Genomic DNA, 115094 nt, shown 5'->3' with positions numbered 1-115094 from the left:
CTTTGCCGCACAGGCGGCAGAGGTGAAGAATATCGTCATCGTCCATGGCGCGCTGGCCGATGGTTCGGCCTGGCGCAGGGCGACAGACATCCTTGAGAGCCGTGGTTTCAACGTCACGATCGTGCAGGAGCCCATCACCTCTCTTGCCGATGACGTGGCGGCCACCAACCGTGTTCTCGATCTCCAGCAGGGGCCGAGCCTGCTTGTCGGGCACAGCTACAGCGGGATGGTGATCTCGGAAGCGGGTAACCGGCCGGATGTGGCCGGGCTGGTCTATGTCGCCGCCTTCCAGCCGGAGAAGGGAGAGAGCCTTCTCGACCTCGCCGGCTCGAAACCACCGGCCGGGAACGGCATCAAGCCGACGAAGGATGGCGCATTCCTTTATCTCAATCCCGCCGTCTTTGGACAAGATTTCGCCGGCGATCTGCCGCGTGAGGACGCGGCCTTCATGGCAAGAAGTCAGGTCTTCGCCGCCAAGGCCGCCTTTGCCGCCAAAGCCGGCGAGCCCGCCTGGAAAACCAAGAAAAGCTGGTCGATTGTCGCAACGCAGGACCGCTCGATCAACCCCGATCTCGAGCGCGACATGGCCAAGCGCGCCGGCAGTGCGGTGACCGAGATTGCGGCAAGCCATGCGGTCTTCGCCTCCCAGCCCGAAAAGGTAGCAGACGTCATCGAACAGGCCGCCCGGCAATCCGCGAAATAAACCGCGCTCGCCTCGAAACCCAACACAGCCGCCCCAGACACCGGGGCGGCTGATTGCGTCCGGAGGGCTGACCGAATGTATCAGTCTGTATCCGGAATGCCCCCTGCTACAAAACCATTCACATTCGTCCCCCTTGGGACACATCGAGGATACACGCACCGCGTTACCTGCCCGCATCCAACATGGACAGGAGAGACAGCAATGAATTCCGAGATCAATTTCCAGCGCCGCCGCTTCTTCGGCATTGCCGCAATGACAGTTGCCGCCGTCGAATTCGGGGCCGCAGGCCTTGCTCATGCCAAGGGCGAAGCGCCTTCGCCTCAGCCGTCAACCGGACGCGACGGAGCCACCTCCTTTGGCGCCCTGAAGCAGGTTGAAGCGGGCGTACTCAGCGTCGGTTATGCAGAAGCCGGCCCTGCAGACGGCCCGGTCGTGCTGCTGCTGCACGGATGGCCTTATGACATCTACAGCTATGTCGATGTCGCACCCATCCTTGCATCGGCTGGATATCGGGTACTCATCCCCTATCTGCGCGGATATGGCACGACCCGTTTTCTCTCGGACGACACCGCACGCAACGGACAGCAGGCGGCGCTTGCGGTCGACATGATCGCCTTTCTCGACGCGCTCGGCGTCAAGCAGGCCGTCGTGGCCGGTTATGACTGGGGCGCTCGCACCGCCGACATCATGGCCGCACTCTGGCCCGAACGTTGCACCGGGCTCGTATCGGTCAGCGGCTATCTTATCGGCAGCCAGGAGATCAACAGGAAGCCGCTTCCGCCCAAGGCGGAACTCTCCTGGTGGTATCAGTTCTATTTCGCGACGGAACGCGGCCGTGCGGGCTATGCCGCCAACACCCGCGACTTCGTGCGCCTGATCTGGCAGACGGCATCTCCGACCTGGAAATTCAGCGACGAGACCTTCAATCGTTCGGCCCCCGCATTCGACAATCCCGACCATGTGGCCATCACCATCCATAACTACCGCTGGCGGCTTGCACTGGCAGACGGGGAAGCCAAGTACGATAATTACGAGCGCCAGCTTGCGAAACTTCCCGTCATCACCGTGCCGACGATAACGCTGGAAGGCGACGCCAACGGCGCGCCGCATCCGGATCCTTCCGCCTATGCATCGAAGTTTTCCGGCAAATACCAGCACCGCAACATCAGCGGCGGCATCGGCCATAACCTGCCTCAGGAAGCGCCAGAGGCTTTTGCCAGGGCTGTTCTGGACGTCGCAAAGCTTTAAACTTGCCGAAGCCCGCGAACCGTTGTCTTACTGCATGTGACAGCGGGGCGCGCGGTAGCGGGCCACTCGAACCGTCCGGACGACGAAGGCATCCAATGGACCATATCGACCATATTCTCGTCGTGGACGACGACAGGGAAATCCGGGAGCTGGTCTCCAGCTACCTGAAGAAGAACGGCCTACGTACGAGCGTGGCAGCCGATGGACGGCAGATGAGAAGTTTTCTCGACGGCAATACCGTCGATCTCATCGTGCTCGACGTGATGATGCCTGGCGATGACGGGCTAGTTTTATGCCGAGAGCTGCGGGCGGGGAAACACAAAGCCACGCCGGTCCTGATGCTGACGGCCCGCGATGACGAGATGGATCGCATTATCGGGCTCGAAATGGGCGCCGACGACTATCTGTCGAAGCCCTTCGCTGCCCGTGAGCTTCTTGCGCGGATCAAAGCCATCCTGCGCCGCACGCGGATGCTGCCTCCCAATCTGCAGATCAGCGAGGCCGGGCAGCTCCTGACCTTTGGTGAGTGGCGCCTCGACACGGTGGGCCGTCACCTGCTCGACAGGGAGGGCACGACCGTGGCCTTGAGCGGCGCCGAATACCGGCTCCTCAGGGTCTTCATCGATCATCCCCAGCGCGTCCTCAACCGGGACCAGTTGTTAAATCTCACTCAGGGCCGCGATGCCGAACTTTTCGACCGGTCGATCGATCTTCTCGTAAGCCGCGTGCGCCAAAGGCTGGGGGATGACGCGCGCGAACCCGTCTACATCAAGACGGTGCGGGCGGAAGGCTATGTCTTTGCGGTGCCCGTGGAGATTTCGGAGCCGAGGATATGAACGGCCGACGCCTGCTCGCCGGCTGGTGGCCGCGCTCGTTGCGGTCCAGACTTTTCATCATCCTGTTTGCGGGCCTCGCCATTGCCTACGGCCTGTCGTTCAGCATCCTCTTTGCCGAACGATATATTTCGGCAAAGGCGGTCATGCTCGGCACTCTTGAGCAGGATCTGGCTGTATCGATCGCCATCATCGACCGCCTGCCTGCGGAAGAGCGGGCGCAATGGGTCCATCGCCTGAGCCGCAGCAATTATCAGCTCGTCCTCGGCCCGGGTGTACCAGGTGTTTCCGACATGTCTGGCCGCGGCGCTGAAATTGCGCAGAGGATCGAGGAGGCAGCAGGACACCGTTTCCCCGTCAAGGTCGAGTCCATTCCCGGCGACGGCAAGCGGCTTCAGGCGCATCTGACGCTATCGGACGGCTCGCCCCTGACAATTGACGTGACACCGCGCGGCGTGATGCCGCTGGCGGAATGGCTGCCTTATGTCTTCGCCGCGCAGATGGGGCTTCTTGTTCTGTGCACCTGGTTTGCAGTGCGACAGACGACCAGACCGCTCAGCGCGCTGGCTGCGGCAGCCGAAGCGCTGGATCCGGGGGAAAAGGGGTTGCCGATGAGTGAGAGTGGCCCAAGCGAAGTTGCCCACGCCGCCCGCGCGTTCAACGCCATGCGCGATCGCGTCGCGCAATATCTCGAGGAGCGTGTCCAGATTCTTGCGGCGATCTCGCACGACCTGCAGACGCCCATCACCCGGATGCGGTTGCGGGCCGATATGGCAGACGATACGCCGGAAAAGGAAAAGCTGGTCAGTGACCTGCGTGAAATCGAACGCCTGGTGCAGGATGGGATCGCTTACGCACGCAGCGCTCACGGCAATGGCGAGAAATCCTCCCGTATCGATCTGGCTTCTTTCATCGACAGCATCGCCTACGACTATCAGGATACCGGAAAAGCCGTAACAGTTGCCGGCATGGTGCGCGGCACCGCGTCGACAAAGCCACATGCACTGCGAAGAATCCTGACGAACTTCATAGACAACGCCCTCAAATTCGCCGGCAGCGCCGAAATTAAAGTGGACCGGCGTGGTGAAGGCACCGTGGTCATCACGGTGCTCGATCGGGGGCCGGGCATCCCCGACGAGATGCTGCAAAATGCCATGCAGCCCTTCTTCCGGATTGAAACATCGAGAAACCGCGACACAGGCGGAACAGGTCTCGGACTGGCGATCGCGCAGCAGCTCGCCGGAACGATCGGCGGCTCGGTTCGCCTCTATAACAGGCAGGGCGGCGGGCTTGCGGCCGAGGTGGCCTTTCCCTGACAGGGATGCGGGTCGACGATAACCGGTGACAAAGCGCCGATACTTTTCGATACAGTTTCGCAGTTTCCGGAAACATGCCGGATACGCTGATCCATCACAAAGCTCCTATCACGAAACGCCGCAGCAGCGGCAAATGAAAGGAGCCTCCCATGACCAAGATCGAGACTGTTCTTTATACCGGCAAGACCCACACGACCGGCGGACGTGACGGATCGGCGCAAAGCGATGATGGCGCGCTGGGCATCAAGCTCTCGCCTCCGGGCAGCGGAAAGCCGGGCACAAATCCCGAACAGCTTTTTGCAGCCGGCTGGTCGGCATGTTTTATCGGCGCCATGACAAAGGCGGCGGCAAAACGCCAGCTCCGGCTTCCCGCCGACACCGCCGTCGATGCGGAAGTCGACCTCGGCACGACGGGCGGCGAGTTCTTCCTGCAGGCTCGCCTGTCGGTAAGCCTGCCCGGGATCGATCGTCCCGTAGCACAGGCCATCATCGAGGATGCGCACCAGATCTGCCCCTATTCGAAGGCAACCAGGGGGAACATCGATGTTACGCTCAAGCTCGCTTAAGCCGATTGTTTCCGCCCGTGCGTTTGTCGTCGCCATCGTGTTTGCGGCGATATTCGCAGCACCGTGCGTATATGATGCTACATCCGACGAGCCCTCGCCGCTTGCAGGACTTCTGGGCGCAGTTTCATCGATGTGACCACAAGGGAACGGCTCGGCGCCCGCCGCAGCCGTTTTCGCGTTTCAACTTCTTCCTGCCATCCCTCTGATCAACTCAAGGAAGCCTGCTTGCGACCCATGCGGCGCGCCTCCAGCGCGTTCCGCGGCGGCCAGACGAGCCGGATTTCCAACCATCTTAAACGAGGCCAGATCAATGCGATCAATTGAACACATCTATGTCGACGGTAAATTTGTGGTGCCAGACGGCAATGAACGGCTGGACCTTTTCAATCCGGCAACGGAAGAAAAAATCGGCGATGTCCGGCTTGGCAACGCCGATGATGCAAGGGCCGCAGTGGCAGCCGCGAAACGCGCTTTTCCCGCCATGGCAACATCCACCAAGGCGCAGCGTATCGATATGCTGCGCAGCCTGCGCGATACGATCGCAGAGCGACCGGATGAGCTCACGCAGGTCATGACCGAAGAATACGGCGCGCCCGCTTATTTCACGGCTTTCTCCGTTCAAAACGCAGCGTCGATTTTTGATGTTATGGCTGAGACCGTGGCGAACTACGACTTTGACCGGGTCGTGGGCAAAAGCACGGTCACGATGCAGCCGCGCGGCGTTCTCGCCGCCATCACGCCCTGGAACAGCAATTTCGGTTTTATCGCCACCAAGCTTGCGCATGCAATCGGTTCCGGCTCGTCCCTTGTCATCAAGCCGGCCGAACAGAGTGCGTTTCAGACGGATATTCTGGTGAGAAGGCTGCATCAGGCCGGCCTGCCGGCAGGGGTTTTCAACATTGTCAACGGCACGGGTCCGGTGGTCGGTGCGGCGCTGACGCAGGATCCCGACGTTGCGACCATCAGTTTCACCGGTTCCACCCAGGCTGCAAAGATCATTCAACGCGCGGCGATCGACGGCATGAAAAGAGTGGTTCTGGAGCTGGGAGGAAAAGCACCCACCATTATCCTGCCGGATGCCGACCTCGACAAGGCCATACCTGTCGCCCTGATGTCGGGCTTTGCAAACAGCGGCCAGGCCTGCGTCGCGGGTACCCGCATCCTGGCTCCGCGGTCCCGTCTCCCCGAGATTGCCGAGCGGTTGAGGATGGCGGCTGAAAAATTCAAAGTTGGCGATCCCCGTGATCCGGAGGTTCGGGTAGGCCCTCTCGCCAGCCTTGCCCAGTGGGAGAGGATTCAGACTTACATCCGGCTTGGTGTCGAAGAAGGAGCAACCCTGCTGACAGGCGGAACCGGACGACCGGCCGGGATTGAAAAAGGATGGTTCGCCCGCCCGACAATCTTCGCAGATGTCACGAACGAAATGCGCATCGCCCGCGAAGAAATCTTTGGTCCCGTCCTGTGTCTTCTCGCCTATGAGGACGAAGATGAGGCCGTCGAAATCGCCAATGATAGCGACTACGGATTGCAGGCCTATGTGCTTGGATCCGACCTCAGACGTGCCGAACACATAGCCGCAAGGCTTATGGCCGGCCGCGTCGTCATCAACGGCGCACCGCATGATCCTCGCGCGCCCTTCGGCGGTTTCAAGCAATCCGGTATCGGCAGGGAGATTGGTGCCTTCGGTCTCGACGGCATGCTCGAACCGCGAGCCGTTCTCACCCCGTAACGCGAGAAGTCTGCAGCGCCGGTCACGGCGCACTCTCCGTTCTGCTTCAGGCCGACTTTGTATCCAGAAGTGTCAGCCGTGCGAAAACCGACGTTTGGTGACGCAACAGCAGGTCGAAAGAAACAGCCGGGATACGATCAACATCTACCTGTTTCGGACGCGAAATGGTCGCGGAACACACCGATATGGAGAGAAATATGACCGACGTCCTTCACCCTGCAAAAGGCGGACACAACACGGCGATTGTCCTTGGGTCTGCAATGGCCGTGTTGATGGCCTTCACCCCTGCCTTGGCAGTTGAGACTGTCAAACCACCCCAATCCGAAACCGCCTCTGCCGACGACAGCATTCGGCCGTTCCAGGTTCATGTCGATCAGTCGCAGATTGACGACCTCAAGGCGAGGATTAGGAATGCGCGCTGGCCGGATAAGGAAACCGTTGGCGATATTTCCCAGGGCATCCAGCTGGCGCGGGTTCAGGATCTCGTCCGATATTGGGGCAGCGACTATGACTGGCGAAATGCCGAGAAAGAACTCAACGCCTTGCCGCAGTTCATCACCACGATCGACGGCGTCGACATCCACTTCATTCATGTCCGCTCACGCCATCCCAACGCCTTGCCTGTCATCCTCACCCACGGCTGGCCGGGTTCAATCTTCGAGTTCACAAAAGTCATCGGCCCGTTGACGGACCCGACCGCTTATGGCGGCAAAGCCGAAGACGCGTTCGACGTGATCATTCCCTCCATCCCCGGCTATGGTTTTTCAGGCCATCCGACCGATCTGGGCTGGGGACCGGACCGTGTTGCACGCGCCTGGGACACCCTTGTGAAGCGCCTCGGCTACACGCGTTATGTTTCCCAGGGCGGCGATCATGGTTCGGTCATTTCCGATGCGCTTGCCCGGCAGGCGCCAAAGGGTCTGCTCGGCATCCATCTCAATATGCCGGCCACCGTTCCCGCTACGCTCATGAAAGGGATCAACAGCGGTGATCCGGCCCCTGCGGACCTGTCTGCGCAGGAACGAAATGCCTACGAATCGCTCAAAGAGTTTTTCGGCAGGAACGCTGCCTATGGCGCAATGATGGTCACAAGACCGCAGACGATCGGCTATTCCCTGTCGGATTCACCTGTCGGTCTTGCATCCTTCATCTACGAGAAATTCGCGCAATGGAGCGACAGCAATGGCGAGCCCGAAAGCGTGCTTTCCAGGGATGAAATGCTCAACGACATCACTCTCTACTGGTTGACCAACAGCGGCGCGTCCGGCGCGCGTTTCTATTGGGAAAACAACAACAACAACTTCAGCGCGGACGCCCAGAAGACCAGGGACATCAAGATCCCCGTCGGCATCACCGTTTTCCCGAAGGAAATCTATCAGGCTCCGGAGAGCTGGAGCAGGCAGGCCTATCCATCGCTAACCTATTATCATCAGGTCGATCATGGCGGACATTTCGCCGCCTGGGAGCAGCCCGGGATTTTCTCAAGAGAGCTTCGTGACGCTTTCAGAAAACTGCGCTGAGAGACGTCATTCTGGAAGCGCGGTTCCCGGACCGCGCTTCACCACATACTCGTGTTGCTGTCCGATTTAACGCTTGGGCGTTTCTGCACCAAAAAAGCCGTCGCTCGACACCAGTCGAGGAACGGCTTTTTCCGTATCTGAGGCCAGGAGATTTCAGGCCGCAACCGCGACACGTTCCGCCATCCACTGATCCAGCGCAGATCGCAGCATTGATCCGGACACGGCGTCCGTGGAGGCGATCCTGATCAGGTATTGTGCGGCGTCAACGGCTATCGAGCAGCCGATCGGCAGGCGGTTCTCTGCGCAGAACTCATTCAAAACCCTGCGGATCGACAGAAGCGACACTGCGTTGGTCATCTCGGATCTCCATCATGAATAACGATATTGCGCCACTTGATGGAGAAGCGTTGTGTCGAGAGTTTTCCATCGAAACCGAAAACGGTACCTCGATGTAGCCTGACTGGTTGCTGATACAATAAGCTATCGTCGAGGATGGCGATCGCATCGATCAGTCCTGAAATTTCGTTTCGTCGCTCGACGGCTCCGGGTTCGCGTCGATCCGGTTTTCCGCCTCGGCCTGCCGGGACAGAGGAAGCTCCAGCTGAATATCCTCCATCTCGGGCAGGCTTGCGATGCCGTCACGAAGGGCAAGGTCTTCATAAGATGGTTTGAACGGCATCGGAATCTCCTTCCGCGCGAGAAATTGGCCGCCATCCGCTTTTTCCGGCGGCGGCCGTTTCCGGTGATCAGCTCTTCACAAAGGCCAGCAGATCCGGATTGATGACATCGGCATGGGTGGTCAGCATGCCGTGCGGATACCCCTTATACACCTTCAGCGTACCATTCTTCAGCAGTTTGACCGACAATTCGGCAGAATCTGCGATCGGCACGACCTGGTCGTCATCGCCGTGGAGAACGAGCGTCGGCACCGTGATCGCCTTCAGGTCTTCCGTCTGATCGGTTTCCGAGAAGGCTTTTACACCGTCATAATGGGCCTTGGCGCTACCCATCATGCCCTGACGCCACCAGTTCTGGATGACACCGGGATAGACTTTGGCATCCGGACGGTTGAAGCCATAGAACGGACCGGTCGGCACGTCGAGGAAGAACTGGGCGCGGTTTTCGGCTACGCCCTTGCGGAAGCTGTCGAAGACTTCGATCGGCAGGCCGCCGGGATTGGAAGGCGTCTTCAACATCAGCGGCGGAACGGCGGAGACGAGCACGGCCTTGGCAACGCGGCCCTGCGGCTCGCCGAATTTGGCGACGTAACGCGCGACCTCTCCGCCGCCGGTCGAGTGGCCAATGTGAACCGCATTCCTGAGATCGAGATGTTCGGCAACGGCGGATGCATCGGCGGCATAATGATCCATGTCGTGGCCGTCGCTCACCTGCTGGGAACGGCCGTGGCCGCGACGGTCATGGGCCACGACGCGGTAACCGTTCTGGGCGAAGAACAGCATCTGCGCGTCCCAGTCGTCGGAGGACAAAGGCCAGCCGTGATGGAAGACGATCGGCTGGGCATCCTTCGGCCCCCAGTCCTTGAAATAGATATCGACGCCGTCCTTGGTCTTTACGAATGATTCGGTCATTGGAAATGCTCCTTCGTTTCGGGATGGGATGGATTTTGAAAAGGCTGTTGATGGCATGGCCATCGCGGTGGAAAGCGCGGCGCCGGCCAGCAGAACATGCCGTCTCGAAAGCGCCAGCTCGATAGGATTGTCGGTCATTTCGGTTTTCCTGCCTGGTTTCAGCGGGCGCGGCGGGTGGTTTCAAACAGGAACCAGGTGCGGCGCTCGGTCTCGTCGATCCAGTTTTCGATCAGGCTGGTAGTGGCGTGGTCGTTGAGGTCGGAGGTGAGGCTGTGCGTTTGCCGCAGGATGGCGGTGAGCTGCTTGTTGTCCTCGCGCAGTTCGGCAAGCATATCCTCCGGCGTGACGAAGTCGGCGTCATTATCAAGTAGACGCTGCAGGCGACCGATATGGCCGATGGAGCGGATGGTCGTGCCGCCGATCTTGCGCGCCCTTTCGGCAATGTCGTCGGTCATCGCAAAGATCTGGGCGCCCTGTTCGTCCAGCAGCGTGTGATAATCACGGAAATGCGGACCGGAAACATGCCAGTGGAAATTCTTGGTCTTGATGTAGAGCGTGAAGACATCCGCCAGCAGCGCGGTCAGCGCAGCGGCGATGTCGCGGCTCGCTTCAGCGCCAAGGTCGGTCGGCGTTGCGAGTGGAAGCTTGCGGTTTTTGGCGGCTGTGGTCGTGTCCATGATCGTTCTCCTTTTGCAATCGACCGCCCGTTGTTGAGCGCCCCTGTTGCGGCTGTCTGATCGGCACCGAGGATAGAAAGAAGGATGGCTCGGGAGAAATCGGCTGCTGGTACAGTCCACCCGATACCTAAGTGTAGTTTCGGCAATTTCGAACCCGGGATAGTTTTCACCTGTCGCCCCACCCCAGGGCGATTGGCTCGCAGAAGCCATCGTCTCCGGTGTCCCCCTCCCCCGGAGCTGCGGATCTCCTCCCGATCCGCCAAGGCCGCCCCCGCCGCAGGAGGCGGCCTTTTTTTCGTTTCGGCCTCGGACCTGCAGGCAACCTATGCCTGAGTATTATGTTTACTCTTTCGCCGTTGCGTTAGCCTCAGCGGGCACGACAATCGTCAATCTGCAAAATCGAAGGAATTCCAACATGGCGGAAGAACGGCCCGAAGGTATTGAAAAATACGATCACCCAGCCGGCGGCTGGGATGCATTGAAAGCCGTCGCGAAAACGCTCGCGCACCAGCAGATCGTCGCGCAGGGCACGATGACGCTGCTCAAGGCTAATCAGCCCGAGGGTTTCGACTGTCCCGGCTGCGCCTGGCCCGACCCCAAACACACCTCATCCTTCGAGTTCTGCGAAAACGGCGCCAAGGCCATCACCTGGGAATCGACGGCGAAACGATCCGGACCCGAATTTTTCGCCCAGCATACGGTTTCCGAACTGTGGCAATGGACGGATCACAAGCTGGAGGATGCCGGCCGGCTGACCCTTCCCCTGCATTACAATGCCGAAAGCGATCGCTATGAGCCAATCGCGTGGGATGACGCCTTCAATCTGATCGCGCAGGAACTCAACAAGCTCGACGACCCCGACAAGGCGGAATTCTATACATCCGGCCGGGCGTCCAACGAGGCCGCCTTTCTCTATCAGCTTTTCGTGCGCGCCTATGGGACGAACAATTTCCCTGATTGTTCCAACATGTGCCACGAGGCCACCAGCGTCGGCCTTCCGAAATCCATCGGCGTCGGCAAAGGCACGGTGACGCTGGAGGATTTCGATCATGCCGATGCGATCTTCAGCTTCGGCCACAATCCCGGCACCAACCATCCGCGCATGATGACGACGCTGCATAATGCCGCAAAACGCGGCGTGCCGATCGTGGTCTTCAATCCGCTGAAGGAACGGGCGCTGGAACGCTTCGCCGCGCCACAGGACCCGATCGAAATGGCGACGCTCTCTTCGACGCCCATCGCCTCCGCCTACCATCAACTGCGCACCGGCGGTGATCTCGCAGCCCTCAAGGGCATCATGAAAGCGGTGTTCGAACTGGATGCGGAAAACCAGAAGGCGGGTGGTGCCGGTGTGCTCGACCGAACCTTCATCGAAGAACACACCGACGGTCTCGACGCACTGCGCGCCGACATCGACGCTACCTCCTGGGACACCATCTGCTCCGTCAGTGGGCTGACGAAGGAGGCGCTTGAAAGCGCTGCCCGGATTTATGTGAACGCCTCCAATGTCATCATCTGTTACGGCATGGGCATCACGCAGCACGCCAAGGGCACGGGCAACGTGCAGCAGATCGCAAATCTGCTGCTGCTGCGCGGTAATATGGGCCGCCCGGGTGCGGGAATAGCGCCCATTCGCGGCCATTCCAACGTACAGGGCGACCGCACCGTCGGCATCACCGAAATCCCGAACAAGGCGCTGCTGGACGGCATGGAGCGCGCTTTCGGTTTCCGTCCCCCTGCGGAAAAAGGCCACAATGCCATAGAGGCCGTCGAGGCGATCATCGCCGGCAAGTCCCGGGCACTGATCTGTCTTGGTGGAAACCTCGCCGTCGCCATGTCGGATACCGGCGCGACCTTCAAGGGCATGCGCAACCTCGATCTCGCCGTTCACATCGCAACAAAACTCAACCGCTCGCACCTTCTGACAGCGAAGATATCGCTGATCCTGCCCTGCCTTGGACGCACCGATCTGGATACCCAGTCCTTGGGCCCGCAGGCCGTGACAGTCGAGGACTCGATGTCGATGGTGCATGCCTCTCGCGGTTTCCTGAACCCGCCCGGGGAGCTGGTCAGGTCGGAGCCGGCCATTATCGCGGGCATCGCCAAAGCGACAATCGGCAGCCGCCATGGAATAGACTGGGATTGGCTGATTGCCGATTACGACCGCGTCCGCGACAAGATCGAAGAGGTCTTTCCCGATTTCAGGGATTTCAACAGCCGGGTTCGGGTAAAAGGCGGCTTTCGCCTTGATGTCGCGGCCTCGTTCCGCCGCTGGAACACGCAGAGCGGCAAGGCCAATTTCCTTGTCGCCACGGGGCTTGAAGAAGATCCGCTCATCTCCAATCCCACCGCCCTCGTGCTGACCACGATCCGCAGCCACGATCAGTACAATACGACGATCTATGGCATGGATGACCGTTATCGCGGCGTCTTCGGCCGAAGGGACATCATCTTCATGAACCGGCACGACCTTGCCGAGCGCGGCCTGAAGGATGGTGATCGCATCGATATTCACGGCATCGGCCCAGAAAATAAAGACCGACACCTCGTTCAGGGTTTCACCGCCGTCGAATACAATATCCCGAAGGGGTCGGCCGCAGGCTATTATCCGGAAATGAATGCGGTGGTGGCGCTCGGTCATTATGACCGCCTTTCCGGAACGCCTTCCTACAAGGGTGTCCCGATCACGGTGAGCCCGGCAGCCGCCTGACGACCGAAGGCCCGGCGCGCAACGCAGCGGTCGTTGCGCGCTCTTCTCCCCACCGTTTGGGTTGGACCTCACCTCGGGCCATCAGGCATGGCCTGTGGATGACCGGCCATATATGCGGATTTTTCGATATAGCGCCGTGCCGTTTTACCGCTATCCTGATGTTTCGACGACGGTGGCAACCAAGACCTATGTATAGGTCAGGTTGTGCTGAAAAAACCGTATTGTCGGCAAAAATCGCATCGGGGGAACAATGTCGATTGCGTCAAGGATGTTTCGCGCGCGCGAGCCGGAAGGCCGAGCCCACCATCTGGCCTTTGGCCTTGGGGCGCTGGCACTGGCGGCCGCGGTATTTTACGTCGATACCTATACCGACATAGAAGGCGCGATCGCGGTGCTCTATGTCATCACGGTCCTTTTGGCCGCGCAGACTGTAAGCTGGTCGGGACTGATCGCGATCTCCTGTGCCTGTGCAATTCTTTCCCTCCTGTCCTATGCAACGACCCACGCGCAGGATGCGGATTTCCAGTCGGCCCTTCGGTTGGTCGTCGCCCTTGCGGCACTTGCCGTCACGACCATGCTGCTTTTGAAAACGGAGACCGCCCGGCTGGCAATGCTATCCGTCAATGCGGCGCTGAAGGAAAGCGAGGAGCGTTATCGCTCCATTTTCGACCGCACGCGCGTCGCACTCTGGGAACGCGACTATTCGAAGCTTCACGCCCTGCTGATGGGCCTCAAGCAGCGGGGTATCACCGACATACGGGCCCATGCGCGCGCTAACCCGGGTTTTACGCAGCAATGCATCGATCTCATCACGGTTGTTGCGTCAAATGAAGCCGGAAAGGAAATGCTGGGTTACGATTCCTCTATCCGCGGCACCCTCCAGCAGTCGGTCGTTTCTTCGTCCGGCAAGTTCGTCGATGTCCTGCAGGCGATCATCGACAATCGGCGTGTCTTCGAAGACAAGGTGGTGGTGCGCACCGATACCGGCGAAGACAAGCTGGTGCTTCTTTCAATCAGTTTCCCCGCGGAGGCGGCCTCCTTCAACCGTGTGGTGGTCAGCATGGTGGATATCACCCAGCGCGAAATGGCGCTGAAGGCGCTGGCCGAGGCACAGGCGGAGCTGACAAAAGCCTCGAAGGCGGCAGCCGTCGGAGCCATGTCCGCATCGCTCTCCCACGAACTGAACCAGCCGCTTGGCGCCATCATCGTCAATGCGCAGACATTGCTGCGGTGGCTCGATCGCGATCCGCCGGATATTGCCGCCGCCCGCCGCTCGGCCGAACGCATGATCCGCGACGGGCAGCGCGCCAGTGAAATCATCCAGAACACGCGCAGCCTGCTCGCCCATACGAGCGGCAAGATGGAAACCTTCGACCTCGATGAGTTCATCGATGAAACGCTAAGCCTTCTCGAACATGAGCTGGAACGCAGCGGAACCACGGTGCATGTGGAAAAAACGGCCACACCACCGATAACGGCCGTCAGGATCGAATTGCAGCAGGTCCTCATCAACCTTCTCACCAACGCCATTCAGGCCATGGACGAGGCGGGCACCGGCAATCGCACCATCACGGTGCGGAAGGAGCGCGAAGACAGGGACAATATTCATATTGCGGTTCACGACAATGGGCCGGGTTTCCCGGTGCAGATGAAGGAAAAGCTGTTTTCGCCGTTTTTCACGACCAAGGAGACGGGAATGGGCATGGGGCTTTCCATCTGCCGCACGACACTGGAAGCACGGGGCGGCAGGCTTACCGGTGACAATCATCCTCTCGGCGGGGCGGTCTTTACCATTTCCATGCCGATCAGCCAGGAGATGGAACATGCCTGAGCCACGCAAGACGACAAAGGAGCCGCCGTCACCCATCGTGTTCATCGTCGACGACGATGTGTCGATGCGCGAGGCGCTCACCGATCTTTTCCGCTCCATGAAATTCGATGCCGAAGCTTTCGACAGCGCCGCCGCCTTTCTTGAAAAAGCCAATCTGAACCGGCCTGGCTGCCTGCTGCTTGATGTGCGGCTTCCGGGCATAAGCGGCCTTGATTTCCAGATGCAGCTGGAACGCGTCGGCAACCGGATGCCGATCATTTTCATGACCGGCTTCGGCGATATCCCGATGAGCGTGCGGGCGATGAAGGCCGGCGCTGTCGATTTTCTGACCAAGCCCTTCAAGGAACAGGACATTCTGGACGCCGTCGCGGCCGCGATGGAGCGGGATGCGTCGCGCCGCCGCGAAAGCGCCCAGAACGAGGCCGTCACCTCCCTTGCCGAACAGCTGACGCCAAGGGAACGCGAGGTCATGGGCGCCGTTGTCCGCGGCCTGATGAACAAGCAGATCGCCTACGAGCTCGGCATCAGCGAAGTCACCGTGAAACTGCACCGGGGCAATGTCATGCGCAAAATGGAAGCGAGATCGGTTGCCGACCTCGTGCGGAAAGCGGAGCTGATCGGCGAGAAGCTAAGGCCACCTGTATCTTAGTATGGTATCTTTGAGAGCGGCATGGGCGCATAGAGGAAGAAAGAAAAACAGAAAAGGTCGCTTTCATTGCCCCCCGTTCCCGTCATTGCCGTCGTCGACGACGATCCCGCCATTCGCGAAGCCATGGATGATCTCATCATGTCCTTCGGTTACGAATGCCGCCTGTTTGTTTCTGCCGAACAATTCCTGGAATCGAAGCAGCAGGCAGACATCGACTGCATCGTCGTGGATGTGAAAATGCCCGGTCTTTCCGGCATCGAGTTGCAGAGCGAGCTGAACAGGCGCGGCAACCACCCGCCGATGATCTTCGTCACCTCCTATCAGGATGAGCGCACCCGGAATGCGGCCTTGAACGGCGGCGCTTTGGCCTTTCTCGGCAAGCCGGTCAATATCGTCAGTCTGATCGGATGCCTGGAATCCGTTCTTGCCCGGCCGTCCTGACGGCTGACGCTTCGCCACCGAGCGGGCGAGCCAGCCTATATCCGCTCGCAGACAAGCCTTCCATTGCTCCGCTTGCATCTCTTCCAAGTGAAATCCGTCGCTATTTCATGCTCCGACGCCTGGCGTCCGGGCAGGCATTGCCGTTGAGCGGATGCCTCTCGGCGCTTATCCCGCCGCCAACACCTTCCGCTATACGAACTAGACCTCTGTATAGATGCCGGCTCCGCTTCTCCGCCGTAGCCTTTGCTCCAGTCAAGCGCTTCCCCTCCGAACGTTCCTGACGACACCACCACCCCTTTTTAGGAGCAGGGCATGACCTCCATCAGCAAGAATGCGGACGAGCAGAGACCCCGTCGTCTCAAAGTCGCAGCGGTGTTGGCACTGGGCACGGTTGCCGTGCTCGGTGGCAATGCTTTCCTGATCAGGAATGGCGAACCGGCGCTTGCGGCCTCCGAAGACGTCGCATCAGCCAGCGCCTTCCGCACCCTCACACCACAGGCGATCGACAGACTGGGCGGACTTTCCGCTCCCGCGCCGACGCTCAGTGAAACGTCCGAAGGCGCACAGGCTGTTCCGGCACTGGACAAGACATCCTGCGTCGCCACCCGCGCCGCCCATAAAACGGACCGGCACGACGCGCTCGATCCAAAGGCCTTCTGCCAGCTGCAGCACCGCCTCTTCAATGCCGAGCTGATCGACCGCATCGCCGTGCTCCAGCTCGCATCACAGACCCGCTCTATCGACACCTCGTCCCAACTCGCCATGAACAAGGAGTTCTGAAATGGAAACATTGACCAGACGCGCAGTCCTCGCGATCGGCGCCGTCGGCGGCACCGCCCTTGCCGCCAGCACGGCCGGGGCAGCATCTTTCGGCAATCCCGACCAGCCCGCCGAGGGAGCAATCAACGCCAATGCCGCGGGTCTCAGCGATCCCGGCCCGAAGAACCCTGCGATCAACGACCAGTTTCCATCCTTCCAGAGCCCGCCGGCGACCGATGTGGGTGACATGCAGCTCTTCTGGGGTTCGTTCAACAACGCCGCCAAGCGTATCCAGAACGGCGGATGGGCACGTCAGGTGACCAAGTCGGACTTCGCGATTTCGGATGCCGTGTCCGGCGTCAACATGCGGCTCGGACCGGGCGGCGTTCGTGAGATGCACTGGCACCGCGCCGCAGAATGGGCGATCATGACCAATGGCCGTTGCCGCATCACCGTGCTCGATACGCAGGGCCGCGCCTATGTGCAGGATGTCGAGGCCGGTGATCTCTGGTATTTTCCGGCCGGCTACCCCCATTCGCTGCAGGGACTTGGCCCTGAAGGGTGCGAATTCGTCATCGTGTTCGACGAAGGCGACCAGTCCGAATATGGCACGCTGCTTCTCACCGACTGGCTGGCGCATACCTCACCCGAACTGCTGGCCAAGAATTTCGGCGTCGCGCAGGACGTGTTCCGGAACATTCCGCTGCAGAACCTCTGGATCTTCCAGGGCAAGGAGCCGGGACCGCTCTCCCGGGATCAGGAAGCCGTTGCCGGCGCGGGACTTCCCCCATTCCCTTTCACCTACAAACTCGCTGCATCAAAACCACTGAAGGAAAATGCTGCCGGGGTCATTCGCCTTGCGGATAGCAGCGCCTTTACCGTGTCCAAAACCATCGCCGCCGCCATCGAAACGATCAAGCCCGGCGGTGTGCGCGAAATGCACTGGCATCCCAATGCGGACGAATGGCAATACTGGATCAAGGGTGAAGGCCGGATGACCGTGTTCGACGCGGGCCCGCGCAGCCAGACCGCCGATTTCCGCGCCGGCGATATCGGTTACGTGAAAAGAAGCCAGGGACACATCATCGAAAATACCGGGAAGACCGACCTGCAATTCGTCGCGGTCTTCAAGACCGCCGAATACCAGGAGGTCAGCCTGTCGTCCTGGCTGACGCATACCCCGCCGGCGCTGGTGGCCCAGCACCTCAACGTCAGCGTCGAAGACGTGGCGAAATTTCCCGCAAACCAGCCGGCGATCATGCCGGGCTGAACATCCTGTCCGCCCATTGACCGGCGTTTCGGCATGTCCGATCCGCCGGTCTTTTCTCACCGAGACAAGGCGCCATGCCGCAAAACCAATATCGAAAGACAGGAACGGCCATGAAACCATTGACAATCCGCATCGCCGGCGGCTCGCTTACCGGTCTTTTCACGGCGATATTGCTTCAGCAGGACGGGCACGATGTGAAAGTCTACGAGCGCTCCTCGTCCGGCCTCGGCGGGCGTGGTGCAGGACTGGTGCCGCAGCAGGACCTGTTCGAGGTTCTGGACCAGATCGGCTGCGAAGACGTCACCCATGTCGGTGTGGTTGCGAAGGAGCGCATCTACCTCGATGCTGGCGGCCGCGTGGCCCAGCGCCAGAAGACGCCGCAGATGCAGATTTCATGGGACTATCTCTTTGAGCGCGTGTCCTCCCGCCTCCTCGCCGATACCTATCTCCTGGGACACCATGTCGACGCGGTTCGGGAAGGCCCTGATGGAGTGATGCTGTCCTTCGCCGACGGCAGGCAAGAGCGCGCTGATCTCGTAATAGGCGCGGATGGCTTGGGTTCGGCCATCCGCAAGGCGGTCAATCGCCATTCGGAAAACGCCTTTGCGGGTTATGTCGCCTGGCGCGGGCTGATACCCGAAACCAGATTACCGGCCGATGCGTCCCTGCTGCTCGACCGCTTCGCTTTTTACATCACACCCGGAATTCATGTTCTGGGTTACCTCGTGCCGGGGCCACTTGGTGAGACACAACATGGACAGCGCCGTTACAACTGGGTGTGGTATCGTCCTACACCGGCCGATGAGCTTGGCCGAACCTTCACCGGCCGCGACGGCAGGCATTTCGAATATTCGCTGCCCCGTGGCGAACTGACTGAGCAGCGCCGCGAGCAACTGCGCAGGGACGCGTCCTCCCTTCTGCCGCCGCAATTGGCGCTTGCGGTGGAAGCGGAGGAAAACCCATCGATCCAAGGCATTTTTGACTATGAGGCTGAACAGATGGTGTCGCCGCGCATGGCGCTGGTCGGAGATGCCGCCTTTGTGGTTCGCCCTCACACCGCGATGGGCGTTTCCAAGGCCGCGGGAGACGCAATGGCGCTGCGCGACGCCCTGCGGCAAACGGACGATCTGCCCACCGCCCTTTCACGATATCAGAGAAGCCGCCTGCCGGTGGGCAAGGCAATTGCAGCCTATGGGCGGCGACTTGCCGAAACCGCCATCTGAACACGGGTCAAAAATCAGGGACGGTCCTGTCTTGCTTCACCCCATCTTTGCGCTACGCTTGCGATCAGGGATTTCTCAATGGAGGGACTGAGGAATGTGCAACCACTGCGTGATCGAGAACGTGAAAAAGAACATGCTGTCACGACGCCTGCTGTTCAAGGGCGCCGTGGCCGGTGTAACGGCGGTGGCGGCAGGCAGCCTCGCGGCTCCGGTGCTTGCGCAAACACCCGGACGGGTCATCGATCTCACCCACACCTATGATTCCGCATTTCCCACCTTCGACGGCAAACCGGGCATAGAATACGAATGGGCAGCTGATATCACCAAGGACGGTTATCAGCTCCACAAGCTCACCATCTACGAACATACTGGCACACATATCGATGCACCGTTCCACTTCAGCGCCGACGGCGCGAGCGTCGATCAGCTGGAGCCGCAGAAACTTGTCGCGCCGCTGGTCATCATCGACATCACCGACCGCGCAAAAGAGGATGCCAATTCCACCATCGAGGCTGAAGACATCGAGCGCTGGATATCTGCAAATGGCGATATCCCGGCAGGCGCGATCGTCGCCCTGCGCTCCGGCTGGGCAACCAGAGTGAAGAGCCCTTCATTCCGCACCGACGACGCCGGAAAATTCGCCTTTCCCGGTTTCGGCAAGTCGGCAACCGACCTTCTGCTCAAGCGCGACACGGTCGCGATCGGCGTCGACACGCTTTCGCTGGATCCGGGCAACTCTGCCGATTTCGCCGTTCACAATTCCTGGCTTCCGGCCGGGCGCTACGGTATCGAAGGCCTCAACAACCTAGAGGCTTTGCCGGTCAAGGGCGCAACCGTCGTCGTCGGCGCGCCGGCACATCGTGGTGGAACCGGCGGTCCGGCCCGGATTCTGGCCCTGGTCTGAAAGCAGCATGGCGGGCGGCCCGGATGCACCAGCGGCTCACCTGCTGCATCAGATAAAGCCGCTCCGAATCCGCCGCGGTTGTTCGGGAAAAGGCGGGGCGAAACATCGCCCCGCGCCTGACAGGAAGAATGCCGGGCGGCGGCATCGCTGAGAACATATCCCCTTGCCGCAAAACCTCCGCACGGGAGGATTTCAAGAGATAATCAACGCCCGGATTGCCGGTTAGAGAGTGCTCAGCCGCACCACCGTCATTTTTCCCAGTTCGACCAGTGGTCGTCACGTCAAGGCCCTTCCCCATCCCAGCCAGTTCAAGGCTAAGCAGAAATGTATTCCGGCTCTCCGTGGCGCGACGCAGGCACCCGCGTGTATGGCGGCCTGCCCCGGTCGGGCCGCCACGATCTGCATTGGCTGGCCTTTGCATCAGGTGCCGTGCTGCATGGTCATTACCGGCGAATGAAGGTCGACACAAAGTATGGTCCACTATATGGATCTTGTAGATGCGCAAATAAACTGCACAAATCCGTCTATTTACTGTTGATTTCACAAATATTCCTGTGTATCCCGGATACATGGTTTTGTAGTGGTCCATATTGTGGAGGCAATATACCGATACATTCAGACTTTTGGAGGGGTCTGGCCAGTCTGGCAATAACAGCTATCCTGATGTCGCGGTCGTGGCATGGACATCCTGTTTTGCTGACATCTTATTGCGAAGGTTGTTCTGTGGGAGAGGAGGCCCCGATGACCATGACCGCAGACGCGAATGACGACGTATTTGTACTCGATGGCGAACTGTTGCACACCGGACCGGTAACGGGCTCGTGGTTCATGCGCCCCATCGAGGCCGTGGCGGCCGTGCTGCTGGCGGTGATGATCGGCCTGCTTCTGCTGGGCGTGACGTCACGTTATGCCCTGCATCTGCCGATTGTCTGGATCGACGAAACGGCGTCCTTGTGCTTCCTGTGGTTTGCCATGCTGGGCGCGGCGATTGCCATCGATCGCAGTGAACATCTGCGCCTGACGCTGTTTCTCAACATGTTCCCGCAACGTGTTCTGGGCTATATCAATTCCCTGGCACTGGTGCTGGTGGCTACATTTCTTGCCGCAATCATCAAGCCCGCCATGGAATACGCCATCGAGGAGTGGGTGGTCACGTCAGCGGCGCTGAATATTCCGATGTCGTTTCGCGCTGCGGCGCTGCCGGTCGGCGCCTGTCTTATGCTGCTTTTGGTGCTCAACAATCTCTTCCGACGAGAAAATCTGCGCGATATCATTGCGGCCCTTGTAACGGTCGCGGTTGCCTCCGGCCTGCTCTATCTGGCATCGCCGATGCTGGAATCCCTCGGCAATTTTAATCTGGCGATCTTCCTCGGCCTGTTCGTTGCGGTATTTCTGGTGCTGGGCGTTCCGATTGCCTTCTGCTTCGGCCTTGGAACCCTCGCCTATCTGACCTTCACCACCTGGGTTCCGACCATTGTGATGATCGGGCGCATGGATGAGGGCATGTCCGGCATCATTCTGTTGTCAGTGCCAGTCTTCGTGCTACTCGGCTGCGTGCTCGATGCAACCGGCATGGGTAAGGCGATTGTCGAGCTTCTGTCCTCGATGTTTGGCCACATTCGCGCTGGCATGTCCTATGTTCTGCTCGGTTCTCTGTTTCTTGTCTCCGGCATTTCCGGCTCCAAGGTTTCTGATATGGCAACCGTCGCACCGGCGCTGTTTCCGGAAATGAAGCGCCGTGGCCACAAACCCAAGGAAATGATCGCGCTTCTGGCCACCGGCGCCGCCATGGCCGATACGGTTCCGCCCTCAATCGTGCTGATCGTTCTGGGTTCGGCCGCAGGTGTGTCTATTGCCGGCCTCTTCACCTCCGGTTTCATGATTGCAATGGTCCTGCTTCTGGTGCTGGCCGTTCTGGCCCGCTGGAAGGCTCGGGATGAAAACATGGAAGGCGCAAAGCGCACGCCATGGCCGCAGGTCGGCAAGGCAGCCCTGATTGCCGCACCGGCGCTCGTTCTGCCCTTCCTCATCCGCAGCCTGGTGGGCGGCGGTGTCGCCACGGCAACCGAAGTATCCACTATTGCCGTGCTCTACGCCATGATCGTCGGCGCGGTGCTTTATGGCGGCATCAGCCTCAGGAAGCTCTATTCCATGCTGGTCGAGACGGCAGCGCTTTCAGGGGCGATCCTGCTGATCCTCGGCTGTGCATCGGCCATGGCGTGGGGGTTGACGCAGAGCGGCTTTGCTTTCCAGCTGACCGCGATGATTACCGATCTTCCCGGCGGCTGGATGACCTACATGGTCGTGTCGATCCTGATTTTCATGATCCTGGGCTGCGTCCTGGAAGGACTGCCAGCAATCGTTCTGCTCGCGCCGATCATGTTCCCGATCGCCCGCACGCTTGGCATCAATGACATCCATTATTCCATGGTCGTGGTGGTCGCCATGAATATCGGCCTGATGGCGCCGCCAATCGGTATCGGCTTTTACATCGCCTGCAAGATCGGCAACGTGTCGCCGGACGAAGCCATGGGTGCCATCTGGCCCTATCTCGCAGCCATGATCATCGGCCTGCTCCTGATTGCAGCAATCCCCGGATTTTCGACCATTCTGCTCTGAGACCGTGGCGGGTCCGCCCGCCACGCCGATGAATGATAACTGCTTTATTTTGGGAGGAGAAAGCAATGAATATCAACAGACGTACCATACTCGCCGGCGCCGGTTCCGCCGTACTGGCCACCGCCTTCGTGTCGCGCGCCCGCGCTGCCCAATACAATTATAAATATGCCAATAATCTACCTGCGGCGCACCCGATGAACATTCGCGCCAAGGAGGCCGCCGAGCGTATCGCCAAAGAGACCGATGGGCAGGTCAATATCAGCATCTTCCCCAGCAGCCAGCTGGGTGCCGACACAGACGTTTTGAGTCAGGTGCGCTCTGGAGGCGTAGAATTCTTCACGCTTTCGCCGCTGATCCTGTCGACGCTGGTACCGAACGCCTCCATCAGCGGCATCGGTTTCGCCTTCCCGAACTACGAGTCCGTATGGGCGGCCATGGATGGCGATCTCGGTAAATATGTCCGTGGCGAAATTGCCAAGCAGAATCTCGTTGCCATGGACACCATCTGGGATAACGGCTTCCGCCAGATCACCAGCGCTTCCAAGCCCATCGCCACGCCGGCCGATCTCGAAAGCTTCAAGATCCGCGTGCCAGTGAGCCCGCTCTGGACCTCTATGTTCAAGGCATTCAAGTCGGCCCCTGCCTCGATCAATTTCGCCGAGGTCTACACCGCGCTGCAGACCGGTGTGGTCGATGGCCAGGAAAATCCGCTGGCAATCATTTCCACCGCAAAGCTGTTCGAAGTGCAGAAATTCTGCTCGGTCACCAATCATATGTGGGACGGGTTCTGGTTCCTGGCCAACAAGCGCGCCTGGGAACGTCTGCCGGATGACCTGCGCGCCATCGTCGCCAAAAACCTCAACCAGTCGGGCAAGGATGAACGCGCCGATGTGGCGAAGCTCAATGCCTCGGTCAAGGAAGATCTGATTTCCAAGGGCATGACCTTCAACGACACGGATGCGACACTCTTCCGCGCCGCGCTGAAAGAGGCAGGCTTCTATTCCGAGTGGAAGGGCAAATACGGCGATGAAGCCTGGGCCATTCTTGAAAAGGCCGTTGGTGCAAGCCTGACCTGACCGGCCCGTTGAGAAACTGGCCCCGCCCGTAGCGGGGCCAACCCGACTATGTCTGACGATTGGAATGGAGACTGCTTTGACAGGTCGCCTGACGGGAAAACGCGCGCTTGTGTTTGGCGCAGGATCATCGGGGCCGGGTTTTGGCAACGGCAAGGCTGCGGCCGTGCAATTTGCCCGCGAAGGCGCGCGCGTAGCCTGTGTCGACCTCTCCGCTGACGCAGCCGAAGAGACGGCTGAGATCATTCGCGGAGAAGGCTTGGAGGCGATTGCGGTTGCCGCCGATGTCACTGAACTACAGTCCGTATCGGCCACCGTTGCCCGCACCTGCGAGGCCTTTGGTGGCATCGATATTCTGCACAATAATGTCGGCGTGACCCATATGGGCGGGCCGGTTGAGCTGGATGAGGAGAGCTTTCGCGCCTCGGTCGATCTCAATATCGGCTCCGTTTATCGCACCTCCAAGGCTGTGTTGCCGGTGATGTTGGCGCAGGGCGGCGGGGCAATCGTCAATATCTCGTCGCTCGCCTCCATTCGCTGGACCGGCTATCCCTATTTTGCCTATTACGCCATGAAGGCAGCTGTAAATCAGGCGACTGTGGCGCTGGCCATGCAATATGCCCGGCAGGGCATTCGCGCCAATTGCATTCTTCCGGGAATGATCGACACCCCACTGATCTACAAGCAGATCAGCAATCAATATGCGTCTGTCGAGGAGATGGTGGCGGCGCGCAATGCGGCTGTCCCGGTGGGTCGCATGGGCGATGCATTCGATATTGCCCGCACCGCCGTTTTTCTCGCATCTGATGAGGCTAAGTTCATCACCGGCGTCTGTTTACCGGTCGATGGCGGGCAAAGCTGTGCGGTGGGGGCGTTTTCCTGAAATGGCAACAACAACAACGATCCCGGTAGAAAAAGATCTGACGGGCGCGCGCGCGGTGGACCGGGCTCTGGCGCTGCTCTCCATGGTCGGGAGGCACGCGGAACGCGGCGTGGCGCTTTCGGTCATCGTAACAGAAAGCGGACTGAACAAGCCCACGGCCCGCCGCCTGCTGCTGGCTCTGATCCGCGCCGGCCTTGTGGAGCAGGATGAGGAAACGCGGCGTTATTACCTCGGCGAAGAAACCTATGTGCTGGGCAGCCTGTCATCGCGCCGGTTTGGCCTTCTTCAAATGGCGCAGGACGGCCTGACGCGCATTTCCCGCCGCTCGGAGGATTCGAGCTTCCTTTCCGTGCGCCGTGATACATTTGCCCTGTGCCTTTACCGCGAAGAAGGCACCTGGCCGGTGCGCACCCATGCGCTTCAGGCCGGCTTCGAACACCCCTTGGGTATCGGCGCGGGTTCGCTCGCCATGCTGGCGGCGCTGCCGGACGCCGAGGTGGAAAGTATCATTGCGGCCAATAGCGGGCTGATTGCCGCTAATTATCCCGGCATCACGCTTGAGGGCCTGCGCCGTGATGTCGAGTTGACGAGAGCCAATGGCTATTCGCTCAACCCCGGCCTGATCCTTTCTAATTCCTGGGGTATTGGCGTTGCCATCCGCGCGCCTGATGGCGCTGTGGCGGGAGCGCTGAGCATTGCCGCTGTGGACAGCCGCATGCGGCCGGAGCGCCAGCCGGAACTGGCAGCGCTGCTGCGCGATGAAGTAACCCGCATCGAGACACGCATCGCAGAAATGATGGCCAGCCGCGCCCGCACGCGCGGTGAAGGCGACACGAAACGGCAAACGAGGAGAACGAGCAAATGAGCAAAGCGCAGATCGTCGGCTGGGCGCATTCGCCTTTCGGCAAGTCGGCCCTTGAAAATACCGAGCAACTGATGGCTTCGGTCGTGGCGCCGGCCATAGACCATGCGGGCGTCGATGTCAGCGATATCGACGGCATTTTCGTCGGCGTGATGAACAATGGCTTCTCGAAACAGGATTTTCAGGGCGCCCTGGTAGCGATGGGCGATGAGCGCCTCGCCTATACGCCGGCAGTGCGGTTCGAAAATGCCTGCTCAACAGGATCAGCCGCCCTCTACAGCGCCATGGATTTCATCGAAGCCGGGCGCGGCCGCATCGCACTCGTTGTCGGCGCCGAAAAAATGACGGCGCTGCCGACCGCAGAGGTGGGCGAAATCCTGCTCTCCGCCTGTTACCGTGCGGAGGAGGCCAATATTCCCGGCGGGTTTGCCGGCCAGTTCGGCCGCATCGCACAGGCATATTTTCAACGTTATGGCGACCGCTCCGAAGAGCTGGCGATGATTGCCGCAAAGAACCACGCCAATGGCGCGGTCAATCCCTATGCCCATATGCGCAAGGATTTCGGCTTCGATTTCTGCAATACGGTTTCGGACAAGAACCCCTACGTCGCAGGCCCGCTGCGCCGCACCGACTGCTCGCTGATTTCTGATGGCGCTGCCGCAATCATTTTGGCCGACGAGGAAACGGCAGCCTCACTCAACCGCGCCATCGGTTTCCGGGGCCGCAAGCATGTCAACGACATCATGGCATTGAGCCGTCGCGATCCGTTGGCCTTCGAAGGCGCGCGCCGCGCCTGGGCCGGCTCGCTGGAACTTGCCGGCGCAACGCTCGACGACCTCTCTTTCGTTGAAACGCACGACTGCTTCACCATTGCCGAACTTATCGAATATGAGGCCATGGGGCTTGCGGAGCCCGGTGAAGGATATCGCGTTGTCCAGGATGGAACGGCCCTGAAGACCGGACGCCTGCCAATCAACCCATCGGGTGGATTGAAATCGAAAGGTCATCCCGTCGGGGCGACCGGCGTTTCCATGCATGTCATGGCGGCGATGCAATTGATGGGCGAGGCAGGCGACATGCAAATTCCCAATGCCTCGCTGGCTGGCGTGTTCAACATGGGTGGCACGGCGGTTGCCAATTACGTCTCGATCATGGAGCGTGTGAAATGACGATGCAAAGTGCCGTACAGCATCCCGCGGGCGGGGTTGCGCCGTCCACCACGCGGGTGATGAACCTCTCGCATTTCCTGACGCAGGCGGCACGCCGCAACCCGGACCATATCGGTTTCGTCTGGGGTGAAAAGACTTGGAGCTGGGCTCAAATGGAAGCCCGCGTCGACGCAATGGCCCATGCGCTGGAGACTGAATTCGGCGTCAGAAAGGGGGACCGCATTCTGGTGCAGTCCTCCAACAACAACCAGATGTTCGAATCTATGTTCGCATGCTTCCGCGTGGGTGCGGTGTGGGTGCCGACCAATTACCGTCAATCGCCCGATGAAGTTGCCTATCTGGCGAAGGCCAGCGGGGCGCGCGGCATGATTTGCGCCAGCCCTTTTCCCGATCATGCAAAAGCCAGCCACGAGGCAAGCACGATCGATTTCAGCATTGCCATCGGCACGGCTGAGTTCGGTGAGGATTACGATGCCATCGTGGCCCGTCATATGGGGCACAAAGTCAAAAGCCAGGCAGTGGATCGGGATGACCCGTGTTGGTTCTTCTTCACCTCAGGCACCACCGGCCGGCCCAAGGCTGCAGTGCTTACCCATGGCCAGATGGCGTTCGTCATCACCAACCATCTCTGCGATCTGATGCCCGGCACCGGATCCGACGACGCCTCCATCGTCATTGCCCCGCTTTCACACGGTGCGGGCATTCACCAGCTGGTGCAGGTGGCGCATGGCGCGAAAACCGTGCTTCCGGCGGCGGAAAAGCTCGATGTGCCCGCCGTCTGGGCGCTGATCGAAAAATGGCGTATCACCAACGCCTTCACTGTACCGACCATCCTTAAAATGCTCGTCGAAGACCCCTCTGTGGATCGTTTCGATCACTCCTCACTGCGCTATGTCATCTATGCCGGCGCGCCGATGTATCGCGCGGACCAGAAGCGCGCGCTTGCAAAGCTCGGCCCGGTGCTGGTGCAATATTTCGGCCTGGGTGAAGTCACCGGTAACATCACCGTGCTGCCGCCTTCTTTTCATAACGCCGAGGACGGTCCGGAAACGCGCATCGGCACCTGCGGCTTCGACCGCACCGGCATGGAAGTGCAGATCCAGAACGATGCGGGCGAGGAAGTTGACGCAGGCGAAACCGGCGAAATTTGTGTAATCGGTCCCGCCGTTTTCGCCGGCTACTACGATAATCCCGAGGCAAATGCCAAAGCCTTCCGCAATGGCTGGTTCCGCACGGGCGACCTTGGTCATCGCGATGAGAACGGCTTCCTCTACATCACCGGGCGCGCCTCCGACATGTATATTTCCGGCGGCTCGAACATCTATCCGCGTGAAATCGAGGAAAAAATCCTCATGCATCCTGACATCAGCGAGACTGCGGTTCTGGGTGTGCCGGACGCGGTGTGGGGCGAGGTCGGTGTGGCCGTGTGCGTGGCCCGCGAGGGCGCGAATATCGCCGCCATCGATCTGAAGGCCTATCTGGAAGGCAAGATGGCCCGCTACAAGCTGCCGAAATCAGTGGTGTTCTGGGATGCCATGCCGAAATCCGCCTACGGCAAGATCACCAAGAAAATGATCCGCGAGGAACTGGAGAAACGCGGTCAGATGCCGGCTTTCGAAGAAAAGCGGACAGCCTGACAGGCGTGACATTCAATCGGGAGGAGACGGTATGACACAAGAGAAAACAGGGACAAAAGGGGCCGTCGCGATCACCGGCGGTGCATCCGGCATCGGCTTTTCCACCGCGCAGCTCCTGATGGCGCGCGGCTGGCAGCCATGGTTGCTGGATCTCAAGCGCGAGGCGCTGGATATAGCCTGCGAAAAGCTCGGTATCGATCTCTCGCGCGGCATCGTCTGCAACGTTGCGAACGAGGCATCGATAGAGAAGGCTTTCGCCGCCCTGACGGCAGGCGGCGCCGATCATGCGGTTGATCTGGTGGCCGTCGTCAACAGCGCCGGCATCGGTATCGACAAACTGTCCGTCGACACCAGCGTCGAAGAATTTCGCCGTATCGTTGACGTCAATCTCGTCGGCAGCTTCGCGGTAGCGCGCACTGCCGCACGTTATTGGCTGGACCGCGATATTGCCGGCTCGATCGTCAATATCAGCTCTGTTTCCGGCATGTGCGGAAATCGTGGCCGTAGCGCCTATGGCGCTTCGAAAGGCGGCGTCAATCTTCTGACGATGGTGATGGCAAACGAGCTGGGACAATCGGGCATTCGCGTCAATGCGATTGCTCCCGGTCCGGTCGATACCCCGCTGACCCAGGCGGTTCATACGGAAAATGTCCGCAACCAATGGCATAGCCGCGTTCCCATGCATCGCTATGGCAGGACGGACGAGATCGCCTCTGCCGTGGCTTTCCTCGTGTCAGATGACGCAAGCTACATCAACGGACAGGTGCTTGCCGTGGATGGCGGCTTCATTACCGCCGGGCTCGCGGTATGACGGAGACAGGCACGCAAGAGCTCCCCCGTCGCATCGTCCATCCCGGACCGGTAACGCCCGAACGTTTTCGCGCCGTCGGCTGCCACGCCTATCCTGTTACTCTGACGGTCCGGTCCGGCGTAAGCGCCAACGAAGCGATTGCCGATGCCTTTGCGGAGTTGGGGTTCGAAGGTGGTTACGTCAGACTGAAGAACGTACCGATGAAACGGTTGCAATATGTCATGCCGGCAGCCGCACCGGATGACGCACATGCCGCATGGTATAGCGAAACCTTTTCCATGCCGGGTGGCACAATCATCAATGCCGGCCTTCATATGGGCCGGCGCGATAGTGCGCCGTTTCTGCATTGCCATGGTTCATGGAAGAGTGCCGACGGCGTTGTCTCCATGGGGCATCTGCTGCCTTTCGAGACCGAATTTGCTGTAGAAACAACGCTTGAAGCTCTGGCGCTAGATGGAGCGATCCTCGATGTGCAAAAGGATGAGGAAACCAACTTCCCCCTTTTTACACCCATCGCGCAACAGCGCCACCAAAAGGGTTCGGGTCTTCGGGCGCTTTTATGCACAGTGCGCCCCAATACCGATATATGCACGGCACTTGAAGAGGTCTCTACCCAGTTTGGCCTGCGAGAAGCCGAAGTCAATGGAATTGGCAGCCTGGTCGGTGCGGATTATGAAGACGGAACAAGCCTCAACGCCTACGCGAGCGAAATCCTCATAAACAAGGGCCGTATCGGCCCGGCCGCGTCGGGAGACCGACAAGCAAAGCTGGATATTGCGATGGTGGACCTCACCACACATATCAGCGGCGGGCGGCTGGTGCGCGGCAAGAACCCGGTCTGCGTCACTTTCGAGCTACTTCTGACCGAAAGACAGGGGCACGCCGCATGAGTTGCGCTGCGCAACTCAACGGCCAGCATCACCGCAAATCACGCCGCCTGCGGTTTTTCCGCAGGCAACCATTCTTCCAGAGTCACTTCAAACGTCATGCAAACCGGGTTGGCTCCGGCGATGAAGGGACCGCCATAAACCGAACCTTCGGTATCGGCGACGACGCCGGTCAACGCGGCACGCAAAGAGCCATCGGGCTGGGCGCGCACTTCACCGGCGATGGAGACGATTTCAACGGCGGGACCGCGTATCTGCAAGAACGCGCCGCTGCGCGTGCCGAGGCACGCATCGACCAGACTACCCAGCGCACCGCGCACGAAGGCATTTCGAAAACCTTCGGCAAGACACAGTTTCTCGACGCCGAGCACAAGGTCTTCATTGGGCGCGATGCGGGCATAGGCCACACGGCCCATGGAGCCAGATTCGACAGTGTTAGGCGTGTTCATCGGCGCGCTCCGTACGGTTCTTTGGTTGAAGAAGGGGAATATTGGTTTCAGGGTCGAAGGACTGCTGCAGCACGAAACTGTCGAGTGAGGTCACCAGGGCGGCAACGCCGCTTTCGCCGACAATACAGGATTCAGTCAGCAAATGGCCGCCTTTGACCACACCCGCCGCGGTGCGCATAGCGGCATGGCAATGGACGATCGGCTCTCCCTTCATGCTGCGCCCCAGCGTGGCATTGCCGAAGACAAGCCAGGCAGCACCGGCGTTGATGGGCTTCGTATAGGCAATGACCGCCCTGCCGGAAGGGTCGGGCGGGGCTACGCAATAGGACAATATGTCAAAATAGCCGCCGAGAATGGTGAGCGAGGCATTCTCAATGCCATTTTCGAAAAGCGGCCGCACGATGCCATCGTAAAGGCTACGCCCCGGCGCGAGGAACAGCCGCACATGGCGCGCAGATGGCGAGCGAAGGCTGTTGATGCGCACCGGCGCGGAAATGCCGGGATGGATGAGCGTTCTCGGCCTTGGAAAATGTTGCTGCTCTATCGATGCCACGCCTGCTCCTCCCTGCTGCCTGTACCTTGCAGTACGGTACTCAAATATCAGCCGAAGGTGCTTCCGAATGACACCACCAAACGGCGCGTCGGAAAACACTTCTTTCGCAGGCTGTCGCATCGACGGCAGATTTTTTTGCAACGTAGTTGGGGGAGGCCGGCATGACGAAGCCGCTAGACAGAATTGACCGCAAAATATTGCGTACCCTCCTGGAGAACGGCAGGTTGAGCAATTCGGAGCTTTCGGAAAAGGTAGGGCTCTCGCCCAGCCCCTGCTGGCAGCGCGTCAAGCGGCTGGAGGACGAAGGGGTCATTCGCGGCTACACCGCCATTCTCGATCAAGCCAAACTCGGACTGACCGAAACCGTCATCATCGAGGTGATGCTGGAGCGCCACGACGACGAGGTTCTGGAACGTTTCGGGGATGCGATGGCCGCTCTTCCGGAGGTGTTGGAAGCCTATCTGACAACAGGTGAATATGATTATCTCATCAAGGTGGCGGTGGCGGGAACTGCAGGCTACGAACAGTTTCTGCGGCGGAAACTCTATAAGATTGAGGGCGTGCGCCACTCCCGATCCTGTTTCGCACTCAAATGTCTCAAACACACATTATCGGTCGTACCCGATCCCGAACCTCCTTTAATCGAAGCGGCGGGCATTGGCCGCGTGCCGGCAAGATAGCGGAATGCATTCCCATTCTTTTGCCGGGTCTGCGGGTGCCTGTGCCTTGAGTTCGTAAAGGCGCACTGCCGAGCCATCTGGCCTCATAAGTCTTATCACGCCGTGCCGACGAGTGGCGTGTGATGCACGACAATCGGCGCGTGGTAAGGGACGCGGTCATAAAGATCGACAATGTCGTGATTCAAGAGACGCACGCAGCCCGAAGAAACCGCTTTATCGATGGACTTCCATTCCGGATTCCGTGCATGCGGTAAAGCGTATCCTTCCCATTCTGGAAGATATCCAAGGCTCTTGCGCCGAGCGGGTTTTGCACGCCGGGGTCCATGCCTCCATTGGCAATCGAGTATTTTTCAAGCTCCGGCTGGCGGGCTTTCATTTTGGCTGGCGGCTTCCATCTCGGCCATGGCTGGCGCCAATGGATGATACCCCCGCCGTTGCCACGCAAATCCATCCCGGCCAATGCCGACACCATAACGCGTGGCTGCGCCATCGGGCTCGACCAGATAAAGGAAGCGGTTTGGGGTATCGATGGCGACCGTTCCGGCTGCTTCACCCGTCGGATTGGCGACGCGCTGGCGACAAAATTTTGGATAAATATGCCGATAGGGAATGCCGGCGACGGCATGTCCATCACCCTCAAATGCCGCGTAACGGGCGTCCAACGACGAGTGCCCCACGAAGCGTTGGCAAAGAAACCCTATTCAGGCGAAGGACCTATATAGCGGGACTGCGGACGAATGAGGCGCCCAGTCCGTTCCTGCTCCAGCACATGCGCCGTCCATCCTGCCATGCGACCGGCAGCAAAGACATTGGTAAAGCTGTCGCGTGGAAAACCCAACACCTCCAGTACCAGCGCCGTGTAGAATTCGACGTTTGTCTGTAACGGCCGAAGAGGTTTTTTTTCCTGGAGGAGCGCTAGCGCCGCCGCCTCCACTTTGCCGGCGAAGGCAATGCGGCTGGATCCGTCCTTGAGAACCGACACCGCGCCTTTCAGAACGTCGGCGCGAGGGTCACGGACACGATAGATCCGATGGCCAAAGCCCATAAGGCGCTCCCCGCGCGCAAGCGCATCCTCCAGCCACAGTTGAATGTCAGCCTCCGCGCCAATCGCATCCAACATGTCAAGCACCGGACCCGGCGCCCCGCCATGAAGAGGCCCCTTTAAGGCACATAGCGCACCAACCACTGATGAGAACATTCCGGCCTCTGTCGACGCAATGATGCGAGCCGTAAAGGTCGAGGCGTTCAACCCATGATCGGAAACCGTCGTTAGATAAGTATCGAGCGCGCGTACCTTCTCTGGCGAAGGGTGATCACCGGAAATCATTCGAAGAAAATCCGCCGAATGGCTGAGTGTGGTATCGGGCGCGATCGGCGTTAGCCCTTGCCTGTCTCGGATGATTGCCGCGGCAAAGACCGGTACCGCCGCAACGGCCATGATATGGTGTGCGGTTGTTTCATCATCCGGCAACGCGGAAAGCAAAAGACGCAAGGCCTCTACGGAAGAAAGGCGCGACAGGTCAGGAAGGGGATGAATCAGTTCAAGTGCCCGCTGCCTGGCCGAACCAAGCTGAGAACGAATATCCTGCGCCGTCGCCGGCTGGGGGATTTGCTCGGCCCATAGAAGCTCCAGAACCTGCTCAAAAGACCAGTCTGCCAAGCTTGCAAGGTGGTGGCCGCGGATAATCAGTTCACCAGCCGTCCCATCCACATGGCTGAGTACAGTTTCGGCTGCGACGACGTCATCAAGGCCGATCACGGTCTTGTCGTTACTCAAAGCTGCTATCGCTGACATTGAATTTTCCTCAATCTGAATACGAATGCGCTTGAGGATGTTGAATTGCATATATATGGTCAATATTGATTGTTTTAATCAATATGAGATATGGAATGCAGCCTTACGACAAATACATGAGCGCCGATCGCGCGGCTTCCGAGCTCGGTATCAGCCGCGCAACGCTCTACGCCTATGTCAGCCGGGGTTTGATCCAGACGAACGCTGCTGAGGATGACCCGCGTCGCAAGCTCTACAGCACCCATGACATTGAGACGCTGAAGAAGAGGAAAACCGTCGGGCGACGTCCCGGACAGGTTGCCGCTACCGCGCTTGACTGGGGGCTGCCTGTTCTCGAATCCTCGATTACGGAGATAACAGAAGGACACCTGCGCTATCGCGGCCAGGACGCGCTTGTGCTTTCACAAACGGCGACCCTGGAGGAAGTGGCTTGTCTGCTATGGGACTGCGGTGAGGGTAACCCTTTCGATGACGTGAAGGCCGCCCCGGCTCCATGGCCACAGCCAATCTTTAACTACGTCAGCACCCTGCCCTTGACGGAGCGGTGCCAAACGCTTCTCCCTCTTGTTGAAGCAGGCCGCCTTACCACTTGGAGGCGCGAAAACAATCGTCTCTGGTCCGGCGCCGCCGCTCTGCTGCGGGCTGTCGCCAGCGCCTGCAGCCTCAGCCAGCCCGGTACGCAGCCGGTTCACCTGCTTCTCGCGGATGCCTGGAAGAAGGATGCGGCAGGCGCGGATATCATCCGTCGCGCCCTGGTGCTTCAGGCCGATCATGAGTTGAATGCTTCCGCATTCGCTGCGCGCGTCGTCGCCTCTACAGGCGCTTCGCTCGGCGCGTGTCTGAATGCGGGGCTTTCGGCGTTGAGCGGACCTATGCATGGCGGCATGACTAGTCTTGTCGAACTTCTGTTCGATGAACTGGAGCGGTGTAGCGATGTAGAACGGGTGATTGATGAACGGCTTCGACGCGGTGAAGCTATTCCGGGCTTTCACCATCCACTTTACCCGGACGGCGATCCGCGAGCAGCCGGCCTCCTGCCCCATCTCCCGCCGGACGCGCAGCGAGATGAGCTTCTGCAGGTGATGAACGATACTACCGGTCAGTTGCCGAACTGCGATGTAGCACTGGTGAGCCTGCGACGCAGTCTAGGGCTGCCGCGCGGCTCGGCCCTGGTGCTTTTCGCCGTCGCACGGACTGCCGGCTGGATAGCTCATGCCCTGGAACAGAAATCGGATGACAAACTCATCCGACCCCGCGCCCGCTATGTGGGGCAATAGGCAATTGAGGTGTTGGAGCATCCGCAGCATTCACGTCAAGCTTAAGCGAATAATGATTTTGAGCTCTGGCCCGCCCACAGGCATGAACCGATTGGCCTCGAGGCTAAAACGGTCGTTTCCAGACCGGGAGGGTCTCCTGAAACTAGGCAAGGTCGCAGTGCCCCCAGAGCGTTGGCATGGCCCTCACTGGCCTCGAAAACGGCATCCGTTGCATACCGCCAGTCCTTGCGCTATTTTGGCCACGTCGGAAAAGGCAGACTTGGTTTGGTAAGCCCAAGTCCTTCTGGTAACGGAAGCTCTGGTCTTTGGCCTCTGGTCGGAGATCCCCGCGACGAACGAAGGATGCATCGTGCATCCATCTGTTCGTCCGTGTGGGTCTCGGATTGGAGAAACGCTCCGGTCGAACATCGACTGAAGGAGTCCGACCGTGCATATACCCTCTATTTGTTTTCATGACGTCCTGATCGTCGGCGCTGGCCCGGTCGGCCTGTTTCTCGCCTGCGAGTTAAGGCGGGCCGGTTGCTCGGTGCTGGTTCTCGAAGCATCGCCATATCCGGATTCACCCCTGAAACGGCCTCCCTTCGGCCTGCGCGGCCTGACGGTGCCGACGATCGAAAGCCTTGATCGACGCGGTCTGCTCGAGGCGATCAAAGAGCGGGAGGCCGGCCGTGATACGCCTGGGACGGCGCACTGGATGAAAGGGCAGCGGCGGCCCGCCGGGCATTTCGCGGGCATCCAGTTTTTTCACGACCAGATCGACGCGCAACGCTGGCCTTATCGCCTTGCCGGTTCGGCCAGCAACCTTGCCACCGATATGGCGAGTATAGAGACCGTTCTGGCGGCGCGGGCCGAGGCTCTGGGCGTCGAGATACGGCGTGGGTTTGCCGTGGAAGGCTTCAAGCAATCCGAGGAGGATCGCCGTTCACGCGGGCGGCGCGGTGTTTCGGGGCCGCTGGCTTGTCGGCGCCGATGGCGCTCGCAGCATAGTGCGTAAGGTGGCAGGGATCGTTTTTGCCGGCACTGAACCCGAATTCACCGGCTATTCCGCGCAGGTCGAACTGGCCGATGCCGGGGCGCTGAAGCCCGGCCGCCACTATACCGCTGCTGGCATGTACATGTTCACGCCAACAGGTACGATCGCCATGGCCGATTTCGACGGTGGCGCCTTTCATCGTTCCGCACCGATCACGCGTGAACATGTCGAAGCGGTGCTGCGCAGGGTCTCGGGCACGGATGTTTCGGTAACAAGGCTTGATCTGGCCACCACATGGACCGACCGTGCCTTCATGGCGGTGGAATATCGCCGGAAACACGTGCTGCTGGCGGGCGATGCCGCCCACATTCACTCGCCACTGGGCGGCCAGGGGCTCAATCTCGGCCTTGGTGACGCGATGAACCTTGGCTGGAAACTCGCTGCGGTCATTCGCGGCGACGCATCGCCGGACCTGCTCGACAGCTATGCCAGCGAGCGGCAACCCATAGCCTCGCAGGTTCTGGACTGGTCGCGTGCGCAGGTGGCGCTGATGCGGCCCAGCCGAAGCTCGCGGGCGCTGGAAGGCATCATCCGCGATCTCGCCGCCACGCGCGATGGCGCAACCTATTTCGCCGAGCGCGTCTGGGGCATCGGTATCCGCTACGATCTTGGCTCTCCCCAAGCCCTTGTCGGCCGCAGCGCGCCGGATTTCGCGCTCCTTGACGGCACAAGACTGAATGAGCACCTGCGGAGCTGCCATGCGGTGCTACTCGATTTCGATGCGCGCCCAATGCTCGGCAATGTCGCGGAACGCTGGTCTGATCGGCTAGACTACGTTGCGGTGGATGCCGAAGATCGAATGGGACTGAGTGCCTTGCTGGTACGCCCCGATGGCATTGTCGCATGGGCCTGTGACGCCACCCCCGACGAGGCGGAACTTGAAGAGAGTATCGTTCGCTGGCTGGGCGTCTCGGTTCTGGAACTGGAGCGCCCCGATTGTGGATAGGACGGCGTGATGGGATCAAGCGGATTTTGAGATCAGCGAGCGAAACCGTTCGGTCATTTCGGGATTGGCGGGATTATAGACCATCATGTTGAGATCCGAGCGTCCCTCCACCGCAAAGCTTGAAAACTCCAGTTCGATCGTTCCGAGAACCGGGTGGTGGAGGCGCTTGAGGCCCTCATGCATGCTTGTGACCTCATTGTCATCCCACATGGCCTTGAATTCGGGGCTGGCAGCAGAGAGCTCATCGACCAGTTGCTGGATGCCGGCCCCAGCACCGGCGCGCGCAGCATCCGCCCGGAACGCGCCGACGACATAACGGGCGACATTGCGCCAGTCCTCCTGGGCGGTGCGCACCCGTTCATCGGAGAAGATCAGACGCAGAATGTTGCGGTTCTCCCTCGCCAGTTTGCTGTAATCCGTCAGGATGAGGGCGGCGGCCCGGTTCCATGCCAGAACATCCCATGTCGCCGTCCTGATGATGGCGGGGCTGAAGGGCATGGCGTCTAGCACGCCCTGTAGCCGGGGCGTTATGGTCTCGGGTTGACGGTAACGCTGCTCGGGCGGATGTCCGAAGGCCAGTATATGCAGGTGATCGCGCTCGGGATCGGTCAGCATCAATCCCTTGGCGATGCGATCCAGCACATCCGCCGAGGGCGAACCGCCACGACCCTGTTCCAGCCAGGTATACCAGGTCGGACTTATGTTGGCGCGCTGGGCGACCTCTTCCCGGCGCAGACCCGGTGTGCGGCGGCGGCCGACGGCAAAACCGAACGTTGCAGGATCAAGCCGCAGGCGACGATCGCGCAGGAAGGTGCTGAGTGCATTGTCCGTCATTGCATTTCCCCGCCGCAGCCTGTTGAGAGTTATACCATGATAAGGTCACTACTTTAACAGGACAATTCTTCATGAGATCACCTCTCCCGTCAACGCGGGAGATTTATATGCGTGTTTTTCTGACAGGTGCCACCGGGTTCATCGGCTCCCGGATTCTTCGCGAACTGCTGGCGAGTGGCCATGAGGTGACCGGTCTCACCCGCTCGGAGGCCGGCGCAAGAGCGTTGCAGGCCGCAGGCGCTTCCGCCCATATTGCCACGCTGGAAGATGCGGCAGGGCTTGCCGCGGGTGCGGAAACTGCCGATGCCGTCATCCATACGGCTTTCGATCATGATTTTGCGAATTTTGCCGCCAATTGCGAAAAGGATCGCCGGGTGATCGCGGCGCTGGGCTCTGTATTGGCTGGCTCCGAACGGCCGATGCTCATCACCTCAGGGGTCGGCATGGGTGATCCCGGCAATGGCGAACCTGCACGGGAGAATGTGTTCGACACGCATCATTTCAACCCGCGCATCGCCTCCGAACTGGCGGGCCAGGAGCTATTGCAGGCGGGCGTCAATCTCGGCGTCATCAGGCTTCCGCAGGTGCATGACACGGTGAAGCAGGGTCTCATCTCGCCCTATATCGAGATGTCGCGCGACAAAGGCGTCGTCGCTTATGTCGAAGACGGTGGCAATCGCTGGTCCGCCGGTCATGTGGACGATGTGGCAAAGCTATACGTGATGGCGCTCGTTCGGGGTGAACGGGGTGCTCGATATAATGCCGTGGCGGAAGAAGGCGTTGTCGTGCGCGATATTGCCGGGATCGTTGCCGAGGGGCTGGGGCTGCCACTCGTTTCCATAGGCAAAGATGAGGCCGCCGGCCATTTCGGCTGGTTTGCCCTGTTCGCTTCGATGGATCTCAGGGCCTCCAGCGCCCTGACACGGAAGAAGCTCGGCTGGGAGCCGAAAGGGCCGAACCTGCTCGATGATCTCAGAGCCATGGACTACTAATCTGGAGGCAGGCGTCCGCTGAGGCGGACGCCTGCCTCCAGCATCAGTTGCGGCGCAGACGGGCCACGACGACGTAAAAGACGGGAACGAAGAGCACCGCCAGCACGGTCGCCGAAATCATGCCGCCGAAAAGGCCGGTGCCGATGGCGTTCTGCGTCTCCGAACTCGCGCCCTTGGCGATGACAAGCGGCACGATGCCGAGCGTGAAGGCGAGCGATGTCATCACGATCGGCCGCAGACGCAGGCGTGATGCCGCAATGACGGCATCAGTAAGCGTCTGCCCCTCCCGCTGGCGTTTTCGGGCAAATTCCACGATCAGCACGGCATTTTTTGCCGAAAGCCCGATGAGCGTGATCAGGCCGACCTTGAAGAACACGTCGTTCTCCAGCCCGCGCAGATGCACCGCAATGACAGCGCCGATAATGCCGAGCGGCACGACGAGCATGACGGAAAGCGGCACCGTCCAGCTTTCGTAAAGTGCTGCAAGAACAAGGAAAACGATGAGGAACGAAAACGCCATCAGCATGGGCGCCTGCGCACCGGACTGGCGTTCCTGCAACGATTGACCGGTCCACTCAACCGCAAAGCCCTTGGGCAATTTGGCTGCGAGCCGTTCCATTTCTTCCATCGCCTTACCGCTGGATACGCCCAATGCGGCGGAGCCGGAAATGCTGGTCGAGGGATAGCCGTTATAGCGGGTGAACTGCAGCGGCATTGTCGACCATTGCGGCGTGACGATTTCCGAAAGGCGAACCATCTTGCCGGCATCGTTGCGGACGTGGAGGTTGAGCACGTCATCCACCTGCATGCGGCTTGCGGCCCTGGCCTGCACGATCACCTGCTGCAGGCGTCCATCGCGCGGGAAATCATTGACATAGGTCGAACCAATGGCCCCGCCGAGCGTATCGGCGATGGTCGAGTAGGACACGCCGAGCGCGCTCGCTTTCTGCCGGTCCACGTTCACGGTGACGCTCGGGCCGCTGGGAAGACCATCGATGCGGACATCGGTCACGAGCTTGCTCTCCGCCGCAAGCCGGGTCAGTTGGGCCGCAGCCTCGCCGAGCGCATTCGCCCCGTGGTTGGCGCGGTCCTGCAGCCGCAACGCAAAGCCCGATGTCGTGCCGAGCTCATCGATTGCGGGCGGCTTGAGGCTGAATATCTGCCCCTCGTCGGCGGCCGTCATCGCGCTCGTCGCAGCGCCGACTTCGTCGTCCACGCCTGTCTTGCGCTCGCCCCATTCCTTGAGCGTGGTGAAGGACATCGCCGTGTTCGGGCCTGAGCCCGAGAAACCAAAACCCATCACCGTCAGATTATTGGCGATGTCAGGCCGGGTCTTGACGTGATTTTCGAAGAGGTCGACGACGACGCGGGTGCGCTCGGCCGTGGCCTCCGCCGGCAGGGTGAAGGATGTCATGAAGGAACCCTGGTCCTCATCCGGCACAAAGGCCGTCGAGAGCGTGCCATATCCATAGGCAACCGCGCCGATGATAGCGAGGTAAACCACCATGGTACGCCCGATCTTGCGCACAAGGATGGCGACCCAGCCGGCATAACGCGCGGTCAGGCGCTCAAAGGCGCGGTTGAACCAGCCGAAGAAACCTTTCTTCTGATGGTGATCGTGACCGACCGGCTTCAGCAGGGTCGCGCACAGAGCGGGCGTGAGGCTGAGGGCCAGAAATGCCGAGAACAGGATCGATACGGCCATCGAGACGGTAAATTGCCGGTAGATCGCTCCAACCGAACCGGAGGCCATGCCCATCGGCAGGAAGACGGCGGTCAGGACCAGCGTGATGCCGATGACCGCGCCGGATATTTCCGTCATCGCCTTGCGCGTCGCTTCAAGCGGCGACAGGCCCTCCTGAGCCATCAGGCGCTCGACATTTTCAACGACCACGATGGCGTCATCGACAATGATGCCGATTGCCAGAACCATGCCGAACATGGTCAGGGCATTGATCGAATAGCCGATCGCCAGCATGACCGCGAATGTGCCGAGAAGCGCGATCGGCGCAACGATGGCGGGAATAAGCGTGTAACGCAGGTTCTGGAGAAACAGCAGCATGATCAGGAAAACCAGGACCATGGCCTCGGCGAGCGTCTGGACTACCTTCTCTATCGAAACCTTCACGAAGGGTGCCGTATCATAGGAGATGGCGAATTCCATTCCCTCCGGCATGGTCGTGGAAAGCTCCGCCAGACGCTCCCTCACACCGGTCGAGGTGCTCACCGCATTGGCGCCGGGCGTCATCTGAATGGCAGCGGCCGTCGCAGGTTTGCCGCCATCGAGGATGGAGAAGCTCGATGTCTGTGATCCGACTTCGATTGTCGCTACGTCTCCCAGTGTCAGCCTGGAGCCATCTGGGTTAGAACGCAGAATGATCTGCGCGAATTCATCGGGCGTCTGCAATTGACCGCTTACGCTGAGCGGCACGCTGACCTTCTGGCCCGGCACGGTTGGCGTTTCACCCAGACGGCCGGGGGCGACCTGAATATTCTGCGACTGTATGGCCTGTGTCGCCTCGGCCATCGAGATGGAATGGGCCACAAGGCGGACGGGGTCGAGCCAGATGCGCATCGCCGCTTCGGACCCGAAGGATTGCACGCGACCGACACCGCCGACACGTTTCAGTTCCGGCGCAATGTTGCGGACGAGATAATCGTCGAGAGCGAGAGCGTCGAGCGAGCCGTCCTTCGATTTCAGCGAAACGATCATCAGAAATCCTGACGATGCCGATTCCACAGTCAGTCCGGCGCGGCGGACCTGTTCCGGCAGGCGCGGTTCCACGGCCTTCAGCCGGTTTTGAACATCCACCTGCGCAAGCTCGGGATTGGTGCCCGGTTTGAAGGTGACGGTAATGGTGGCCGAACCCGAGGAATCGGCCGATGAATCGAAATAGAGGATGTTTTTCGCGCTCGAAAGTTCGCGTTCGATCAGGCTCGTCACGCTGTCATTGATCGTCTGCGGCGTGGCGCCGGTATAGGTGGCGTAGATCGAAACGCTGGGCGGAGCGATGACGGGAAACCGTGAGACGGGCAGTTGCGGGATGGACATCACCCCCGCGATCACGATCAGAATGGCAATGACCCAGGCGAAAACAGGCCTGTTGATGAAAAACTGCGGCATGATCTGTCCGCTCCTTAGGTTCGGGTCTCTGGGGCGGCAGGGGAAAAGGGCGACCTTTCAAGCGGCTGTCCACCCTGGACGCGATCCTGCCCCAGAACGACGATGGTTTCTCCGGCGGCAAGGCCTCCCGTGACGATGTATCGACCGTCGGCCAGCGGCCCCAGTTCCACCGCGCGGCGCGCACCGGTCTTGTCTGCGCCGACAACAACGATCTGCGGCCGTCCGGCCGGATCGCGGATGATTGCTTCCTGCGGCACGCGGATCGCAGCGCCGTATATGGCGCGCGGAACCATCGCCCGGATATACATGCCCGGAAGCAGCTGTTCCTCCGGGTTTGGAACGAGGATGCGAATGCCGAGGCTGCCCGTGGCGCTGTCGACGGAGATGTCGGAGAACAGGCCCTTTCCATCGTGGCCGAACGGCTTGCCGGCGATGGTGATGATCTTCACCGGAAGCTCGTCCGGATTTTCGGTCCCTGCCCCGGAAGCCGTGTCACGCAGGGCCTCCAGGCTCATCGCGGACTGGCGAACATCCACATAGACCAGATCGATCTGCTGAATGACCGCCAATGGTGCAGTTGCCGAGGATGAGGCAAGTCCGCCTTCGCTCATGAAGGACTGGCCAATGACCCCACTGATCGGGCTGCGCAGCGTCGCATAGGAAAGCTCCAGCTTTCGCCGGGCGAGAATGGCGCCCGCTTCCGCGACATTCGCCTTCGCCTGCGCAAGGGCGGCGGTGGCGTTATTGAAGGATTCCGCACTGGTGATCTCGCGCGAAGACAGCGATCTGGCGCGCTCGTATTTAACCTGTGCGTTCAGAAGTTCCGCCTCCGCCCGCGCCAGCACGGCGGTTGCAGCGTCTACATCGGCTGAAAAAGGTGCGGGATCGATCTGGAAAAGCGGTGTGCCGGCTTCCACGAAGGCACCTTCCGTGAAGAGCTTCTTCTGGATGATGCCACTCACCTGCGCCCGGATCTCCGCCGTGCGGTAGGCCGACACCCTGCCGGGCAGTTCGTCGTAGACCGTCACGGGTTCCGGCTGAACGGTCATGACGCTGACGCGTGCGGGCGGCGGCGTTTCGGCGGCACCGCCGTCACCCGTTCCGTTATCACTGCAGGCACAGAGAAGAAAGATCGGCAGGCACAGCGCGCCAAGTTTCCAGAAGTATGATCCGCGTCGCATGAGTATCCACCATCCATTTTAAACAACGAGCTCGATGGCGGCTATCTAGGCTCTGTGCATTTGCGCTTTGTGGAGGTTTTGTTGCGGCTTTGTGGAGGCCGGCACCCAATACTCGACGGCGTGGCCGTTCGGTGGCATGGATGTATCAAGGAGTTTGAAGACGATGGCAGAACTAGTTTTGATCGCTGAAGACGACATGAAGATCGCCGGCATTCTCGAAGCCTATTTTACCCGCGAAGGTTTCCGCACCGTGCATGCCCGTGACGGCAAGGTGGCGCTGGAACTTCATCGCGCCCTGAAACCAGATATCGTGCTGGCGGATGTCTCCATGCCGCGGCTGGATGGCTGGGAGGTTCTGGCGGAGATACAAAGGCGCGGCCATACGCCCGTCATCATGGTCACAGCACTGGACAAGGATGTCGATCGTCTTCAGGGGCTGCGCATCGGGGCGGATGACTACATCGTCAAGCCGTTCAATCCCATCGAAGTTGTCGCACGGGCAAAGGCGGTGCTGCGGCGCGCGGGGCTCAGGCAGGCGGGCGCCGTCGTTCGGGTCGGCAACCTGACCATCGATCTCGACAGCTACGAGGCAAAGATCGAAAAAGACGATGCCACCATTCGCCTGTCGCTGACATTGACCGAATTCAGGCTGCTGGCGCATCTTGCGCGCACGCCGACCAAGGCCTTTACACGCGGCGAGCTGGTCGATGCCTGCCTGCCCGGTTCGGATGCGCTGGACCGCACGATAGACAGCCACTTGAGCAAACTGCGCAAGAAACTCGAGCAGGCCGGTGGCGAAGGCATGCTGGCCAGCATTCGAGGTGTCGGTTATCGTCTGGCGGTCGAGCCATGATGCTGAAAAAAGGCCTCAGCCGCCAAATATTGCTGGCCATGTCATCAATGACGGTAATTGCCGGTCTGGTGGTCTTTTTCGGCACTTACATCGCCTTCAGCATCATCTTCTATTTTTATCCCTGGTCTGAAAGCGAGGACAACTGGCTGACGGGCGTTGATTTCATCATCCTCTCCGTCCTGATCTTCATCGCCCTCATCGTTGCCGCCATCGCCTCCGTCCGCTTGACCCGGCGCATTCTGCAGCCGCTCGAATCCCTCGCCCACAGCGCGAGACGCATCAAGGACGGCGATCTTTCGGCGCGCGCCTTGCCGGGTGATCATTCTTTGGGAGAGACAGCCCATCTCGTCGAGGACTTCAACGCCATGGCCCAGCGTCTGGAGGATATGGCAGCGGATATGAAGCTCTGGAATGCAACCATTGCCCACGAGTTGCGCACGCCGCTCACTATCCTCAAAGGTCAACTGCGCGGCATGATCGACGGTGTGTTCGAACCGGATGAGACGTCACTTCAGGGTCTCGTGCTGCAGGTGGATTCCCTTGCCCGGCTTGTCGAGGATCTGCGCACCGTCACACTTGCCGATAGCGGCTATCTAGAGCTGCGTATCGAACCCGTGCGGCTGAAGGAAGAAATAGAGCAGCTTGCCGCCGTGCTGGAACAGGAATTGAGGCAGGAAGGTTTCGAGCTTCGGCTTCACCTCTCCGATATGGTGGTGCGGGCCGATACCATGCGCATTCGACAGGCCCTCCTTGCGCTCATCACCAATGCGCGCCGTTACGCCCTGGGCGGCGCGATCGACATAAGCCTTGGCGTTGAAAACCGTGTAACGGTCTTGCGGGTCACGGACGAAGGGCCCGGGCTTGACGGTGATATCGCTCCTTGCGCCTTCGAACCGTTTCGAAGGGGTAGCCAGACCGGCTTGACGGAAGAGAGCGGCAACGGGCTCGGCCTTTCCGTCGTTCGCGCAATCGTGGAGGCTCACGGCGGCAAGATACGTTATGCGCCATCTGAAAAAGGCGGCGCCATGTTCGAAATTTCACTCGGTCAGCCGGTGTCCTGACCGCAACCAGCGCCCGCTGCCGGCTGCCGCCCATCTCCACATATTCTCCACACTTCCTCCATGAAACCACAAAGCGCAGCCGGTAGCGTTCAGGCTGCGGAAGTAGTCGCCGCCGCAACAGCGGCGTCTCACTGCCGCGATCTGGCATTTTGATGGTGAAAACAATGACGGTGTCTTTCGACCCGAACCACGTCCCCCCGCCCTCGCCGCTTCATGCGCACCGGTGGATCATTCTCATTGCGGTCATGCTGGCATTTCTGCCTGTCGTTCTCGACATGACGATCCTGCATATCGCCGTGCCGTCGCTGACGCTTGCGCTGCAGGCATCGACCACACAGGTCCTGTGGATCATCGATATCTATTCGCTGCTCATGGCCGGTTTGCTGGTGCCGATGGGCACCCTCGCCGACAGAATCGGCCACAGGAAAATGCTGCTGACGGGCCTGTTCGTTTTTGGCCTCGCCTCCGTCGTGGCGGCGTTTTCGCTCACGCCGTCGATGTTGATCGCCGGACGCATCCTGCTTGCATTTGGCGCGTCGATGATCATGCCCTGCGTGCTTGGCATCATCAGGCGCACATTCGAAGATCCGGGCGAGCGCGCCATGGCGCTCGGCCTTTGGGGAACGGTCGGCGCAGCGGGTGCGGCGGTCGGCCCGCTGGTGGGCGGCGCCCTTCTCGAGCATTTCTGGTGGGGATCGGTCTTCCTCATCAATGTTCCCGTGGTGCTTGTGATCATGCCGATCATCGCCTTCATCCTCCCGGAAAAGGAAATCCTCTCTCCGGGCAAATGGCAGATAAGCCAGGCCCTGCTTTTGATCGTGGGGATCATCGGACTGGTCTTTGCCGCCAAAACCGGTTTCAGCGGTAAAGAGCCGCTCGCAATCGTCGGACTGGCCCTTCTGATCGGCGCGACTGCCCTTGCAATCTTCGTTCGTAACCAGCTCTCCGTCGCAGAGCCGATGCTTGACGTGACGCTCTTTTCCCGCCCGGCCATCGTCACGGGTGTCGGCATGGCCGTCGTCACCGCCGGAGCGCTTGCGGGCGTCGAGCTTACGCTTGCGCAGGAGCTGCAGTTCGTTCTCGGCAAGTCGCCGCTGCAGGCCGGCCTCTTCATGCTGCCCATCATGGTCGCGGCGGCCGTTGGCGGCCCGGTTGCCGGCTTCCTGTCGAACCGTCTCGGCCTTCGGGCGGTTGCGAGCGCCTCGCTTCTTGTTGCCGCCGCCTGCCTTGTGACGCTGGCGCAGTCCGATTTCCATGATCCTGGCCTCGCCGTGCCGGCATGCCTGACGTTGCTCGGCCTATCCCTCAGCATCGGCCTGACCGCCTCGTCGATTGCCATCATGGGCGCAGTTGAGGCTGAAAAGGCGGGCGCTGCCGGCTCCCTGGAGGCAACGGGTTACGAACTCGGCGCGGGCCTCGGCATCACTTTCTTTGGCGTGGCGCTATCGGCGATCTACATGGGGGCGCTGGTGCTGCCGGCCGGCATTCCGCCACAACTGGCCGACGCGGCAAGCCACTCGATCGGCGATACCTACGTGTTGGCTGGAAAATTGCCGCAAGACCTCGCGGCAGCGCTGGTAACCGCCGGCAAGAGCGCCTTTTCACAGGCGCATGCGGTTCTGCTGACCGCAGCGGGAACCTTGATCGGACTGCTTTCGGCAGCGGTCTTCTTTGCCCTGAAAAATGTGAAGGCGGGCCACTGAGCCCGTCTTTTCATCATTCGCCAAAATCAATCGGGCCGAATGGACCTCGATCACGGAGATATTGCGATGTCACACATCATCAATGAGAGCCGAGCCGTAAAATATCCCCTGCCGATACGCTGTCTGCATTGGGTAAGGGCGGCGCTCATCATCGGGCTTATCGCATCCGGCTGGTACATGACGCGATTGCCGGAAAGCGACATGGCCACCGCCTCGATCTTTTATCCCAACCATAAACAGTTCGGTGTTCTGGTCTGGCTGCTTGCCCTCGTTCATCTGGCGCTTCGCTGGCGCTACAGGCAGATCATGCCTTCAGCGCCAGCGGCTCTGGCGCCATGGGAGAGAATTCTCTCCCATGCGGTACACAAGCTCCTGATCCTGTTGACTTTCCTTGTGCCGCTGCTCGGATATTCGCTGTCCAGCAGTTTTTCTGAGAGCGACGGGGTACCGTTTTTCGTAATTTCACATCTGCCGGAGCTGCTTCCCAAAAACGACAGCGCCTTCGTGATTTTCCAAACGCTGCATCGATACGGCGCTTACGCAATTCTGATCCTGATCGGCCTTCATGTGCTGGGTGCTCTCAAACACAGGCTCATGGACAGGCGCGGCCCGACCGATGTGCTTCCGCGCATGTTGTGACGGGGCTTGACCGATAAATTCCGGCAGCATCGGAAAACCGATGCTGCCTCTTTAGATGGTGGATGTTCAGGCGGCAGGCAATCACTTGCCCGACGCCGGCCTGCCAAGGCCCAGCAGGTGGTAAAAGGCAATCGCCCCGATTGTTGCCGTGCCGATACCATCAAGCGTGAAGCCGGCGACATTAAGCTTGAAGTTGCCCGCGCCCAATACCAGCGCGATACCCACGGTGATGAGGTTGCGCGGTTCGGAAAAATCGACCTTGTTTTCAACCCAGATACGCCCGGCGGTCGCCGCGATGAGGCCGAAGACCACGACGGAAAGGCCGCCGATGACCGGCCCCGGTATAGTCTGAATGAGCGCACCGAATTTCGGCGAGAAGCCGAGAATGATGGCGACCAGTGCAGCCACGATGAAGACGAGCGTCGAGAAAATGCGGGTTATCGCCATGACGCCCATGTTTTCGGCATAGGTCGTCATGCCGGTTCCGCCGAAGGCGCCTGAAAACATCGTCGCAATGCCGTCGCCGATAAAGGCGCGGCCGAGATAACGATCAAGGTTCTGCCCGGTCATCGCGCCTATCGCCTTGATATGTCCGAGATTTTCTGCCACCAGAATGACGACGACCGGCGCGATCAGGGCAATCGCGGATCCTGAAAACACCGGTGCGGTGAATGTCGGCAATCCGAACCACGGTGCAGCCGCCACGCCCGAGAAGTCGACAGACTTGCCAAAGCCGAAGCCGTTGGCGAGCACGAGATAAGCGAGATAGGCAATCGCGCCGCCGAGAAGAATGGGCAAACGGCGCGCCATGCCGGGGGCATAGACAGCAATCGCACCGACCGATGTGACAGTCAGGATCGCAATCCAGCGCGACAGCTGGTCGCCATCGGGATTGCCGGGGCCGGAGCCGGAAGCGCTTGCGATCGCAATGGGGGCGAGAACGAGACCGATTGCTGCAACGATCGCGCCGGTCAGAACCGGCGGCATCAACTTTTCGATCCAGTTATGGCCAGCGATCATGACGATGACGCCGATCAGCGCATAGAGCACACCGGCGGCGATGATGCCGCCGAGTGCCAGCGCGATATCAGGACTTGCCGCACCCGCGGCTGCACCCGTTGCCACAAGCACGGGCCCGATGAAGGCAAAGGAGGAGCCGAGATAGCTCGGCACACGACCGCCGACGGCAATGAAGAAAATGAGCGTCGAGATACCCGAAAACAGGATCGAGACATTCGGATCGAACCCCATGATCAGCGGCGCAAGAACCGTGGAACCGAACATCGCCACGACATGCTGAAGACCGAGCACCGCTGTCTGTCCCGCAGGCAGCCGCTCATCGGGCAGGATGCGCCCTTCGGTTTTCAATCGCCAGCGCGGAAAATAACCACCGGTATCGCTCATGTCGTCCCCCCAGGAAACAGCCGGCACGCGCTTCCCGGGCTTTCCCGTTTCAGTTCGTAGCCGCGCAAAGATTTGCTTTTATGATTTGCGCGTGTAACCGAGATCGAATCGGCAGCCGGCGCATCTTTTCTCCGTTAGCGCGATTAGATGTCGCTGTCATCGGGAATGGATTGTTTCCACCGGGATGCATTTTTGAGGCAGATTGGCGGCGAAGTGTAATCGTGAAGGTTGAAGCCGCACCACCTTGCCTGCCCTGGCTTTCCTCGTGCCGTAGCATCCCGTCGTTTTGACCCGAGGTCTCCTTTTGGGGACCGCGACGCGACATTCGCGACACCGTCCCAAATGATTATTCAGCCGGGGCTGGCTTCGCCCTCATACCGTTCAACCGCAGCAGGACCGCCAATGCCGCTGTGCTCATGATACCGAGCACGGCAAACACCGCGTGTGGGCCGATACTGCCCATCAACGCCGCCAGCACCGGCGGAGCCAGGGCGTTGATCAGGTTCATCGGCAGGGCGATGGTGGCCATTGCAGCCGCGTAATCAGACTTTTCGAAAAACACCAGCGGCATGGTCGCCCGCGCGACGGCAAAGGCGCCACTGCCGATACCGAACAACACAAGATAACCGCCCACAGACAGAAATCCCGCCCCTCCGAGCCAGATTGCGGTGAGGCCCATGGGGATCATCACCCCCGATATGACCGCCGTGGACAGCCCATCCCATTTTTGTCCACCCGCGAGATCAATGACGCGCCCTCCAACCTTGAAAACACCGAGCAGGGAGGCGACCGCAACGGCGCCGGCAAGCTCCATTCCCATCGTCTGCAAAAGCTGTATGCCAAGAGCATCGATGCCGAAGGTGACAAAGCTGTTCAAGGCGATGGCGGTGACCAGAAAGATAAAAACCCGCCCTCTTCTCTCGCTGCCCGGTCTCGCCGTGGGCTGAGCCGCTCCATCGGTGACCGGCAGGCCAAAAAACACCAGCGGGCAGACAACCATGAGCATGATACCGGCGTAAATGGAGACAGCGCCGCGCCATCCCAGCCCGTGATCGAGGAACGTGGTGATCGGCCAGAAGATACTGCCGGCCAGTCCGGTCACCAGCATCAGCGTTCCAATCAGGCTGCGCGCCCTGTCCGCTGCATATTCGGCAATATAGGCATAAGCAGACGTTGTGAGGAACATCGCGCCGGCAAGTCCCGTCAACGCCCAGCTCATCCAGAACATGGTGAGGTTCACAGACAGGGCGAGCAGGAACAGGCCCAATCCCATGATGCCGGCACCGGTCGCCATGACACGCCGCGTACCGAACCGCCGGAACGCGCGACCCACCCAAGGCGCGGCAAGCCCCATTGCCGCGAACATGACAGAGGTTCCCACAAAAACCGATGGCAGGGAGGTCGCAAATTCTGCCGCGACCGGGCCGGCCAGGACGGGCAGGATGCCAACCGCACCCCAGCCGGTTATCTGGGTAAGAGCAATGAGAAGGAGGACGTAACGAGAGTGCATCGTCCACCCTTAGAACCGAAGCGTGATGGCCTGATGACGGCGCGGGCACCACCCGCCTCCGGGGTGACCGGTGCGAATGGCGCGAGGGTAACGAGTTCCCGCGCCGCAATGAGGAGCACCGAAATGCCGCTTCCTATTCCACCTTTTCAAGCGCCGTCAGGATCTCATAGGCCGCGGAGACACGTTCCTCGTTGGGATAGTTTTTATTGGCCAGAATGACGATGCCCAATTTCTGTCTGGGGATGAACGCCACATAGGCACCGAAACCATTGGTGGAGCCGGTCTTGTTGATGAAGACATCCTGACGCGGCTTCATCGGCGGCGAGATTTCGGAGACCGGAACGGTCTTGAGCAAGGCGCCGGAATTCAGCTCTCGCAGCGTCTTAAGCGGCGTTGGATGGGCATATTGCTCCCAGACCATATCCTGAGTCATGGCGTCGACGCTGAAATATCCCGTATGGGTGTTGATGAGCGCCTGCTGGATTTTTCCGTCCAGCTTTTCAAGGCCCATATTGGCGTTGACAAAGCGGATCATGTCCTGCGCTGTCGATCTGACGCCGTAGGCCTCGGATGAAAGAATGGCGGGCGTCATGCGGGCCGGTTCGCCGGTTCGTTTATAACCTTGCGCGTAGTCACCCATCTTTGCCTTGGGCACCACGGTGAAGGTGTTCTTCAGGCCAAGCGCGGGGAACAGCGTGTCCTGCATGGCGCCATCAAAGCTCTGCCCCATGGCTTTTGCGGTGATGTATCCCAGCATTCCGATGCTGGGATTGGCGTAGCTTCGGTGCGTTCCGGGCTTATAGGAGGGTTTCCAGGCCTTGAGATAGGCCAGCAACTGCTGTTCCGTCTTGATGTTGTCGGGCACCTGAATCGGAAAGCCGCCGGCAGTGTGGGTGCCGAGATGCATCAGCGTGACATCGCCGAAAGGCTTGCCCTTCATGGAGGGAAGATAATCTTCAACCTTGCCGGAAAGCGAGAGCTGGCCGTTTATCTCGGCATAGGTGCTGAGCGTGACGGTGAATGTCTTGGAGATGGAGCCGAGTTCGAACAGCGTCTGCGGGGTCACGGGCTCATTCGTGCTTTTGGACATGACACCATAGGTGAAGATGTGGCTCTGACCATCAACGCTGATACCAACGGCAAGACCGGGGATGCCGTTCTTCTCCATGACCGGCTTGATCGCGGCATCCGTTATCGCTTTCAGCCTCGTTTCATCGGCGGCAAAGGCCTGCGTGAACAGGCTCGTCGAGAGCAAGGCAGCCAGTGCGATATGTCTGCGATTAAGTTTCATCTTTCGCATTCTCCAAAACCTTGAGTGGATTTTCTGCTTGTTCGCCATCCCCAGCGAAAAACGTTTAACCGCCCTACATTGCACGAACAAATCATGATATCTCGGAAGAGACACAAGAAAATCTAGGTCTTGAATGGTTCGGCAATTTCTTCCCCTGAACGGCTTGCGGGCCTTTGAAGCATCCGCCCGGCACCTGAGCTTCACCCGCGCGGCCATCGAACTGTGCGTGACGCAGGCGGCTGTGAGCCAACAGGTGAAGGGGCTGGAAAAGCGGCTGGGGGTTGCGCTGTTTCAGCGGCTTCCACGCGGGCTGAAAATTACCGCCGAAGGTGAGGCCCTGCTGCCGACGGTGACCAGCTCCTTCGACCAGATGGCGACGACGCTCGACCGGATCGAGGCCGGACAGGTGCGCGAGCTGCTGTTTCTGGGTGTCGTGGGAACCTTTGCCGTGGGCTGGCTGCTGCCACGGCTGCAGGCGTTTCAAAAGCAGCATCCCTTCATCGATGTGCGGGTTTCCACCAATAACAACCGCGTCGATATGGCGGCGGAAGGGCTGGATTTCGCCATCCGTTTCGGCCAGGGCTCCTGGCACGGCACGGATGCCTTTCGACTATTCGAGGCGCCTCTTTCCCCACTCTGCACGCCGAAACTGGCGGAGACGCTGAAAACGCCCGCCGATCTGATGGAAGCGACGCTGCTGCGCAGCTACAGGGCCGATGAATGGAGCAACTGGTTTGCGGCCGCCGGCGTAACGCCTGCAGCACAGGTGAATGCAGGCATTGTTTTCGACACGTCTCTGGGCATGATGGAAGCCGCCCTGCAGGGGCTCGGCGTGGCGCTGGCGCCGCCATCGATGTTTTCGCGGCATCTCGCCTCCGGTGCAATCACCCAGCCTTTTCCGATTACCATTTCGCTCGGAAGCTATTGGCTGACCCGGCTGCAATCGAAACCGCCCACACCCGCCATGCAGGCATTCTCCGACTGGATGTTCGAGACCATGGGCGCTGCAGTATGACGCCTATATCAAGGCAAGTAGAACGCCGCCGGCCGCGCAGAGGACCACCACGGCCCATGGCGGCGTTTTCCAGATCGTCAACAGGATGAAGCCTGTCAGCGCCAGGGCGAAATCCTTCGGGGTGAAGATGGCACTTGTCCAGACCGGATCATAAAGCGCCGCGCCGAGAATGCCGACGACGGCGGCATTTGCGCCACGCATGGCAGCCTGCGCCAGAAGGTGCTTGCGGAACCCTTCCCAGAAGGGCAGCACGCCGACGAGCAGCAGCATGCCGGGAAGGAAGATCGCAACAAGGGCGATCGCCGCGCCCGCAACACCGTTGGGCTGCGGCCCCACCACCGCACCGAGATAGGCGGCGAAGGTGAAGAGCGGACCGGGCACGGCCTGGGTTGCGCCATAACCCGCGATAAAGGCATCTTCCGTGACCCAGCCTGTGGCGACGACTTCCGATTGCAGCAGCGGCAGCACCACATGGCCGCCGCCGAAAACCAGCGCACCGGCGCGATAAAAGGCGTCGAACAAGGAAAGGCCCTGTGAAGCCGCCGCAGCAGCAAGCAGCGGCAGGAGACCGAGCAGCAGGGCGAAGGCGGCAAGCGCGATATATCCGACGCTTTTGGGTACACGGAAGGCGAGATGGGTGGCCTGCCCCGCGGCATCCGAACGACAGAAGACAAGCCCGGCAACGGCGCCAATGGCAAGCGCCAGAACCTGCCCGAAGGCGCCGGCGACAAACACCACGCAGACGATGCCGGCCAGCGCGATGCTGGCGCGCTCACGATCCGGCGCGAGGCTTTTCGCCATACCCCAGACCGCCTGCGCGACGACGGCGACGGCGACGATTTTCAGCCCATGCAGGAGGCCGGTGCCGACCGGCCCATCGATGGAGGCGGCGACCATGGCGAAGAGAAGGAGGAGAATGGCGGATGGCAATGTGAATGCCGTCCAGGCCGCCAGCGCGCCGAGCGGACCTGCGCGCAGCAGCCCGAGCGCAAACCCTACCTGGCTGGAGGCCGGGCCGGGCAGAAACTGGCACAGCGCCACAAGATCGGCGTAACCGGCCTCATCGATCCATTTGCGCCGCACGACCAGCTCATCGCGAAAATAACCGAGATGGGCGATGGGGCCGCCGAAAGAGGTGACGCCGAGCTTCAGGAAGGCCGCAAAAACCTCGCCGGGCGTGCCGTGTCTCTGGCTGCGCACTTCGGTCTCTATGGTTCGTGTTGACGATTTCACGAAAGAACTCCCTGCGTGCAACGGCTATTCGTCAACACATATCGGCCTCAAGACGGTTTCGGTATCAGACACCATTATGACAGGGATATGAAGGGGCTGGCGGCAGGGACGCCGGAAAGTTGCGATAACTTTCCAGCGTCGTCTGGCGATTATCCGACGAAGGGCCTATCGCTCGGTCGGCAATAAGTCGGTGAAGTGCGAAATCCAGCCATTTTCATCCGTGCCGCCGGAAAAACCCGTTGCCTCCCAGATGATGTGATGCCTGTTGCTGCCGTTGTGAATGGTCACCGCGGCGGCGATGGGGGTCGGCGACCGCCACGAAAAGTTGCGGTTCGGACCGGGCTCGAGATGGCTGAGGGATTCAAGCTGGACATCATCGAGGAACAGCACCGTGCTCATCTGGGTCTCATAGAGGTTCTCCCATCGCGCCTGCGCCAGCGCATTGGCTGCCGCAACGAGAAGATTGCTCTCGCCGACGGGATCGGCCAGGGCCGCCAGGCGCCATGCCGCGAAGATATTGGTGATATCCCCCGTGCTGAGGCCGAGGCTTGAGAGGAATTCGATGGTCTGCGCATTGCCGAAAGCATCATAGCCCGCTTCACCAAAGGGCCGGATATGCTTGACCACGAAATTGCTGAGAATTGGCATGTTTGTCTCCTTTTTTGGACATGAGCCACCTGTTTCCGGACGTTGACGTGCGGGATCGCATGGTGGGATTCTGTGTTGATTGGGTGCCGGAATATCTCCGGCAATCGATGGGAATGTGGTCAGTGTTCGGCTTGCCGGCCTAACCGAAGGTGATGGCGACGCGGGCCGGCATCCCCAAAAATTCCTGCAGGCCGAGGCGCGTTCTGGCCCCGCCCCGCCCGGCCGGCCATGGGTCGAGAATATGCAGTTCGAGATCCTTGCCGTTCACAGTGTAGCCGTAGACGAGGTAATAATGGTATTCGGTTCCGATCACGAAGACGCGGTTGTTATCGATCTCGCTCCTGACGATATCGGCCGTCAGACCGTTGACGAAATGGCCGCCGGTCGTGGTGTGATCGAAGGCGTTCCACTGGCTGGACACCAGCTTGACGATATTGCTGTTCGGATTTGCCCCACCCAGTTCAAGGATGCCGGCGGATTGATCCAGAACCTGCGCCAGCTCCCAGCGTTCCTGAACCTGCGGATCGACGGTCGCGAGCGCTGCGGTATTGCGTCTCGCAATGTCGTATTGCGTGGCCGCAGGAAGCCCGCGATAGGCCCGCACCATCTGCTCGACGGCGGCAAAGCACCAGGCGGGGGTGTCCTGAGGCACCAAAACGGGAGGTTTGTTGACTGTCGGCATGGTCTTCTCCTTTCTGAAAAGGACGCGGCATGGGGCGCTTCGATGGCGGCCGGATGCCCGTCGTTGATTTGGTGAATGTCGAAGTTTCGGTGGCCGCCCTGCCGGCATATTCGCCGGCAGGGCATTGCCCATGATCCATGCCAAGGGCGACGATTCCGGCTGAGACCATGGATGCGCTTCCTGCCGGGCCGGAAAGGGAACGGCAGGGTCTCAGGGGATCAGGCGGTCTTGCTCAGATCCTGACGATAGGCCTGCAGCGACGCGATTTTTGCGTCCGCAGCGGCCTCGCGTTCGGCGACGATGGCCGAGAGCTTCTCCGCGACACCTGCCAGATAGGCCGGCAGATTGGCACTGTCGATATATCCGCCCTGCAACTTGTTCAGCTTCGACCATCCTTCGGCAAAGCTGCGGTTGAAGCGGTCGGAGACGATCACCACCGCGTGCCACTGGGCGGTTTGCCTGACGAAGAACTCGTCGACAGAACGGATGAGCTGCGCGAAGCGGTTCTTTCGCAGCGTCTCCTGCCCGGCGACATTTTCAATGCCGGTGATCTGATGCTGGGCATCATCTGCAACCGCTTGCATGAAATCGGCGAAGCCCTTGAAGAAGAAGGCTATTTCTTCAACGATTTCCTTCATGCGTTTCAGCGCCGAAATGCTGACATTGAGCGATTGCACCGCAAGCTTGATCTTGTCATCCTCTGCCTGCTTTCCCTTCAGGAGGGCGTTGATCCTGATGAGCTCGGCCGCCTGGGTACGGCGCTCCTTCTCATAGGCCTCCGCCTTGTCGATCATCTGCATCTGGATTTCGCGCAGGCTGGCCGCCTGCTGCTGCTGCTCTTCGGAAAGCTTGCCCAGCCCCTTGTCCAAAGCATCGAGCGAGGCCTGCAGGCTGGAAATAACCGTTTGCTGAGCGGCGATCTTTTCTTCCTGCGCCTTGAGTTCCGCGGCGCGTGCAGCCAGACGTTTATCGAGTTCGGCAAGCTCGATGGCCTTGCTCGATTTGGGGTCGGCGCTTTCCGCGTCGTCCGCAAGCTTTGCCTTGGCGTCCTCGAGCGACTTGACATCTCCCTTCAGAGCGTCGCGTTTTTCCTCGCTCTTGCGAAGCTCGGCTTTCTTTTCGGAAAGCTCGCTCTGCTTGGCGGCCGCATCGGCCTTGCTTCCGCCGCCTGACGGGGTGCGGGAGCCGCCGCCCTGCCCCTGCCCGTCCGTATCCTGTCCGGCCTTGGATTGTCCTGAAAGTGCGCCGCCAACCGACGAGGCCAGCATGGAGGCGGGACCGCCCGCCACCATGGCAATGGCGGGAATCGCGCTTGAAATCATCTGCGCGCCGACCCGGACGATCGACATGACAAAAGCACGCTGCTCGGCCGTATTGGCCCGCTGCTCATATTCCCGAGCCTTCTTTTCGAATGCCGCAACCTGTTCCTTGAGATCGTTGACAAGCGATTCAAGCTGTTCCCGTCGTGCGTCAGCCTCCCGGATTTCCCGTTCCATCACCGCTTTATCGGCGAGGCGTTTGCTCAAGGCTGTTTCGCTCATATCCGTGGTTTGGGCCGTGTCCCTGATGATGGCGTCATAGGTCGCAGCAAGGGCAAGAAGCTCGTCTCGAACGCTGAGCGCCCTATCCCGGATGCCCGTTGCGAGCTTTATCAGATCGTTGGAGACGAATGCCTTTATTTCGGCCTGATCGTTTTCTTCCCTGACATCGAGCCAGTCCGGGAAAAGATCGGCGATAGACAGACCGATGCGGGTCGCCGCCTCCATCGCATTCTTCATGACTATTTCGCTTTTCTGCTGCGACGTGATCAGCCTGTTCATGATAGCGCTGATGCGGACGCGAATATCGCCGTTTTCCTGCGGTGTTGTGTTGTAGGCGATGTAAAGCAGATCAATCGCATTGTCGGTGTCGCGCTTGGCGCGCTCGACATCATAGGTTCCCTGGATCTTATCGACATAGGACCGGACAAGCGCCGTATCCGACTTGGGAAGGCTGAAATTCGGTTGCGAAACGATCGCATCGACGCCGGCGTCGATTGCGCTGTTGATCTGGGCGGTCCGGCTTTCGAAAGTCACGACATTGTTCATTTTCATGCTCCTGTTGATGGGTGGTTACGGAGAGTCATGGGATTGATCGTTCACGATCCGCACTGCTTCTTCGCGTCGTCCGGCAGTCCGGCCTCGGTGGAGGAAATGAACTGCGGCACGTCTTTGGTCAGGCCGTCGATCTCGGTGGAGAGCCGCGTAACCTGACGTATTTTCGCGTCGTCAGGATTGACCTCGCTCGCTTCCTTCAGAGCGCTGGTGAAGTTGCCGACCTGAATGTTGAAGTCCTGAACCTTGACGTTGATGGTGGAGATCGTCGCTTTGAGCTTGGTGATCTGCTCCTCCAGAGTTTTCACCGCTTTCTCGTTCTCCGCGTGGCTCTGCTGTGCCGCCGCAAGCTGGCGGCGATTGTTTTCGAGCTGGTTGCGAACGCCTTCAAGAGCCGCCCGGGCATTGTCCAGACGCGGCTGCGCGGTGCGGTATTCCCTCTCCGCATCATTCATCCAGCCCAGCGCCTTGACCGCCGCGTCACCCGCCTGGCAAATTCCCGGCAGGAAGAAGAGGACGCCGCTGCATATTTTTACTCGCTTGGCCTGCTCGTCCATTTCCTTCCGGGCTTTTTCGAAGGTGGCCTGACGCGCCCTGACGTTCTCGCTCTCGGACTGAACCAGCTCCTCATAGCCCTTCACGCTGGTTTCGGACTGCACCACCTGCCGCTCCAGCTCGATCTGCAGGTACATGGCCTGCCCCAGCGCCTTCTCGCGGTCGGCGCTGAGCTGCTGTTGCGCCGTCAGATGTTCCATCAGGCACACGGATCGGCGGCCGAGCAGCTCGCGGCTCGCTTCCGCCTGCTCCAGTTTCGACTGGAAAGCCGCCGTCTGCTCGGCGGTGAGGGTTGCCGCGTTCGCAAGGGCCGGCTGGCCCATGGACGGGATATCGAATTGCATCGCGATGGCCGCAAGGCCAACAAAAACAACATGTTTAAGTTGAATCATTTCAACCTCCTCTGAAGAATCGGGGATGAATAAAAGGCATGACGGGCTCTACGCGCCGCCCGGCATCGCTGCCGACCGCGCCCGAGACATGGCAGTAACATTCGGGTGTCATGTGGTTTCGGATGCATCTTTCGCGATGTCGTCAATGCCTAAAAAGCAACCATCAAAGATTGTATTCATGGCAAATGGACGAAAGATTTCGCATCCATGGCCTCATTAAATTATGCAATAAAAACAGTAGATAACTTTATTGTCAGCGTCACCCTCGCAAACCGTCTCAAAAGGGAACACATTTTAACGCGCCCCTTAACATTCAATTTATGAGAGTATTTTTTAATACCGCGCAACAGAGCCCCGGGGGAGTGCAACAAAATGCACGCATCTTCCGGAGCGGAACCTTTCGGCTGTCACGCCTGCCCCAAGCAGCCGTCGTCAGCGAGCAGAACTCACGTTTTCGAATTCGCCATAAAGTAGCGAAGAGCAAAAAACCACGGGAGAAAGGTATCCGGAAAAGCAGGCGCTCCAGTTTCAAAGACGCACCCCAAAAGGGACTTCGTCCGGCCTCAGCCGGACGTGCTTCGAGAGAGGCTGGGCTTACTTGCGAACCGCATCCTGAACGATGACGCCTTTGGTGATGCTGTCACCCATCTTTGCACCCGCATATCGGCCGTCTTCAAACAGGAGCAGCGCCTCGTCCGCGCGTTTGGAGACTTCGGCGCGTTCGCCACCGTCATGTGCGCCATCGGCCTCGGATCTGGTCATGGCGGGCAATTTACGCTGGCGGCGGTTCAGGCAGTTGTCGTGCCACCCGGCTGGGCATCCAGCCGCAGGACACGCGCATTGATCGACTGGCTGGAGCTGGAAAATACCGCGCAGCGGCACCCGCCAGGCGGGGATAACCGCGAGCGGCCATGGCGCCTGAGCGGCTGGCTCATTACGGCAATCGAGACGCTCGCCACGGCCTATCTCACCGCGGCTTCGCCATGGGAAATCTCCCCGGCAATGGAGGCATCAGGCGAAAAGGCTGTCGGAACAGACGCCGTTATCGACGGTGTGAGCTGGTCACTGCGGCACGCGCAGGATTTGTCTTTTGTTTCGGAGGAGATGCGGATGTTCCTTGGGCATGCGCCCGGTTTCCCCATCCTGTTGGACTTACTGTCGGCCGCGAAAACAGAGGCGTGCGATGCGACGGGTTGCGTGTTCTCCCGCAAGGCGGCCGCCCGTGCGTACGGGATCAGCCGCGCTCACGTTACGGCCATGCTTGCCAGGGCCGAGCGGTTCAACATGCTGATGAGAAACGGATCAAGAATAGTTCTGAGCGATCCGGCATTGCAGAACGTCCAGCGCGATCTGGCCTATCAGCTCGCCTTCGTCGTTTTATGGACGGAGGCGGCGAAAACGTCTCCGCCGTCTGCCGATGGCCCGGAGAGCCTGTCCGGCCGAAATGCCTCCAGCAATCCGCGATAGGGCTTGGTGAGCGGCGTGGCATAAGCGCCGCGCTTGGCGGTTGATAACCCCATCGACACCAGCGATTCCGCCTGTTTGACGGCCGCCGCGACGCCATCGACAACCGGTACACCGAATTCATCGCGCAGTTCGGCGGCAAGGTCGGCCATGCCGGCGCAACCGAGCACGATCGCCTCCGCCCTGTCCTCTTTCAGCGCCAGCGAGATTTCCTCCCGCAGCCTTTCGCGGGCGTTCGAGCCGGGATCTTCCAGCGACAGGACAGGAATATCGGCAGCGCGCACGTTGCAGCGGGCGGACATGCCGTAACGGTGGACGAGATGTTCCAGAGGCAGCCGTGAGCGTTCCATCGTTGTGACGATGGTGAATTTCTGCGCGATGAAGGCGGTGGCGGAGACCGCCGCCTCGCAGATGCCGATAACGGGAATATCGGCGAGCGCGCGGGCCGCATCGAGCCCGGTATCGTCGAAACAGGCGATGACCGCCGCGTCGGCTCCCAGCGCCGGGGCCTTTGCAAGCTCCAGCAGGAGGCCGGGCACGGCGAAAACCTCGTCGTAATAACCTTCGATGGAGACGGGGCCCATGGACGAGGTGACGGCCAGTATTTCCGTATCGCGGCCGGCTATCCGCCTCGCGGCGTCGGCGATGGTCGCGGTCATGGATTGCGTGGTATTGGGATTGATGACGAGAATGCGCATTTTACGTTTCTTTATCCGCGTGAATGGCGGCGATTGAGCGTAACGATCAGGCCAAGCGTGGCCGCAATCACCAGGAAGGAAAACAGGGTTGTAACAGCACCGAGCGCATAAAGCACCGGCGTCGTGACATTGGTGGTCATGCCGTAGATTTCCAGCGGCAGCGTGTTGTAGGTGCCTGATGTCATCAATGTACGGGCGAATTCGTCATAAGAAAGCGTGAAGCCGAACAGGCCGACGCCGATCAGGCTCGGCGCGATCATCGGCAGCACCACATGGGCGAAGGTCTGCCAGGAAGACGCGCCGAGATCGCGGGCGGCTTCTTCATAGGACGGCGAAAAGCGGTTGAAGACGGCGAGCATGATGAGTACGCCGAAGGGCAGCGTCCAGGTGAGATGCGCCCCGAAAGCTGATGTATACCATGAAGGTTCCAGTCCAAGCTGCTGGAAAAGAACACCAATTCCGAGCGAAATGATGATCGATGGCACCACCAGGCTGGCAACCGACAGGTAGAATAGCGGCGTCGCGCCGATGAACCTGCGCCGGAAGGCAAGGCCCGCCAGCAGCGACACGAGCACCGTGACGGCCATGACCATCAGCCCGAGGCCGAATGAGCGGCGGAAGGAGCCGCCGAAATCGCCGACCGCCTGCTGTTCGAAGAGATTGCCGAACCAGTGCAGCGAAACGCCGTTCAGCGGGAAGGTCAGGCCGCCATTCGGCCCCTGAAAGGCGAGGATGAGGATGGCCGACAGCGGGCCGTAAAGAAACAGCACGAAGAGGGCGAAAAAGAAGGCGAGGATATAGAATTCGCGGCCGCGTTTTTCCTGATGCATGGGACTATAGCTCCTTGCGGATATCGACGATGCGCAGGATGCCCGCGACCATCAGAAGAACGAGGATGAGCAGGATGACGGCATTGGCGGCGGCGGCAGGATATTGCAGCAGCGACATCTGGTTCTTCATCATCAGCGCCACCGACGCGCTCTGGCCGCCGGACATGACCTGAACCGTGGAGAAATCGGCCATGACCAGTGTGACGACAAAGATGCTGCCGATGGCCATGCCGGGCTTGGCAAGGGGAATGATGACGTTGCTGAGCGTCTGCCAGCCCGTCGCACCGGCATCACGCGCCGCTTCGATCAGCGATTTGTCGATGCGCATCAGCGTGTTGAAGATCGGCGTGACCATGAACAGCGTATAGAGATGCACCATGGCGAGCACCACGGCGAAGTCCGAATAAAGCAGCCATTCGATCGGCTCGGGAATGACGCCGGTGCCGACCAGCGCGCTGTTGACGAGACCGTTTCGACCCAGAACCGGGATCCACGAAATCATGCGAATGATGTTCGATGTCAGGAAGGGCACGGTGCAGACCAGGAACAGCACCATCTGCATCGTGGTGGTGCGGATATGGAAAGCGAGGAAATAGGCCACCCAGAAACCGCAGAACAGCGTGATGGCCCAGACCACGGCGGCATATTTCAGGGTGTTGAGATAGGTCTGCCAGGTGACCCACGAGCCGAGCGTTTCCAGATAATTGAAGGTCACGAAGTCGGGATACATCTGGGCAAAATCGTAATCCCAGAAACTGACGACGGCGATCATGAGGATCGGCAAAGCCAAGAAAAAGCCGAGGATCAGCAGAAGCGGGGCGGCCTGCACATAGGACACAAGCTTTTGCGGCAGCGCGAAGCTACGGGGCGGCCTGTCCTTTTTGTCGCTGACGCCGATGAGCCTGACCGTCACCATGGTTGTGCCTTTCGCTGAATTTGGAGAAACACCGGCATTGACCGCCGATGAGAATATTTACGAGGCTCCCTCCACTCTCCCGTCATCCTCGGGCTTGACCCGAGGATCCACAACCCGGCGTGACCATGGATCCTCGGGTCAAGCCCGAGGATGACGGCGGAGAGGTTTGAACGCTCTGTCGTTCTCAAAACCGGCGGCCTTCGCCGCCGGCTTCGTCCTTGAAAAACATCAGGCCGCGATGAATTCGTTCCAGCGGCGGACCATGTAGCGGTCTTCGTCCATGACGGAGTTCCAGCACGCGACCTTGCCCATGCGCTCCTCGAAAGAGCCGCCATCGCGCACCGCGCCGGCCTTTTCCATGACCTTGCCGTCGGGCGCGATGATGTCGCCCTGCGCTGGCTTGCCTTCGACCCAGTAACCCCACTCGTCGGCGGACATGTGCTCCTTAGCCGTTTCCATGGCGGCGGAATAATAGCCCTGGCGGTTGAGGTAAGCGCCGACCCAGCCCGAGGTGTACCAGTTGATATATTCATAGGCCGCATCGAGTTTCGCGCCGGATAGATGCTTGGCGAGACCGAGGCCGCCACCCCAGGAGCGATAACCTTCCTTCAGCGGCTGGTATTTGCAGGCGATCCCCTTCGAGCGGACCGCCGCGACGGCGGGAGACCACATGGACTGGATGATGACTTCGCCTGAGGCCATGAGGTTTACGCTTTCATCGAAGCTCTTCCAGAAGGCACGGAACTGGCCGTCCTTCTTGGCCTTGATGAGGAAGTCGATGGTCTTGTCGATCTCCTCCTTGGTCATGTTGCCCTTGTCGGCATATTTGATGTTGCCCATGGCTTCCATGATCATCGCCGCATCCATGATGCCGATGGAGGGGATGTTGAGGATCGAGGCCTTGCCCTTGAACTTGGGGTCCATGATATCGGCCCAGCTGGTGATATCGCGGCCGACGAGATCGGGGCGGATGCCGAGCGTATCGGCATTGTAGATGGTCGGGACCATGGTGAAATAATCGGTCTCACCCTTGGCGAACTTCTTGTCGCCGGGCTTTTCGACGAAACCAACCGTGTGCGGGGCCGTGCCCTGCGCCACGACGCTGTCCGGCTTCAGCTTGCCGTTTTTGAACAGCGGCACGATCTTGTCGTAATATTTGAGCTTCTTGATTTCCATCGGCTGGATGACGCCGGCGGGATAGACCTTCTTCAGGATCCAGTATTCGATATCGGCGATATCGTAGGAGTTCGGCTGGGTGACGGCGCGCTGGGCGGCAGCATCCGAATCCGTCGCCGTCATCTCGAGCGTGATGCCGAGATCGGCCTTGCACTTTTCGGCAATGGCGTTGAGGTTCGACACACCCGTGCCGAACTGGCGGATGGTAATGGGGTTCTGCGCCCAGATGGTCGGGAAGCCGGTGATGAGGCCGGAGCCGATTGCGGCGCCCGTGGCGGCAGCGCCCGCCTTCAGGAGGCCGCGGCGGGACAGGCCCATTTTGCTGTTGGTAGTATCTGTCATTTCAAAGTTCTCCTCTGGTTATTTTTGGGGTCACTTCTCTACCCGGCCGAGCACGATGGCATCGGCCGCATTCCATGAAAGCGGTATGGCGTCACCGGTCCTGACCGGATTTTCGAAGAAGGCGGCATCGCTGAGGATGACGTTGAAATCCTCGATGCCCGCGCCGGTCACGGCGATCTTCACGCTCGCGCCGCGATATTCGACATTCGAGACGATGCCGGTGAAACCGAGCCCCGGCTGGTCTGCTTCGCCGACGCGGACGCGGTCGGTGCGCACGGCGATGTCGACTGCGCCGTCATCGGGGGCGACGCCGCTTGCTGTGAAAGTGCCGCCGCCCACCACTTCGAGCGTGACGAGATCATCCGATTTTTCCCGATAACGCCCGGAAATAACGTTGTGGTCGCCCATGAAACGGGCAACGAAGGCGGTGGCGGGACGCTCGAACACCTCGCGCGGGGTGGCTGACTGTTCGATACGGCCGTCATTCATGACGACGATGATATCGGCCAGCGCCATGGCCTCTTCCTGGCTGTGGGTGACGTGGACGAAGGTGATGCCGAGCGAGGTCTGCAGCTTCTTCAATTCGGCGCGCATGCGGATTTTGAGGAACGGATCGAGCGCCGAAAGCGGCTCGTCCAGCAGCAGCGCCTCGGGATCGGTGATGAGCGCACGCGCCAGCGCCACGCGCTGCTGCTGCCCACCGGAAAGCTGGGCCGGACGCCTGTTGGCATAGGGCTCAAGCTGCATCAGCTGCAGCATCTCAAGCGCCTTCGCCCGGCGAGCTTCCTTGTCCACACCCTTCATCTTGAGGCTGAAGGCGACATTGTCGACGAGATCGAGATGTGGAAACAGCGCGTAGGACTGGAACATCATCGCCGTGCCGCGTCTGGCGGGCGGCAGATCGGTCACCACCGTATTGCCGAGCCTGATATCACCGCTGGAGATGCTCTCGTGACCAGCGATCATCCTGAGCGTCGAGGTCTTGCCGCAGCCCGACGGGCCGAGCAGGCAGCAATAGCTCCCGGCCGGTATCTTGAGGCTTATCGCATGCACGGCGGTGGTGTTGCCGTAAATCTTGGATACGGAAGCGATGTCGATTGCTGCGGCTTTGCTCATAAACACTCTCCTGCGACGTCTTTGTCATGCAGGAGGCGTGCCAATCGGCTTAGCCATTGATGTAAAATGATATTTTTCTGCGCACCCGAAACCCGTGTGCGGACCTGCTCAATTTTACATCGATTGTTTTCGATTCATTGCAGAAATTGTATGCAATCTGAAGCCCGAAATATCTCGCGTTTCAGCCAGCCTTGAACCTGTCGAAAGCGGTGAGATATTTGACTGTCGGGTCGGCATCCCAGCGGTAGATTTCGGTCCGCAGGAAATGCAGTTCCTCATCGAGCTTTTCTTCAGGCAGTTCCACCCACCAGGATTTCGGCCGGCCATCGGAACCGTCGGACCAGCGATAGCCCCGCTTTTTCAGATGATCCTTCATGTCGAAGGGGCTGTTTTCCGCGTAGAGGCGCACCCTTGACCGCTGGCTCGCCTCACGGAGTTCGGCAAAGGGCGTGCTGCTTTGGCCGGGGCGCGTCTGCTTCAGCACTTCCAGCAGGGCGAAACAATCATCCACCGCGCGATGGCCGTCGTGGAAATAGCCTGACTGTCCGATCAGATAGCCAAGCTTGTTGCCCTCAAAACCACGCACCCGCCAGTCTATTTCCGAAACGGAACAGGCCCAGGCCTTGTCGCGGAAGATGGGTGAGAAGGTCTCGCAAAAGGGGCGGTCGAAACCCGCATTGTGAGCGACGATCAAATCGGCATCGGCAATGAGGGAAGTCAGCCGCGCCATGTCGATCGACTGTCCCGCGACCATCTCGTCGGTAATCCCCGTCAGGCGGGTGATCTCTTCGGGAATGGCAATAGCAGGCTGCCGCAACCCGCCATAGATGCCGGTGACATCGCCGATCGCACCGTTATCGTCGAATGTGAAGGTGATGACGCCGATTTCGATGATCTCGTCCGTGCGATGGTCGAGGCCCGTCGTTTCCGTGTCGAGGATGACGCCTTGGCGGGGAAATTCCGGCCTTGGCCGATCAACGACCGTGCGCGGCTGCAGCCGGCGCAGGACACGATAATTGCCGGTGGATTCAAGGTATCCGGCAAGGGTCTCATCGTCCGTAGCGGTCTTTTGGGTCGTTTCGCGACCACCCGCTTTTCGCCCTCTTTCAGCCTGAGGAAGCCGCGCTGACGCGGGTGCGAAAAAATCCAACTGGGAGGTCATTATGCGCCTGTCCGCCTTGCACGCAAATCAAGATTAAGTACTCCAACATATGCGCACAGGCTCACAGTAACAACAGCGGTCACTCTCATCCACAGGAACGGGATATATCACGGGGTACAGTTAAGGGTTGCGGCTTCAATTTACGATGGTAAAAAAACACACCGTTCCCGTGTTTCAGGAGAGAAGAAGAATGCCGCTTCCATCACCTTCCAACCCGAAAACGCTTGCCGACCAGGGCCAGTTGAAGCTCTTTCCGCTACAAAGCGGCCCGCACTTTGCCAATGTCGGCCTGACCAACGGGGCGAGCGGCATTGTTTTTACGGGCTATACGCGCGATGCGAGTCTGGACAATGAAGCCTTCTCCTGCTGCGGCAGCTACACACTGCGCAATTCCGTCCACGCCGCGATTGCCGGCACGACCAGCGACAATTGCACAGTCTTTGCCCTGAAGAGCATCATCAACCAGCGCCCCTGCCTGGCGGTTGGGAAATTCGACCCCGATGGCAAGCCGCTGGAATTGTCGAAGTCGGAGTTCGATCAGGTCACCAAACCACTGTTCCAGTTCGCGGACAAGGTTTCGCCGATCCTCGGCAGCGAGCCGGCGCCCGGCATCCAGATCCGCAGCGGCGACGCCTCCTATAATTATCAGGTGGATGCGCGCAGCGGCCGCTTCCGCTTCACCTATAAGGACGCCATGAACGGCGGGCGTTTCGGACCTTCGGCCGACGGCAATTTCTCTCTCGAGCACGACGGTCATCGCCTCGCCAGAATAAGTGCTGGCGGCAGCTATAGCAGTTCGGACAATTCGATTGCCGCCTCGGCCTATCGGGATATCGATTCCCGCGGCTTCGAAACGACGGTGCGCAGCGGCCAGGCTTCCGCCATGTTCGGAAGAACCTATACGGAAAATGCCATTACCCGCAAAATGGGCGTCGGTTACGGCAACACCTCGTTCCGGCGCGAGGACACGCCGGGCGGAACGATCAAGGAAAGCCTCGGGCACAAACTGGACAAGGTCACACTTGAAGTATCCCGCACGCGCGACCGGGCAAAGGGCACCGAATATATGCTGACCATCAAGATGGAGCTCTGAGGCACTCGGGAACCGGAGCGGCTGCGACGGACCTTCTCAGGAGGCTGGACGATTGAGAAGCGTCTCGCAGTTGGCGGGATTGCCGATGATCTCACTCGTCTTGATGGTTGAGGCGGCATTCGCGGTGATCTTGATGATGCAGTCGCGACGATGTTCCTTGATCTTCATGCCTTCGGTTTCCGAGACCCTCGCCTGCCCGTCCACGGTCTTGACTTCGCGCCTATTGCTGAGGCCGGCATAGGTCTCCACATCGACCTTCAGCCAATAGGACTCGGTTTCGCCGTTTTCGATGATAACCTTGTTCGGGCGGCCAAGCCGGGCGATTGCGGCGTCACGCGGTTGCCCCACGAAACTTGCGACCGTGCGGGAGACCTGCGTCTCCCCGGTGCTGGTGCACCCCGCAACGACGACCAGAACGGCCGCCAGACATCCGGTTTCAAACCATTTCATTTCCAGATCATTCCCCACATGCAGCCGACCCCTGTCGGCCAGCATTCGCGGCAAATCTATGCACGATCATTCCCCCCTGAAAGATGGGACGGCCTTCAAGCCGATCAACTTGTTATGATCAGCCTTGTCGCGGGAGGAAGACTTATCGGTCCGACGCGGCCGTTTTTACCGGTTGCGAAACACGGTGCAGGGAACACCCGCCCGCCGGATATCGCCACAAAGGGTGTTGGCTTCGGCTCTGGTTTCGCGGCCGATGCGGGCGGCATAACGCGGCCGCGACCCGAAGTTTCCACCCCTCTGCCGCACGATCAGAGCCCGTTCGGCATTCAGCGGTTCCGAAAGCTGCAGGATCGCCCGGGTGAACAGCCGGTTCGCTACAGCAGGGTTATAATGCGCCGCAAGCTGCACGCCCCAGGGCGCCCAGTCGGCTGATGCAATGAGGACGGGATCGTTCATGGTGCGGGTGTCGGCGAGGCGCACGCAAGCATCGAGGAAAGGGCGGCTGTCATCCAGTGCCGGCGCCGCCTTTTCCGGCGGGTTGTCCTTCCAGGTCTCCACCGGATAACCGGTGATCGCAAACACATAATCCCGGGTCTCGGTCGGTAGGCGGCCGTTGGCAATGAAGTTCCGCAAGCCCGCCTCGCCCGCATTATAAGCTGCGGCGGCAAGGCCGAAATTGCCGAACTGCACATTCAATTCGGAGAGATAACGGGAAGATGCCTCAAGGGCGGCGATGATGTTGAAACTGTCGTCAAGACCGCGAAGCCGCGCCGTTCCCGGCATGAACTGGGCGATGCCTTCCGCCCCCTTCGGGCTGACCGCACTCGCCCGGAACAGGCTTTCCCGCCAGATCAGCCGTGCGAAATAATCAGGCGGAACGGCATGGCGGGCGGCCAGAACCTCCATGGCGTGGCAAAGATCATTATTGTAACTGCCGGCATTGATGCATAATTCCGGCGCGATATCATGGGTGTAGGCGCAGGAGGTCTTTCCCTTGGCGGGCTCTTCCGCTTGCGCCGCGCCAGAGGCTGCGGCCAGCAGACAGATGACAAGAGCCAAGCGGCTTATCGATATCCCTGCCAAGCGCGCGTCCCCGAAAGCTCCAAACACAATGCCCGTTATCTGCCAATCAGGAAGATATGCCCAGCTTGCGGGCTTGTCATCCCGTATCGTCAGAAGGGACGATGAGCCAAGCCAATCACGCCGACGTCATCCTCGGGCTTGTCCCGAGGATCTGCAACCTCCTGATTTTATTAAACGTCATCCTCGGCACGAGGCCGGGGATGACGTCGAGAGGATGCGCACTTTACCACCGGGCTCAGGGCGACTGCAGCCCGACTCTAAAAGTCCTGCCATTCCTCATGATTGACAGCAACCGCAGCTGAACCGCGCGCCGCAAGCGGGCGAGATGCGCCACGACGCGGGCTCGCCGGCACGGGTTGCTGCTCGAAGCCCCCCCGCGGCGAGGCTGTGTATCGTGTCGCGTCATCGAACCGGAATTGCCCGAGAAGCTCGAACAGCGCGGTCGCTTCCCGCGCAAGGCTGTGGCTTGCGGCGGTCTGCTCCTCCACCATGGCGGCATTCTGCTGGGTGCCCTGATCGACGGTGTTGACCGCCTGATTGATTTCCGCAAGCGCCGTGGACTGTTCGCGCGCTGCATCGACAATCGCCACGACATTGGTGTTGATGTCCCGCACCTGCTCGGCGATTTCCTGCAGCGCCGAGCCAGCCCTGGTGACAAGACCGACGCCGTTTTCCACCTGCGTGCCGGAGGCATTGATCAGGCTCTTGATTTCCTTGGCCGCCGTTGCGGAGCGTTGCGCGAGTTCGCGAACCTCCTGCGCAACCACGGCAAAACCCTTGCCCGCCTCACCCGCACGGGCGGCTTCCACGCCGGCATTCAGCGCCAGAAGATTGGTCTGGAACGCGATCTCATCGATCACGCCGATAATGTTGGAGATCTCACGCGATGATTTTTCGATCTGGTCCATGGCGCCGATCGCATCGCGCACCACCTGGCCCGAATGTTCCGCATGGTCACGGGCGCGGGCGACAATCTTGCCCGCCTCTTCCGCGCGGCGGCTTGAATCGTTGACGGCAGTGGTAATTTCTTCCAGCGCGGCTGCCGTTTCCTCGATGGAAGCGGCCTGCTGCTCCGTACGGCGAGCGAGATCATCGGCAGCGGACCTGATCTCGTTGGAGCCGGAAGAAATCGCGCCGGCATTTTCAGACACCAGCGTCATTGCCCTCTTGAGCTTTTCCGACGCTGCGTTGAAATCCGTGCGCAATCTTTCAAGCGAAGGGATGAAAGGCTTGTCGATGCTCTGGGCAAGATCGCCCTCGGCCAGATCGGTGAGGCATTGTGCGAGTTTTTCGACATTTTCGACGCGGCCGGTCACATCGGTCGCGAATTTGACGACCTTGAACACCTTGCCGTTGAGATCGAAGATCGGGTTATAGGACGCCTGAATGAAGACCTTGCGGCCGCCCTTGCCAAGCCGCATGAACTCGTCCGCAACGAGATCGCCGCCGGCCAGCCTTTCCCAGAACTGTTTATATTGCGGCGACTGCGTATAGGCCGGTTCGCAGAACATGGAATGATGCCTGCCCTGCACTTCCGCCAGCGAATACCCCAGCGCCGCCAGAAAATTCTCGTTGGCGGTCAGCACCTCTCCATCAGGGGAGAATTCGATGATGGCCTGCGCCCGTGACAGGGCGTCGATCTTGCCCGCATCTTCCGCCGCCTTCAGCTTGCGATCGGTGATATCGGTGGCGATCTTGACCACTTTCACCGGCTTGCCGCGACGAGACACCGGATTGTAGGATGCCTCGATCCAGACTTCGCGGCCGCCCTTGCCGATGCGCTTATATTGCCGCTGATCGAACTGGCCGGCCGAAAGCTTGGACCAGAAGGCCTTGTAATCCTGCGAAGACACGACGGAGGGCTCCACGAACATGCTGTGGTGCCTGCCGACGATTTCCGAAAGCTCATAACCGAGCGCCCGACAAAAATTCTCATTGGCGGTAAGAATCTTTCCCGAAAGGTCGAATTCTATAATGGCCTGGGATTTGGAAAGCGCGGCGAGAACCGCAAAAGCATTGGCACCACGATCAAGAATACTCACGCACAATCCTCCGATTAAAATAGAATGTTTCCATCCAAAATTATTCACGAATATTACGATTACATTATTAAATTACATTTAAGGGCAATATTGATTTTTGTCATATGTATTTAAATGGCCCATAAAAATGTCCATTCTCCGGTTTTCCTTTAAAAATTTCAGGCGTGTTCCCGTGGTTGAAGTCACGACGGTGTAACAGTTCTATCGTTACTTTGGCTCCGGGTCGGTAGCTTGCTTTCCGTCTAGATCGCAAGGCTCGACAATGCATTGGGAAAACATGGCTGATTTGATGGTCGTGTTTGCGGTGTGGGCCTATGTCGGCGGATTTTATTGGCTGACCGCCCTATTGGCGCTGGCTTAACGGTGGTCGACGCAGCGTTTTCGGAACGTTTGCGCCGCGGCTGCATTTTATGCCTGATGGGGAGCCGGCAATAGGCAAGCAAGTTGACCGGCGACAGGGGGACGATTTCAACTAGGGAGGATTATGCACGTGGAAAAGAACACGATCTGTATCTGGTACGACAAGGATGCGGAGGCAGCCGCCAGATTTTATGCCGAGACCTTTCCAGACAGCGCGGTAACCGCCGTCCACCATGCGCCGAGCGATTATCCGTCCGGCAAGAAGGGAGACGTGCTGACGGTGCAGTTCACCGTTGCAGGCGTATCCTGCATCGGCCTCAATGGCGGACCGGCCTTCAAACAGAGCGAAGCTTTTTCGTTCCAGATATCGACCGAAGACCAGGAAGAGACGGACCGCTACTGGAACGCCATCGTCGGCAATGGCGGTGAAGAAAGCGCCTGCGGCTGGTGCAAGGACAGATGGGGCGTCTCCTGGCAGATCACGCCGCGTGTGCTGATGGACGCCATGGCCGCCGGCGGCGCGGAAGCCAAGCGCGCCTTCGACGCGATGATGGATATGAAGAAAATCGACGTTGCTACCATCGAAGCCGCACGCCGAGGTTGACTTGCGAGAGATGTTCAGCAGCAAGTAGTGAAACGGGCCAAAAACGTAAACCGCTTGATAAATAAGGATAAATAAAGGTTTTCCGGCTTTTCCGCCGCGCAGATTTGGCTGCGCGGCCAGTCATCATAAAATGTTCAACAAAATGTAAGCGATCCGTCAAAGACGGCTGTTAGCAGAGCCCGTGGCTACGTGCCGGGGACATGAGGTCCTTGCCGAGCAGGCCATCATTCCATCAACGGGGCTAACTCATGAAATCTTCCGCTCTGACTTCCTTCGTGGCCGGCGTCGCCATCGCCGCCGCCTTCGGCGCCACGGCCGCCCAGGCAGAAAAGACCAAGTTCGAATTCTGGTACGGCCTTTCCGGCGATCTTGGTGACCGCGTGCAGGAGACCTGCAAGAAGTTCAACGATTCCCAGGCCCAGTTCGAGATCGTCTGCACCTCGCAGAACGATTACGAATCCACCCTGCAGAACACGATTGCGGCCTACCGCGCCAAGAAGCAGCCCGCCATCACCCAGATTTATGACGCCGGTACGCTGGACATGATGCTGTCCAAGGCTTTCGTCCCCGCCAAGAAGCTGATGGCCGACAATGGCTACAAGATCGACTGGAACAATTATTTCCCCGGCATCGCCAATTATTACGCCACGGCCGCCGGTGAGTTGAACTCGTTCCCTTACAATTCCTCCACGGCTGTCTTCTATTACAATGTCGACGCTTTCGAAAAAGCCGGCATCACCTTCAAGCCCGACACCTGGGAGCAGGTTGAAGAAGCTTCCAAGAAGCTGAAGTCCGCAGGTTTCGAATGCCCGCTCGCCTTCAACTTCGACACCTGGATGCTGATGGAGCAGTTCTCCGCCATCCACAACCAGCCGATCGCCACCAAGGGCAATGGCTATCAGGGTCTCGACGCCGAACTGACGATCAACAAGACCAAGTTCGTCGATCAGGTCAAGTTCTTCAAGAAGATGCAGGACGAGAAGCTGTTCGTCGTCAAGACCAAGCAGCTCGGCATGGACATCCTGCCCGCCTTCACCTCGCAGACCTGCCAGATGTTCATGTCCTCAATCGCCAGCCACGGCACGGTCGGCAAGGCCATGCCTGAAGGCGTAAAGTGGGACGTCGCCATGCTGCCGATCTGGAAGGGCGCGGAACGTCACAACTCGCTGGTCGGCGGCGCTTCGCTGTGGGTCATGGCCGGTCGTCCGGACGCCGAATACAAGGGTGCAGCCGCATTCCTCAACTTCATCGCCCAGCCTGATATGGTTGAGTGGTGGTCGACCGTTACCGGTTACATCCCGGTTACCAAGACCGGCTTCGACGCCATGAAGGCCAATGGTTTCTACGACAAGGCTCCCTACAAGGGCCGCGAAAAGGCGATCGAGAGCCTGACCTTCACCCCGCCTTCCGAATATACCCGCGGTATCCGCCTCGGCGGTTTCACGCAGATCCGCAAGGAAGTCGCCACTTCGCTCGAAGCCATCTTCATGCAGAACGCCGATATCCAGGCTGAACTCGACAAGGCCGTCGAGCGCTCCAACACCGGTCTGCGCCGCTTCGAAAAGACCTATGAAGGCGCCAAGCTGAACTAAGCGCTCTTTCATCGCTGTCAGAAGCCTGTCCGGACGATCTCCGGGCAGGCCCGCCGAAATCTCGAACATTGCCGGACTCCAATGGAAAAGCGTACTGTCTTCAAAAGCACGTGGCTGCCTGTGCTCTTCGCCCTGCCGCAGTTCCTGCTCATCCTTCTGTTCTTCTATTGGCCGGTTGCGGCGGTGCTGAACTGGGCATTCACCCTGGAACCGCCCTTCGGCGGCCAGGCGGAATTTGTCGGCCTGGCCAATTTCGTGGAAACCTTCGGTGATCCGCTTTATTGGCAATCGATCCTCACGAGCCTGATCTTCGCGATCGCCGGTCCGTTTTTCGCGATCCTCATCGGCCTCGTGCTCGCCCTTGCGGTCGACCGCCAGCTTCCCGGCTCCGGCTTTTTCCGGGTGCTTTATATCCTGCCCTATGCGATTGCCGGTCCCGCCGCCGGCATGGCCTTCCGCTTCATCCTGTCGCCGGAACGCGGTCTCGCCGCATCGCTGAATTCCTGGTGGCCGGATATCTGGAACCCGGCCAAATACGGCGAACACGCGCTCATCCTCGTCATCGTCATCTTCATCTGGAAATGGGCGGGTTACACCTTCATCTTCCTGTTCGCCGGCCTGCAATCCGTGCCGCGTTCGCTGACGGAGGCCGCCGCCATGGACGGCTCCGGGCCCATTCGCCGCGCCATCGACATTCAGGTGCCGCTGCTCGCGCCAACCCTGTTCTTCCTGACAGTCATCATGATGACCGAGGGTTTCGTCGGCGCCGATACGTTCGGCATCGTTGCCTCCACCACCGAGGGCGGCCCCAACCATGCTACCGAAGTGATGGTCTACCGCATCGTCAGCGAAGCCTTCGAGGGGCTGAACTATTCCGGCGCCTCGGCGCAGAGCCTCGTCCTCATCGGCCTCATCATGGTCTTCACCTTCATCCAGTTCCGCTTTGTCGAGCGGCAAGTCCATTACAAGTGAGACGGCCATGATCCAGCGCACCCCTTACGCCGACGCCCTGACCTATGCGATCATGGCGGCCGGCCTCCTCCTGCTTATCGGCCCCTTCATCGTCGTTATTTCCGGCGCCAGCCAGACGGTCCAGCAGGTCAACAGCGTCCCCTTCAGCTTCATGCCGCAGGGCGAATTCTTCACCAATGCGCAGGCTGCCTGGCAACGCGCCAATCTCGGCAACGCCCTCTTCAACAGCATCATCATGGCGACGCTGGTCACCATCGGAAAGGTCGCCCTTTCGGCCTTCACCGCCTTTGCCATCGTGTTCTTCCGCTCGCCGCTCAAACACCTGTTCTTCTGGACGGTGTTTATCACCCTGATGCTGCCGCTCGAAGTGCGCGTGGTGCCGACCTATTCGGTCGCCGCCGATCTTTTCCAGCCGTTCCGCTCAATTCTCGGCCTGCTTGGCATCGAGGTCACGCTGGAATGGAACCTCCTCAACTCCTATGCCGGCCTCACTTTGCCACTGATCGCCACCGCCACCGGCACCTTTCTCTACCGGCAGTTCTTCATGACAATCCCGGACGAGCTGGCGGAGGCCGCGCGCATGGACGGTTCGGGCGCGGCGCGTTTCTTCGTGGACATGCTGCTACCGCTGTCGCGCACCAACATGCTGGCGCTCACCACCATCATGTTCGTTTATGCCTGGAACCAGTATCTCTGGCCGCTCCTGATGGTCACCGACCCGTCCTACAAGACGGTGATGATGTCGCTCCGCGCACTTTTGCCCGCCGATGACGGCACGCCGGACTGGAACGTCACACTGGCCGGCTCCCTCATCATCATCCTGCCGCCGCTTCTCGTCGTGGCCTTCCTGCAACGCTGGTTCGTCCGCGGCCTCGTCTCGTCCGACAAGTAACAGTGCGGCTCTCAACAAAAGGTTTCATATCATGGCTCAGATCGATATTCGTCAGGTCCGCAAATCCTATGGCAAGACCCCAACCCTGCACGGGGTGGACCTCTCTTTTAACTCCGGCGAATTCGTCGTCATCCTCGGCCCCTCCGGCTGCGGCAAATCCACGCTGCTGCGCATGATCGCCGGTCTGGAGGACATCACATCAGGCGAAATCGCCATTGGTGGGCGCGTGGTCAACACGCTGGAACCGCGTGAGCGTGGCTGCGCCATGGTGTTCCAGAATTACGCGCTTTATCCGCATATGTCGGTGGCCGGCAATATCGGCTATGCGCTGAAGGTTGCCGGTGTTCCCAAGGCCGAACGCCAGCGCCGCATCGAGGAAACCGCAAAGATCGTCGGCCTCTCCGATTATCTGGAGCGCAAACCGGCCGCCCTTTCAGGCGGCCAGCGCCAGCGCGTCGCCATGGCCCGCGCCATCATCCGCGAACCTGCGGTGTTTCTGTTCGACGAGCCGCTCTCCAACCTCGACGCCAAGCTGCGTGTGACCATGCGCGCGGAAATCCGCAAGCTGCACCAGCGTCTCTCCGCCACATCGATCTTCGTCACCCATGATCAGGTGGAAGCCATGACGCTGGCCGACCGGCTGGTGGTGATGAACAAGGGCAATGTCGAGCAGGTCGGCCATCCGCTGGATATCTATCATCGCCCGGCCAGCACCTTCGTGGCGTCCTTCATCGGCTCGCCTGCCATGAACCTGTTCGCCACAAGGGTGGAGGTGGAATCCCCCGCCGTGATGCTGGATGGCACACCGGTGAAACTCTTCCCCGAAACCGCACTGGAACTGCGCGGCCGCGACGTGACAGTGGGCATCCGCCCGGAACAATGCGTCGTGAGCACGGAAGGCGCGGGCGTACCGGCTATAGTGGATTTCGTCGAAGAACTGGGCTCGGGCCGCATCGTCCATGCCAATATCGGCGGCGAGACCTTCTCCGCCGCCATCGGTGAAGACCTCTCGGTAAAACCCGGCCAGCGCGTCCACCTGGACCTCCCCACCGCCCACCTCCACTTCTTCGATCCCGCCACGGGCAAGCGTATCGAAACGGAGGGCGCCATCGAAACCACCCGTATCGGCAACGAGAAACTGCTGGCGGTTTAAGCGCCGCGCAAGATGCCTCCGGTGCGGCTTCGGATATGGTCCGCCCGCACCGGCTCCAGCAGAGATGCAATCTTGGCGCTTTGCGACTAATGACACCAGAGAAATTACACCAGGAAATTTAGTCAATATTCTGATTTTTATATATTTAATAGCATTAATAAACCAGAGAAATGTTTGCCGCCACCCGTCTCACTGTCACCACTCCGCTGTTACACTTCGAAGATGACCGAGCGGTTGCCACTACGGGATCACCGTCAAATGCAGAATTTCAGCAAAAATCTTTCGGTTCGGAAATCATAATCGGAATAGCTTTCGCCGCGTCGATCGTCCGGCAGGGATATCGTCGCGACAAGCAAAGGCCTGCCTGCAGTTAAAGCCATCAGCAACGCGCCGCGCGAGCCGAAAACATCAACGAAAGCGAAGCCCATGGCAAATGATCGCAAACTGCATCTCGGCGCCTTCATGCGGCCCGTCAGTCTCCACACGGGTGCATGGCGTTATCCCGGCGCCTTCCCGGATGCGAATTTCAATTTCGCCCATCTCGCGCGTTTCGCAAAACAGCTCGAGGCCGCGAAATTCGATGCATTCTTCATGGCCGATCACCTGGCGGTGCTGAACATGCCCACGGAGGCGTTGCGCCGCAGCCATACCGTCACCTCCTTCGAGCCCTTCACCCTGCTTTCGGCGCTCGCCGCCGTCACCTCCCGCATCGGGCTGGTCGCCACCGCCTCCACCACTTTCGATGAGCCCTATCACGTCGCCAGGCGTTTCGCCTCGCTCGATCACCTCAGCAATGGCCGCGCCGGCTGGAACATCGTCACCACGTCAAATCCCGACGCAGCCCGGAACTTCGGCCGCGAGGAACAGCCTGACCATGCGGAGCGCTATGGCCGTGCGCGGGAATTTTACGATGTCGTCACCGGCCTCTGGGATTCCTTTTCGGACGACGCCTTTATCCGGGATGTCGATAGCGGGCTGTTCTTCGATCCCGATAAGATGCATGTGCTGGACCACAAGGGCCCCGAATTTTCCGTGCGCGGACCGCTCAACATCGCGCGCCCGGTGCAGGGTTGGCCCGTCATCGTGCAGGCCGGCGCATCGGAGCCGGGACGCCAGCTTGCCGCAGAAACCGCGGAGGTCGTTTTTGCCGCAACACCCACGCTTGCGGCAGGAAAGGCCTTCTATAAGGACGTCAAGGACAGGACCGTCGCGGCGGGTCGTTCGCGCGACGGAATTGTCATCCTGCCCGGCGCTTTCGTTCTCGTGGGTGACAGTGTGGAAGAGGCAAAGGCCAAACGCGCCAGGCTCGACAGCCTTGTCCATTATGACAGCGCAATCGCCTCGCTTTCCATTGCGCTCGGCCACGATGTTTCGGGTTTCGATCCCGATAGCCCCCTGCCTGATATTCCCGAGACCAATGCCAGCAAATCCAGCCGCGAAAGGGTCATCGAGCTTGCCCGAAGCGAATCCCTGACGGTGCGCCAGCTCGCCCAACGGCTGGGCGGCTATGCGGGTCTTGCCTTTGTCGGCACGCCAAAGACCATCGCCGACGAAATGGAGCAATGGCTCCACGAAGAGGGCTCGGACGGTTTCAATGTCACCTTCCCCTTCCTGCCAGCCGGCCTTGACGACTTCACGACGCAGGTGGTGCCGGAGTTGCAAAGGCGCGGGCTGTTCCGCAAGGACTATGAGGGGCCGACATTGCGCGACCATCTTGGCCTGCAACGGCCGGCCAATCGTTTTTTTCCTGAATAACGCGCCATCGCGCCAAGCGCACTCGCGGTAGGGAGATTTTCCACGCCGCTCGCAAAGTTTGGCATGGGGTTCCAGAACGGCGGATTGACCTTAAAAACACCCGCCCATACCCTTTAAGTACACAAATTACATAAATTAGGTGAATTAATATGAAGGCCGAACATTCCCGCCGCCAGATCCTCAAATTCGGTATTGCCGGCGCGCTCGCAGCACCACTTGTCACGGGCAATGCCCTGGCCCAGAGTTCGCCGGAATTTCCTGCGGAGCTGAAGCTGGACTGGGGGTTTTACTCCTCCCACACGCTGCTGATAAAGAACAAGGGCTGGCTTGAGGAGGCTTTCAAGGATGTCGGCACCAAGATCACCTGGGTGCAATCCCGCGGCAGCAACAATTCGCTCGAATTCCTGAAAGTCGGCTCGACGGATTTTGCCGGCTCGGCCGCACTATCAGCCTTTCTCGCCCGCGCCAACGGCGTGCCGCTGAAGGTGATCTATGTGGCGAGCTGGGGCGGTTCCTCCATCATTCAGGTGCGCCCGGACTCGCCGGTCAAGACCGTCGCCGATCTCAAGGGCAAGACCATTGCGGTGACCAAGGGCACCGCGCCCTATTTCACCCTCGTCCGCGCGCTTGACCAGAACAAGCTGTCCATCGACGACCTCAAGGTCGTGAACCTGCAGCATCCGGAAGGTTTCAACGCGCTTCAGCAGGGTCAGGTGGATGCCTGGGTCGGCATCGATCCGCATACCTCCCAGGCCGAGCTTGCGGGCGACCGGGCGATTTTCGACGAGCGCAGCTGGCGCGACGGTAGTGTCTTCAGCGTTTCCGAGGAGTTTCTGGCGAAGCACCCGAAAGCGGTCGACAGGCTTCTTGGCGTCTGGGTGCAGACGCAGAAATGGATCCGTGAAAACAAGCGCGAATTCATCGATTTTGTCACGCAGGTCACCGGCAACGATCCCAAGATCACCAAGCTGACGATCGAGAAGCGCGACTGGAAGGATCCCGTTCCCGGTGAGGAATTGCTGAACTCGATCCGCATCGTCACGCCGCTCTTGGGCGACGACGTCCTGCGCCCGGGCGTCAATGTCGACACTGTCCTGTCATCGCTGATCGATCCGGCACCGGCGAAAAAGGCACTTGGCGCATGAATTCCCATCCGCGCGAATTCCAGCGCGTGAAACAGACTGCGAAACAATTCCCTTCCCGGTTGCCACTTGCGCAAAGGGTGGGGAATTTCCTTGGCCGCTTTGATCTGCGCGGCGCAATCGTGCCCGTCGGGTCGCTGCTGCTGCTCGAACTTTTCGTTCGCCTCGGCTGGGTCAGCCCTTATGTGCTGCCGCCGCCCTCCGAACTTTACGACACCTTCCTGCGGCTTGCGGAAGGTCCCCTGTGGACGAATGTTGCGGCCAGTACCGCGCGCGTCTTCGTCGGCTTCGTCATCGGCTCCCTGCTCGCCATCGTGGTCGGTTCGCTGGTGGGGCTGGTGATCGCCGCCGAGCGTTATCTCGAGCCGACATTTCAGGCGCTGCGGGCGGTCCCAAGCCTTGCATGGGTGCCGCTGCTGATGATCTGGTTCGGCATCGGCGAGACCTCGAAAATCGTGCTGATCGCCAAAAGCGCGTTTTTTCCCGTCTACCTCAATCTTTTTTCCGGTATCCGAAATGTTGACCGCAAGCTGGTGGAGGTTGGCGAGATGTATCGCCAGCCGCTGCCCGTGCTGGTGTGGCGGATTTTCATTCCCGCCTCCCTGCCGCATCTCTTCACGGGCCTGCGTTACGGGCTGTCGCTTGCCTGGCTGAGCGTCGTCGCGGCCGAGCTTCTGGCCGCGTCCGAAGGTATCGGCTACATGCTGTCCGACGGGCGGGAGCTTTCCCGGCCTGATCTCGTCATGATCGCCATCATCTGCCTTGCGGTGCTGGGCAAGATTTCCGACAGCCTCTTCAAGATTGTCGAAGACCGCTGCCTGCGCTGGCGCGACAGCTATCCCCTTCAGCAGGAAGGACGCCTGCGATGAGTTTGCTCAATGTCGATGTGCGCGAAAAGGCTTTCGGCGACACGGTGATCCTTCAGGATATCCAGCTCACGCTGGGTGATGGCGAAGCGGCGGTTCTCCTTGGCCCCAGCGGTTGCGGAAAGAGCACGCTGCTGCGCATCGCCGCCGGCCTCGACCGGCGTTTTTCAGGCGCTGTCAGAGTTCAGCAAGACGAGGAGAAGGCATCGGACTCACCGCCCATCGCCTTTGTCTTTCAGGAACCCCGCCTGATGCCGTGGCTGACGGTTGCCGAAAACATCGGTTATGCGGCCGGCAGGAAATATGATGTCGAGCGCGTGAAGGGGCTGATTGACGATGTCGGTTTGAGCGGCCATGGCGGCGCGCTGCCGAAGGCTCTTTCGGGCGGCATGGCGCAACGTGTGGCGATCGCAAGAGCGCTCTATACAGAACCGCGCATCCTGCTGCTCGATGAACCCTTCAGTGCGGTCGATGCTTTCACCCGGATGAAGTTGCAGGACCTTGTGCTGAAACTCGTTGAACAGCGCGGCATTTCCTTCCTGCTCGTCACCCACGATATCGACGAGGCGCTCTATCTCGGTGACCGGATCTACATGATGGGCGCCCATGACGGCCGTATCCAGCAGCGGATAGAGGTGGACGTGCCGCGCCCGCGCGACCGGCGGTCTCCTGAGCTCGCACACCTCAAGAACGAGGTGCTGACCGCCCTGCACAATGCCCACGTCATCTGAACAGCGCCGCCCTCACCCTTTCACGCCGGACGAGATCATGATCGCTTCCGTCACACGCCGCTGGAAGATGACATAGGCGATGATGACCGGCAGCGCCGCCAGCATGGCGATGGCCATCAGGCGCGCATAAACAATGCCGAAAGTGTCGTTGACCTGGGTGATGCCGACGGGGATCGTCATCATGTTTTCAGAGGTGACGACCAGGAAGGGCCAGAAGAAGGCGTTCCACACCGTAATGAAGGTCACGATCGCCATGGCGGTGGTGATCCCCCAGTTCAGCGGCAGATAGACCTTGAACAGGATGGTATATTCGCCGCCGCCATCCAGAACCACCGCTTCGCGCATCTCCTTCGGCACGCTGTCGAAGAACTGCTTGTAAACGATGATGACGATGGGCGTGATGAGCTGCGGCAGGATGATGCCCGCCCAGGTGTTGATGAGGTTGAGGTTCTTCATCAGGATGAACTGAGTGACGACGAGCGTCTGCGCCGGCACCATGAAACTCGCAAGCACGATGCCATAAAGCAGACGCCGTCCCGGAAAGCGGATCTGCGACAGGGCATAGGCGCACAGCATCGAAATCAGCAACACGGAGACAGTGACGATTGCGGCGGTGCCGATGGAATTCACATACCAGGTCAACAGCCGCGTGTTGAAGAGGGCGTTCACATAAGCCCCAAGCTGAAACTCATCTGGCAGCAGTGACATGTTGCCGGCAACATTATTGTCCGAACGCAGCGACGTCACGAAACCCCAGTAGAGCGGAAAGATCCACACGAGCGCCGCTGAAAATGTCAGCAGGGTCAGAACGACGTTTTCTAGTCTTTTCGTGAAGCTCATGAGTTCCTCCGGATGCGCAGCAACTGGAACTGGAGAATGGAAACGGTGACGATCAGCAGGAAGAGCACGGTGGCGACGGCGGAGGCGTAACCGCCATTGTTCAGCTGGAACGCCTCGCGATAGACCTTGAGCAGCAGCACGAAGCTGGAATTGAAGGGTCCGCCGCCGCTCAGGAGATAGATCTGGTCGAATATCTTCAGCTGCAGGATCAATTGCAATGTGAGAATAAGTGCCGTGACCGGCCAGAGAAGCGGCCAAGTCACCCGCCAGAAGCGCTGCCACGTCGTTGCGCCGTCAAGTGAGGCCGCCTCATAAAGCTCCGTCGGAATATTGCGCAAACCGGCGATGAACAGCAGCACGTTGAAACCGTTCGTCCACCAAATGGTGACCACGGCAACCATCGGCATGACCCAGTAGGGGTTCTTGAAAACCGCGACCGGTTTGCCGGCAATCAGCGAAATCACCGGCTGGAGAATGCCGAACTGCAGATCGAGCATCCATGCCCAGATTTCCGTGACGACCGAAACCGGCAGCACATAGGGAAGGAAAAACAGGCTCATGGCGATCGTCTGCTTCACGCCCGAAAGGCGGCTGACGGCGAGAGCGATCATCAGGGCGATGACGGTCGTCGGCACGACGGTCAGAAGCACGAAATAGCCGTTGTTTTTCAGCGACGTGACGAAGAGACGGTCGCTCAGCAGCTTTGCGTAATTCGCGAACCCCACCCAGTCACCATCGCCGATCAGCGGCGCATCGGTGAAACTGATGCGGACCATCTCGATCAGCGGGTAAAGGAAGAAGGTGACGAAGACCACGATGAACGGCGTCACCATCGACAGCGCGATCAGCGATTTCTTGCGCCGGTTTTCAATCATAGCCATGGAATGTCTCCGGAACCTTGCATTGCGTGCTGCCCTCCGGCCAGAAACCGGAGGGCAGGTTTCCTGTTACTTCAGCTTGCTTTGCAGCTCTTCCCTGATCTGCTCCACCGCATCCGTGCCGCTCATGAAGCCCTGAATGGCCGGGGCGATGACGTTGAGAGCCGCATCATAGGCGGGCGAAGCGACACCGGTGATCGTCGTCTTCGGATCGAACACCGCCGCTTCCGCCAGCGATGCATAGGTGGCGTTCGGCTGCATCGCCTTGTATTCGCTGCTTTCGGTGATCGATTTATAGGCCGGAATATGGCCGGCATCGGCCCAGCTGATGGCGTGTTTTTCCATCCAGCCGATCACCTTCATCACGGCGGCGCGCTTCTCGCCGGAAACGGTCTTGTCGCCCTGATTGGGGATGGCGAAAGCGTGCGAATCCGCCCAGGTGGCGCGTTTGCCCATGAAGGGCGGAACCTCGACCGCGCTCCACTTGAAGCCCAGCTTGCCGTTTTTCTCCAGGTCCTTGTAGGTCGGCACTTCCCAGACACCGTTCAGCTGGAAGGCGGATTTTCCGGCGGAGAAGAGCGCGACGGAGGCAGGATACTCAGCCTGTTCCGGCGCCCAGCCGTTTTCGCGCCATTTCGACATGGTGTCGATTGCCTTGGCGGCCTTTTCGGCATTGTCGCCGGCCAGAACCTCACCACTGGTGACGAGTTCGCCACCCTGTTGCGAGAACAAAGTGTAAAAGACGCGCCAGACACCGGCTTCGCCGCCGGACTGATAGGTGACCGGCGTTTGGACACCCTTTTCCTTCGCCCAGGCCAGCGCCTTTTCGAAATCATCCATCGTCTGGATGCCGGTCAACTTGCCTTCGGCATCGAGGTAGGGCGAGCCTTTCAGGAGATCGGCATTGTAATAAAGAACAAGCGCGTGAATATCGAACGGCACGGCATAAAGCTTGCCGTCATGGGTGGCCGCTTCAAGCGGTGCGCTGAAGAAATCGTCTTTCTTTAGTCCGGCCTCCTCAAGATCCTTGTCGGTAATCTCGCTCAGCACCTTTTCCTGCAGGGCGAGCGGCGCACGCGACAGGTGGTAGGTCATGACATCAGGCCCCTCCCCGACGGCAGAGGCGGTCCGCACCTTGGTATAGAAGGGAACGCCCCATTCCAGCGTCGTCCCCTTGACCTGGATATCCGGGTGCTCCTTGTTGAAGGCATCGATCAGCGCCTTCATGCGCACGCCGTCACCGCCGGACAGAAAGTCCCACCAGACGATATCCTGTTTGGCCAGCACCGGCAGGGCGGTCAAACCCAGAACCGTGCCAACAAGCAATGTCTTGATCAATCGCATCGTTTACTCCTCCCGTTTATGTGGAAACACCCCTTGAAGAGGCGGTCTGCTGCATCGAAAGACGCCTCCTCGCGCCTATCGCAACCTTTTGCCATCCGTGTCGAAAACCAGAATATGGTCGGGCGAGGCGCTCAGCGACACGGACCGGCCGTCCAGACTTTCGCGCGAACCCTGCCGCTGCACGATGATTTCCTTGCCTGACGACGCGCGGGTATAGAGGTAAGAGACATCACCCAGCTCCTCCGCCACCTCGACATTGACAGGCAGGGCGCCCTCCTGCGAAATCATCAGATGTTCGGGTCGAACGCCTATTTCGACCCGCTGGCCGGCGGAAACAGGCTGCGAAAGCCGCGCTTCGAGATGTCTCTGGCCGCCATCGAGCGAAAGCGTCACCACGCCGTTTGCCTGCTCGACAATTTCCGCCTGCAGGAAGTTCATCGCCGGCGAGCCGATGAAACCCGCCACGAAACGGTTATCCGGATCGTCATAAAGGGTAAGCGGTGCACCGGCCTGCTGCACCACACCGCCCTTCAGCACGAAGATCTTGTCCGCAAGCGTCATGGCTTCCACCTGGTCATGCGTGACATAGATCATCGTGGCACCGAGCTTGCGATGAAGCCGGGTCAGCTCCAGACGCATCTGGACACGCAGTTCCGCATCGAGGTTCGACAGCGGCTCATCGAAGAGGAAAACCTTCGGCTGCCGCACGATCGCGCGGCCGATCGCCACGCGCTGCCGCTGGCCGCCGGAAAGCTGCGAAGGCTTTTTATGCAGATGGTCTTCGAGCTGCAGGATGCGGGCAGCCTCGCCCACCCTCTCATTCACCTCCGCTTTCGGGCGACGCGCGAGACGCAGGCTGAAGGCCATGTTCTCGAACACGCTGAGATGCGGATAAAGCGCATAGTTCTGGAACACCATCGCGACACCGCGATCGGCCGGTTCGACGGCCGTGACATCACGGTCGTCGATGGCGATATGGCCGCCGCTGGTCTCCTCAAGACCAGCGATCATGCGCAGCAATGTGGATTTGCCGCAGCCGGAAGGCCCGACGAAGACCGCAAAACTGCCGGTCGGGATTTCCATCGAGACATCCCGGATCGCAGCGAAGGAGCCGAAGGACTTGGCGATATTGTTGAGACGGACACCCATGGCCGCCTCACTGAACCTTCAGCCGCAGCACATGGTATGACAGCGCCGGCACGGAACCCTTCAGCGCCCCGTCCTCGACGCCGACGCCGCTGCCTGGTACCGGCACGACGCGATCCGGCTGATCCGGGCCGTTGCCGACACGCAGGTCATAGCCCGCCATGGCCAGATGCAAATCGAGCGTGGCGGAGGAGAAGCCGGTGAGGCTGACATTGATCTCGGCCGCCTCGGTCAGATGACGATTGAGAACGAACAGCGTCACCATGCCTTCCGCCTCGTCATAGACACCGGCGACATCCAGATATTTGACGTCATCGGCCGCGTTGCAATCATAAGTCGGGCAATCGACCGCAACATTCAGCGCAACGCCACGGCCATAAAGCGAGGCGAACTGATAGGGATAATAGATCGTCTGACGCCAGGCCGGCCCGTTCTTTTCCGCCCGGATGGGGGCGATGACGTTGACGAGCTGGGCGATGCAGGCGATGCGCACGCGGTCCGAACGGCGGATGAACTCGTTGAGCAGGCCGGCGACAAAAAGCGCATCTTCGAAGTTGTATGTCTCTTCCAGAAGTGCCGGCGCTTCCGGCCAGTCCCAGCTCTTGATGCGTTTGCCGTCCTCCTCGCGGATGTGATACCAGACGTTCCATTCGTCGAAGCAGATGGAAACATCGTTCTTGGCGCGCTTCTTCGCCTTCACATAATCGATGACGCCGGCGATGGTCTGGATGTAACGCCCGGTTTCCTCGATCTTGCCGAAATAATTCAGCGTGTCGCGGCTGTTATTGCCGAAATATTTGTGCAGCGAGATGTGATCGACATTCTCGTAGCATTCCTCCAGCACCTCGCGTTCCCATTCAGGATAGGTCGGCATGCCGTCATTGGAACTGCCGCAGACGATGGCTTCAATCGTCGGATCGAAGCCCTTGAAGGCCTTGGCGGTTTCGTTCGCCAGGCGGCCATATTCCACCGCGGTCTTGTGGCCGATCTGCCAGGGGCCGTCCATCTCGTTGCCAAGGCACCACATTTTCACGCCGTGGGGTTTTTCCGTGCCGTGGCTGCGGCGCAGATCGCTAAGCGCAGTGCCGCCCGGAAAATTCACATATTCGAGGAAGTTGCGGGCGTCATCCAGACCACGGGAGCCGAGATTGACGGCAAGCATCATCTCGATACCGGCCATCTGCGCCCAGTCGGCGAACTCGTTAATGCCGATCTGGTTGCTTTCCTTGGAGCGCCATGCGAGGTCGAGGCGGATGGGGCGCTGGTCGCGCGGCCCGATGCCGTCTTCCCAGCGATAGGCCGAAACGAAGTTGCCGCCGGGATAACGGATGGCCGGAATTTTCAGGTCCTGAACAAATTTCAGGACGTCCTTGCGGAAGCCGTTCGCGTCCGCCTGCGGATGGCCGGGCTCATAAATCCCGCCATAGATCGCACGCCCCATATGCTCGATGAAGGCGGAATACAGACGATCGTCGATACGCCCAATCCGGAAGTCCCGGTGGACTGAAACCCGCGCTTTCATAGGCTCTCCTCCCTGCGCATTTATATCTTAAAATATGATATGAACCATATTTAATAATATAGTTGCCGAGGGAATCCGCGCCTGTCAACCGCGAAAATCATACTTTTAAAAATTGACTGGATCAGTCAGCGGTGCGCAGGCGCAGGACGATGTCCTGATCGTAATTTCCGAAGCCGCGGCCAAAGATATTCAGCCCGCCCGGATGTTTTGCATCAGCCTTGACCTCGATGCGCAACCGGATGGAGCGGTGGCTGGCCAGATCGATATCTGCCAGCGTCACATCCGAAATCCGGGTTCCGTCAACATAGGTTCCCTGCGCGGTGATGCGCCAGGTCTTGAGCATGCCGTATTGGGAACCGGAGAGTTTCCACCAGTCTGGCGTAAACACGCCCCGCTTGTCGCCGAAGTCCCCGGGCGAGGTCCACACACCGATTTCCCTGCCGTTGACGGACAGCGTGATATCGGACGGCCAGTCGCTGTGCGTTCCCGGCACCTCGGAACTGACCTCCATCGAAAACTCTATTTCCTCGACGCTACGCCCTTGAATCTTGGCATTATTGGGGAATTGATACTCCACAAAACCCGATGTCAACCACAGCAGCGCCGTCTTCATCCGGTCTGGATCCATGAAAGTATCGGGCACATCAAGAAGGCCGATAATGCCCTCCGGCGAGCAGATACCGCAGGGCGCGGTGACCGAACTCTGGGTATAAAGGCCGAGCGGCATGGCGACCGCGATGTAATTTGATGCCGCCGGCGCCTCGGGTTTCCGGAAGGAAACGATGAGTTCATCACAGGTGGCAAAGCAGATTTTCTGGTTGCCCTTGCGCGCCTTGCGCGTCTCGGTTCGCAGCAGCCCCGCCTCCTCGAGAACGGCCACGCCGGCGGAAACGGTGGACTGGGGCAAATCCAGCCTCTGCGCAATTTCGTTGACATTCAGGCCGCTCGCCTCGTGCAGCAGCTTCAATATCTGCACGCGGATCAGCGACGCCGCCGCTTTCAGGACATCGAACTCTTTTTCAGCATCAACGAGAAGGAAATTGGGCGCCATATTCTAATCTTCAGATTTATCGATCCAGATCAGAATTTCTGGCTTAAATGCCATATACTTGTCCAGTACTGTTTGTCGTACAGACCATTTTGAACGGCGTGAAGCGCCATTTATCTCAGGCACTTCATAAAAAGCACCGCCACACGGCTTCGATTCCGTGTGGCGGCGCCCGTTTCGTCGTCAGCCGCGCTTGCGCAGGGTCCGCGTGCCGGTGTCGACGAGGTTTTGCGCCGCTTCATCCACGCTGGCGCGGCCGAAGGCAAGCGAATCGGCGATGGGACGCATCACGCCACGGTCAAACTCGTTGGCGCCGATCGGGGCGGGCTCCGGATAGGAATCGAGCTTGCCCGACAGGCTTTCGATATAATCCACCGTCTTGCGCTCGGTCTCGTTGAGGCTCGGCAACAAGGCCTCACGCACGACCTTGGCGGGCGGCACGCCACGCTCGACGCCAAGCACCTTGCCCGCTTCCAGATCGTTTACGAAGAAGTTGATGAATTTCGCCGCAGCTTCCGCATTGGTCGAGGTGGACGAAATGGACCAGATGAGGCCCGGCCGGTAATAGTGCCCGGTCGGCTTGCCCGCCCCCTCACCCGGCAGCATGCCGATGGACAGCGTCTGTTTATTGAGCTTCTGATAACCGACCAGCTGGTTGGAATAGGCAAAACCAATGGCCGAATTGCCGAGCGTCAGGGCGTTGGATTCGATGGTATTGTCGTCACGCGTCTGGATATCGGCGGAAACGCAGAGTTTGTTCTCGCGCAGGTCCTCCCAATAGGCGAACCATTCCTTCGCATCTTCCTTGTTGAAGCCGATGGTGCCGTCCTGAAACAGAAGCTTGCCGCGCTGGCGCAGCCAGACATCGAAAACATAGTGATAACGCGCACCATAAGGCACCGCCCAATAGTTCCGTTTTGCCGGGCCGTTCTTCTTGAAATCGCGCGCCAGTTCCGCCAGCGCCTTCCAGGTGATCTGATCCTGCGGCACGGAAACGCCGGCTTCCTTCAGCGTATCGGCGTCATACATCATGCAGAAGGAATTCAGCCCGAGGCCGACGCCGTAAAGCTTGCCATCGATACGGCAGAGATCGACTTCGCTTTTGCCGAAGGTGGAAAGATCAAGCGACTTGCCGACGAACTGGTCCAGCTCCATGCAGGCGCCACGGCCGGAATAATCGGCAATGGTGGAAGGTTCTAGCTGGAAGATGTCGGCGACGTTCCGTCCCGCCATCGATGTCGCGAGCTTGGTCCAGTAATCGGAACCGGCGATCATCTCACCGCTGATCTCCGTCTGCGGGTTCGCCTTCTGGTAAAGGGCGATCACGTCGTTGGTGCGCTTGCTGCGGTCGGCAGATCCCCACCATACGCAGCGAAGCCGGGTTTCGGCCGCAGCCGCGCGAAAACCGCCCGCCGCCACGCCGAGACCGGCCAGCGCCGCCGTCACCAAAAATCCACGTCTGTCGATAGTTTGCATCTGCTCCTCCCGCGTTTTGCAAATTTTTCACTGACTACTTAAATTCTTGCAAATTTTCTTAGTTTGCAATATTTGCATCATAATAGATTTTTTTGCAAGCGCAGGAGACGATATGAACGATACGCCCGACATCAGCCGCCCGCGCCAGTCGGATATCGCCCAGCGCGCCGGCGTTTCCATCAGCACCGTTTCGCGGGTTCTCGCAGGGGAAAAGGGTATCAGCGCGTCGATCCAGACCAAGGTTCTGGGAGTGGCGGCGGAGCTTGGTTATCCGTTGCGGCCAGTCACGACCCAGACCGGGGGCGTGCCGCTGGAGGGCAAGAAAATCCTTGCGCTCATGTCCGCCGAAAGGGCGACCGGCGATATCGGCGCTTTTTATCACGATATTTTCGACATGCTGCGCAGCCTTGCCCAGACGGATGGCTTCGAACTCGATATCAGGCTTCTGCACCAGAAGCAGATCGACGACGCCCTGACCCAGCGGGTCTGCGAGGTGGACGGTCTTCTCGCCATCGGCCTCGATCCCGAGGACGAAATCATCCACCGCATCACGCAGGGTGTGCTGCAACCGGTTCTGGTCAACAGCGCCGATCCCTCGATGATGCTGGATTGCGTCTCGCCTTCCAATTTTTACGGCGGTGCGCTGGCGGCGCGGCGGCTTCTGGAACTCGGCCATCGCAAGGTCGCCTATATCGGCCCGCATCATCGCCACACCATAAGGGAGCGTATGCGCGGCTTTCGCCATACGATCCTCGAGGAAGAGGGCGCGACCTATGATGAGTTTCTGCTTTCGACGGCGGATAGCGGTTTCGGACAGGCAGGCGATGCGGTTCGTCAGCTATTGGCCAAAAACCCTGAACTCACCGGCATTTTCTGCATGAATGACGCGATTGCGCTGGGTGCGCTTGGGGCGGCGCAGGAGCTTGGGCTCGGCGTGCCGGATGATCTTTCCATCATCGGCTTCGACGACCTGCCCTTTGCCGAACTCTCCACGCCCCGTCTCAGCACAATCCGGGTCGACCGTCGCGAAATCGCGCGCGAGGCGGTGGAACTGATGCGCCGCCGACTGACGGAACCTTCCGCCAATGCCCGCCAGGTGCAGCTTGGCGTGCAGCTGGTGGAAGGACAGACGGCCGGCAAGGCGAAAAAGACGGGAAAGGCGACACGCGATGCATGACACCATGACCAGGCTCAATATGGCCAGATTTAATCCGCTGCATGGTAATCCGCTCAAAAGCCGCGCCGATGTCCGGCGGGCGCTGGATGACAGTTTCGCCCCGCTTCTTCCCTATTTTTCGCAGGGCGGCGCAAGAGTGACGCTCAGCGGGGCCGCCGCGCATTTCGACCGGGCGGCGGCGGATCTGGAAGGTTTCGCCCGGCCGCTCTGGGGCATCGCCCCACTTGCGCTCAGCGGCGATCATTTCGACCATTGGCCGCTTCTGGCGCAGGGAATAGCCAACGGCACCGATCCCTCCCATCCCGAATACTGGGGCGACGTGCGCCAGAAGGACCAGCGGTTGGTGGAGCTTGCCGCGATCGGGTTTGCGCTGCGGCTTGCGCCTCAACACCTGTGGGAACCGCTGTCCGACGTGCAGAAAGAAAATGTGCGCCGTTATCTGCTGACGGCGCGCGAGCGCAATTACGCCGATAATAACTGGAAGTTTTTCCGGGTGATGGTCGATATGGCCCTTGATCATCTCGGCATCGATTTCGACCGCAGCCTGACCGAGACATTCCAGAAGGAACTGGACGAGTTTTATATCGCTGACGGCTGGTATCGCGATGGCAACTACCGCCGCATCGATCACTACATCGCCTTCGCCATGCATTTTTACGGCCTGATCTACGCGAAGCTCAGCAAGCCAGATGATGCCTATGCCGAACGCTACCGCGAGCGCGCTCGCCTCTTCGCCGGCGATTTCGCCAGCTGGTTCGATGAGGATGGCGGCACCCTCGCCTTCGGGCGCTCCATGACCTATCGTTTCGCCTGCGGCGGCTTCTGGGCAGGTCTGGCCTTTGCCGATGAGGAGGCGCTGCCCTGGGGCGAGATCAAGGGGCTTTATCTGCAGCATCTGCGCTGGTGGGCGAAAAAGCCGATTGCCGACCGCGACGGCGTGCTCTCCATCGGCTATGCCTATCCGCAGCTCACCATGTCTGAGAGCTATAATTCGGCGGGCTCGCCCTACTGGGCCTTCAAGGCCTTTCTGCCGCTGGCCCTGCCGGAAAGCCACCCCTTCTGGCTGGCGGAGGAAAAGCAGCCTGAAACATCCGCAAGACCAAAGCCGCTCGTTCATCCCGGCATGGTGATGATGCGGGCCGCCGGCAATGTCACGGCACTTTCCAGCGGCCAGGAAAACCTTTCCATGCGTGGCGGGCCGGAAAAATATGCCAAATTCGCCTATTCCTCGCGTTATGGTTTCGGCGTGGAAGTGGATGAGCGCGGCTTCCGCACCAATGGCTTCGACAATATGCTGGCCTTTTCCGAAGACGGCCTGCATTACCGCGTGCGCGAGACCAACGAAAAGGTTCTGCTGGCGGAAGAAAGCCTGCGGGCGACATGGAAGCCGTTCCCCGATGTCGACGTTGAAACCACGCTGGTTGCGGCCGGTGACTGGCATATCAGGCTGCACCGGATCACGTCGACCCGCCCCCTTTCGGTGACCGAAGGCGGCTTCGCCATCAACCGAAACGACGGCGACCGCGACGTCGTGAGCGAAGAGACCGGCCGGGCGACAGCCGATTGCGGCACCGACATATCCGCCATCACCGATCTCGGCTCCAGCATGACCCGTCACGGCCTGGCGCTGAAGGCGCTGCCCAACACCAATCTCATCAACGCCAAGACCACGGTGCCGCAATTGCGGGGCGAGATTCCGGCGGGCGAAACCCTGCTTGCCTGCGCGGTCTTTGCCGGGGTGGCCGGGCCAGAAAGCGAAAAAGCGTTGGCGATGGTTCCGGCACTTCCGGATATGGGGGCGCTCGACCGCCTGTTTGCGGAACAGGGTGTTCCGGTCAGCAGCATGGCGGCCACGGGAGAGCCGCAATGACGAGCCCGCTTCCGCGTCTCAGCCTCGCCATGGACCCGGAGCGAACCCAGCATGTGCTGACACCGCAGGCGTTCGAAAGGCTGTCACAGAGCGTCGAGATTCTCGACACAGGGCGAATCTGCGATTTCCACGCCGCTTCAGTAAAGGAGCAGCTGGCGTGGACGGATATTCTTCTGACCGGCTGGGGATGTCCGGATATCGGCGCGCGGGAACTGGCGCTGATGCCGCGTCTCAGGCTGATCTCCCATGCCGCCGGCACGGTCAAATATTTCCTGTCGCAAGCGGTGTTTGATCGCGGCATTACCGTGTGCAGCGCGGCGGAGGCGAATGCGCAGCCGGTCGCCGAATTTTCGCTGGCAATGATCCTGCTGGCCGGCAAGCGCACTTTCGGCTTCCGACGTCTTTATCTGGAGCATCGCGACCGCGCGCCTGTCGAGCGATTGCAGGCGCAGGCCATCGGCAATCTCGGCCTGACGGTCGGCATCGTCGGCGCATCGCGCATCGGACGCCGCGTCATCAATCTGTTGCAACCGTTCGATCTCAACCTCATCCTTTTCGATCCGCTCCTGAGCGTAGCGGAGGCGGAAAAGCTCGGTGTGCGTCTTGTCTCGCTCGAGGAACTGATGGCGGTGAGTGATGTCATCTCCCTGCATGCGCCCTCCCTGCCGCAGACACGGCATATGATAGGCGCGGCAGCGCTTGCCCGCATGAAGGACGGAGCAACCCTGATCAACACGGCGCGCGGCGCACTGGTGGATGAAGACGCGCTTCTGGCCGAACTGAAAACCGGACGCATCGAAGCCGTCATCGACGTCACCGACCCGGAAGTGCCGCCACCGGAGTCACCCTTTTACAGCCTGCCGAACGTCTTTCTGACGCCGCATATCGCCGGTGCCACCGGCCTTGAACGTGCAAGGCTCGGCGACATGGCGATTGCCGAAATCGAACGCTTCTGCCGCGCAGCGCCATTGCAACAGCAGGTGCGGCCGGAACATCTGGAACTGATCGCATGAGAATGTTTGAGCCGGGCCTCTGCTCCGTCACCTTCCGCTCCCTGTCGGTGCAGGCCGTCATCGACCTTGCCGCCGCAAATGGCATCAGGGCAATCGAATGGGGCGCGGATATCCATGTGCCGTCAGGCGACCTTGCCAATGCAAGGGATGTGGCGGCGCGGACGGCGAAAGCGGGCCTCGTCGTCTCTTCCTACGGCTCCTACATTTTCGCACCCGATTTTTCGCCCGAGGACATGACCGCCGTGCTGGAAACAGCAAAGGCGCTCGGCGCCGGCCATATCCGCATCTGGCCGGGCCAGCGCAAACGCCCCTCAGCGGATTATTCGCCCTCGGAGCGCCGCGCGGCAACTGAGGCGCTGGCGTCAATCGCCCGCCGGGCGGAAGACTATGGCATGACGATCGGCCTCGAATATCACCCCAATTCGCTGACCGACACCCTGCCCTCGGCCCTGCAACTGGCGCAGGATCTGGCCGCACCCAACCTTTTCTTCTACTGGCAACCCGCACCCGGCCTGCCGCTGGACGATGCACTTGCGGAAATATCCGCACTCGGCTCGCGCATCTGCCATCTTCACGTCTTCGCCTGGCTTGCCGACGCCAGCCGCCTGCCGCTTGCCGAGCGCACGGACTACTGGCGGGCCTGCATTGATGCGCTGCCGGAAAGCGCTTGGACAAAACCGGCTTTCGCAATGCTGGAATTTGTCAAAGGTGACGATATCGATCAGTTCGCAGAAGATGCCATGATTCTCAGAGACATTCTTTATAGAACATAGAGCCCGCCTTCTGCCTGGCCAGAATATGCTCCACTCCCGCCCTTCACATAGTGAAATTTATGCACTATGTTTTATTGATGCCGTGGGGGCTGCATGGGCAAATTAATTCAAATCGGGAACATCATCATACGCATCTATGCGAACGATCATTTGCCGCCGCACTTTCACATCATAACACCGGATGCTGATGCTCTTGTCGACATCGAAACTCTGGAAATCCTGCGCGGCAAGCTATCTCGCAGGTCTGAAGCCGAAGCTTTGGCATGGGCGAGAGCCAATGGGAACCTGATTGTCGATGAATGGAATCGGACGAACCCGCGCTTTCCCATTGTAGGAAAGGGAACAAAGTCATGACACCACGCATCAAAGCCATTCTGCCCAATCCACCTGGAACGCTTACCATCGACTGGGCCGATGGAAGCCGATCAACCGCCGATCTGACCGGATGGATAGCGACCGGAGGAGAGTTGCTCAATCCACTCTATTCGGCAGATATCTGGAAGACCGCGACAGTCGCCGACTATGGTGCGAGTGTGGAATGGGACGGAGACGACTTGGCGATCGATGCCTATCACCTCTACCAGATCGCAGAGGACCAGCGGGACTTCGATGTGGAGGATTTGCGCAAATGGCAGGAGGAAATCGGCCTTTCCAATAATGAGGCGGCGGATTTTCTCGGCGTCACTTTACGGACGTGGAACAACTATCGTGCAGGCACGCCTGTAAGCCACGCGGTAAAGATGCTGCTGCGGGTCACCCAACGTGACCCGCTTCTGATGCATGCGCATTTCCGGCCACGCCGTCCCGGACGCCCCAAACACGCCGCCTAAGAGCACGTCGCCCGGTTAACAAAACCACGACGGGCAACGGGCTATATCCGCCGCCCATCCGCCCCGAACAGATGCGTCTTCGAAAGATCAAAGGCAAAGGGAATTGTCTCGCCGATGCGGATTTGGCGCTGGCCGTCCAGCAGCACGGTGGCGGGCTGGCCGTCGGGGGTGTTGGTGTAAACCACCGTCGAGCCGCCGAGATGTTCCACGAGCTGGATAGAAGCTTCGCCGAGCGAGGATTGCGCCTGCGGGTTCACATGTTCGGGACGCACGCCGAAGGTGAGCGGCTCGCCCTGCGCAGCCGCGACGGGCTTTTCCAGCACGATGCGCTGGCCGGCCACCTCGATGGTGCGGTTGGAACTGTCCCCTGCAGCCACTTTTGCGGAGAGGAAATTCATTTTCGGCGAACCGATGAAGCCTGCCACGAACTGGTTGGCCGGATTGTTGTAGAGATCGAGCGGTCGGCCCACCTGCATGATGCGGCCGTCACGCAGCACCACGATCTTGTCGGCCATGGTCATGGCCTCCACCTGGTCATGCGTCACATAGATCATGGTACTGCCCAGCGTCTGGTGCAGCTTGGCGATTTCGACGCGCATCTGCACGCGCAGTTCGGCATCGAGGTTGGACAAAGGCTCGTCGAAGAGGAAGATTTTCGGCTCGCGCACGATGGCGCGGCCGATGGCCACACGCTGGCGCTGACCGCCCGAAAGTGCCTTCGGCTTGCGCTGCAACAGCGGGCCGATCTGCAGGATATCGGCGGCCTTCTGCACCCGCGCCTCGACTTCCGGTTTCTTGTAGCCTGCCGTTTCGAGACCGAAGGCGAGGTTCTTGTAGACGCTCATATGCGGATAGAGCGCATAGGACTGGAAGACCATGGCGATGCCGCGCTTGGAGGCGGCTGTTTCGTTGACCCTTTCGCCGTCGATACGAAGATCACCTTCCGAGATTTCCTCCAGACCGGCGATCATGCGCAGAAGCGTGGACTTGCCGCAGCCCGAGGGGCCGACGAAGACGGTGAACTCACCCGGCTCGATCTTGAGGTCGATGCCGTGAACGACCGGAAAGGCGCCGAACCGCTTGACGATTTTTTCCAGAGTAATGCTGCTTGCCATGCTGTTTCTCCCGACTGCCGCGCCGCATCCAGGGCGGCAGCGACAGTGTTGATTGTCTTAAAATGCGTTCCCGATCCGGGTTCCGTTCAGCGTTTCATGCCCGTGGTGGCGATGCCTTCGATCAGCAGCCTCTGGAAGAACAGGAAGAACAGGAAGACCGGCACCAGTGACAGGTTGGACATGGCGAAAAGCGAGGTCCAGTCCGAGCTGCCGGTGGAATCCACGAAGGATCTGAGACCGAGCTGCACGGTGTAGGTGTTGATGTCATTCAGATAGATCAGCGGCCCGAAGAAATCGTCCCATGTCCAGATGAAGGAAAAGATGGCGGCCGTCGCCAGCACCGGCAGCGACAGGGGCAGCATAATCTTCCAGTAGATGCGGAAGGGTGAGCAGCCGTCCATGACAGCCGCCTCATCCAGCTCGCGCGGGATGCCGCGGAAGAACTGCACCATCAGGAAGATGAAGAAGGCGTCCGTCGCCAGATATTTCGGCACGATCAGCGGCAGCGAGGTATTCACCCAGCCCATTTCCAGGAACAGGATATATTGCGGGATCAGCACGACATGATAGGGCAGCATAAGCGTGCCAAGCATAAGCGCGAACCAGAAATTGCGCCCGCCGAAGCGGAGCCGGGCGAAAGCGAAGGCGGCGAGTGAGCAGCCGACGACATTGCCGATGGTGGCGAGTATCGAGATGAAGAAGGAGTTCCAGAAGAACTGCCCGAAGCTCACCTGCAGCCCCGTCCAGCCGCGAATATAACCGCCGAAATCGACCGCCGAGGGAATAAGCGAGGAGGAGCCGAAGAGCTCGTCCTGCGGCCGGAAGGAACCCGAGATCATCCACAGGATCGGATAGAGCATCGCGAAAGACGCGATGATCAATGCCGTGTGGAGCATCACCGATTTCAGGGGCGAGCGTTGCGGGCCTTGGCCCGGCCGGGGGGCGGTAACAGCATCAGTCATCGTAGTGCACCCAGTATTTCGCGCTGAGGAACGAGAAGGCCGTGAACAGCGAGATGATGATCACCAAAATCCAGGCAAGCGCCGAGGCATAACCCATGCGAAAGAAACCGAAGGCCTCTTGGTAGAGATAAAGCGTATAAAACAGCGTCGAGTTGATCGGCCCGCCGGTGCCTTCGGAAATGATGAAGGCGGGGGTGAAGGCCTTGAAAGCGTCGATCGTCTGAATGACAGCGTTGAAGAAGATGACGGGCGTCAAAAGCGGCAGCGTAATGCGGAAGAATTGCCGCACCTTGCTCGCACCGTCGATTTCGGCGGCCTCGTACATATCCTGCGGTATCTGTCTCAAGCCCGCGAGGAAGATGATCATCGGAGAACCGAACTGCCAGACGGACAGGATGACCAGCGTGTAGATCGAGTAATCCGGATTGGAAATCCAGCTCGGCCCTTCATAACCGAAGGCCTGCCACAGGATCATGTTGACGAGACCATCAGAGGCGAAAAGCTGGCGCCAGAGCACGGCGATCGCGACGCTCGAACCCAGCAGCGACGGCAGATAGAAGATCGCCCGATAAAGCGTCAGGCCCTTGATGCCGCGATTGAAGGCGAGCGCCACCAGCAGCGCGAAGATCAGCTTCAGCGGCACCGACAGCAGCACATAGGTAAAAGTCACCTGCATGGCGGCGGCGAATTTGGGGTCGGCCGTGGCGATGCGCACGTAATTTGCCGCCCCCACCCAGTCCGGCGACTGCAACAGGTCGTAATTGGTGAAAGACAGATAAAGCGACGCGAGCGCCGGACCGAGGGTGAGGCCGAAGAAGCCAATCAGCCAGGGCAGGAGAAACAGGTAGGCGTGAATGTTGCGGTCGAAAATCCGCTTCACACCGCCCCGTTTCGGGAGAGCCGCGCCACGGCTCTCCTCTACAAGAGTTTCAGATCGAAAGGCCATAAACCATCACTTCCGTTTGATAACGGTTTCGGATTCCTTGACGAGGCGGTCGCCGCCCTCTTCCGGCGTGACCTTGCCGAAACCGATTTCCTCCGCCGTGCGTTTGAGGACGAAGGCGAATTCGCCCGCGCCCGGAGGCGGTGCCGGCGGCAGTTCGCCGACACCGGGGGTAATCTCGGCGATATAGTCCACCATGATCTTGCTGACCTCGTCGAGCTTGCTGCTCAGCTGGTTGCGCATGGATTCCGATGCCGGAACGCCGCGCTCGACACCGAGAATGTCGTTACCCTGCGGTTCGGCAACGAGGAAATTGATGAAGCCGACCGCCTGCTCGATGCCGGCGCTGCCGTTTGCGACACTGATGAGCATGGAAGGTTTGAGGTAATGGCCGGAAGGGCCATCCTTCGTGCTCTTCGGATAGGAGCTTATGGCAAGCTTGGACTTGTTGAGCTTCTGATAACCGACGAACTGGTTGGAATGGGCAAATGCGGTTGCCGCCTTGCCCGTCGTCAGCGGGTTCGTTTCGATGTTGAGCTGGTCAAGTGCCTGCACATCGGCGGGCACACAGGCGCCGCTCTTGCGCAGATCCGCCCAGAGGGTGAACCACTTGGTCGCATCGGTCGGATCAAAGCCGATCCCGCCATCCTGCGTGTAGAGCGATTTGCCGTTCTGGCGCAGCCAGTTTTCAAAGCTCGGCTCCACGCCGCTGGCGTCGGCCGTCGCGTAATAGCCCGGCTTCGGCTTGTTCTTGCTGAGCTTGGCGGCGTTTTCGGCAAATTCTTCCCAGGTCTGGCCGATCGCCGGCGGCGTTGCGCCTGATTTTTCCCAGGCTGCCTTATCGAAGAAGACAGCGCTGGAATTGACACCGAGATTGATGCCGTAGAGCTTCCCATCGACCCGGCCGGAATCGATGTTCATCTTGCCGAAATCTTCGATCTTCAGGCCCTTGCCGATATAGTCATCGAGCGGAGCAAGCGCGCCGCGGCGGCCATATTCGAAGATGTAGCGATAATCCATCTGGATCAGGTCAGGCGCATTGCGGCCGGCAACCTGCGTTGCAAGGCGCGGCCAGTAATCGCTCCAGCCCGCGAATTCACCGGCAATGTCGAGATCCGGCTTGACCTGCTTATAGGCTGCTATCGCCTTGTTGGTGCGATCGGCGCGCTCCTGCGAACCCCACCACAACATGCGAAGGCGCGCGGCCTGAGCCTGCGCCGAACCACCTCCCAATGTTGCAAGCGACAGGGCCGCAAGCCCTGCTGAAAGCACACCTCTCCTCTGAAGCATCACGGGCATTGGCAACTCCTCCCTATTGACTGCCAATTGATGATTAACGTAAACGACACTTGCCGTTTTATAACTAATTGGTTACATGGGAACACTGATCGCAAACATTGTCAAGCGGGTGCTGAAATGGAAGAAACGACAAAAAACCAGCCGCTCGATCCGGCCGCGGAGAACACACCGTCCCCCAAGCGCAAACGCGCGACGGCACAGGTGCGAAACCCGGAAAGAACGCGCGCCGCCATTCTCGAAGCCGCCCGTCGCGAGGTGGCCGCCAAGGGGCTGGCGGGGGCTCGAATCGATGTCGTCGCCCGGCGCGCCGGCACCAACAAGCGGATGATCTACCATTATTTCGGCGACAAGGATGCGCTTTATCTCGCTGTTCTGGAGGATGCCTATCGCCATATCCGCCACACCGAAAGACGGCTTGACCTGACCCGCAAGGCCCCGTCGGAGGGCTTGCGCGAGCTTGCGCTTTTCACCTGGCACTACTTCCTCGACCATCCCGAATTCCTGAGTATCCTCGCCACGGAAAACCTCAATAAAGCCCGATATCTCAGGCAATCTCCGACGATTGCGGCGATGCATTCGAATTTTATTTCAGAACTCGAGGACGTGCTGCGGCGCGGTAGCGACGCGGGCGAATTTCGTGATGGCCTCGATCCGATCGACGTCTATCTGACCATCGCTTCGCTCGGCGCTTTTTATCTTTCGAACCGGTTCACGCTGTCGACGATCTTCCAGCGCGACCTCACCGATCCGGCCGAGCTGGAACGCTGGGGCCAGCACATCGTCGATACCCTGCTTGCTGCAGTGCGGCCGGTCTGAGCCGGCCGAACCGAATTCCTCTTTAACAACAGCGACGACGCGCCATTCGCATCCGCGAAGCGCGTCGTTTTCTTTTGCGGCGCGGTGGCGATACGTAAACGCGACAGTTCGCACAAGACGAATTTTTCCTGTCGAAAACACCTTGACAGATCGCATCCTTCACGACCACAAATAACCAAATGGTTACAAATTTCCATGTTTGACAGAAGCGGCTTTCGGGAAAAGGCCGCCTTGGGAGGAAATTCATGAAACGTATCGGCGTCATCATGCACGGCATCACCGGCCGCATGGGTTACAACCAGCATCTCGTGCGCTCCGTTCTCGCCATTCGAGATCAGGGCGGTGTGCTTTTGAAGAACGGTGAAAGGGTCATGCTCGACCCCATTCTGGTCGGCCGCAATGGCGCGAAGATCGAGGAAATCGCCAAAAAGCACAATGTCGCGCGCTGGACGACCGACATCGACGCTGCCCTCGCAAACGCCGATGACACACTGTTCTTCGATGCCGGCACGACGCAGATGCGCGGCAGCCTGCTGGAGAAAGCCATCAAGGCCGGCAAGAACGTCTATTGCGAAAAACCCATTTCTGACACGATGGAAGAGGCATTGGCCATCGCCCGGCTCGCCGAAAGCGCCGGCATCAAACATGGCGTGGTGCAGGACAAGCTGTTCCTGCCGGGCCTGCGCAAGCTCGCCATGCTGCGCGACAGCGGCTTTTTCGGCAAAATCCTCTCCGTGCGCGGCGAATTCGGCTACTGGGTTTTTGAAGGCGACTGGCAACCGGCGCAGCGGCCCTCCTGGAATTACCGCCTGAAAGATGGCGGCGGCATCATTCTCGATATGCTGTGCCACTGGCGTTATGTGCTCGACAATCTGTTCGGGCCGGTGAAGTCCGTAAGCTGCCTCGGCGCCACCCATATCCCTGAACGTTTCGATGAGCAGGGCCGCGCCTATAAGGCAGATGCGGACGATGCCGCTTATGCGACCTTCGAGCTGGAAGGCGGCGCCATTGCCCATATCAACTCCTCATGGGCGGTGCGGGTACGCCGCGACGACCTCGTCACATTCCAGGTGGACGGCACCCATGGTTCGGCGGTGGCGGGCCTGACCAAATGCTTTACCCAGCACCGCACCAATACGCCGAAGCCGGTGTGGAACCCGGACCAGCCGCAGACCATCGATTTCTACAAGACCTGGCAGGAAGTGCCGGACAATGTCGTCTACGATAACGGCTTTAAGGCGCAGTGGGAAATGTTCGTGCGCCACCTCGTCGCCAATGATCCGTGGCCCTATGGCCTCATGGAAGGAGTGAAGGGCGTGCAGCTTGCCGAACTTGGGCTGAGATCGTGGAAGGAACGCCGCTGGCTCGACGTTCCCGCCCTTTCCTGAGGAGGCTGATGTGAGCGAGCTCAAGCTTCCGAAAGACGACCGCAGCATCGAGGTCTACAAACTCTCAGGCACGCCGGTCGCCGTTGAAAAACGAAGTGCTGCGGATTTCAACCGCGTCGCTTTCGCCGCCGCCCATGTGGTGGCCGATCCGCTTACCGATAATGATCCGTGGCTTACCCCCGCCATCGACTGGGACGCCACGCTGCGCTTCCGTCACCGCCTGTGGGACCTCGGTCTCGGTGTCGCCGAGGCGATGGATACGGCGCAGCGCGGCATGGGGCTGGCGTGGCCGCAGGCGCAGGAACTCATCTCCCGTTCGCTGAAGGAAGCCGCCAGCCGCAAGGATGCGCTGATTGCCTGCGGGGTGGGCACCGACCATCTCAATGGCAGTGGTTACGACCTCAACAAGATTGTCGACTCTTACCTCGAACAGCTTGATTTTGTTCAGGGAGAAGGTGGACGCGTGATCCTGATGGCCAGCCGTGCGCTGGCCGCTGCCGCCCGCTCGCCGGATGATTATCTGAGGGCTTATGCCAGGGTTCTCTCCTGTGTGGAAGGAAAAGTGGTGATCCACTGGCTGGGCGAAATGTTCGACCCGGCGCTGGAGGGCTATTGGGGTTCGGGCGACCATATGACGGCCATGGAAACCTGCCTTGCCATGATCGAGGAGAATGCCGACAAGATCGACGGCATCAAGATTTCGCTTCTTTCCAAGGAAAAGGAAATCGTCATGCGCCGTCGCCTGCCGGCTGGCGTGCGCATGTATACCGGCGACGATTTCAACTATGCCGAACTGATCGCCGGCGACGAACAGGGCCATTCGGATGCGCTGCTCGGCATTTTCGACGCCATTGCGCCGGCCGCCTCCAAAGCGCTGGCCAGCCTGAAGCGTGGCGCGGACAATGAATTCTTCGACATTCTGGAGCCGACGGTGGCGCTTTCGCGTCATATCTTCAAGGCCCCGACCCGCTTCTACAAGACCGGTGTAGTGTTTCTCGCCTACCTCAACGGGTTACAGGACCATTTCACCATGGTTGGCGGCCAGGAAAGCACCCGCTCCACGCAGCATTTCACCGAGCTTTTCCGGCTGGCGGACAAGGCCAATGTGCTTGCAGAGCCGGATCTGGCGACGCAGCGCATGAACGCGTTTCTCGCCGTCCGGGGTATCAGCTGAAACAGAATGAGGGGAGATACCGACATGAGCCTTGAAGGCCTTTCCATCAATTTCGCCACCGTGCGGCAGGGTGGCGATTTCGGCGCTATTGTCGATGCCTGCCTTGCGCACGGCATCACCGCCATCTCGCCCTGGCGCGAGCAGGTGCACGGTGTCGGGCTTGCCGAAGCCGCCCGCATCGTCGAACGGAACGGGCTGCGTCTCAGCGGCCATTGCCGTGGCGGCTTTTTCCCCGCCCACGATGCCGAAGGCCGCCGCATCGCCATCGAAGACAATAAACGCGCCGTCGATGAAGCCGCCGCGATGAAAGCCGATTGCCTTGTGCTTGTCGTGGGCGGCCTGCCCGACGGCTCGCGCGATCTGAAAGGTGCGCGGCAGATGGTGGAAGACGGCATGGCCGAACTGCTCCCCTATGCCCGCGCCGCCGGCGTCCCGCTGGCCATCGAACCGCTGCATCCCTTCTATGCCGCCGACCGCGCCTGCTTCAACACGCTGAAACAGTCGCTCGATCTCTGCGACAGGTTAGGGTCGGGAACAGGCGTTGCGATCGATGTCTACCACGTCTGGTGGGACCCTGAACTGGAGGAGCAAGTGGCGCGTGCGGGAAGGAACGGGCAAATTCTGGCGCATCACATCTGCGACTGGCTGGTGCCTACCACCGATCCGCTCAATGATCGCGGCATGATGGGCGACGGCGTGATTGACCTTAAGGCATTTCGCGCCATGATCGAGGCCGCCGGCTTCCATGGCCCGCAGGAAGTGGAAATCTTGTCGCATCGCTGGCAGGCGCGGCCGGTGGACGAGGTCCTCGCCACCGTGGTGGAGCGTTTCAAGACTGTTTGTTGATATATCCGGGAGAGAGCAAATGCCTGAAAAGGTGAAACGCAAACGCTATGCGCTGGTCGGCACCGGCAATCGCGGCACCACCATGTGGGGCCGCGAATTGCTGGCCGGCTGGAGCGACTATGTCGAACTGGTCGGCATTTGCGACCTGAACCTGATGCGCGCCGAACGCGCCCGCGCCATGATGGGATCAAGCGCGCCGCTTTACGACGATTTCGACCGGATGATGGAAGAGCAGCGCCCGGAACTCGTCATCGTCTGCACGCCTGACGATACTCACGACGACATCATCATCCGCGCGCTGGAAGGCGGGGCCGATGTCATCAGCGAAAAACCCATGACCACCACCCCGGAAAAGATTGACCGCATCCGCGCGGCGGAGGCGAAAAGCGGCCGCCGTGTGGACGTCTCCTTCAACTATCGTTTCTCTCCCACCGCCGCACGCATCAAGGAGCTTATCGACGAGGGTGCAATCGGCACCGTCACCTCGGTCGATTTTCACTGGTATCTCGATAACCAGCACGGCGCGGATTATTTCCGCCGCTGGCACGCCTTTACCGAACATTCCGGCAGCCTGTTCGTGCACAAGGCCACCCACCATTTCGATCTTCTGAACTGGTATCTCGATTCCGATCCCGTGGAAGTGAAGGGCTTCGGACAGTTGCTGCACTATGGCAAGAACGGCCCGTTCCGGGGAACACGCTGTCGCACCTGTCCGCACAAAAGCGAGTGCGATTATTTCATGGATCTGGGCGCCGATCCTTTCCTCGATGCACTCTATGAGGACCCTTCGGCGGTGGACGGCTATATGCGCGATGCCTGCGTCTTCCGCGAGGAAATCGACATTCCCGACACCATGAGCGCCTCGATCCGCTATGCCAGCGGCGTGCAGGTCTCCTATTCGCTCAACACCTATATGCCGATCGAGGGCCACCATATTGCCTTCAACGGCCATAAAGGCCGTATCGAAATGCGCCAATATGAAAAGCAGCCCTGGACGGAGCCGCCGGCGGACGAAATCCTGCTGGTGAAAAGCTTCGGCGGCGGTGTTGAACGCATATGGGTGCCGCATGAGCCGGGCGGCCACTATGGCGGCGACAACCGCATGCGCGACATGATCTTCAAGCCGGGCTCGAACGACCGGCTGCGGCAGCGGGCGGGTTCACGCGCCGGCGCCATGTCCGTTCTGACAGGCGTGGCCGCGCTGAAAAGCGCCCGTGAGGGCGGCACAGCGGCGGTGAAATCGCTGCCAGTTTAGCCGCGACAGCCTGCGGCCTCATCGACAGATGAGCCGCAGACGGCAATTACCAAAAAAGAACGGACGATATTCCGCAGATTACGCGCTTCTTCCCTGCCGATAAAATGATCGCCGGGGGAAGAAAGAGTGAGTCATGTCCAGTTTTGAATCCTTCGTTCCGCTCATCATCATCGGCGTCAGCCTCGTCGTATTCTTCAAATGGGTGGGGCGAGATATGAACCGGGAAGAGAAAAAACCGCGTTCCCGCCGCTGATGGCGGAAAAACGCGCCCGCGCGGCGTGGAGGCGGAACCAGTACCTTTTCTCCGGCGTTTTCCCTGCAAGAAGGAGGACGCGATATGACGAAGAAAAAGAAATCGAAAACCGTTGAAAAAGGGCCTTCCAGCCCGAACGACATTCCCCCCGCCGGCCCGCATGCCAAACCCTCCCTCACCGACTATGACAAGACGCCGGGCGCGGGCAGCCTGCCGGATGACCGTGAGAAAGACGTGTCTCCCGGCGCGGGTTGATGCGCACGGGACGGAGGGCCGCGCCAAGCCCGAAGGACTCTGCGGCGATCGGGAAATAGTGTCCTGAACAGATACTTACCCGCTGGGCAGTGGCTCGCCGGTGCTTTTTTGTTCTCCGCCCATTGCAAAATCAAAAATTGAGCCTATATTTTGGATATCGACCATTGCTTGTGACGTCGTTCTGGAACAGACTGTTCCCCGTCGGATTTCCTCTCAAATAATCGATCTTATCCCGCAAGGTATCGCGGGAACCACAACGATTCTACGAAAGGAAATCGTTATGAACACTGGTACTGTAAAGTGGTTCAACGCCACCAAGGGCTTCGGCTTCATTCAGCCTGACAACGGCGGCACGGACGTTTTCGTTCACATTTCCGCTGTTGAGCGCGCTGGCATGCGTTCGCTGAACGACGGCCAGAAGATCAGCTACGAGATCGTCCAGGACCGTCGGTCCGGCAAGAGCTCGGCTGACAACCTTCAGGCAGCTTGATATTCGTCATTTGACCCCGCAGACCACGGATGTACTGGCTGCAGGTTTAAGTGATTGTGAGAGGTCGGGTCAAAGCCCGGCCTTTTGTTTTTGGGCCATGGAGGTCCTCATGCGTAAAAATCCCTACCGATGCGGCGATGCCATATTCTTGAAGCCAGGCGTGCTGGGCAACAACCAGCCCGACGGTCCTGGCAGGGTCGTATCGATCCTGCCCGAAGCGCAGGGAACTGTTCGCTACAGGGTGCGTTTCCAGCATGAAAATTTCGAGCGCAACATCGCACTCGATGAAATAAGTGCGCCCACCTCGGCGCCATCGCCGTCGCGCAACAGCGAAAGCCCATCGGCGCGCGAAACGGGATCGAGCTGGATCAATCCGGACAGGATTAAAATCAGAAAATAGCAGCTGCGGCTGCATAAAGGAGATATTCGTGCAGGTACTCGTTCGAGACAATAATATAGAGCAGGCCCTTCGCGTTCTGAAAAAGAGAATGCAGCGTGAGGGCATTTTCCGCGAGATGCGGGCCCGGCAGTCCTATGAAAAGCCCTCGGAAAAGCGCGTCCGCGAAGAAGCAGAGGCCGTGCGCCGCCACCGCAAGCTGGCGAAGAAAAAAATGCAGCGCGAAGGGCTGTTGCCCGCCCCCAAAAAGGTTGCCCGCCCCCGCTAGCCGTTCGATACTGCTCTTCCGTAAAGGAGAATGCCATGGCTGCGACAAAAGAAGCTTTTTTCAAACCCGGCAAACTATCCGCGCAGGACAAGGCGTCACTGACGGATAGCGCCGCAAAGCAGATCATAAACGCCGAGGCCGCTCAGCGCGCCCGCAAAACGGAACGCCTTCGCCAGCTTCGCGAAGCCCAGGAAGCGACGATCATAACCGACACGCCCGTTTCCGCAAAAAAACGATCCGGCAAGAAATAGCCGGACGGGATTTCCAGCATCGACGATCGAACGGGTCTTGAACGGATTCTCTCATACCCGCTCAAGGCCCCATCAATCCAACAGGAGGAGGACACCATGGCCAAGGGTCAATTGCGCAGTAACAAGGAAGTCCGCAAACCGAAGAAGGACAAGACGGCGAAAGTAGCTGCAGCGCCGCCAGCCGGTTCGCAGGTCAAGTTCGCAAATGCCACGACAGCGGACGGCAAAAAGAAGTAGTGCGACGCGCAGCCGGCAAGCCACGACGAATAAAAACATCGCGATAGGCGCCGGACTTGTTTTGGCCACATTACCAGTTTAAATAGCTCTCATGGCAACTGCTGGTGAGCGCGAATGAAATCGATGTTCGCAGTTGTTTTAGTCGCTTCAGACTTTTGACCACGGATGTACTGGCACTGGTGTTGAGAGCGATATGAGGAAGGTCGGTGCAATATTGCCCCGGCCTTTTTTGTTGCCTGCGGCAGCGAATGCTGCATCTTCGCTGCGGTAACGGAATTAACTTGCCTATTCCCCATAAACGGTGCACGCTTCTTCATCGGCAATTAAAGGGCGTTGCCACCGTCAGGCCTGCTGTATTTCCAGCCCTGTCCCGCCTGCTGACCACCAGGGAAGCGATTCGGAATTCACGCGACATGCATGACGCCACGGGCCGGCAACGGTTTCCTGACGCTGCCCGCGTCTCAAGGCGTTGAAGCGTCCTCGCACCATCTCCGGATGGCAGCGCGACGCTCCGGCTTTTGTGAACCTCACAAGAAAGGAGGACGCCATGTCTTCCGCATATGAAAATTGCATCATCACATCGCAGGACCTCAAAATGCTCCAGTCCGTGCTGGAGGGTCTCGGTTATGATCGCCACACCATGGATGACGAAATCGTTCTCTACAACAATGCCGCCCGCAAGGTGATCCAGCTCTTTCAGGATGGCTTGACCGACCCCGCCGATATCTCGGAGGAAATGCTGTTTCTGTTCGGCGTTCACAAACATGAACGCGTAAGACCGTGGAGACCGCTGCCGCGTTATGCTATTCAGGGTCTGCCGCCTCTTTACCGGTGATGCTGTTGCCGCCCTTTTCGTGGCAACCACACGAAGCGGCCTTCAAAATCACCGATGAAAATAACGGCTTGGCAAAAGCCGTATATCAGGCAACACTGAAATTGAGCGTCCCGCGCGCGATCAGGCGCATCCGGGAAGCTTGGGTATGGAATGTGCATCAGGTGAGTTGCGGGACCATGACCGGCCTGCGCCGGGTCCCGACTGTCCCCATGCCGGTAAGTTTTGCGTCTGCGTGGAGGTGAGTATGACGTATGACTGGAGCGGCCGCAAAATGCGCCGCATGCGAGCGGCGAAACTGACGATCATCAGCCTCGTCGCAGCTTTCGTGCTGACAGCCCCGATTTTCGCCCATTATTGAGGTTCGCAGCCGCAAGGCAGGATCATACCGGCTGGCGGATTTCACTCCGCTTTCTCAACCGGTTCTTCAACCATTTCTGAACGGGCTGGTCATAATAGACCGTCAGCCACCATGACAGGCACGTCGTGGCGATGAGAAAAACAATGCCCGCCGGCAGAGCGAGATTTTCCCTGTGCCCCGCCGGGATCAGAAACTCCGTCCAGGCGAGAAGCGGAATATGCAGCACATAGACCGCATAGGACGCCGTGCCGAGAAACACCGACACCATTCCCACCCCGCGACCCGGAACCGTCTTGCTGGCCACGAATAGCAGCAGCGGCCAGACAAACAGGACAACCGCAAGATCGAAGAACGGTCGAAGCTCGCGCGACATGGGCACAGCCAGAATGAAACAGACCAGCAAAAGGCAAAGCGCCGCCTGAAAGGGTTTCAACTGCGGTACGCGATTGCGGAAACGGTAAATCAGCACGCCGGCAAAAAACGAGAAGAACACCCGGCCCATGCCCGCATACATTTCGTGCCAGCGAAACCCCGCATGCAAACGGCCGAACTCGGCGGCCGCCACCATCAGCACAAGCGCGCTGACGGTGAGCACCACAGCGGTCTGTCTCATCGTGGCCCGAACACCCCAGCGGGCATAAAACGCATTCACCACCAGTTCGTTGAAAAGCGACCATGCAGGGCTGACGAGAAACAACGCGCCGTTCAGGGTCAGCGTGAAGGGCGCCGGCAAAAACAGCAGCCCCGTGAAAAGAGCAAAAGCGAGCTCGCCGGGATCGACCAGACGATGCAGATCGTCGATCGGCGTCGGCACGCCCAGCACATAGAGGCAGATGAAATAAGCCGCCATCAACGCCAGCGCCAGCGCATAAAGAGGGTAAAGACGCGCAAAGCGCGCCTTCAAAAAAAAGCCCGGTGTAATCGCCCCTTCGCTCAGCTTCCGGCTATAGGCATGCGCCAACACGAAACCGCTGAGCGCAAAGAACAAATCCACGGCGAGATAGCTCGAAGCCGTGCTTTTCCCGAACAGATCCTCGGCATGGCGGTGGACGATGAAAAGGGCAGCCACTCCCCTTATGCCGTCGAGCAATATGAAGCGTTCCGGGGACGACTGGACCATGGCGTGAGGCTCGGTGTGGCTGGCGGATTTAAAAGTTCACAAGCAACGAGCTTTAGCGCGTAGCGGTTTGCCGCTGCCAGTCACAAACTGGTTAACGTGGCAAACATCCCGTATTATTATAGGGTACTAAAGGGTGATCGACACCCTTTCGCGGCTGCGAAAGGCGTGCTACGTCCGGATGTCATCGATCTTTTGACCCTTTGACTCTGCGGCCTGTCCTTTTGAATTCAGCTTGATTTCACTTGGATATCTTCGGCGCAAATTCAGATCGGGCGGGTTCGGCGGCAAACAACTTTCTCGGAGTCTCACCATGTCCACCATTGCAGAACGTATCAGAAAAATCATCGTGGACCAGCTTGGCGCCGACCCCGCCAATGTGGTGGACGATGCCAATTTTGCTGACGATCTCGGTGCGGATTCCCTGGAGACGGTTCAGATCGTCATGGAAATCGAGGAGGAATTCGGAGTGGAAATTCCAGATTCCGCCGCAAGCACGATCCTGACCGTCGGCGACGCCATCCGTTTCATCGAAAAAAACAAGGCGTGACCGACGGGGGAATTTACCCCGCAGATGACGCCGCTGAAACAGCCTGCGCCTGCGGCTTGGTCAGAAGCAGGCTTTCGGCATAGGCCATCATCAACGGCCCGACACCCTTGGCATCGTCGGACACCACCGGCTCGGTCAGATAATATTCCGGCGTTCCATCGCGATAATTGCCCTCGAAGCCGCCAAGGCCCGCGACATGCACGATGCCGGTGAGGCGCATCACGCCCTCTTCATCGGCTTTCAGCCGCGTTTCCAGAAGCGTCTCAAGCGCGCGGCGGCCCGCCGAAAGGGCAGCAGTCGCCTCTTCGCCCTGCAGGAGCTTCAGCCGCGCCGCGCGCAGCAAGGCATAGGCGAACATGGCCGAGGCGGATGTTTCCTCGTAATTGCCCGCAAGGCTAGGATTGTCGAGAACCTGCATCCAGAGGCCCGCCTCAGTCTGCCGTGCGATGATGCCGGCCAGAAGACGCCGTGTGTTCTCCCGAAGCTCCGCCGTCGCGCCATCCTCCGGCAGAATGGTCAGTGCGTCCACCAGCGCCATGGCGAGCCAGCCCACCGCGCGCGCCCAGATGGCGGGAGACTTGCCGCTCTGAGGATCGGCCCAGCGCTGGCTGCGGCTCTCGTCGTAACCATGGGCATAAAGCCCGCCGCTATCCGCCGTGGCCGCGAGCGCTGTCGAAAACTGCCGCAGCGCATCGTCGATCAGTTCTGTTCGGCCCGTCGCCTGCGCATATTCGATCTGGAAAGGAAGTCCCATATAAAGCCCGTCCAGCCAGACCTGGTGCGGATAACGCTTCTTGTGCCAGTAATTCCCGGAGGCAATACGCGGATGGCTGCGGAGTTGTCCCGCCAGATGTTCCGCCGCAGCGAGGTAACGCGGATCATCCGTTTCCACCGCAAGGGGAAAGAGAATGCGGCCGGCGAGAATATGGTCGATATTATATTCCTGCGGATCGTAACCGGCGAGCGTTCCGTCAGCCGCTATCTGTGCATCGGCCAGACGGTGCAGATGGTCATTCCAGCGCGCCTCTCCGGTCGCCTCGAACAGCTGCTGCAAGCCGCGATAGACACATCCATCCTCATAACACCAGCTTCCGCCCTTGTAGTAACGATAGCGGCTCGAGAATTGATCAAAATATTCATTGGCTTTCATGGAGTTTCTCAATCGAAATCTGACACAATGGAAACGGAAGCGTCGCTCAGCAGGGCGGGATTATCGCAGACTATATGCGCCTGCTCGAAAACAATCGCCTCATGGCGCATGGGGCGCACCCGGTCGGCCATGATCGGCGGCGTTGCGATGGCCGACAGATCGCGCGAGACGATGGTGACGTTGCGGATGGTGACGTTGCGGATGGGCGCTTCGGCAAGACCGAGAAAAGCGCCGGCAGCATGGGAGAGATTGCGGATTTCCACGTCCTCCACGGTAATGCCGTCGATAAAGGGAGTACCGCTATCGACCGGCGCCGGGTTTCGCGACTGCACCCAGTCATCATGTCCGTCGGCGTCGCAATGGTAGTGAGCATTGGCGGAAAGCGCGGTCTTCACGCCATCCAGCATCACCCGGCGCATGGCGATGTTGCTGACGGTGCCGCCCCGCCCGCGCCGTGTCTTGAGGCGCAGGCCGCGATCCGTGCCGATCATGTCGCAATCCTCAACCGCCACGTCATGCACGCCGCCGGACATTTCCGAACCGATCACCAGCCCGCCATGGCCGCGTTCCATCAGGCAATGACGTACATGCACGCCGCGTGTTTCCGCGAGATGATCGTCCTCGCCGTCAGGGCCGCGCTTTCCCGCCTTTACCGCGATACAATCATCGCCGACGGAAAAGCGCACGCCTGATATCGTGACGTTGCGGCAGCTTTCCGGATTGAAACCATCGGTGTTCGGGCTGTCATGCGGCGCGGCGATGCTGAGACCGGCGGCGATCAAGTCTTCGCAGCCTTGCGGATGGATCGTCCAGGAGGCGGCGTTTCGGATGGTGAAACCGAGCAGGTTTGTCTTCCGGCAGGAGACGAGGTGAAGGCCGCGCGGTCGGCGCGCGCCATCGCGGGTTTCTTTCGGCCAGCTCCACCAGTCGCCCGCGTCGCCGGAGCCATCGAGAATGCCCCTGCCCTCGATGACGAGTTTATCTGCCCCGATGGCATGAACCGGCGCGGCAAAACAGGCGTCCGGCAATCCCTCCCAGCTGCCCAGCATGCGGCCGGCCTCATCGCGTGCGGGCAATATCGGCCAACCCTTGCGGGTGGAGGGCGCGCGCAGCACGGCTCCCTGCGCAAGGTGAAAGGTCATGTTGCTTTTGAGGCGCACGGGAAAGGCGGTCCAGACACCGGCTGCAAGCCGCAACGCGCCGCCCTGCGGCACGGCGGCAATCGCCCTTTCCAGCACCTGCGCATTGGCGCGCGCACCCTCTTCATCATCAAGCGCAATATCCGGCAACAATTGAAATGCCGCGGCATCGACAAGCCCGGCACAGGAAACGGTTCTGAACTCCAGCCTTCCGAACCCTTCCGCTTCGAAGATATAGCGCGTATCCGGGGAGAGATCATGCAGCAGCGTCACCACGGTCGCGGTTTCGCCACTCCGTTCATCGCCATCCGCCGACGTCAGACGCCATTCCGTTTTGGACGGCAGATAATATCGAGCGCCGGGCGCGGCAAGGCAAAGCGCTGCCGTTCGCGCCGAAGACGCGATGACAAGGGGTTCGTTCATGCTCTCGTCTCGTCTTTCGTGAATGGCCGGCCAAACCCTTGGCGGACATGCTTCATATCATCCGGCGGCCGGATAAAGGGCCCGCCACTATCCAGAGGCGACGGGCCATTGTCGTCAATCGAACTTGGCAAGAACATCGTTGGTGGTATCGATGATCTGCTCGGCCGCCTGTTCCGCCGTCAGCTGGCCATAGGCATATTCCTCCAGCGTATCGATGAAGCCCGAGCGGATTTCAGGATGTTCGTTGAAGGGTGAAACCACCGGTCCCGATGCCGCCATGACGATGGCATTGGCGGCGCGCACTTCCGGCTCGCCCTTGTCACCCAGACGCGCCGCCGCAGCCTTCGACGCCGGCAGACCGCGCGAGGTGCCAAGCGCGTCGACGCCCTCCGGCTCGTTAAGCAGGCAGTTCAGAATCTGAGCAGCCGCTTCCGGATTTTTGGAGTTTTTCGAGATCGAAAATACCATGGAGGGCTTGCGATAAACGCCTTCCGTCACGGCATCGGCAAGCTTCAGCATCGGCACCGGTTTCAGAACCTGTCCCTCCTTCAGGGGATCGGCATATTTCGAATAGGTCGAGTCCCATTCATAGGAGCCGGCGATGCGGCCTTCGGACCAGGACGGCTTTTCATAGAGATTGACGTTGCCATCGGCCGCTTCCTCTTTCTGGGAGCGGATGGAGCCGGTTTCGACCAGCTTGCCGACGAAGGAGATGCCCTCTGCCAGCTCCTCCGGCGTCCAGGACACGCGGTTGGTCTTGGGGTCGACCAGATCCTTGCCGGTCTTCTGCACGATGGCGAGCGTTACGAGCAGCTGGGCGGTCTCTTTCACGGCATTGAAGGTGTAATAGTCCTTGCCGAGCTTTTCCTTGATGGTCTTGGTTGCCGCAAAGAACTCATCCCAGGTCTTGGGGATTTCAACACCCGCCTTTTCGAAGGTGGTGGCATTGAAGAAAAAGACGCGGCCGGTGGTGGAGACGGAAAGCCCCTGCAACACGCCGTTCATCGAACCAGCGTCCAGATCGCTCTCTGCCCATTGTGAAAGATCGAGCGGTTTCAGCTGGCGCAGATCGGCAAAACCTTCACCGTTCTTGGAAAACAGCGGCAGCCATGGCCAGTTGACCTGAACGATATCGGCTTCCGTCTTGCCGGCCATCTGCGTGGTCAGCTTTTCCAGATAGCCATCGAAGCCGGTGAATTCGCCCTTCACGGTGTGCCCGTATTTCTCGCCGCAGGCGGCAATGGCCTTCTGGGTGGCGACATGGCGGCTTTCACCGCCCCACCACGACATGCGCAGTTCCGCAGCATTCGCCGCGGGGGCCGCCGCCATGGCGGCATAGGCGGCACCGGCGAGCATCGCCATCATTCTTGTCATCGTCTTCATTGTTCTTCTCCTCCTCGAAAAATCAGGCACGCGCGTCCCCTCCTCACAGCGAGACGTTGCGGCCATCGGCCTTGTCGAAAATATGCAGCTTCTCCGGGTCCGGCTTCAGCCGTAGGATACCGTCGCGTCCGAGCGCTTCGAACTCCGCCGCCCCCACCACGCTCACCAGCTTCTGGCCGCCGAGATCGGCGTGCAGATAGACCTCATGACCCATGAATTCCGCATTGGTGAGTTTCGCCTGCAAGGCCGGGCCATCAGCCTCGCCTGCCAGCGAGAGATGCTGCGGGCGAATGCCGATGACGGCATCTACCGGCTTTGCTGAAAGACGCCTTTCAAGATGTTCGCCGATTGGCAGGCGCTGCCCGCCAATGACGAATTCCGCACCGTCGATGGTCACATCCACGAGGTTCATTTCCGGCATACCGATAAAACCGGCCACGAACAGATTGGCGGGATGGTTGTAGAGCTCCTTCGGCGTCGCGACCTGCATGATGCGCCCGGCCTGCATCACGCAGATGCGGTCCCCCATGGTCATGGCTTCCGTCTGGTCATGCGTAACGTAAATGACGGTCGAGGACAGGCCTTCCGCCTTCAGCTGGCGGTGCAGATCGGTGATGCGTACCCGCATGGAGGCGCGCAGCTTGGCATCGAGATTGGACAGCGGCTCATCGAACAGGAACACGCCCGGCTTCTTGATGAGCGCGCGACCCAGCGCCACACGCTGCGCCTGTCCGCCGGAAAGCTGCTTCGGCAACCGGTCGAGCAGCGGCTCGATTTCGAGAATGCGCGCGACATTGTCGATCGCCTTTTCGATCTCAGGCTTGGCGACACCGGCGATCTTCAGGCCGAAGGCGAGATTGCCGCGCACCTTCATATGCGGATAAAGCGCATAATTCTGGAATACCATGGCGATGGAGCGCTTGCCGGGCGGCAGGTCATTGACACGCTGGTCACCGATGAGGATTTCACCGCCGGTGATTTCCTCCAGCCCCGCCACCATGCGCAGCGTCGTGGATTTGGCGCAGCCGGAGGGGCCGACGAACACCATGAACTCACCATCCTCGACGTCGAGATTGATGCCATGCACAGCCTTGAAGCTGCCGCCATAGATCTTTTCGAGATTTTTAAGTTGAACGCTTGCCATTTTCAGCCCTTGACCCCGCCAGACGAGATCCCTTCAATGAAATACCGTTGCGCCGCAAAGAACACGATCAGCGCAGGTGCGATCGTCAGCACCGACATCGCCAGGATGCGGTTCCATTCAAAGGCTTCGGTGGTGTCGATGGAGAGTTTGAGCGCAAGGCTCACCGGATATTTGTCGACCGAGGACAGGTAGATCAGCGGCCCGAGGAAATCGTTCATCGTCCACATGAACTGGAACAGGCAGACCGAGATCAGCGCCGGCGCCAGCATCGGCACGACGATATAGATGAGCGTCTGCAGGCTGTTGGCGCCATCCACGCGGGCGGCCTCTTCCATGTCCGATGGCAGCGAGCGCAGGAACTGCACCAGCATGAAGACGAAGAAGGCATCACCGGCGAAAGCCGAGGGAACCCAGAGCGGCAGGAAACTATCCAGCCAGCCGAGATCACGGAACAGAATATATTGCGGAATGCGGGTGACGACATTCGGTAGAAGCAGGATGGCGATGACCGAGCCGAACAGGATTTTCTTCAGCGGAAAATCGAAGCGGGCAAAGGCATAGGCCGCCATGGTGCAGGAAATCGCCGTGCCGATGACCTTCGGCAGGATGATCAGGAACGAATTCCAGAAGAACCGGCCGAACGTATAGGGCGTCGAGGTTTCCCAGCCGCGGATATAGCCATCCAGCGTCGGGTTTTCCGGGATGAAACCGGCGCCGGAGAAGATTTCCGAATTGGTCTTGAAGCTTGCGCCCACCAGCCAGATCAGCGGGTAAAGCATGACAAGGCCGACGGCGAACAGCAGCACGTAGCGGACGGAGGTGGAGAGCAGCCTGAGCC

Annotated in this window: 108 protein-coding genes and 1 pseudogene (2 of these 109 running past the window's edge); 62 read left to right on the top strand and 47 right to left on the bottom strand. The window is 59.8% G+C overall.

What is annotated here, in order from left to right; translation table 11 throughout:
- From QRN60_RS22620 to QRN60_RS22590, 7 genes are all read left to right on the top strand, one after another.
- Positions 1–703, top strand: partial view of an alpha/beta fold hydrolase gene (locus QRN60_RS22620; RefSeq protein WP_099086985.1) — the 3' portion only. 56 nt of this gene lie to the left of the window's left edge; only the last 703 of its 759 coding nucleotides appear in the window; the start codon falls outside the window, past its left edge; its stop codon occupies positions 701–703.
- A 201-nt stretch (positions 704–904) separates the two neighbouring features.
- Complete coding sequence (locus QRN60_RS22615; RefSeq protein WP_078053572.1) at positions 905–1951, top strand: alpha/beta fold hydrolase; 1047 nt, start codon at positions 905–907, stop codon at positions 1949–1951.
- Positions 1952–2046: 95 nt separating this feature from the next.
- A complete protein-coding gene (locus QRN60_RS22610) occupies positions 2047–2787 on the top strand; it encodes a response regulator (protein ID WP_003508322.1) in 741 nt (246 codons plus the stop codon).
- On the top strand, positions 2784–4100 hold the full coding sequence (locus tag QRN60_RS22605) for an ATP-binding protein (protein ID WP_099086962.1): 1317 nt from the start codon (positions 2784–2786) through the stop codon (positions 4098–4100). The genes QRN60_RS22610 and QRN60_RS22605 overlap by 4 nt, the downstream gene beginning before the upstream one ends.
- 149 nt (positions 4101–4249) lie before the next feature.
- On the top strand, positions 4250–4666 hold the full coding sequence (locus tag QRN60_RS22600) for an organic hydroperoxide resistance protein (protein ID WP_060726459.1): 417 nt from the start codon (positions 4250–4252) through the stop codon (positions 4664–4666).
- 310 nt (positions 4667–4976) lie between these two features.
- Positions 4977–6395, top strand: a complete 1419-nt coding sequence (locus tag QRN60_RS22595; protein WP_112154458.1) for an aldehyde dehydrogenase family protein — start codon at positions 4977–4979, stop codon at positions 6393–6395.
- 197 nt (positions 6396–6592) lie between these two features.
- On the top strand, positions 6593–7915 hold the full coding sequence (locus tag QRN60_RS22590) for an epoxide hydrolase family protein (protein WP_080865006.1): 1323 nt from the start codon (positions 6593–6595) through the stop codon (positions 7913–7915).
- Between the two features lie 153 nt (positions 7916–8068).
- Here QRN60_RS22590 and QRN60_RS22585 read toward each other — a convergent pair whose 3' ends face one another.
- The 4 genes from QRN60_RS22585 to QRN60_RS22570 all read right to left on the bottom strand — a co-directional run bounded on the left by QRN60_RS22585 (position 8069) and on the right by QRN60_RS22570 (position 10181).
- On the bottom strand, positions 8069–8272 hold the full coding sequence (locus QRN60_RS22585; protein ID WP_080865005.1) for a hypothetical protein: 204 nt from the start codon (positions 8270–8272) through the stop codon (positions 8069–8071).
- 151 nt (positions 8273–8423) lie between these two features.
- Complete coding sequence (locus QRN60_RS22580) at positions 8424–8594, bottom strand: hypothetical protein (protein WP_162993044.1); 171 nt, start codon at positions 8592–8594, stop codon at positions 8424–8426.
- Between the two features lie 67 nt (positions 8595–8661).
- A complete protein-coding gene (locus tag QRN60_RS22575; RefSeq protein ID WP_107677508.1) occupies positions 8662–9642 on the bottom strand; it encodes an alpha/beta fold hydrolase in 981 nt (326 codons plus the stop codon).
- 20 nt (positions 9643–9662) lie between these two features.
- A complete protein-coding gene (locus QRN60_RS22570; protein ID WP_060723817.1) occupies positions 9663–10181 on the bottom strand; it encodes a Dps family protein in 519 nt (172 codons plus the stop codon).
- A 415-nt stretch (positions 10182–10596) separates the two neighbouring features.
- On the opposite strand from QRN60_RS22570, the gene QRN60_RS22565 reads away from it, so the two are divergent.
- From QRN60_RS22565 to QRN60_RS22490, 16 genes are all read left to right on the top strand, one after another.
- Complete coding sequence (locus QRN60_RS22565; protein WP_129567381.1) at positions 10597–12891, top strand: FdhF/YdeP family oxidoreductase; 2295 nt, start codon at positions 10597–10599, stop codon at positions 12889–12891.
- Positions 12892–13141: 250 nt separating this feature from the next.
- Complete coding sequence (locus QRN60_RS22560; protein WP_035213219.1) at positions 13142–14722, top strand: PAS domain-containing sensor histidine kinase; 1581 nt, start codon at positions 13142–13144, stop codon at positions 14720–14722.
- Positions 14715–15371 carry a response regulator transcription factor gene (locus QRN60_RS22555; RefSeq protein WP_003508308.1) on the top strand — a complete coding sequence of 219 codons (657 nt, stop codon included), beginning with the start codon at positions 14715–14717 and terminating at the stop codon, positions 15369–15371. Before QRN60_RS22560 ends, QRN60_RS22555 begins: the two co-directional genes overlap by 8 nt.
- Positions 15372–15437: 66 nt before the next feature.
- A complete protein-coding gene (locus tag QRN60_RS22550; RefSeq protein WP_003508307.1) occupies positions 15438–15812 on the top strand; it encodes a response regulator transcription factor in 375 nt (124 codons plus the stop codon).
- 312 nt (positions 15813–16124) lie between these two features.
- Entirely contained in the window at positions 16125–16592 is a 468-nt protein-coding gene (locus tag QRN60_RS22545) for a hypothetical protein (protein ID WP_111794075.1), read from the top strand.
- 1 nt (position 16593) lies between these two features.
- Entirely contained in the window at positions 16594–17841 is a 1248-nt protein-coding gene (locus QRN60_RS22540; protein WP_112212249.1) for an oxalate decarboxylase family bicupin, read from the top strand.
- Between the two features lie 110 nt (positions 17842–17951).
- Positions 17952–19064 carry an FAD binding domain-containing protein gene (locus QRN60_RS22535; RefSeq protein ID WP_129567380.1) on the top strand — a complete coding sequence of 371 codons (1113 nt, stop codon included), beginning with the start codon at positions 17952–17954 and terminating at the stop codon, positions 19062–19064.
- Positions 19065–19158: 94 nt separating this feature from the next.
- Positions 19159–19968, top strand: coding sequence for a cyclase family protein (locus QRN60_RS22530; RefSeq protein ID WP_003508279.1), 810 nt, complete (start codon positions 19159–19161; stop codon positions 19966–19968).
- A gap of 741 nt (positions 19969–20709) precedes the next feature.
- Positions 20710–22587 (top strand): TRAP transporter large permease, encoded by a 1878-nt coding sequence (locus tag QRN60_RS22525; RefSeq protein ID WP_099086952.1) that lies wholly within the window; start codon positions 20710–20712, stop codon positions 22585–22587.
- A gap of 65 nt (positions 22588–22652) precedes the next feature.
- Positions 22653–23663 carry a TRAP transporter substrate-binding protein gene (locus QRN60_RS22520; RefSeq protein ID WP_003517515.1) on the top strand — a complete coding sequence of 337 codons (1011 nt, stop codon included), beginning with the start codon at positions 22653–22655 and terminating at the stop codon, positions 23661–23663.
- Positions 23664–23739: 76 nt separating this feature from the next.
- Positions 23740–24543: an SDR family NAD(P)-dependent oxidoreductase gene (locus tag QRN60_RS22515; RefSeq protein WP_165001889.1), complete on the top strand. Its 804-nt coding sequence runs from the start codon at positions 23740–23742 to the stop codon at positions 24541–24543.
- Position 24544: 1 nt separating this feature from the next.
- On the top strand, positions 24545–25408 hold the full coding sequence (locus tag QRN60_RS22510; RefSeq protein WP_113291945.1) for an IclR family transcriptional regulator: 864 nt from the start codon (positions 24545–24547) through the stop codon (positions 25406–25408).
- A complete protein-coding gene (locus QRN60_RS22505) occupies positions 25405–26574 on the top strand; it encodes an acetyl-CoA acetyltransferase (RefSeq protein WP_113083354.1) in 1170 nt (389 codons plus the stop codon). Before QRN60_RS22510 ends, QRN60_RS22505 begins: the two co-directional genes overlap by 4 nt.
- Positions 26571–28211 carry an acyl-CoA synthetase gene (locus QRN60_RS22500; RefSeq protein WP_129567378.1) on the top strand — a complete coding sequence of 547 codons (1641 nt, stop codon included), beginning with the start codon at positions 26571–26573 and terminating at the stop codon, positions 28209–28211. Before QRN60_RS22505 ends, QRN60_RS22500 begins: the two co-directional genes overlap by 4 nt.
- Positions 28212–28242: 31 nt before the next feature.
- Complete coding sequence (locus QRN60_RS22495; protein ID WP_060726475.1) at positions 28243–29022, top strand: SDR family NAD(P)-dependent oxidoreductase; 780 nt, start codon at positions 28243–28245, stop codon at positions 29020–29022.
- Positions 29019–29912, top strand: coding sequence for a PCC domain-containing protein (locus QRN60_RS22490; protein ID WP_080864998.1), 894 nt, complete (start codon positions 29019–29021; stop codon positions 29910–29912). The genes QRN60_RS22495 and QRN60_RS22490 overlap by 4 nt, the downstream gene beginning before the upstream one ends.
- Before the next feature lie 38 nt (positions 29913–29950).
- Here the strand turns inward: QRN60_RS22490 and QRN60_RS22485 are convergent, their stop codons facing one another.
- On the bottom strand, positions 29951–30358 hold the full coding sequence (locus tag QRN60_RS22485; protein ID WP_060726477.1) for a PPC domain-containing DNA-binding protein: 408 nt from the start codon (positions 30356–30358) through the stop codon (positions 29951–29953).
- Positions 30345–30911, bottom strand: a complete 567-nt coding sequence (locus QRN60_RS22480; protein ID WP_060726478.1) for a PPC domain-containing DNA-binding protein — start codon at positions 30909–30911, stop codon at positions 30345–30347. Before QRN60_RS22480 ends, QRN60_RS22485 begins: the two co-directional genes overlap by 14 nt.
- A 161-nt stretch (positions 30912–31072) precedes the next feature.
- Between QRN60_RS22480 and QRN60_RS22475 the strand changes: the two genes are divergently transcribed.
- Positions 31073–31591, top strand: coding sequence for an Lrp/AsnC family transcriptional regulator (locus QRN60_RS22475; protein ID WP_060726479.1), 519 nt, complete (start codon positions 31073–31075; stop codon positions 31589–31591).
- 95 nt (positions 31592–31686) lie between these two features.
- Here the strand turns inward: QRN60_RS22475 and QRN60_RS26550 are convergent, their stop codons facing one another.
- Genes QRN60_RS26550 through QRN60_RS22465 form a run of 3 tightly spaced genes read right to left on the bottom strand, consistent with a single transcriptional unit; the run spans position 31687 to position 33437 of the window.
- Positions 31687–31938 carry a L,D-transpeptidase gene (locus QRN60_RS26550; RefSeq protein WP_350225282.1) on the bottom strand — a complete coding sequence of 84 codons (252 nt, stop codon included), beginning with the start codon at positions 31936–31938 and terminating at the stop codon, positions 31687–31689.
- Between the two features lie 3 nt (positions 31939–31941).
- The gene (locus QRN60_RS26545; protein ID WP_350225280.1) at positions 31942–32253 is read right to left on the bottom strand and encodes a L,D-transpeptidase family protein; all 312 of its coding nucleotides are present in this window, start codon (positions 32251–32253) and stop codon (positions 31942–31944) included.
- A 35-nt stretch (positions 32254–32288) separates the two neighbouring features.
- Complete coding sequence (locus QRN60_RS22465; RefSeq protein ID WP_309957621.1) at positions 32289–33437, bottom strand: citrate synthase/methylcitrate synthase; 1149 nt, start codon at positions 33435–33437, stop codon at positions 32289–32291.
- Positions 33438–33481: 44 nt separating this feature from the next.
- Between QRN60_RS22465 and QRN60_RS22460 the strand changes: the two genes are divergently transcribed.
- Both QRN60_RS22460 and QRN60_RS22455 read left to right on the top strand, forming a co-directional pair.
- Complete coding sequence (locus QRN60_RS22460) at positions 33482–34663, top strand: citrate/2-methylcitrate synthase (RefSeq protein WP_223565229.1); 1182 nt, start codon at positions 33482–33484, stop codon at positions 34661–34663.
- A 427-nt stretch (positions 34664–35090) separates the two neighbouring features.
- Positions 35091–36642: pseudogene (locus tag QRN60_RS22455) on the top strand (FAD-dependent monooxygenase).
- Positions 36643–36657: 15 nt separating this feature from the next.
- Here the strand turns inward: QRN60_RS22455 and QRN60_RS22450 are convergent.
- The gene (locus tag QRN60_RS22450) at positions 36658–37476 is read right to left on the bottom strand and encodes a helix-turn-helix transcriptional regulator (RefSeq protein ID WP_080864995.1); all 819 of its coding nucleotides are present in this window, start codon (positions 37474–37476) and stop codon (positions 36658–36660) included.
- Positions 37477–37583: 107 nt separating this feature from the next.
- On the opposite strand from QRN60_RS22450, the gene QRN60_RS22445 reads away from it, so the two are divergent.
- Positions 37584–38468, top strand: coding sequence for an SDR family oxidoreductase (locus QRN60_RS22445; RefSeq protein ID WP_080864994.1), 885 nt, complete (start codon positions 37584–37586; stop codon positions 38466–38468).
- A 43-nt stretch (positions 38469–38511) separates the two neighbouring features.
- On the opposite strand, the gene QRN60_RS22440 is transcribed toward QRN60_RS22445, so the two are convergent.
- Together QRN60_RS22440 and QRN60_RS22435 are read right to left on the bottom strand one after the other, a co-directional pair.
- Positions 38512–41592, bottom strand: a complete 3081-nt coding sequence (locus QRN60_RS22440; RefSeq protein ID WP_129567377.1) for a multidrug efflux RND transporter permease subunit — start codon at positions 41590–41592, stop codon at positions 38512–38514.
- Positions 41593–41606: 14 nt separating this feature from the next.
- The gene (locus QRN60_RS22435; protein ID WP_129567376.1) at positions 41607–42773 is read right to left on the bottom strand and encodes an efflux RND transporter periplasmic adaptor subunit; all 1167 of its coding nucleotides are present in this window, start codon (positions 42771–42773) and stop codon (positions 41607–41609) included.
- 163 nt (positions 42774–42936) lie between these two features.
- Here QRN60_RS22435 and QRN60_RS22430 point away from each other — a divergent pair, with 163 nt between their 5' ends.
- The 4 genes from QRN60_RS22430 to QRN60_RS22415 all read left to right on the top strand — a co-directional run bounded on the left by QRN60_RS22430 (position 42937) and on the right by QRN60_RS22415 (position 47029).
- Positions 42937–43626 carry a response regulator gene (locus tag QRN60_RS22430; protein WP_003508238.1) on the top strand — a complete coding sequence of 230 codons (690 nt, stop codon included), beginning with the start codon at positions 42937–42939 and terminating at the stop codon, positions 43624–43626.
- Positions 43623–44687 (top strand): ATP-binding protein, encoded by a 1065-nt coding sequence (locus QRN60_RS22425; protein ID WP_080864991.1) that lies wholly within the window; start codon positions 43623–43625, stop codon positions 44685–44687. The genes QRN60_RS22430 and QRN60_RS22425 overlap by 4 nt, the downstream gene beginning before the upstream one ends.
- A gap of 164 nt (positions 44688–44851) precedes the next feature.
- Complete coding sequence (locus QRN60_RS22420; RefSeq protein ID WP_080864990.1) at positions 44852–46390, top strand: MFS transporter; 1539 nt, start codon at positions 44852–44854, stop codon at positions 46388–46390.
- Between the two features lie 66 nt (positions 46391–46456).
- The gene (locus QRN60_RS22415) at positions 46457–47029 is read left to right on the top strand and encodes a cytochrome b (protein ID WP_080864989.1); all 573 of its coding nucleotides are present in this window, start codon (positions 46457–46459) and stop codon (positions 47027–47029) included.
- Positions 47030–47110: 81 nt separating this feature from the next.
- On the opposite strand, the gene QRN60_RS22410 is transcribed toward QRN60_RS22415, so the two are convergent.
- The 3 genes from QRN60_RS22410 to ampC form a co-directional block, all read right to left on the bottom strand.
- A complete protein-coding gene (locus tag QRN60_RS22410) occupies positions 47111–48433 on the bottom strand; it encodes a solute carrier family 23 protein (RefSeq protein WP_035213212.1) in 1323 nt (440 codons plus the stop codon).
- A gap of 346 nt (positions 48434–48779) precedes the next feature.
- Complete coding sequence (locus QRN60_RS22405) at positions 48780–49943, bottom strand: MFS transporter (RefSeq protein ID WP_129567375.1); 1164 nt, start codon at positions 49941–49943, stop codon at positions 48780–48782.
- A gap of 133 nt (positions 49944–50076) precedes the next feature.
- The gene (ampC, locus tag QRN60_RS22400) at positions 50077–51234 is read right to left on the bottom strand and encodes a class C beta-lactamase (RefSeq protein WP_129566723.1); all 1158 of its coding nucleotides are present in this window, start codon (positions 51232–51234) and stop codon (positions 50077–50079) included.
- Between the two features lie 133 nt (positions 51235–51367).
- Here ampC and QRN60_RS22395 point away from each other — a divergent pair, with 133 nt between their 5' ends.
- Complete coding sequence (locus QRN60_RS22395; RefSeq protein WP_087745465.1) at positions 51368–52249, top strand: LysR family transcriptional regulator; 882 nt, start codon at positions 51368–51370, stop codon at positions 52247–52249.
- A gap of 3 nt (positions 52250–52252) precedes the next feature.
- Here the strand turns inward: QRN60_RS22395 and chrA are convergent, their stop codons facing one another.
- The 6 genes from chrA to QRN60_RS22365 all read right to left on the bottom strand — a co-directional run bounded on the left by chrA (position 52253) and on the right by QRN60_RS22365 (position 58614).
- Positions 52253–53482 (bottom strand): chromate efflux transporter, encoded by a 1230-nt coding sequence (gene chrA / locus QRN60_RS22390; protein ID WP_087745467.1) that lies wholly within the window; start codon positions 53480–53482, stop codon positions 52253–52255.
- A gap of 165 nt (positions 53483–53647) precedes the next feature.
- Positions 53648–54130, bottom strand: a complete 483-nt coding sequence (locus tag QRN60_RS22385) for a hypothetical protein (RefSeq protein WP_087745469.1) — start codon at positions 54128–54130, stop codon at positions 53648–53650.
- Positions 54131–54269: 139 nt separating this feature from the next.
- A complete protein-coding gene (locus QRN60_RS22380) occupies positions 54270–54812 on the bottom strand; it encodes a hypothetical protein (protein WP_112346747.1) in 543 nt (180 codons plus the stop codon).
- Positions 54813–55030: 218 nt separating this feature from the next.
- Entirely contained in the window at positions 55031–56899 is a 1869-nt protein-coding gene (locus tag QRN60_RS22375) for a hypothetical protein (RefSeq protein ID WP_060723485.1), read from the bottom strand.
- A gap of 50 nt (positions 56900–56949) precedes the next feature.
- Positions 56950–57852: an HlyD family secretion protein gene (locus QRN60_RS22370; RefSeq protein WP_060723486.1), complete on the bottom strand. Its 903-nt coding sequence runs from the start codon at positions 57850–57852 to the stop codon at positions 56950–56952.
- Positions 57853–58446: 594 nt separating this feature from the next.
- The gene (locus tag QRN60_RS22365; RefSeq protein WP_165001888.1) at positions 58447–58614 is read right to left on the bottom strand and encodes a hypothetical protein; all 168 of its coding nucleotides are present in this window, start codon (positions 58612–58614) and stop codon (positions 58447–58449) included.
- 78 nt (positions 58615–58692) lie between these two features.
- On the opposite strand from QRN60_RS22365, the gene QRN60_RS22360 reads away from it, so the two are divergent.
- Positions 58693–59319, top strand: a complete 627-nt coding sequence (locus QRN60_RS22360) for a hypothetical protein (protein ID WP_026372405.1) — start codon at positions 58693–58695, stop codon at positions 59317–59319.
- On the opposite strand, the gene QRN60_RS22355 is transcribed toward QRN60_RS22360, so the two are convergent.
- The 6 genes from QRN60_RS22355 to QRN60_RS22330 form a co-directional block, all read right to left on the bottom strand.
- On the bottom strand, positions 59211–60014 hold the full coding sequence (locus QRN60_RS22355) for an aspartate/glutamate racemase family protein (RefSeq protein WP_026372406.1): 804 nt from the start codon (positions 60012–60014) through the stop codon (positions 59211–59213). The genes QRN60_RS22360 and QRN60_RS22355 overlap by 109 nt on opposite strands.
- An 11-nt stretch (positions 60015–60025) precedes the next feature.
- A complete protein-coding gene (locus tag QRN60_RS22350; RefSeq protein ID WP_026372407.1) occupies positions 60026–60844 on the bottom strand; it encodes an ABC transporter permease in 819 nt (272 codons plus the stop codon).
- 4 nt (positions 60845–60848) lie between these two features.
- Entirely contained in the window at positions 60849–61760 is a 912-nt protein-coding gene (locus QRN60_RS22345; RefSeq protein WP_020812849.1) for an ABC transporter permease, read from the bottom strand.
- 228 nt (positions 61761–61988) lie between these two features.
- Entirely contained in the window at positions 61989–63278 is a 1290-nt protein-coding gene (locus QRN60_RS22340; protein ID WP_020812848.1) for an ABC transporter substrate-binding protein, read from the bottom strand.
- Positions 63279–63308: 30 nt separating this feature from the next.
- Complete coding sequence (locus tag QRN60_RS22335) at positions 63309–64394, bottom strand: ABC transporter ATP-binding protein (RefSeq protein ID WP_020812847.1); 1086 nt, start codon at positions 64392–64394, stop codon at positions 63309–63311.
- A 181-nt stretch (positions 64395–64575) separates the two neighbouring features.
- Positions 64576–65556, bottom strand: coding sequence for a 3'-5' exonuclease (locus tag QRN60_RS22330; protein WP_129566722.1), 981 nt, complete (start codon positions 65554–65556; stop codon positions 64576–64578).
- Positions 65557–65746: 190 nt separating this feature from the next.
- On the opposite strand from QRN60_RS22330, the gene QRN60_RS22325 reads away from it, so the two are divergent.
- Positions 65747–66649, top strand: coding sequence for a hypothetical protein (locus tag QRN60_RS22325; RefSeq protein ID WP_060723491.1), 903 nt, complete (start codon positions 65747–65749; stop codon positions 66647–66649).
- Between the two features lie 36 nt (positions 66650–66685).
- Here QRN60_RS22325 and QRN60_RS22320 read toward each other — a convergent pair whose 3' ends face one another.
- The 3 genes from QRN60_RS22320 to QRN60_RS22310 all read right to left on the bottom strand — a co-directional run bounded on the left by QRN60_RS22320 (position 66686) and on the right by QRN60_RS22310 (position 70224).
- Positions 66686–67099, bottom strand: a complete 414-nt coding sequence (locus tag QRN60_RS22320; protein WP_129566721.1) for a hypothetical protein — start codon at positions 67097–67099, stop codon at positions 66686–66688.
- A gap of 165 nt (positions 67100–67264) precedes the next feature.
- The gene (locus QRN60_RS22315) at positions 67265–68158 is read right to left on the bottom strand and encodes a lytic transglycosylase domain-containing protein (protein WP_060723492.1); all 894 of its coding nucleotides are present in this window, start codon (positions 68156–68158) and stop codon (positions 67265–67267) included.
- 281 nt (positions 68159–68439) lie between these two features.
- Positions 68440–70224 carry a methyl-accepting chemotaxis protein gene (locus tag QRN60_RS22310; protein WP_080866710.1) on the bottom strand — a complete coding sequence of 595 codons (1785 nt, stop codon included), beginning with the start codon at positions 70222–70224 and terminating at the stop codon, positions 68440–68442.
- Between the two features lie 490 nt (positions 70225–70714).
- On the opposite strand from QRN60_RS22310, the gene QRN60_RS22305 reads away from it, so the two are divergent.
- From QRN60_RS22305 to QRN60_RS22265, 9 genes are all read left to right on the top strand, one after another.
- A complete protein-coding gene (locus tag QRN60_RS22305; protein ID WP_080570359.1) occupies positions 70715–71188 on the top strand; it encodes a VOC family protein in 474 nt (157 codons plus the stop codon).
- Positions 71189–71436: 248 nt separating this feature from the next.
- Positions 71437–72780 carry an extracellular solute-binding protein gene (locus tag QRN60_RS22300; protein ID WP_003508201.1) on the top strand — a complete coding sequence of 448 codons (1344 nt, stop codon included), beginning with the start codon at positions 71437–71439 and terminating at the stop codon, positions 72778–72780.
- Between the two features lie 81 nt (positions 72781–72861).
- Positions 72862–73752: a carbohydrate ABC transporter permease gene (locus tag QRN60_RS22295; RefSeq protein ID WP_003508200.1), complete on the top strand. Its 891-nt coding sequence runs from the start codon at positions 72862–72864 to the stop codon at positions 73750–73752.
- 7 nt (positions 73753–73759) lie between these two features.
- Positions 73760–74644 (top strand): ABC transporter permease subunit, encoded by an 885-nt coding sequence (locus QRN60_RS22290; protein ID WP_111834044.1) that lies wholly within the window; start codon positions 73760–73762, stop codon positions 74642–74644.
- Positions 74645–74675: 31 nt separating this feature from the next.
- Positions 74676–75797, top strand: coding sequence for a sn-glycerol-3-phosphate import ATP-binding protein UgpC (locus QRN60_RS22285; protein WP_129566720.1), 1122 nt, complete (start codon positions 74676–74678; stop codon positions 75795–75797).
- A gap of 426 nt (positions 75798–76223) precedes the next feature.
- Positions 76224–77552 (top strand): LLM class flavin-dependent oxidoreductase, encoded by a 1329-nt coding sequence (locus QRN60_RS22280; RefSeq protein ID WP_129566719.1) that lies wholly within the window; start codon positions 76224–76226, stop codon positions 77550–77552.
- 149 nt (positions 77553–77701) lie between these two features.
- Positions 77702–78697 (top strand): aliphatic sulfonate ABC transporter substrate-binding protein, encoded by a 996-nt coding sequence (locus QRN60_RS22275; RefSeq protein WP_003508191.1) that lies wholly within the window; start codon positions 77702–77704, stop codon positions 78695–78697.
- Positions 78694–79563 carry an ABC transporter permease gene (locus tag QRN60_RS22270; protein ID WP_111792132.1) on the top strand — a complete coding sequence of 290 codons (870 nt, stop codon included), beginning with the start codon at positions 78694–78696 and terminating at the stop codon, positions 79561–79563. Before QRN60_RS22275 ends, QRN60_RS22270 begins: the two co-directional genes overlap by 4 nt.
- The gene (locus tag QRN60_RS22265; RefSeq protein WP_003508188.1) at positions 79560–80291 is read left to right on the top strand and encodes an ABC transporter ATP-binding protein; all 732 of its coding nucleotides are present in this window, start codon (positions 79560–79562) and stop codon (positions 80289–80291) included. The genes QRN60_RS22270 and QRN60_RS22265 overlap by 4 nt, the downstream gene beginning before the upstream one ends.
- 12 nt (positions 80292–80303) lie before the next feature.
- On the opposite strand, the gene QRN60_RS22260 is transcribed toward QRN60_RS22265, so the two are convergent.
- The 7 genes from QRN60_RS22260 to QRN60_RS22230 form a co-directional block, all read right to left on the bottom strand.
- Positions 80304–81131, bottom strand: coding sequence for a carbohydrate ABC transporter permease (locus QRN60_RS22260; RefSeq protein ID WP_003508186.1), 828 nt, complete (start codon positions 81129–81131; stop codon positions 80304–80306).
- Complete coding sequence (locus QRN60_RS22255) at positions 81128–82012, bottom strand: carbohydrate ABC transporter permease (RefSeq protein ID WP_162687303.1); 885 nt, start codon at positions 82010–82012, stop codon at positions 81128–81130. Before QRN60_RS22255 ends, QRN60_RS22260 begins: the two co-directional genes overlap by 4 nt.
- A gap of 66 nt (positions 82013–82078) precedes the next feature.
- Positions 82079–83353 carry an extracellular solute-binding protein gene (locus QRN60_RS22250; protein WP_129566718.1) on the bottom strand — a complete coding sequence of 425 codons (1275 nt, stop codon included), beginning with the start codon at positions 83351–83353 and terminating at the stop codon, positions 82079–82081.
- A gap of 75 nt (positions 83354–83428) precedes the next feature.
- Positions 83429–84502, bottom strand: a complete 1074-nt coding sequence (locus tag QRN60_RS22245; RefSeq protein WP_112346740.1) for an ABC transporter ATP-binding protein — start codon at positions 84500–84502, stop codon at positions 83429–83431.
- Positions 84503–84509: 7 nt separating this feature from the next.
- Complete coding sequence (gene arfA, locus QRN60_RS22240; protein ID WP_112295832.1) at positions 84510–86021, bottom strand: arabinosylfuranosidase ArfA; 1512 nt, start codon at positions 86019–86021, stop codon at positions 84510–84512.
- Between the two features lie 121 nt (positions 86022–86142).
- Positions 86143–87072: an ArsR/SmtB family transcription factor gene (locus QRN60_RS22235; protein WP_020812829.1), complete on the bottom strand. Its 930-nt coding sequence runs from the start codon at positions 87070–87072 to the stop codon at positions 86143–86145.
- A gap of 180 nt (positions 87073–87252) precedes the next feature.
- The gene (locus tag QRN60_RS22230; RefSeq protein ID WP_026372429.1) at positions 87253–88545 is read right to left on the bottom strand and encodes an ABC transporter substrate-binding protein; all 1293 of its coding nucleotides are present in this window, start codon (positions 88543–88545) and stop codon (positions 87253–87255) included.
- Between the two features lie 112 nt (positions 88546–88657).
- Between QRN60_RS22230 and QRN60_RS22225 the strand changes: the two genes are divergently transcribed.
- The 6 genes from QRN60_RS22225 to QRN60_RS22200 all read left to right on the top strand — a co-directional run bounded on the left by QRN60_RS22225 (position 88658) and on the right by QRN60_RS22200 (position 94208).
- Positions 88658–89722: a LacI family DNA-binding transcriptional regulator gene (locus QRN60_RS22225; RefSeq protein ID WP_129566717.1), complete on the top strand. Its 1065-nt coding sequence runs from the start codon at positions 88658–88660 to the stop codon at positions 89720–89722.
- Positions 89715–91592 carry a DUF2264 domain-containing protein gene (locus tag QRN60_RS22220; RefSeq protein WP_129566716.1) on the top strand — a complete coding sequence of 626 codons (1878 nt, stop codon included), beginning with the start codon at positions 89715–89717 and terminating at the stop codon, positions 91590–91592. The genes QRN60_RS22225 and QRN60_RS22220 overlap by 8 nt, the downstream gene beginning before the upstream one ends.
- The gene (locus QRN60_RS22215) at positions 91589–92605 is read left to right on the top strand and encodes a hydroxyacid dehydrogenase (protein ID WP_111794104.1); all 1017 of its coding nucleotides are present in this window, start codon (positions 91589–91591) and stop codon (positions 92603–92605) included. The genes QRN60_RS22220 and QRN60_RS22215 overlap by 4 nt, the downstream gene beginning before the upstream one ends.
- Positions 92602–93378 (top strand): sugar phosphate isomerase/epimerase family protein, encoded by a 777-nt coding sequence (locus tag QRN60_RS22210; protein ID WP_060723506.1) that lies wholly within the window; start codon positions 92602–92604, stop codon positions 93376–93378. Before QRN60_RS22215 ends, QRN60_RS22210 begins: the two co-directional genes overlap by 4 nt.
- Positions 93379–93471: 93 nt before the next feature.
- Complete coding sequence (locus QRN60_RS22205) at positions 93472–93732, top strand: DUF4160 domain-containing protein (protein ID WP_020810287.1); 261 nt, start codon at positions 93472–93474, stop codon at positions 93730–93732.
- Positions 93729–94208 (top strand): helix-turn-helix domain-containing protein, encoded by a 480-nt coding sequence (locus QRN60_RS22200; protein ID WP_020810286.1) that lies wholly within the window; start codon positions 93729–93731, stop codon positions 94206–94208. The genes QRN60_RS22205 and QRN60_RS22200 overlap by 4 nt, the downstream gene beginning before the upstream one ends.
- A gap of 41 nt (positions 94209–94249) precedes the next feature.
- Here the strand turns inward: QRN60_RS22200 and QRN60_RS22195 are convergent, their stop codons facing one another.
- From QRN60_RS22195 to QRN60_RS22180, 4 genes are all read right to left on the bottom strand, one after another.
- Positions 94250–95323, bottom strand: coding sequence for an ABC transporter ATP-binding protein (locus QRN60_RS22195; protein WP_003508161.1), 1074 nt, complete (start codon positions 95321–95323; stop codon positions 94250–94252).
- An 86-nt stretch (positions 95324–95409) separates the two neighbouring features.
- Entirely contained in the window at positions 95410–96285 is an 876-nt protein-coding gene (locus tag QRN60_RS22190) for a carbohydrate ABC transporter permease (RefSeq protein WP_020810285.1), read from the bottom strand.
- Entirely contained in the window at positions 96278–97231 is a 954-nt protein-coding gene (locus tag QRN60_RS22185; RefSeq protein ID WP_020810284.1) for a carbohydrate ABC transporter permease, read from the bottom strand. Before QRN60_RS22185 ends, QRN60_RS22190 begins: the two co-directional genes overlap by 8 nt.
- Before the next feature lie 6 nt (positions 97232–97237).
- Positions 97238–98527, bottom strand: a complete 1290-nt coding sequence (locus QRN60_RS22180) for an ABC transporter substrate-binding protein (RefSeq protein ID WP_129566715.1) — start codon at positions 98525–98527, stop codon at positions 97238–97240.
- Positions 98528–98644: 117 nt separating this feature from the next.
- Here QRN60_RS22180 and QRN60_RS22175 point away from each other — a divergent pair, with 117 nt between their 5' ends.
- From QRN60_RS22175 to QRN60_RS22120, 12 genes are all read left to right on the top strand, one after another.
- Entirely contained in the window at positions 98645–99343 is a 699-nt protein-coding gene (locus tag QRN60_RS22175; protein WP_111821051.1) for a TetR/AcrR family transcriptional regulator, read from the top strand.
- Between the two features lie 245 nt (positions 99344–99588).
- Positions 99589–100731, top strand: coding sequence for a Gfo/Idh/MocA family protein (locus QRN60_RS22170; protein ID WP_284766798.1), 1143 nt, complete (start codon positions 99589–99591; stop codon positions 100729–100731).
- Positions 100732–100741: 10 nt separating this feature from the next.
- Positions 100742–101905, top strand: coding sequence for a dihydrodipicolinate synthase family protein (locus tag QRN60_RS22165; protein WP_129566714.1), 1164 nt, complete (start codon positions 100742–100744; stop codon positions 101903–101905).
- A gap of 24 nt (positions 101906–101929) precedes the next feature.
- A complete protein-coding gene (locus tag QRN60_RS22160) occupies positions 101930–102751 on the top strand; it encodes a sugar phosphate isomerase/epimerase family protein (RefSeq protein WP_284766795.1) in 822 nt (273 codons plus the stop codon).
- Positions 102752–102770: 19 nt separating this feature from the next.
- Complete coding sequence (locus QRN60_RS22155; protein ID WP_020811352.1) at positions 102771–104006, top strand: Gfo/Idh/MocA family protein; 1236 nt, start codon at positions 102771–102773, stop codon at positions 104004–104006.
- A 337-nt stretch (positions 104007–104343) separates the two neighbouring features.
- Positions 104344–104514 carry a hypothetical protein gene (locus QRN60_RS22150; RefSeq protein WP_003508147.1) on the top strand — a complete coding sequence of 57 codons (171 nt, stop codon included), beginning with the start codon at positions 104344–104346 and terminating at the stop codon, positions 104512–104514.
- A gap of 280 nt (positions 104515–104794) precedes the next feature.
- Complete coding sequence (locus tag QRN60_RS22145) at positions 104795–105004, top strand: cold-shock protein (RefSeq protein ID WP_003508146.1); 210 nt, start codon at positions 104795–104797, stop codon at positions 105002–105004.
- Between the two features lie 109 nt (positions 105005–105113).
- Complete coding sequence (locus QRN60_RS22140) at positions 105114–105404, top strand: hypothetical protein (RefSeq protein WP_003508143.1); 291 nt, start codon at positions 105114–105116, stop codon at positions 105402–105404.
- A gap of 28 nt (positions 105405–105432) precedes the next feature.
- Positions 105433–105669 (top strand): 30S ribosomal protein S21, encoded by a 237-nt coding sequence (gene rpsU, locus QRN60_RS22135; RefSeq protein WP_020810479.1) that lies wholly within the window; start codon positions 105433–105435, stop codon positions 105667–105669.
- A gap of 35 nt (positions 105670–105704) precedes the next feature.
- Positions 105705–105920, top strand: coding sequence for a hypothetical protein (locus QRN60_RS22130; RefSeq protein WP_003508141.1), 216 nt, complete (start codon positions 105705–105707; stop codon positions 105918–105920).
- Between the two features lie 96 nt (positions 105921–106016).
- Positions 106017–106157, top strand: a complete 141-nt coding sequence (locus QRN60_RS22125; RefSeq protein WP_003508140.1) for a hypothetical protein — start codon at positions 106017–106019, stop codon at positions 106155–106157.
- Between the two features lie 547 nt (positions 106158–106704).
- Positions 106705–106992, top strand: a complete 288-nt coding sequence (locus QRN60_RS22120) for a hypothetical protein (RefSeq protein ID WP_020810478.1) — start codon at positions 106705–106707, stop codon at positions 106990–106992.
- A gap of 380 nt (positions 106993–107372) precedes the next feature.
- Here the strand turns inward: QRN60_RS22120 and QRN60_RS22115 are convergent, their stop codons facing one another.
- The gene (locus tag QRN60_RS22115; RefSeq protein ID WP_112958747.1) at positions 107373–108470 is read right to left on the bottom strand and encodes an acyltransferase family protein; all 1098 of its coding nucleotides are present in this window, start codon (positions 108468–108470) and stop codon (positions 107373–107375) included.
- Positions 108471–108780: 310 nt separating this feature from the next.
- Here QRN60_RS22115 and QRN60_RS22110 point away from each other — a divergent pair, with 310 nt between their 5' ends.
- Positions 108781–109017, top strand: a complete 237-nt coding sequence (locus tag QRN60_RS22110) for an acyl carrier protein (RefSeq protein ID WP_020810476.1) — start codon at positions 108781–108783, stop codon at positions 109015–109017.
- Between the two features lie 13 nt (positions 109018–109030).
- Here the strand turns inward: QRN60_RS22110 and QRN60_RS22105 are convergent, their stop codons facing one another.
- From QRN60_RS22105 to QRN60_RS22085, 5 genes are all read right to left on the bottom strand, one after another.
- Positions 109031–110167 (bottom strand): glycoside hydrolase family 88/105 protein, encoded by a 1137-nt coding sequence (locus QRN60_RS22105; protein WP_129567168.1) that lies wholly within the window; start codon positions 110165–110167, stop codon positions 109031–109033.
- A gap of 8 nt (positions 110168–110175) precedes the next feature.
- The gene (gene pglA, locus QRN60_RS22100) at positions 110176–111729 is read right to left on the bottom strand and encodes a polygalacturonase PglA (protein WP_129567167.1); all 1554 of its coding nucleotides are present in this window, start codon (positions 111727–111729) and stop codon (positions 110176–110178) included.
- 114 nt (positions 111730–111843) lie between these two features.
- Positions 111844–113112, bottom strand: coding sequence for an ABC transporter substrate-binding protein (locus tag QRN60_RS22095; RefSeq protein ID WP_129567166.1), 1269 nt, complete (start codon positions 113110–113112; stop codon positions 111844–111846).
- A gap of 43 nt (positions 113113–113155) precedes the next feature.
- A complete protein-coding gene (locus QRN60_RS22090; RefSeq protein WP_003508132.1) occupies positions 113156–114256 on the bottom strand; it encodes an ABC transporter ATP-binding protein in 1101 nt (366 codons plus the stop codon).
- Between the two features lie 2 nt (positions 114257–114258).
- Positions 114259–115094, bottom strand: partial view of a carbohydrate ABC transporter permease gene (locus QRN60_RS22085; RefSeq protein ID WP_003508131.1) — the 3' portion only. Its footprint extends 49 nt past the window's final position; only the last 836 of its 885 coding nucleotides appear in the window; its start codon lies off the right edge, out of view; its stop codon occupies positions 114259–114261.

Origin of the sequence: Agrobacterium sp. CFBP2214, from assembly GCF_030209895.1 — a bacterium.
Classification (GTDB): Bacteria; Pseudomonadota; Alphaproteobacteria; order Rhizobiales; family Rhizobiaceae; genus Agrobacterium; species Agrobacterium radiobacter.
This window is presented reverse-complemented; position numbering and strand designations above follow the sequence as displayed.

Bases quoted from the DNA above. Each gene is read 5' to 3' on its own strand.
- QRN60_RS22200 (WP_020810286.1), top strand. From the start codon at position 93,729: ATGACACCACGCATCAAAGCCATTCTGCCCAATCCACCTGGAACGCTT.
- QRN60_RS22615 (WP_078053572.1), top strand. From the start codon at position 905: ATGAATTCCGAGATCAATTTCCAGCGCCGCCGCTTCTTCGGCATTGCC.
- QRN60_RS22525 (WP_099086952.1), top strand. From the start codon at position 20,710: ATGACCATGACCGCAGACGCGAATGACGACGTATTTGTACTCGATGGC.
- QRN60_RS22545 (WP_111794075.1), top strand. From the start codon at position 16,125: ATGACCTCCATCAGCAAGAATGCGGACGAGCAGAGACCCCGTCGTCTC.
- QRN60_RS22535 (WP_129567380.1), top strand. From the start codon at position 17,952: ATGAAACCATTGACAATCCGCATCGCCGGCGGCTCGCTTACCGGTCTT.
- QRN60_RS22290 (WP_111834044.1), top strand. From the start codon at position 73,760: ATGATCCAGCGCACCCCTTACGCCGACGCCCTGACCTATGCGATCATG.
- QRN60_RS22325 (WP_060723491.1), top strand. From the start codon at position 65,747: ATGCCGCTTCCATCACCTTCCAACCCGAAAACGCTTGCCGACCAGGGC.
- QRN60_RS22110 (WP_020810476.1), top strand. From the start codon at position 108,781: ATGTCCACCATTGCAGAACGTATCAGAAAAATCATCGTGGACCAGCTT.
- QRN60_RS22445 (WP_080864994.1), top strand. From the start codon at position 37,584: ATGCGTGTTTTTCTGACAGGTGCCACCGGGTTCATCGGCTCCCGGATT.
- QRN60_RS22370 (WP_060723486.1), bottom strand. From the start codon at position 57,852: ATGATTCAACTTAAACATGTTGTTTTTGTTGGCCTTGCGGCCATCGCG.
- QRN60_RS22105 (WP_129567168.1), bottom strand. From the start codon at position 110,167: ATGAAAGCCAATGAATATTTTGATCAATTCTCGAGCCGCTATCGTTAC.
- QRN60_RS22190 (WP_020810285.1), bottom strand. From the start codon at position 96,285: ATGACTGATGCTGTTACCGCCCCCCGGCCGGGCCAAGGCCCGCAACGC.
- QRN60_RS22580 (WP_162993044.1), bottom strand. From the start codon at position 8,594: ATGCCGTTCAAACCATCTTATGAAGACCTTGCCCTTCGTGACGGCATC.
- QRN60_RS22295 (WP_003508200.1), top strand. From the start codon at position 72,862: ATGGAAAAGCGTACTGTCTTCAAAAGCACGTGGCTGCCTGTGCTCTTC.
- QRN60_RS22450 (WP_080864995.1), bottom strand. From the start codon at position 37,476: ATGACGGACAATGCACTCAGCACCTTCCTGCGCGATCGTCGCCTGCGG.
- QRN60_RS22270 (WP_111792132.1), top strand. From the start codon at position 78,694: ATGAATTCCCATCCGCGCGAATTCCAGCGCGTGAAACAGACTGCGAAA.
- QRN60_RS22250 (WP_129566718.1), bottom strand. From the start codon at position 83,353: ATGCGATTGATCAAGACATTGCTTGTTGGCACGGTTCTGGGTTTGACC.
- QRN60_RS22225 (WP_129566717.1), top strand. From the start codon at position 88,658: ATGAACGATACGCCCGACATCAGCCGCCCGCGCCAGTCGGATATCGCC.
- QRN60_RS22495 (WP_060726475.1), top strand. From the start codon at position 28,243: ATGACACAAGAGAAAACAGGGACAAAAGGGGCCGTCGCGATCACCGGC.
- QRN60_RS22570 (WP_060723817.1), bottom strand. From the start codon at position 10,181: ATGGACACGACCACAGCCGCCAAAAACCGCAAGCTTCCACTCGCAACG.
- arfA (WP_112295832.1), bottom strand. From the start codon at position 86,021: ATGAAAGCGCGGGTTTCAGTCCACCGGGACTTCCGGATTGGGCGTATC.
- QRN60_RS22510 (WP_113291945.1), top strand. From the start codon at position 24,545: ATGGCAACAACAACAACGATCCCGGTAGAAAAAGATCTGACGGGCGCG.
- QRN60_RS22375 (WP_060723485.1), bottom strand. From the start codon at position 56,899: ATGAACAATGTCGTGACTTTCGAAAGCCGGACCGCCCAGATCAACAGC.
- QRN60_RS22415 (WP_080864989.1), top strand. From the start codon at position 46,457: ATGTCACACATCATCAATGAGAGCCGAGCCGTAAAATATCCCCTGCCG.
- QRN60_RS22095 (WP_129567166.1), bottom strand. From the start codon at position 113,112: ATGAAGACGATGACAAGAATGATGGCGATGCTCGCCGGTGCCGCCTAT.
- QRN60_RS22465 (WP_309957621.1), bottom strand. From the start codon at position 33,437: ATGCAATTCAACATCCTCAAGCGCATTCGTATTCAGATTGAGGAAAAT.
- QRN60_RS22485 (WP_060726477.1), bottom strand. From the start codon at position 30,358: ATGAACACGCCTAACACTGTCGAATCTGGCTCCATGGGCCGTGTGGCC.
- QRN60_RS22205 (WP_020810287.1), top strand. From the start codon at position 93,472: ATGGGCAAATTAATTCAAATCGGGAACATCATCATACGCATCTATGCG.
- QRN60_RS22300 (WP_003508201.1), top strand. From the start codon at position 71,437: ATGAAATCTTCCGCTCTGACTTCCTTCGTGGCCGGCGTCGCCATCGCC.
- QRN60_RS22385 (WP_087745469.1), bottom strand. From the start codon at position 54,130: ATGCCAATTCTCAGCAATTTCGTGGTCAAGCATATCCGGCCCTTTGGT.
- QRN60_RS22175 (WP_111821051.1), top strand. From the start codon at position 98,645: ATGGAAGAAACGACAAAAAACCAGCCGCTCGATCCGGCCGCGGAGAAC.
- QRN60_RS22595 (WP_112154458.1), top strand. From the start codon at position 4,977: ATGCGATCAATTGAACACATCTATGTCGACGGTAAATTTGTGGTGCCA.
- QRN60_RS22430 (WP_003508238.1), top strand. From the start codon at position 42,937: ATGGCAGAACTAGTTTTGATCGCTGAAGACGACATGAAGATCGCCGGC.
- QRN60_RS22490 (WP_080864998.1), top strand. From the start codon at position 29,019: ATGACGGAGACAGGCACGCAAGAGCTCCCCCGTCGCATCGTCCATCCC.
- QRN60_RS22530 (WP_003508279.1), top strand. From the start codon at position 19,159: ATGTGCAACCACTGCGTGATCGAGAACGTGAAAAAGAACATGCTGTCA.
- QRN60_RS22405 (WP_129567375.1), bottom strand. From the start codon at position 49,943: ATGCACTCTCGTTACGTCCTCCTTCTCATTGCTCTTACCCAGATAACC.
- QRN60_RS22180 (WP_129566715.1), bottom strand. From the start codon at position 98,527: ATGCCCGTGATGCTTCAGAGGAGAGGTGTGCTTTCAGCAGGGCTTGCG.
- QRN60_RS22330 (WP_129566722.1), bottom strand. From the start codon at position 65,556: ATGACCTCCCAGTTGGATTTTTTCGCACCCGCGTCAGCGCGGCTTCCT.
- QRN60_RS22260 (WP_003508186.1), bottom strand. From the start codon at position 81,131: ATGAGCTTCACGAAAAGACTAGAAAACGTCGTTCTGACCCTGCTGACA.
- QRN60_RS22440 (WP_129567377.1), bottom strand. From the start codon at position 41,592: ATGCCGCAGTTTTTCATCAACAGGCCTGTTTTCGCCTGGGTCATTGCC.
- pglA (WP_129567167.1), bottom strand. From the start codon at position 111,729: ATGAACGAACCCCTTGTCATCGCGTCTTCGGCGCGAACGGCAGCGCTT.
- QRN60_RS22590 (WP_080865006.1), top strand. From the start codon at position 6,593: ATGACCGACGTCCTTCACCCTGCAAAAGGCGGACACAACACGGCGATT.
- QRN60_RS22155 (WP_020811352.1), top strand. From the start codon at position 102,771: ATGCCTGAAAAGGTGAAACGCAAACGCTATGCGCTGGTCGGCACCGGC.
- QRN60_RS22245 (WP_112346740.1), bottom strand. From the start codon at position 84,502: ATGGGTGTCCGTCTCAACAATATCGCCAAGTCCTTCGGCTCCTTCGCT.
- QRN60_RS22500 (WP_129567378.1), top strand. From the start codon at position 26,571: ATGACGATGCAAAGTGCCGTACAGCATCCCGCGGGCGGGGTTGCGCCG.
- QRN60_RS22160 (WP_284766795.1), top strand. From the start codon at position 101,930: ATGAGCCTTGAAGGCCTTTCCATCAATTTCGCCACCGTGCGGCAGGGT.
- QRN60_RS22520 (WP_003517515.1), top strand. From the start codon at position 22,653: ATGAATATCAACAGACGTACCATACTCGCCGGCGCCGGTTCCGCCGTA.
- QRN60_RS22365 (WP_165001888.1), bottom strand. From the start codon at position 58,614: ATGACCAGATCCGAGGCCGATGGCGCACATGACGGTGGCGAACGCGCC.
- QRN60_RS22395 (WP_087745465.1), top strand. From the start codon at position 51,368: ATGGTTCGGCAATTTCTTCCCCTGAACGGCTTGCGGGCCTTTGAAGCA.
- QRN60_RS22230 (WP_026372429.1), bottom strand. From the start codon at position 88,545: ATGCAAACTATCGACAGACGTGGATTTTTGGTGACGGCGGCGCTGGCC.
- QRN60_RS22460 (WP_223565229.1), top strand. From the start codon at position 33,482: ATGCAGCCTTACGACAAATACATGAGCGCCGATCGCGCGGCTTCCGAG.
- QRN60_RS22275 (WP_003508191.1), top strand. From the start codon at position 77,702: ATGAAGGCCGAACATTCCCGCCGCCAGATCCTCAAATTCGGTATTGCC.
- QRN60_RS22600 (WP_060726459.1), top strand. From the start codon at position 4,250: ATGACCAAGATCGAGACTGTTCTTTATACCGGCAAGACCCACACGACC.
- QRN60_RS22215 (WP_111794104.1), top strand. From the start codon at position 91,589: ATGACGAGCCCGCTTCCGCGTCTCAGCCTCGCCATGGACCCGGAGCGA.
- QRN60_RS22220 (WP_129566716.1), top strand. From the start codon at position 89,715: ATGCATGACACCATGACCAGGCTCAATATGGCCAGATTTAATCCGCTG.
- QRN60_RS22425 (WP_080864991.1), top strand. From the start codon at position 43,623: ATGATGCTGAAAAAAGGCCTCAGCCGCCAAATATTGCTGGCCATGTCA.
- QRN60_RS22565 (WP_129567381.1), top strand. From the start codon at position 10,597: ATGGCGGAAGAACGGCCCGAAGGTATTGAAAAATACGATCACCCAGCC.
- QRN60_RS22145 (WP_003508146.1), top strand. From the start codon at position 104,795: ATGAACACTGGTACTGTAAAGTGGTTCAACGCCACCAAGGGCTTCGGC.
- QRN60_RS22335 (WP_020812847.1), bottom strand. From the start codon at position 64,394: ATGAGCAAAGCCGCAGCAATCGACATCGCTTCCGTATCCAAGATTTAC.
- ampC (WP_129566723.1), bottom strand. From the start codon at position 51,234: ATGAAACTTAATCGCAGACATATCGCACTGGCTGCCTTGCTCTCGACG.
- QRN60_RS22410 (WP_035213212.1), bottom strand. From the start codon at position 48,433: ATGAGCGATACCGGTGGTTATTTTCCGCGCTGGCGATTGAAAACCGAA.
- QRN60_RS22115 (WP_112958747.1), bottom strand. From the start codon at position 108,470: ATGGTCCAGTCGTCCCCGGAACGCTTCATATTGCTCGACGGCATAAGG.
- QRN60_RS22575 (WP_107677508.1), bottom strand. From the start codon at position 9,642: ATGACCGACAATCCTATCGAGCTGGCGCTTTCGAGACGGCATGTTCTG.
- QRN60_RS22140 (WP_003508143.1), top strand. From the start codon at position 105,114: ATGCGTAAAAATCCCTACCGATGCGGCGATGCCATATTCTTGAAGCCA.
- QRN60_RS22320 (WP_129566721.1), bottom strand. From the start codon at position 67,099: ATGAAATGGTTTGAAACCGGATGTCTGGCGGCCGTTCTGGTCGTCGTT.
- QRN60_RS22195 (WP_003508161.1), bottom strand. From the start codon at position 95,323: ATGGCAAGCAGCATTACTCTGGAAAAAATCGTCAAGCGGTTCGGCGCC.
- QRN60_RS22560 (WP_035213219.1), top strand. From the start codon at position 13,142: ATGTCGATTGCGTCAAGGATGTTTCGCGCGCGCGAGCCGGAAGGCCGA.
- QRN60_RS22380 (WP_112346747.1), bottom strand. From the start codon at position 54,812: ATGCCGACAGTCAACAAACCTCCCGTTTTGGTGCCTCAGGACACCCCC.
- QRN60_RS22255 (WP_162687303.1), bottom strand. From the start codon at position 82,012: ATGGCTATGATTGAAAACCGGCGCAAGAAATCGCTGATCGCGCTGTCG.
- QRN60_RS22185 (WP_020810284.1), bottom strand. From the start codon at position 97,231: ATGGCCTTTCGATCTGAAACTCTTGTAGAGGAGAGCCGTGGCGCGGCT.
- QRN60_RS22605 (WP_099086962.1), top strand. From the start codon at position 2,784: ATGAACGGCCGACGCCTGCTCGCCGGCTGGTGGCCGCGCTCGTTGCGG.
- QRN60_RS22345 (WP_020812849.1), bottom strand. From the start codon at position 61,760: ATGGTGACGGTCAGGCTCATCGGCGTCAGCGACAAAAAGGACAGGCCG.
- QRN60_RS22505 (WP_113083354.1), top strand. From the start codon at position 25,405: ATGAGCAAAGCGCAGATCGTCGGCTGGGCGCATTCGCCTTTCGGCAAG.
- QRN60_RS22235 (WP_020812829.1), bottom strand. From the start codon at position 87,072: ATGGCGCCCAATTTCCTTCTCGTTGATGCTGAAAAAGAGTTCGATGTC.
- QRN60_RS22555 (WP_003508308.1), top strand. From the start codon at position 14,715: ATGCCTGAGCCACGCAAGACGACAAAGGAGCCGCCGTCACCCATCGTG.
- QRN60_RS22280 (WP_129566719.1), top strand. From the start codon at position 76,224: ATGGCAAATGATCGCAAACTGCATCTCGGCGCCTTCATGCGGCCCGTC.
- QRN60_RS22170 (WP_284766798.1), top strand. From the start codon at position 99,589: ATGAAACGTATCGGCGTCATCATGCACGGCATCACCGGCCGCATGGGT.
- QRN60_RS22540 (WP_112212249.1), top strand. From the start codon at position 16,594: ATGGAAACATTGACCAGACGCGCAGTCCTCGCGATCGGCGCCGTCGGC.
- QRN60_RS22585 (WP_080865005.1), bottom strand. From the start codon at position 8,272: ATGACCAACGCAGTGTCGCTTCTGTCGATCCGCAGGGTTTTGAATGAG.
- QRN60_RS22285 (WP_129566720.1), top strand. From the start codon at position 74,676: ATGGCTCAGATCGATATTCGTCAGGTCCGCAAATCCTATGGCAAGACC.
- QRN60_RS22265 (WP_003508188.1), top strand. From the start codon at position 79,560: ATGAGTTTGCTCAATGTCGATGTGCGCGAAAAGGCTTTCGGCGACACG.
- QRN60_RS22420 (WP_080864990.1), top strand. From the start codon at position 44,852: ATGACGGTGTCTTTCGACCCGAACCACGTCCCCCCGCCCTCGCCGCTT.
- QRN60_RS22150 (WP_003508147.1), top strand. From the start codon at position 104,344: ATGACGAAGAAAAAGAAATCGAAAACCGTTGAAAAAGGGCCTTCCAGC.
- QRN60_RS22355 (WP_026372406.1), bottom strand. From the start codon at position 60,014: ATGCGCATTCTCGTCATCAATCCCAATACCACGCAATCCATGACCGCG.
- QRN60_RS22210 (WP_060723506.1), top strand. From the start codon at position 92,602: ATGAGAATGTTTGAGCCGGGCCTCTGCTCCGTCACCTTCCGCTCCCTG.
- QRN60_RS22090 (WP_003508132.1), bottom strand. From the start codon at position 114,256: ATGGCAAGCGTTCAACTTAAAAATCTCGAAAAGATCTATGGCGGCAGC.
- QRN60_RS22475 (WP_060726479.1), top strand. From the start codon at position 31,073: ATGACGAAGCCGCTAGACAGAATTGACCGCAAAATATTGCGTACCCTC.
- QRN60_RS22125 (WP_003508140.1), top strand. From the start codon at position 106,017: ATGGCCAAGGGTCAATTGCGCAGTAACAAGGAAGTCCGCAAACCGAAG.
- QRN60_RS22435 (WP_129567376.1), bottom strand. From the start codon at position 42,773: ATGCGACGCGGATCATACTTCTGGAAACTTGGCGCGCTGTGCCTGCCG.
- QRN60_RS22130 (WP_003508141.1), top strand. From the start codon at position 105,705: ATGGCTGCGACAAAAGAAGCTTTTTTCAAACCCGGCAAACTATCCGCG.
- QRN60_RS22610 (WP_003508322.1), top strand. From the start codon at position 2,047: ATGGACCATATCGACCATATTCTCGTCGTGGACGACGACAGGGAAATC.
- QRN60_RS22340 (WP_020812848.1), bottom strand. From the start codon at position 63,278: ATGACAGATACTACCAACAGCAAAATGGGCCTGTCCCGCCGCGGCCTC.
- QRN60_RS22350 (WP_026372407.1), bottom strand. From the start codon at position 60,844: ATGCATCAGGAAAAACGCGGCCGCGAATTCTATATCCTCGCCTTCTTT.
- QRN60_RS22120 (WP_020810478.1), top strand. From the start codon at position 106,705: ATGTCTTCCGCATATGAAAATTGCATCATCACATCGCAGGACCTCAAA.